The following is a 115,343-nucleotide window of genomic DNA, read 5'->3' as shown; positions in this document are numbered from 1 at the left end:
CCGAGCTCTGCGGGTAGCGATATCCGCGTTCCGCTGCCGCCGCTGACTGAAGAACGTCGTAAAGATCTGACTAAGATCGTGCGTGGCGAAGCTGAGCAGGCGCGTGTTGCCGTGCGTAACGTTCGTCGTGACGCGAACGACAAAGTTAAAGCTCTGCTCAAAGAGAAAGAGATCAGCGAAGATGACGATCGCCGTTCTCAGGACGACGTGCAGAAAATGACTGACGCCGCCATTAAGAAAGTTGATGCGGCGCTGGCAGAGAAAGAAGCGGAACTGATGCAGTTCTGATTTTCTGCCGCTACGCAGGCCCGGGGTATTCGGGGCTGCGTAAAGTCTGAAACGCCGTACAGAAGACCGTACGCTCAATATTTGGGATTGCGTTAAAATAGCTGGCCTTGTAGCCTTCCGGTTTAAACCGAAGGTCATTCGCCGCCGTTTTAGCCCCGAGAATTGATGCGTAAAGGGCTTGCTGGCGGCGTTTTGCTTTTTATCCTGTCACAATTCTTCTGGACGTCTCATGAAGCAATTAACCGTTCTCGGTTCGACCGGTTCAATCGGCTGCAGCACGCTGGACGTGGTGCGCCATAATCCCGAAAGCTTTTCCGTCGCCGCGCTGGTCGCGGGGAAAAATGTCGACCGTATGGTTGAACAATGTCTGGAATTTTCCCCCCGATTCGCGGTGATGGATGACGCGCAAAGCGCTGAGCGTTTACGTACGCTGCTGCGCGAACAGGGCTGCCGCACGGAAGTGCTGAGCGGCAAGCAGGCGGCGGCCGACGTCGCGGCGCTGGATGAGGTCGATCAGGTGATGGCGGCCATCGTTGGCGCGGCAGGCCTGGCGCCGACGCTGGCGGCAATTCGCGCCGGCAAAACGGTATTGCTGGCGAACAAAGAGTCTCTGGTGACCTGTGGCCGCCTGTTTATGGACGCGGTTCAGCAGTATGGCGCTCGCCTGTTGCCGGTTGATAGCGAACATAACGCGATTTTTCAGAGTATGCCGGAAACAATTCAAAATCATCTGGGATACGCTGACCTGACGCAGAACGGCGTCTCGTCGATTCTGCTGACCGGTTCCGGTGGTCCTTTCCGGGAAACGGCGATTTCTGAGCTGGCGGCAATGACGCCGGATCAGGCTTGCCGCCATCCGAACTGGTCAATGGGACGCAAAATTTCCGTTGATTCCGCCACGATGATGAATAAAGGGCTGGAGTACATCGAAGCCCGCTGGCTGTTTAATGCTTCTGCTCGGCAGATGGAAGTCATAATTCATCCGCAATCGGTGATTCACTCCATGGTTCGCTATCAAGACGGCAGCGTGCTGGCGCAATTGGGCGAGCCGGATATGCGCACGCCGATCGCCCATACCATGGGCTGGCCGCAGCGCCTGAACTCTGGCGTTAAACCGCTGGATTTCTGCCAGTTGAGCAACCTGAGCTTCTCGGCGCCGGATTACGACCGCTATCCGTGCCTCAAGCTGGCGATGGACGCTTTTGATGTCGGCCAGGCGGCGACGACGGCGTTGAATGCCGCTAACGAAGTCTCAGTGGCGGCGTTTCTGAATAGTGAAATCCGCTTTACCGATATTGCGGCGGTGAACCAGGCGGTGCTGGATAGTATGGCGCTCAATGAACCGCAAAGTATTGATGAAGTGGTTGCAATTGATGCCGAAGCGCGCGTCGCCGCACAGCGACAACTTCGATAACACATGGCGCAGGGGAGCCCCTACAACGCGTTGTGATATTTGTGGGCGCTGGGCTTCAGTGATATAGTCTGCGCCACCCGATCGTTGCATTTTGTTGTGAAAGATTACGGTGGCCGTGGCAAGACACGGCTTTTTTGCGTAAAGCTTTTGGTTGTTCTCTGCGATTGGCTGTAGCTCCGGCGCCGGATAAAAATGCGTATTCAGCGCTGCCCGGCGGCGTGTGTGATGTGGCTTAGCTAATCCTTATTATGGACTTAAAACGCGTTATGTTGTCTGCTAATCAAACTGTCAGCAAAATGTCGCCTGCACATGGTTGTCGCCATGTCGCCATTATCATGGACGGCAACGGTCGTTGGGCGAAACAACAAGGTAAAATTCGCGCCTTTGGCCATAAAGCTGGAGCGAAATCTGTTCGTCGCGCGGTCTCCTTCGCGGCGAATAATGGTATTGAAGCATTAACGCTTTACGCATTCAGTAGTGAAAACTGGAACCGTCCGGCGCAGGAAGTGAGCGCGCTGATGGAACTGTTTGTCTGGGCGCTGGATAGCGAAGTCAAAAGCCTGCATCGTCACAATGTCCGCCTGCGGATTATCGGCGAGACGACGCGCTTTAATGCCCGGCTGCAGGAGCGTATCCGTAAGGCGGAAGCGCTAACGGCAAACAATACCGGGTTAACGCTGAATATCGCCGCTAATTACGGCGGCCGCTGGGATATTGTCCAGGGCGCGCGTCAATTGGCCGAACAGGTACAAAACGGGTTGTTAAAACCTGAAGAGATCACGGAAGAGATGCTTAGCCAGCGGGTGTGTATGCATGAACTGGCTCCCGTTGATTTAGTTATTAGGACCGGGGGAGAGCACCGAATAAGTAACTTTTTGATTTGGCAAATTGCCTATGCCGAACTTTACTTTACGGATGTTCTTTGGCCCGATTTTGCTGAACAGGACTTTGAAGGTGCACTCCATGCATTCGTTAGTCGAGAGCGTCGTTTTGGCGGCACAGAAGAGCCGGGTGGCAGTCATGCCTGATGGGGGTCACTTTTGCTGAAGTATCGCCTGATTTCCGCTTTCGTTTTAATTCCCGTCGTTATTGCGGCGCTTTTTCTATTGCCGCCCGCGGGTTTTGCTATCGTCACCCTGGTCGTTTGTATGCTCGCCGCGTGGGAGTGGGGGCAATTAAGCGGTTTTACCTCAACGACGCAGCGCGTGTGGCTTGCGGTGCTTTGCGGCCTGCTGCTGGCGCTGATGCTCTTTATGTTGCCTGAATACCACTATGACGCGCATCAACCGATGGTTGAAGGATCGTTATGGGCCTCATTTGGCTGGTGGATTGTCGCGCTGGTGCTGGTGCTCTCTTATCCGGCCTCGGCGGCGCTGTGGCGTCATTCCAAAGCGTTACGTCTGATCTTCGGCCTGCTGACTATCGTCCCGTTTTTCTGGGGCATGCTGGCGCTGCGCGCATGGCATTATGCCGATAACCACTACAGCGGCGCGGTGTGGCTGCTGTACGTCATGATTCTGGTGTGGGGCGCGGATTCCGGCGCCTACATGTTTGGTAAAATGTTCGGTAAGCATAAGCTGGCGCCGAAGGTTTCTCCGGGTAAAACCTGGCAGGGCTTCTTCGGCGGCCTGTTGACGGCAGCTGTTATCTCCTGGGCTTATGGCGTGTGGGCTCATCTGGATGTCACCCCAACCGTGTTGCTGATCTGCTCGGTGGTGGCGGCGCTGGCTTCAGTGCTGGGTGATTTGACGGAAAGTATGTTTAAGCGTGAAGCCGGCATCAAGGATAGCGGGCATCTGATCCCTGGACATGGCGGTATTTTAGATCGCATTGATAGCCTGACGGCTGCGGTGCCGGTGTTCGCTTGTCTGCTGTTGTTAGTCTTCAGGACGATTTGACGGAAGGTTTTATGCTGAGCGTTCTCTGGAATTTGGCCGCTTTTATTATTGCGCTTGGCGTACTGATCACCGTGCACGAGTTCGGCCATTTCTGGGTGGCTCGTCGCTGCGGCGTGCGCGTTGAACGATTCTCCATTGGTTTTGGTAAAGCGCTGTGGCGCCGCGTGGATAAGCAGGGGACCGAGTTTGTTATCGCGCTAATCCCGCTCGGCGGTTATGTGAAGATGCTCGACGAACGCGTCGAACCGGTGGCGCCGGAAATGCGTCACTACGCTTTCAATAATAAAACCGTCGGTCAGCGCGCGGCCATCATCGCCGCAGGCCCTATTGCCAACTTTATTTTTGCCATCTTTGCCTACTGGCTGGTGTTTATCATCGGCGTCCCTGGCGTGCGTCCGGTTGTTGATGAAATATCGCCCAATTCCATCGCTGCGCAAGCACAAATTGCAAAAGGAATGGAACTTAAAGCGATAGATGGCATCGAAACGCCTGATTGGGATGCAGTACGTATGGCGTTAGTCGCGAAGATTGGCGACCAACAAACAATACTTACCGTCGCCCCTTTCGGGACGAACCAACGTCAGGATAAAATCCTCGATCTGCGGCACTGGGCGTTTGAGCCGGATAAGCAAGATCCGGTGGCCTCGTTAGGCATCAAGCCGCGTAGCGCGCAGATTGATACCGCGCTGGCTGAGGTTCAATCTCAGTCGGCCGCGCAGAAAGCAGGTTTGCAAGCGGGAGACAGGATCGTTAAAGTCGATGGTCAACCGTTAACGCAGTGGATGACGTTTGTTAATCTGGTGCGTGATAATCCGGGCAAGGCGCTGGCTCTGGAGGTCGACAGACAAGGTACGCCGCTGTCGTTGACCCTGACTCCGGATACGAAGTCGGTGAAAGGCAAGGCTGAAGGGTTTGCAGGGGTAGTGCCAAAAGTTATCCCGCTACCTGATGAATACAAGACAGTGCGTCAGTACGGGCCGTTTGCCGCCATCGCCGAAGCCACGGATAAAACCTGGCAACTGATGTCGTTAACGGTCAGGATGCTGGGCAAATTGATAACCGGTGATGTCAAACTGAACAACCTCAGTGGGCCGATTTCTATCGCTCAGGGGGCTGGAATGTCAGCGGAATTTGGGTTGATTTACTATCTGATGTTCCTTGCGCTGATTAGCGTGAACCTTGGAATAATCAACTTGTTCCCGTTACCCGTCCTCGACGGGGGGCATCTGCTGTTTTTGGCGATTGAAAAGCTGAAGGGCGGGCCGGTATCCGAGCGAGTTCAAGACTTTAGTTATCGCATTGGCTCAATACTGCTGGTGCTGTTAATGGGGCTTGCACTTTTCAATGATTTCTCTCGGTTGTAAGAGAGTTTGTTAGGAAGAACGCATAATAACGATGGCGATGAAAAAGTTGCTCATAGCGTCGCTGCTGTTTAGCAGCGCGACTGTATACGGTGCTGAAGGGTTCGTGGTGAAGGACATTCATTTCGAAGGCTTGCAGCGTGTCGCTGTTGGTGCGGCCCTCCTCAGCATGCCAGTGCGTCCTGGCGATACGGTGACCGATGATGATATCAGTAACACCATTCGCGCTCTGTTTGCCACTGGCAACTTTGAGGACGTCCGCGTCCTGCGCGATGGTGATACCCTGCTGGTGCAGGTGAAAGAGCGCCCAACAATTGCGAGCATTACCTTCTCCGGCAACAAGTCGGTGAAGGATGACATGCTCAAGCAAAACCTTGAGGCATCCGGCGTTCGCGTTGGGGAATCTCTCGATCGCACCAAGCTTGCCGATATCGAAAAAGGGCTGGAAGATTTCTACTACAGCGTCGGTAAATATAGCGCCAGCGTAAAAGCTGTCGTGACGCCGCTGCCGCGTAACCGCGTCGACCTGAAACTGGTTTTCCAGGAAGGCGTCTCGGCGAAAATCCAGCAGATTAACATTGTCGGTAACCACGCGTTCACCACTGACGAACTGATCTCTCACTTCCAACTGCGCGATGAAGTGCCGTGGTGGAACGTGGTCGGCGATCGCAAATACCAGAAACAGAAACTGGCGGGCGACCTTGAAACCCTGCGCAGCTACTATCTGGATCGCGGTTACGCGCGTTTCAACATCGATTCGACGCAGGTTAGCCTGACGCCGGACAAGAAAGGCATCTACATCACCGTTAACATCACCGAAGGCGAGCAGTACAAGCTCTCCGGCGTGCAGATAACGGGCGATCTGGCGGGCCATTCTGCGGAAATCGAATCGCTGACCAAAATTGAGCCGGGCGAGCTGTATAACGGCACCAAAGTGACCAAAATGGAGAATGACATTAAGAAACTCCTCGGTCGCTATGGTTACGCTTATCCGCGCGTCCAGTCGCAGCCGGAAATCAACGACACGGATAAAACCGTGAAGCTGCACATTAACGTTGATGCTGGTAACCGTTACTACGTGCGTAAAATTCGCTTCGAAGGTAACGACACCTCCAAAGATTCCGTTCTGCGCCGCGAAATGCGCCAGATGGAAGGGGCGTGGCTGGGCAGCGACCTGGTTGACCAGGGTAAAGACCGTCTTAACCGTTTAGGTTATTTCGAAACCGTCGATACCGATACCCAGCGCGTGCCGGGTAGCCCGGATCAGGTCGATGTCGTTTACAAGGTGAAAGAGCGTAACACCGGTAGCCTGAACTTCGGTATCGGTTACGGTACCGAAAGCGGCGTCAGCTTCCAGGCGGGCGTACAGCAGGATAACTGGTTAGGTACCGGCTACTCCGTCGGCATCAACGGGACCAAAAACGACTACCAGACCTACGCTGAACTGTCGGTCACTAACCCGTACTTCACCGTAGACGGCGTGAGCCTCGGCGGCCGCCTCTTCTATAACGACTTTGATGCGAATGACGCGGATCTGTCTGACTATACCAACAAAAGCTATGGTACAGACGTCACCCTCGGCTTCCCGATCAACGAATACAACTCGCTGCGCGCAGGCTTAGGTTACGTTCATAACTCCCTGTCCAACATGCAGCCGCAGGTGGCGATGGATCGTTACCTTGACTCTGTAGGTTCAGACAGCACCGGCAGCTTTACCGCGAATGACTTCACCTTTAACTACGGCTGGACCTATAACAAGCTGGACCGTGGTTACTTCCCGACGGAAGGTTCGCGCGTCAACCTGAACGGCAAAGTGACCATTCCGGGGTCTGACAACGAATACTACAAAGCGACGTTGGATACCGCGACGTACGTGCCGATCGATGACGATCACCAGTGGGTTGTGTTGGGACGTACCCGGCTGGGCTATGGAGACGGTATCGGCAGCAAAGAGATGCCGTTCTATGAGAACTTCTACGCCGGTGGTTCAAGTACCGTGCGTGGCTTCCAGTCGAACACCATCGGTCCGAAAGCGGTCTATAAATCCGGGGCTTATGCCGGAGATAATAACGACTACGAAGAATGTTCCAACTCTGACGGTTCATACTGTAAATCAGACGATGCGGTCGGCGGTAACGCCATGGCGGTCGCCAGTCTTGAGCTGATTACCCCGACGCCGTTTATCAGTGATAAATACGCGAACTCGGTACGTACCTCCATTTTCTGGGATATGGGTACCGTATGGGATACAAACTGGGAAAATACTGCGGCGACTCGAGCAGCAGGCGTGCCTGACTACAGCGATCCGAACAACATTCGTATGTCTGCGGGTATCGCGGTACAGTGGATGTCGCCGTTGGGGCCGTTGGTCTTCTCCTACGCCCAACCGTTTAAAAAGTACGATGGAGACAAAGCCGAGCAGTTCCAGTTTAACATTGGTAAAACCTGGTAATTGTTGGCAACAACGGAATGTAAGTGCAGTATAGCGCTGACTGTAGGCGATAGCGGATGCTATCGCCTGGCCACGCAAATAACGGTACCCCTGGGTACTCATGGGATGGTAAGGAGTCAATTGTGAAAAAGTGGTTATTAGCTGCAGGTCTGGGTTTAGCAATGGTAACTTCCGCTCAGGCGGCAGATAAAATTGCAATGGTTAACATGAACAACCTGTTCCAACAGGTAGCCCAGAAAACTGGCGTTTCCAACACGCTGGAAAACGAGTTCAAAGGCCGCGCTAGCGAACTGCAGCGTATGGAAGGCGATCTGCAGTCCAAAATGCAGCGTCTGCAGTCTATGAAACCGGGCGCAGATCGTAGCAAGCTGGAAAAAGACGTGATGTCTCAGCGTCAGTCCTTCGCGCAGAAAGCACAGGCTTTTGAGCAGGATCGCGCACGTCGTTCCAACGAAGAACGTGGCAAACTGGTTACCCGTATCCAGACCGCCGTTCAGAGCGTAGCGAAAGATCAGAGCATCGATCTGGTTGTTGACTCTAATGCCGTGGCATACAACAGCAGCGATGTTAAAGACATTACCGCTGATGTACTGAAACAGGTTAAATAAGTAATGCCTTCAATTCGACTGGCTGACTTAGCACAGCAGTTGGATGCAGAGTTACACGGTGATGGCGATATCGTCATCACCGGCGTTGCGTCCATGCAGAGCGCTAAAGCAGGCCAAATTACTTTCATGGTAAATCCTAAATACCGTGAACACCTGGCCGCTTGCCAGGCCTCCGCCGTTGTGATGACGCCGGACGATTTACCCTTTGCCCATAGCGCCGCGCTGGTAGTGCGTAATCCCTACCTGACCTACGCGCGCATGGCTCAAATTTTAGATACCACGCCGCAGCCGGCGAAAGACATCGCGCCAAGCGCGGTGATCGATCCCACGGCGAAGCTGGGTAACAACGTCTCCGTTGGCGCGAACGCCGTTATCGAATCCGGCGTGCTGCTGGGCGATAACGTGGTTATCGGCGCGGGCTGCTTCGTTGGCAAAAATAGTAAAATCGGCGCCGGCTCGCGTTTGTGGGCTAACGTTGCCGTTTACCATGAGATTGAGATCGGTGAAAATTGCCTGATCCAGTCCAGTACGGTGATCGGCGCGGACGGTTTCGGTTACGCTAACGATCGCGGTAACTGGGTGAAGATCCCGCAGCTTGGTCGCGTTATTATTGGCGATCGCGTGGAGATCGGCGCCTGTACCACTATCGATCGCGGCGCGCTGGACGATACCGTGATCGGTAACGGCGTTATCATTGATAACCAGTGTCAGATTGCGCATAACGTGGTGATTGGCGACAATACCGCCGTCGCTGGCGGCGTGATTATGGCCGGCAGCCTGAAAATTGGCCGTTACTGCATGATTGGCGGCGCCAGCGTGATTAACGGCCATATGGAAATCTGCGATAAAGTCACCGTTACCGGGATGGGGATGGTTATGCGTCCTATCTCTGAACCTGGCGTCTATTCCTCAGGTATTCCGCTACAGCCGAACAAGGCGTGGCGTAAAACCGCGGCGCTGGTGATGAATATTGACGAGATGAGCAAGCGCCTGAAAGCCGTTGAGCGCAAGGTTAATCAACAAGACTAATTTCTCATTTGGTCACGTACATTCCCGGCCTGTTGCATTCGTTAATAAGATTGCCGCAGGCCGTGTTATTATTGCCTTTTAGTATATTTAGACAGGAAGAGTATTTTGACTACTGACACTCATACTCTGCACATTGAAGAGATTCTGGAACTTCTGCCTCACCGTTACCCGTTCCTGCTGGTAGACCGCGTGCTGGATTTTGAAGAAGGTCGTTTTCTGCGCGCAGTAAAAAATGTTTCCGTAAACGAGCCGTTTTTCCAGGGGCATTTCCCTGGTAAGCCGATTTTACCTGGCGTTCTGATTCTGGAAGCGATGGCGCAGGCCACCGGTATTCTGGCATTTAAAAGCGTTGGAAAACTTGAGCCGGGCGAGCTGTACTACTTCGCGGGTATCGATGAAGCGCGTTTCAAACGTCCGGTAGTACCAGGCGATCAGATGATTATGGAAGTCACTTTCGAGAAAACCCGCCGCGGCCTGACCCGTTTCAAAGGCGTTGCGCTGGTTGACGGTAAAGTGGTTTGCGAAGCGACGATGATGTGTGCGCGTAGCCGGGAGGCCTGATACGTGATTGATAAAACCGCCTTTATTCATCCTACCGCCATTGTAGAAGAAGGCGCTGTTATTGGCGCTAACGTCCACATTGGTCCGTTTTGTATCGTGGGCGCCAACGTCGAAATTGGCGAGGGCACCGTACTGAAGTCTCATGTCGTTGTGAATGGCCACACTAAAATTGGTCGCGACAATGAGATCTATCAGTTCGCTTCTATCGGCGAAGTCAACCAGGATCTGAAATATGCTGGCGAGCCGACCCGAGTGGAAATTGGCGATCGCAACCGCATTCGCGAAAGCGTGACCATTCATCGCGGTACAGTACAGGGCGGTGGATTAACGAAGGTGGGCAGCGATAACCTGCTGATGATCAACGCCCACGTGGCGCATGATTGCACGCTTGGCGACCGCTGTATTCTGGCCAACAACGCGACGCTGGCCGGTCACGTATCTCTGGATGATTTCGTCATCATCGGCGGCATGACTGCAGTACATCAGTTCTGCATCATCGGCGCGCACGTAATGGTTGGCGGCTGCTCCGGCGTCGCTCAGGACGTTCCGCCGTTCGTGATTGCCCAGGGCAACCACGCCACGCCGTTTGGCGTCAACATCGAAGGGCTGAAACGCCGCGGCTTTAGCCGTGAAGCGATTACCGCGATTCGTAACGCCTATAAACTGCTGTACCGCAGCGGCAAAACGCTGGACGAAGCCAAACCGGAAATTGCCGAACTGGCGGCTCAGCACCCTGAAGTTCAGCCGTTTGTCGATTTCTTCGCCCGTTCAACTCGCGGCTTGATTCGTTAATGGCCGAACAGCGTCCCCTGACGATTGCCCTGGTCGCCGGAGAAACTTCCGGCGATATTCTTGGCGCTGGTCTCATTCGCGCCCTCAAAGCTCGCATCCCTGATGCGCGCTTTGTCGGCGTGGCGGGGCCGCTGATGCAGGCGGAAGGATGTGAAGCCTGGTACGAAATGGAAGAGCTGGCGGTGATGGGCATTGTTGAAGTGCTTGGTCGCCTGCGCCGCTTACTGCATATTCGCGCCGATTTAACGCGCCGCTTCGGCGAGCTGCGTCCCGATGTCTTCGTTGGCATCGACGCCCCTGATTTCAATATTACCCTCGAAGGTAATCTGAAAAAGAAGGGCATCAAAACCATTCATTACGTCAGCCCGTCCGTCTGGGCATGGCGACAAAAACGCGTTTTCAAAATTGGCAGATCCACCGATCTGGTCCTGGCATTCCTGCCTTTCGAAAAAGCGTTTTACGACAGATTTAACGTTCCCTGCCGCTTTATCGGCCATACCATGGCGGATGCGATGCCGCTGGATCCTGATAAAGGCGCGGCGCGCGATCGTCTGGGCATCCCGCATGATGTTCACTGTCTGGCTTTACTGCCCGGTAGCCGCGGCGCGGAGGTCGAAATGCTCAGCGCCGACTTCCTGAAAACCGCGCAGCTTCTGCGTAACACCTATCCCGACCTGCAGGTCGTGGTGCCGCTGGTCAACGCCAAACGGCGGGAACAGTTTGAGCGAATTAAAGCTGAAACGGCGCCCGACATGACGGTACATATGCTGGATGGTCAGGCGCGCGATGCGATGATCGCCAGCGATGCCGCGCTGCTGGCCTCTGGGACGGCGGCGCTGGAGTGCATGCTGGCGAAATGCCCGATGGTCGTTGGCTACCGCATGAAGCCGTTTACCTTCTGGCTGGCGAAGCGGCTGGTGAAAACCGATTATGTCTCCTTGCCAAATCTGCTGGCCGGGCGCGAGCTGGTGAAAGAGCTGCTGCAGGATGAATGCGAGCCGCAGGCGCTGGCCGCCGCGTTGAAGCCGCTGCTGGCCGACGGCAAAACCAGCCACGATATGCATGATACTTTCCGCGCGCTGCATCAGCAGATCCGCTGCAACGCGGATGAGCAGGCGGCGGACGCAGTACTGGAGTTAGCAAAATGATGGAGTTCGTCTATCCACATACCCATCTGGTCGCCGGCGTCGATGAGGTTGGCCGTGGGCCGCTGGTCGGCGCAGTGGTCACTGCGGCGGTGATCCTTGATCCGCGCAAGCCGATTGTTGGGCTGAATGACTCAAAGAAATTGAGCGAAAAGCGCCGCCTGGCGCTGTTCGATGAAATCAAAGACAAAGCGCTATGCTGGAGCCTGGGCCGCGCCGAGCCGCATGAAATCGACGAGCTGAACATCCTGCATGCCACGATGCTGGCAATGCAGCGCGCCGTCGCTGGCCTGAGTATTACCCCCGAGTTCGTGCTTATCGATGGCAATCGCTGTCCATCGCTACCGATGCCGTCGCAGGCGGTGGTGAAAGGCGATAGCCGGGTGGCGGAAATCAGCGCAGCGTCTATTCTGGCTAAAGTCACACGCGACGCCGAAATGGCTACGCTGGACATCGCATTTCCGCAATACGGCTTTGCCCAGCACAAAGGCTATCCTACCGTTGTACATCTGCAAAAGCTGCAGGAACACGGCGCAACAGAGCACCACCGGCGTAGCTTCGGCCCGGTGAAACGCGCGCTGGGTCTGGCGTCCAACTAAGTCACTGGGATCTAAAGATGTCTGAACCACGTTTCGTACACCTGCGGGTGCACAGCGACTATTCCATGATCGATGGGCTGGCGAAAACCGGGCCGCTGGTGAAAAAGGCGGCCGCTTTGGGCATGCCTGCGCTGGCGATCACCGATTTTACCAACCTCTGCGGTCTGGTTAAGTTCTACGGAACGGGCCATGGCGCCGGGATTAAGCCCATTGTCGGCGCTGACTTCCATGTTCAGTGCGATCTGCTGGGCGATGAATTCACCGAACTGACGGTTTTAGCGGCCAACAATACCGGCTATCAGAATCTGACTCTGCTCATTTCTCGTGCCTATCAGCGCGGCTATGGCGCGCTGGGGCCGTGGATCGATCGCGACTGGCTGGTTGAGCATCAGGAAGGGCTGATTCTGCTGTCCGGCGGCCGTAAAGGCGATGTTGGCGTCAGCCTGATCCGCGGAAATATGCCGCTGGTCGAACAGTGTCTCGCCTTCTATGAACAACATTTCCCGGATCGCTACTATCTGGAGCTGATCCGTACCGGTCGTCAGGACGAAGAAAGCTATCTTCACGCCGCGGTTCAACTGGCGGAGGAGCATGGTTTGCCGGTAGTGGCGACCAACGATGTGCGTTTCCTGGAAACCGGCGACTTCGACGCCCATGAAATTCGCGTCGCCATTCACGATGGCTTCACCCTCGACGATCCGAAGCGACCGCGCAACTATTCGCCGCAGCAATATATGCGTAGCGAAGAGGAGATGTGCGAGCTATTTGCCGATATCCCGGAAGCGCTGGAAAACACCGTTGAGATCGCCAAACGCTGCAACGTTACCGTGCGCCTTGGCGAATACTTCCTGCCGCAGTTCCCGACCGGCGACATGACCACCGAAGACTTCCTGGTAATGAAGTCGAAAGAGGGGCTGGAGGAACGTCTCGAATTCCTGTTCCCGGATCCCGAAGAGCGCGCTAAGCGTCGCCCGGAATATGACCAACGTCTGGATGTCGAACTGCAGGTTATCAACCAGATGGGGTTCCCGGGCTACTTCCTGATCGTCATGGAATTTATCCAGTGGTCGAAGGATAACGGCGTGCCGGTAGGGCCGGGACGTGGTTCCGGCGCCGGCTCGCTGGTGGCCTACGCGCTGAAAATTACCGACCTTGACCCGCTGGAGTTTGACCTGCTGTTCGAACGTTTCCTTAACCCGGAACGTGTTTCGATGCCCGACTTCGACGTCGACTTCTGCATGGAGAAACGCGACCAGGTTATTGAGCACGTTGCGGATATGTATGGCCGCGACGCGGTATCGCAGATCATCACCTTCGGTACCATGGCGGCGAAGGCGGTTATTCGCGACGTGGGCCGCGTGCTGGGTCACCCGTACGGCTTTGTTGACCGTATCTCCAAGCTGGTGCCGCCGGATCCTGGCATGACGCTGGCGAAAGCCTTTGAAGCGGAACCACAGCTGCCGGAAATCTACGAAGCGGACGAAGAAGTTAAAGCGCTGATTGATATGGCGCGTAAGCTGGAAGGCGTGACGCGTAACGCCGGTAAGCATGCGGGCGGCGTGGTTATCGCGCCGACCAAAATCACCGATTTCGCGCCGCTGTACTGCGATGAGCAGGGGCTACACCCGGTTACCCAGTTTGATAAGAACGACGTCGAATACGCCGGGCTGGTAAAATTCGACTTCCTCGGCCTGCGTACGCTGACCATCATCAACTGGGCGCTGGAGATGATCAACAAGCGGCGGGCGAAGAACGGCGAAGGGCCGCTGGACATCGCCGCGATCCCGCTGGATGACAAGAAAAGCTTCGACATGCTGCAGCGCTCGGAAACCACCGCGGTCTTCCAGCTTGAATCGCGCGGCATGAAAGATCTGATTAAGCGTCTGCAGCCTGACTGCTTCGAAGATATGATCGCGCTGGTGGCGCTGTTCCGTCCGGGCCCGCTGCAGTCGGGGATGGTAGATAACTTTATCGACCGTAAGCACGGCCGTGAAGAGATTTCCTACCCGGACGTCCAGTGGCAGCATGAATGTCTGAAACCTGTACTGGAGCCGACTTACGGCATCATCCTGTACCAGGAACAGGTCATGCAGATAGCCCAGGAGCTCTCCGGTTATACCCTCGGTGGCGCGGATATGCTGCGTCGTGCGATGGGTAAGAAAAAGCCGGAAGAGATGGCCAAGCAGCGCGGCACCTTCGAAGAAGGGGCGAAAAAGCGCGGCGTTGATGGCGAACTGGCGATGAAAATCTTTGACCTGGTGGAAAAATTCGCCGGTTACGGATTTAACAAGTCCCACTCCGCCGCCTATGCGCTGGTCTCCTACCAGACGCTGTGGCTGAAGGCGCACTATCCGGCCGAGTTTATGGCGGCGGTGATGACCGCCGATATGGACAACACCGAGAAGGTGGTGGGTCTGGTCGATGAATGCTGGCGCATGGGTTTGAAAATCCTGCCGCCGGACATTAACTCCGGCCTGTATCATTTCCACGTCAATGATGACGGGGAAATCGTGTATGGTATCGGCGCCATTAAAGGTGTCGGCGAAGGCCCGATTGAAGCGATCATTGAAGCACGTAACAATGGCGGCTATTTCCGCGAGCTGTTTGATCTGTGCGCCCGTACCGATATTAAAAAACTCAATCGCCGGGTACTGGAAAAGCTGATTATGTCCGGGGCGTTCGACCGCCTCGGCCCGCATCGCGCGGCGCTGATGAACTCGCTCAACGATGCGCTGAAAGCCGCCGATCAGCACGCCAAAGCCGAAGCCATCGGCCAGGCGGATATGTTCGGCGTGCTGGCGGAAGAGCCGGAACAAATTGAGCAATCCTACGCCAGCTGCCAGCCGTGGCCGGAGCAGGTGGTGCTGGATGGTGAAAGGGAAACGCTGGGGCTGTATCTGACCGGCCACCCGATTAACCAATACCTGAAAGAGATCGAACGCTACGTTGGCGGCGTGAGACTCAAAGACATGCACCCGACCGATCGTGGTAAAGTGACCACGGCGGCGGGTCTGGTTATTGCTGCGCGGGTAATGGTCACCAAGCGCGGCAATCGTATCGGCATCTGTACGCTGGATGACCGTTCCGGGCGTCTGGAGGTGATGTTATTCACCGACGCGCTGGATAAATACCAGCAGTTGCTGGAAAAAGACCGCATACTTATCGTCAGCGGACAGGTCAGCTTTGATGACTTCAGCGGGGGCCTTAAAATGACCGCCCGTGAAGTCATGGATATTGACGAAGCCCGGGAAAAATATGCTCGCGGGCTTGCTATCTCGCTGACGGACAGGCAAATTGATGACCAGCTTTTAAACCGACTCCGTCAGTCTCTGGAACCCCACCGTTCGGGAACCATTCCAGTACACCTCTATTATCAGAGGGCGGATGCGCGCGCGCGGTTGCGTTTTGGCGCAACATGGCGCGTCTCTCCGAGCGATCGTTTACTCAACGATCTGCGTGGCCTTATCGGCTCGGAGCAGGTGGAACTGGAGTTTGACTAATACAGGAATACTATGAGTCTGAATTTCCTAGATTTTGAACAGCCTATCGCAGAGCTGGAAGCGAAAATCGATTCCCTGACTGCAGTAAGCCGTCAGGATGAGAAACTGGATATTAACATCGATGAAGAAGTGCATCGTCTGCGCGAAAAAAGCGTAGAGCTGACGCGCAAAATCTTCGCCGATCTTGGCGCATGGCAGGTAGCCCAGTTGGCGCGCCATCCACGTCGTCCCTATACCCTGGATTATGTCCGCCTGGCTTTCGACGAGTTTGACGAGCTGGCAGGCGATCGCGCCTACGCTGACGATAAAGCTATCGTTGGCGGTATTGCGCGTCTTGATGGTCGCCCGGTGATGATCATCGGCCATCAGAAAGGCCGTGAGACCAAAGAGAAGATCCGTCGTAACTTTGGTATGCCGGCGCCGGAAGGCTACCGCAAAGCGCTGCGTCTGATGGAAATGGCTGAGCGTTTCAAAATGCCGATCATTACCTTCATCGACACCCCTGGCGCCTATCCGGGCGTTGGCGCGGAAGAGCGCGGCCAGTCGGAAGCGATTGCCCGCAACCTGCGTGAAATGTCGCGTCTGAGCGTGCCGGTTATCTGCACCGTCATCGGCGAAGGCGGCTCCGGCGGCGCGCTGGCGATTGGCGTAGGTGATAAGGTCAACATGCTGCAGTACAGCACCTATTCGGTTATCTCGCCGGAAGGCTGCGCGTCTATTCTGTGGAAAAGCGCGGATAAAGCGCCGCTGGCCGCGGAAGCGATGGGTATCGTTGCGCCGCGCCTCAAAGAGCTGAAGCTGATTGATTCCATCATTCCGGAACCGCTGGGCGGCGCCCACCGTAACCCGGAAGCGATGGCGGCGAGTCTGAAGGCACAGCTGTTGGCCGACCTGGCTGACCTGGATACTCTCAGCGAAGAAGAGCTGCGTAACCGCCGCTATCAGCGTCTGATGAGCTACGGCTACGCCTGATTATTCAGCATCATATTTTCTCTAAGGGGCCGGATTTCCGGCCCCTTTTTTTATCATTTTTTTACTGAGGCAAGATGATGCACCAATGAGGTGATGTGATTAGCCGATGATGTTCTTCTCCCGCGACACTGCGCTAACTGCCGGGGACAACGCCTGGGCAGACCGTTCACAAGGAAAAGGAGAATAATATTATGGCAATTCATAAAACTGTCGCCTTGAGCGCCGTGGCCGCAGGGATCATGTTAAGTCTGAGCGCCGCACAGGCCGCGCCGCTGCTCAGCGCTACTGAAGCCACCACCATGACAGCCAGCGAGCTGGCGGCAAAAGAAAAAGCATTAACCGATTTTCCATTAATGGATGCGGTGAAGTCTTCCATTCGTACCCTCGATAACGCTTCAGTCGAAAAGATTGAGCCTGGCAGGGCGGCTAACCCGGAAAACGTTAAACGCGTCGAAGGCATGCTCAGCGAGCAGGATTGGGATTATCTGTTCCCGATGCGCGCGCCGGAATATACCTACAGCAACTTCCTGAAGGCGATCGGTAAATTCCCGGCGGTCTGCGGCACCTACACCGATGGCCGTGACAGCGATGCTATCTGTCGTAAATCGCTGGCCACCATGTTTGCCCACTTCGCCCAGGAAACCGGCGGCCACGAAAGCTGGCGCGATATCCCGGAATGGCGCCAGGCGCTGGTCTATCTGCGCGAAGTTGGCTGGACCGAAGGACAAAAAGGCGGCTATAACGGCGAATGTAACCCGGATGTCTGGCAGGGACAGACCTGGCCTTGCGGTAAAGATGCCGATGGCGATTTCCTCAGCTACTTTGGTCGAGGGGCTAAACAGCTCTCCTATAACTACAACTACGGCCCGTTCTCCGAGGCAATGTATGGCGACGTCCGCCCGCTGCTGGATAAACCTGAGCTGGTGGCGGACTCATGGATGAACCTCGCCAGCGCGGTCTTTTTCTTTGTTTATCCGCAGCCGCCGAAACCTTCCATGCTGCACGTCATTGATGGCACCTGGCAGCCGAACGATCGTGATAAGAGCAATGGCCTGGTGCCGGGGTTTGGCGTGAGCATCCAGATCATCAACGGCGGCGTCGAGTGCGGCGGCGCTACGGAAAACGCCCAGTCGCTTAACCGTATTGCCTATTACAAAGAGTTCGCCAACTACCTAAAAGTGCCTATTGCCGATGATGAAGTGCTGGGTTGTAAGAACATGAAGCAGTTTGATGAAGGCGGAGCCGGCGCGCTGCCCATCTACTGGGAACAGGATTGGGGATGGGATCCGAACAGCGCAGACGGCAAAACCAATGCCTGCCAGCTGGTGAGCTATCAGACACCGTACAGCGCGTTCAAAGAGGGGGATTACAGCAAATGCGTTCAGCATTACTTCAACGTGACCGTGGTTGATGATGCGGGCAGCGATGGCGCGTCTGATAAGACAGATGACACGACACCAGCGCCTCAAGTGAACGTCGCGCCGGTGGCGCGTATTGCCGGCCCGGTGGGCGCTGTTGAAGCTGGCAGCCTGGTGTCGCTGAGCGGGGAAGGGTCTACCGATGCTAACGGCGACAAGCTGAACTATCTCTGGATGTCGCAGGATGGACAGACGTTAAGCGGCGCGGATAAAGCGGTGATCAATTTCAGCGCCCCACAGAGCGATAAAGATGCCCAGTATGTGGTTAGCCTGACCGTTAGCGATGGCAGTTTATCCAGTACGGCCACCTATACTCTCAATGTGAAGGCGAAGGCGGCGGATGAAGCGAAGGATGAGCCGGCTGGCGACAGCGGCGCCATCAGTTATCCGGCGTGGAGCGCCAGCCAGAGCTGGAAACCGGGTGATATCGTCAATAACCACGGCGCGCTTTTCCAGTGCAAGCCCTTCCCGGAAGGGGCATGGTGCAACGTGGCGCCAACCTACTACGAACCGGGCGCAGGTCTGGCCTGGGGGGATGCATGGAAGGCGCTGTAATTATCGTTTTACTCTGATTCAGGACTAAGATAAATCCGCCAGTGCTAAGCACTGGCGCGATTGATATTATGCTTACCTTAGGTAAATCCAGGAGGAAAGCGTGAATATCATCGCCATCATGGGGCCCCACGGCGTCTACCATAAAGACGAACCGATCAAAGAGCTGGAAGCCGCTCTGCAGAAGCAAGGATTCCAGACTATCTGGCCGCAAAACAGCGCCGACCTGCTGCAGTTTATCGAACACAACCCGCGCATCTGCGGCGTGATCTTCGACTGGGATGAGTACAGCGTTGATTTATGTAGCGATATCAATCGTCTGAACGAATACCTGCCGCTGTATGCTTTTATTAATACGCACTCGACGATGGACGTCAGCAGCCAGGACCTGCGCATGGCGCTATGGTTCTTTGAATATGCGCTGGGGCTGGCGGAAGATATCGCTACTCGTATTCGTCAGTATACCAACGAGTATCTGGACAACATCACGCCGCCATTTACCAAAGCGTTATTTAACTATGTGCAGGAGGGGAAATATACCTTTTGCACTCCCGGACACATGGCGGGAACCGCCTACCAGAAAAGCCCGGTCGGCTGCCTGTTTTATGATTTCTTCGGCGGTAATACGCTGAAGGCCGATGTTTCTATCTCCGTTACCGAACTGGGGTCGCTGCTGGACCATACCGGCCCGCATCTGGAAGCGGAAGAGTATATCGCCCGCGCCTTTGGCGCCGAGCAGAGCTACATGGTGACCAACGGTACCTCGACTTCAAATAAAATTGTCGGCATGTATTCGGCGCCTGCCGGCAGTACGCTGCTTATCGATCGTAACTGTCATAAATCGCTGGCGCATCTGCTGATGATGAGCGATATCGTGCCGCTATGGCTAAAACCGACGCGTAACGCGCTGGGGATCCTCGGCGGTATTCCGAAACGGGAATTTACCCGCGACAGCGTCCAGCGCAAAGTAGAGACAACTCGCGGCGCGCAGTGGCCGGTGCATGCGGTGATCACCAACTCCACCTATGACGGCCTGTTGTATAACACCACCTGGATTAAACAGACTCTCGACGTGCCGTCGATCCACTTTGATTCCGCCTGGGTGCCTTATACCCACTTCCACCCGATTTATCAGGGCAAAAGCGGCATGAGCGGCGACCGCGTACCGGGGAAAGTGATCTTCGAAACCCAGTCGACGCATAAAATGCTGGCGGCGCTGTCGCAGGCGTCGCTTATCCATATTAAAGGCAGCTACGATGAAGATACCTTCAACGAGGCCTTTATGATGCATACCTCTACCTCGCCAAGCTATCCGATCGTCGCCTCGATAGAAACCGCGGCGGCGATGCTGCGCGGTAACTCCGGAAAACGCCTGATTCAGCGCTCCATCGAGCGTGCGCTGCACTTCCGTAAGGAGGTGCAGCGCCTGCATGAAGAGGCCGACGGCTGGTTCTTTGATATCTGGCAACCGGAAGAGGTTGAGGAGGCGCAATGCTGGCCGGTTTCGCCGGGAGAAACGTGGCACGGTTTCCAGGACGCCGATGCCGACCATATGTTCCTCGATCCGGTCAAAGTTACCATTCTTACGCCGGGGATGGACGAGCAGGGCAATATGGCGGAAGAGGGGATCCCGGCGGCGCTGGTGGCGAAATTCCTCGACGAGCGCGGCGTGGTGGTGGAGAAAACCGGGCCGTACAATCTGCTGTTCTTGTTCAGTATCGGTATTGATAAAACCCGGGCGATGGGCCTGCTGCGCGGCCTGACCGAGTTTAAACGCGCCTACGATCTCAACCTGCGGGTGAAAAATATGTTGCCGGATCTCTATGCCGAGGATCCGGACTTCTACCGCAATATGCGCATCCAGGATCTGGCGCAGGGTATCCACCGCCTGATCCGCCAGCATCAGCTCTCACAACTGATGCTGCGGGCCTTTGACGTGCTGCCGGAGATGAAAATGACTCCGCATCAGGCCTGGCAGCGACAGATTAAGGGCGAAGTAGAAACCATCGAACTGGAGAATCTGGTGGGGCGTATTTCGGCAAACATGATCCTGCCGTATCCGCCTGGCGTGCCGCTGCTGATGCCGGGCGAGATGATCACCGAAGAGAGCCGCGCGGTGCTCGACTTCCTGTTGATGCTCTGTTCGATCGGTCGCCACTACCCAGGTTTTGAAACCGATATCCACGGGGCCAAACGCGACGAAGACGGCGTCTACCGTGTACGAGTCTTAAAAAATAATTAGGGGCTTGCGCGGCGGCGGGCGGCGCGAGTAACGTGTTGGGCTTCAACAGGAGGAGAGCAACCATGCTGGGTTTAAAACGAGTTCACCATATTGCCATCATCGCGACAGATTACGCGAAGAGCAAAGCGTTCTATTGCGACATCCTCGGGTTTACGCTGCAGAGCGAGTTCTACCGCGCCGAGCGTGATTCGTGGAAGGGCGACCTGGCGCTGAACGGCGAGTATGTCATCGAGCTGTTTTCGTTCCCGTTCCCTCCTGCGCGCCCCAGCCGTCCGGAGGCCTGTGGTCTGCGCCACCTGGCGTTTAGCGTCGACGATATTGATGCCGCGGTTGCGCATCTGCAGGCGCACGGCGTCGCCTGCGAGGCTATCCGCATCGATCCGTTTACCGATAAGCGCTTCACCTTCTTCAACGATCCCGACGGCCTGCCGCTGGAGATTTACCAACAGTAATACTTGCCAGAACCAGCCCTGGCGCGTAACGTGCCGGGCTATCTCTTCTTAGCTGCGTACGCACGATCATGACGCCGGATATTGCCTCATCGCTTCGACCACATCGTCAGTTTCTGCTGGCCTTCAGCGGCGGCCTGGACTCAACCGTCCTGCTGCACCGACTGGTACGCTGGCGCCAGCGCGAGCCAGCGATTCAGCTGCGCGCGATTCACATTCACCACGGCCTGAGCGCCAACGCTGACCATTGGGTTGAGCATTGCGAACAGATTTGCCAGCAATGGCAGGTACCGTTACAGGTGGTGCGCGTGACGCTGGCGGATGAGGGGTTGGGGATCGAAGCGCATGCTCGCCAGGCGCGCTATCAGGCTTTCCGTGAGGCGCTGTTGCCAGGCGAGGCGTTATTGACGGCACAACATCTCGACGACCAATGCGAGACCTTCCTGCTGGCGCTCAAACGCGGTAGCGGCCCGACCGGCTTGTCGGCGATGGCCGCCAGTAGCGAGTTCGCTGGCGGAAAATTGCTGCGTCCGCTGCTCAATGAGAGCCGTGAATCCCTGCATCAATGGGCGCTGACTCATCAACTGCGGTGGATTGAAGACGAGAGTAATCAGGACGATGCGTACGATCGTAACTTTCTGCGTCTGCGGGTGGTACCGCTGCTGAGCGAGCGCTGGCCGCATTTTGCCGAGGCTGTCGCCCGCAGTGCCAGCTTATGTGGCGAACAGGAACAGTTGCTCGATGAGATGCTGTCGGCAGAACTTGCCGCGCTGGTTGATGAGCGTGGTTCTCTGGCGATAGAACCGCTGAGCGCGATGAGCGCGCCGCGTCGCGCGGCGTTGCTGCGCCGCTGGCTGGCTTCCCAACAGGCGCCGATGCCGTCGCGCGAAATGCCGGAGCGCATCTGGCAGGAAGTGGCGCTGGCGCGTGAAGACGCCGCGCCTTGCCTGCGGTTAGGCGGTTTTGCCGTCCGGCGCTACCAGCAGCGCCTGTTTTGGGTCAAGCATCTGGCAAGCCTGGCGGAACGGGAAATACCCTGGGGCGATGCGGCTAAAGCGCTGACGCTACCGGAAGCGCTGGGAGAACTGGCATTGCAGTCCGGCGGGCCGATACGCGCGCCACGCGCGGATGAGCCGGTATCGATACGTTTTCGCGCCAGCGGTAATCTGCACATTGTTGGGCGTCAGGGCGGCCGTAAGCTTAAGAAAATCTGGCAGGAAATGGCGGTCGCGCCCTGGCGTCGCGACGCCACGCCGCTGCTGTTTTATGGCGAAACCTTGATTGCCGCAGCCGATGGGCTGTTTGTCACCAGAGAGGGGCAAGTACAGGAAGGCGAAGGGTTACAGCTGATATGGCGGAAAACGGGCGGCTAAGCCGCCCGGTGGGCTTCAGGATTCGCTGACCACCACGGTGCCGATTTCCGGGTGGCTGAAACTGGCGATTTTATCCAGGCGTAGCTCGCGGACGTTACCGGCAAGTTCTACCACCAGATACTCGACATTTTTACGCGAGATAAGATCGCTCGCTTTGGCCTGTAGCTGTTCACCATCTTTCAGGGCCAGCGCCAGCACCAGGTGATGCTGGCAGGCAAGTTCGAGGTTGTCATAATCATCGCAGTTAATGGGTTGATAAGTATCATTCATTGACATAATCGCTCACCAATAAGTTTGCCGCCGCATAAGCGGCCTTTTCCCTGACTGACTCCGAAAGGGCCTGATCCGCCGCAACCTCATTTAATACTTTCAACACGCAGCCCAGCGCATCCGGGATATACCCTAAGTCTCCGCTGGCTATTTCCGCATACCGCTTGCGTATTAACTCACAATATTGATCCACATGCCCTCCTGTCAGCGTTCTGACTTAACCGTGGGATGCAAGTTTAAGCCTACGAAGATAAACTCTGTTTAGCAAGGTGACTATACCATAGTCATCTAAGCAATATCAGCAGGATGAAAGGAGTACCTGCGATTGCCGACAGCCTTTTGTCGCCAGTTTCGCTACAATGTACGCCATTTTTTTCAGGAGTTTATTCATGGCGCTGAAAGCGACGATTTATAAAGCTGTGGTTAATGTTGCCGATTTAGATCGCAACCAGTTTCTGGATGCTAACCTGACGCTGGCGCAACATCCCTCAGAAACCCAGGAGCGTATGATGCTGCGTCTGCTGGCGTGGATTAAATATGCCAACGAACGTCTGCAGTTTACCCGCGGGTTGTCCTCGGATGATGAACCGGAGCTGTGGCAGTTGAACGACCATTTGGGTGTTGATCTGTGGATTGAGCTGGGGCTGCCGGACGAGAAGCGCCTCAAGAAAGCCTGCTCGCGGGCGCAGGAGGTGGCGCTGTTTGCCTATAATAGCCGGGCGGCTGAAATCTGGTGGCAGCAAAATCAGAACAAGCTTGCGGCGTATCCGAAGCTGACTATCTGGTATCTTGATGATACGCAGCTGGCGCAGCTAAGTGCTTTTGCCGATCGCACTATGACGCTGCAGGCAACCCTGCAGGACGGCGGTATCTGGTTATCCGACGATCGGAATAATCTGGAAATTCATTTAACGGCCTGGCAGCAGCCGGCATGATAACGATTAGCCGCAGCGTTTCCATCCCGGATGAGGAGATCTCGCTTACCGGGGTCCGCGCACAGGGGGCGGGCGGTCAGCATGTGAATAAGGCCTCGACGGCGATTCACTTACGTTTTGATATTAAAGCATCGAGCCTGCCTGAGTTTTATAAAGAACGCCTGCTCGCCGCCAGTCACCACTTAATTTCTGCTGACGGTGTGGTTATCATTAAGGCTCAGGAATATCGTAGCCAGGAGATGAACCGCGAAGCGGCGATCTCGCGACTGGTTACGCTGATAAAAGAATTAACCGCAGTGCAAAAAAGCCGCCGGGAGACGCGACCGACTCGGGCGTCAAAAGAGCGACGACTTGCCTCCAAGGCGCAAAAGTCCTCAGTCAAAGCGCTGCGTGGGAAGGTTCGCCATTGAGCGGCGTGGCGGACGGGTGGAATGGATTATAAGGAATTCACAGTGAAGAAAATTGTATTTTCGCTCGCAGCGGCCTGTTCGCTCTTTGCGCTATTTGGCTGCAATCATCGCGCTGAGGTGGAGACGGTTCAGCCGGCGGCGATGGAAGAGCTGAAACCGATGCAGCAAAGCTGGCGCGGTATTTTGCCTTGCGCGGATTGCGAAGGGATTGAGACCTCTTTGTTCCTTGAGAAAGATGGCACCTGGGTTATGAACGAACGTTATCAGGGCGTTAGTCGCGAGCCGTCATCTTTCGCTTCATATGGTACCTGGGCGCGTACCGCCGATAAACTGGTATTGACCAACAGCAAAGGCGAGAAATCTTACTATCGGGCGAAAGGCGACAAGCTGGAAATGCTCGATCGCGACGGCAACCCGATTAAATCAACGCTGAATTATACGCTTGAGCCTGTGAAGGCCAGCCTGCCGACGACGCCAATGGCGATGCGCGGGATGTATTTCTATATGGCGGATGCGGCAACCTTTACCGATTGCGTGACCGGTAAAACGATCGCGGTCGCGAATAACGCCCAGCTTGAGCGCGATTATGCCGCCGCGCGCGGAACCGATACTCGTCCGGTGCTGCTGGTGGTTGAAGGACATTTCACCCTTGAAGCAAACCCGGATACCGGCGAGATGATGAAAACGCTAATGACGGATAAAGACAGTAAATTTATTCCGGGTAAAGACTGCGGTAATTAATTCTTGCAGTTGCTATAAAAAAGGCCTCGCTATTGCGAGGCCTTTTAGCTTTTAAGGGGAAATTAACCCTTAATCTGCTGCACCAGGTAATTCACGATATCCCCGGTCTTAATCAGCTGCTTCTCGCCGTTGCGACGATGTTTGTATTCGATATCATCGTTGTCGAGGTTACGGTCGCCGAGCACGATGGTGTGAGGAATACCGATCAGCTCCATATCGGCGAACATCACGCCTGGACGCTCTTTACGGTCGTCCATCAGCACGTCGATGCCATGCGCACGCAGCTCGACGTACAGCTTCTCGGCCAGCTCCTGCACGCGATAGGACTTGTGCATGTTCATCGGCAGAATAGCGACCTGGAACGGCGCGATGGCGTCCGGCCAGATAATCCCGCGATCGTCAAAGTTCTGCTCAATAGCGGCGGCCACCACGCGGGTCACCCCAATACCGTAGCAACCCATGGTCAGAATCTGGTTACGGCCATCTTCGCCCTGCACCGCGGCATTCATTGCCTGAGAGTACTTGGTGCCCAGCTGGAAGATGTGGCCGACTTCGATACCGCGTTTGATAAGCAGGGTACCTTTGCCGTCCGGGCTCGGGTCGCCGGCAACGACATTACGAATATCAGCAACTTCCGGAGTCGCGACGTCGCGATCCCAGTTAATGCCGAAATAGTGTTTGCCATCGATGTTAGCGCCGGCGGCGAAATCGCTCATTGCCGCGACGGTACGGTCGATAACCACCGGAATCGGCATGTTAACCGGACCGAGAGAACCAGGTCCCGCGTTAACGATAGCGCGGATCTCTTCTTCGCTGGCGAAGGTCAGCGGGCTCGCGACCTGCGGCAGTTTTTCCGCTTTCACTTCGTTGAGCTCGTGATCGCCGCGTACCAGCAGGGCGACCAGCGGGTAGCTGCTATCTTCCACCGCTTTCACCAGCAGGGTCTTCACGGTTTTTTCGATTGGCAGATTGAACTGCTCAACCAGCTCGGCGATGGTTTTCGCGTTCGGCGTGTCTACCAGCGTCATTTCTTGCGTCGCGGCGGCGCGCGGCTCTTTCGGCGCGACGGCTTCGGCAAACTCAATGTTCGCCGCGTAGTCGGAGCTATCAGAGAAGATCACGTCATCTTCGCCGCTCTGCGCCAGCACCTGGAACTCATGAGAAGCGCTACCGCCGATCGAACCGGTGTCAGCCTGTACCGCGCGGAAATCCAGCCCCATACGGCTGAAGATTTTGCTGTAAGCGGTATACATCGCGTCGTAGGTTTCCTGCAGCGATTCCTGAGAGGTATGGAAAGAGTAAGCATCTTTCATCAGGAACTCACGGGAGCGCATCACGCCGAAACGCGGGCGGACTTCATCGCGGAACTTGGTCTGAATCTGATAGAAGTTCAGCGGCAGCTGTTTATAAGAGTTCAGCTCGTTGCGAATCAGGTCGGTAATGACCTCTTCGTGAGTCGGGCCGAGAACGAACGGGCGATCGCCACGATCGGCAATGCGCAGCAGCTCAGGGCCATATTGCTCCCAGCGACCGCTCTCCTGCCACAGTTCAGAAGGCTGAACTACCGGCATTAACACCTCGATAGCACCGGCGTTGTTCATCTCTTCACGCACGATGTTCTCGACTTTTTTCAGAACGCGCACGCCGGTCGGCAGCCAGGTGTACAACCCTGAGGCCAGCTTGCGGATCATCCCGGCGCGCAGCATCAGCTGATGGCTGATGACTTCGGCGTCGGCAGGTGTCTCCTTCAGAGTGGAGAGCAGATATTGGCTAGTACGCATGTTGTTACGGTTCCATTTGGACGATCGGAACAGGCTGGAGAGCCAGCCTGAAACAAAAAAAGTGGTTTAGTTTACCAGTGTGGCAAAGATGCCAAAAGAGAGGAAAATAAAATTAGCGCGGTTCGAGAGAAAAGACTTCAAAACCGTAGGGGATTACCCGCCAGCGCACGTTGAAATCGAGCAGCCAGACGGCGTAGGTTTTCCCTGCTTCTTCCTCTTTACGATAAGCCGGACGCGGATCCTGCGCCAGTACTTCACGGATAAACGCTTTGATATGCGGGTAGCGTTTTTCCAGCGTCAGTAACTGTGCTTCTATTTCCGGCGTAAAGCTGACATTCATGCCTGCCAGCGGCGCCTGCTGCGCATAGCTGGCGCTGGCGTCCGGCAGGGCTTCGGCAAAGGGAAGATAAGGTTTGATATCAACCACCGGCGTACCGTCCACGAGATCGAGGCTGCCAAGTTCCAGTATCACCTGATCCTTCTGGCAGCGAACGCCTTTTAGTTCAACCAGCGACATGCCGATAGGGTTGGGGCGAAACGTCGAGCGGGTTGCAAAGACGCCCATGCGTGCGTTGCCGCCAAGGCGGGGAGGGCGCACGGTCGGACGCCAGCCGCCAGCCATGGTCTGATGAAAGACAAACAGGACCCACAGATGGCTGAAGTTTTCCAGCCCACGCACGGCGTCAGCCTGGTTATAAGGCGCGAGCAGATGCAGCTCTCCGCTGCCGTGTTCAACCAGGCCTGGCTGGCGAGGAACGGCAAACTTCTCTTTATACGGCGAGCGGATGACGCCTATCTGCGCGAACTGAAATGCACTCATTGTGCCGAGACGTTAAGCGCTGAACCCAGGCAAACGGCCTGACGGTAGCAGCCTGGCGTACCGCTGGTCACTTCGCAGCTGTGCAGCAGCACGGCGTTGGCCTTCATTTTGGCCGCGTTGATTTGCATGCGTTTACGGGCGGTCGGGATATTCGGCGGGGAGTCCTGGTTTGAAGCCTGGCATGATTCGCCGCTCACTTCACCCAGATCGCGGAAGGGTTTGCCTACCAGCGCGGCGGCATCGGTATAGATTCTGACCGGCGCGGGACGTGAGACTTTTGGTTTAGCCGTTTCCGTCTGGACTGGCGTGGTTGCGGTGCTTTTAACAGGCTCAACGGGGGATCTGCTTAGCATAGAACAACCGCTTAACATGAGTGCTAACAAACAGACCGGTAAAGCACGCATAGTATTTCCTCAATGAATTATAAACAGGGCGCTATTGAATCAGGTGCTTGCATAAATGACAAGACGGGCATAAAGCCCGTCCTGAATGATATTACGCTGAAAGCAGATTACCAGCCTTTCACTGCGCCGCCGTTAAAGATTTTGTTAGCGGCTTCGTAAACTTCATCGCTTTGGTAAGCCTGAACAAATTTCTTAACATTTTCCGCGTCTTTATTATCTTCGCGGGCGACGATCAGGTTTACGTACGGCGAGTTTTTGTCTTCAACGAAGATACCGTCTTTCGCCGGCGTCAGGCCAATCTGGCTGGCGTAAGTGGTGTTGATGACCGCCAGAGCGATCTGCGCGTCGTCCAGAGAACGCGGCAGCTGCGGCGCTTCCAGCTCAACAATCTTCAGGTTTTTCGGGTTCTCAACCACGTCCAGAGACGTCGGCAGCAGACCTACGCCTTCTTTCAGTTTAATCAGGCCCACTTGCTGCAGCAGCAGCAGGGAACGGCCGAGGTTGGTCGGATCGTTCGGAACGGCAATCTGTGAGCCCGGCTGCAGTTCGTCCAGAGATTTGATTTTCTTCGAGTAGCCAGCGATCGGATAGACGAAGGTGTTGCCGACGGAAACCAGTTTATAACCGCGGTCTTTAATCTGCTGATCGAGATACGGTTTGTGCTGGAAGGCGTTAACGTCGATGTCGCCTTTGCTCAGCGCTTCGTTCGGCAACACGTAGTCGTTGAAGGTCACCAGCTCAACGTCGAGGCCATACTTCTCTTTTGCCACTTTCTGCGCGACTTCAGCAACCTGCTGTTCCGCGCCGACGATTACGCCGACTTTAATATGGTTAGGATCTTTTTCATCCTGACCGCAACCCACCAGAGCCAGAGAACCGATTAATGCGCCAACTGCCGCAAAGGTTTTGAAATTAAAGGCCATGTTATTTCCTTCCTGTAAGAATTAGTGTTGTGTGTCAATAACGTTATTTGTGAGTCACAGCCCGGACGATACGATCGCCTGAGAATTGAATTAAATAAACCAGAATAACCAGCAATACCAGCACGGTATTCATTACCGTCGCGTTATAGCCGATGTAGCCGTACTGATAGCCAATCTGACCCAGACCACCGGCACCCACCGCACCGCCCATCGCAGAATAGCCCACGAGGGTAATAAGCGTGATGGTAGCGGCGTTCACCAGACCCGGTAATGCTTCAGGTAGCAGGACCTTACGCACGATCTGCAGCGGCGTTGCGCCCATCGCGCGTGAGGCTTCGATAAGCCCGGTCGGGATCTCGAGCAGCGCGTTTTCCACCATACGTGCGATAAACGGCGCGGCGCCGACCGTTAACGGCACAATCGCTGCCTGCAGGCCGATTGAGGTACCAACGATCACGCGGGTAAACGGAATCATCCACACCAGCAGAATAATGAATGGAATCGAGCGGAAGATATTAACCAGCGCCGATAGCGTACGATACAGTCGGGCGTTGGCGGCAATCTGCCCCGGACGGGTAACGTACAGCAGTACCCCGACCGGCAAGCCGAGCACAAAGCCAAAGAAGCCGGAGACAAACGTCATAGCCAGCGTTTCCCACACGCCGCGAACCAGCAGCCAGATCATTGGTTCAGACATATCCCAGTACCTCTACTTTTACATGATGTTCCTGCAGCCAGGCGATCGCCGCCTGGGTATCTTCCGGTGTGCCGTGCATTTCGGTCAGCATGATGCCGAACTTCACTCCGCCGGCGTAATCCATCTGCGCGCTAATAATGTTGTTATTCACATTAAAGCGGCGGGCGGTTTCCGACAGCAGCGGCGCATCGACGGAATGGCCGGTGAACTCCATACGCAACATCGGCACGCTGTCAGGCAGCGGGGTGGGCTTCAGGCGTGCCTGATAGTCATCCGGAATATCCAGATGCAGGGTAGACTGAATGAACTGCTGAGCCAGCGGCGTCTTAGGATGCGAGAAGACTTCGCTCACGGTGTCCTGCTCGATCAGTTGACCATTACTAATGACCGCCACGCAGTCGCAGATACGTTTAACCACGTCCATTTCATGGGTGATCAACAGAATGGTCAGCCCCAGACGACGGTTGATGTCTTTTAACAGTTCGAGGATCGAACGGGTCGTTGCCGGGTCGAGCGCGCTGGTGGCTTCATCGCACAGCAGCACTTTTGGGTTACTGGCCAGCGCGCGGGCAATCGCCACGCGCTGTTTCTGGCCACCGGAGAGGTTTGCCGGATAGCTGTCGTGCTTATCGCCAAGACCAACCAGGTCCAGCAGTTCATTAACGCGGCGTTTGATTTCCGCCGGCGGCGTGTTGTCCAGCTCAAGCGGCAGCGCCACGTTGCCGAAAACGGTACGTGAAGCAAGCAAGTTAAAGTGCTGGAAGATCATGCCAATCTGACGGCGTGCGCGAGTCAGTTCTTTTTCAGTCAGCGCGGTGAGTTCCTGGTTATCAACCTGCACGCTGCCTTCGGTTGGGCGTTCCAGCAGGTTAACGCAGCGAATCAGCGTACTTTTACCTGCGCCGGAAGCGCCGATCACGCCGTAAATTTGCCCGGCAGGGACATGCAGGCTGACATTGTTCAGCGCCTGTATGGTGCGGTTCCCCTGCTGGAACACTTTGGTAATATTCGAAAGTTTAATCATCAGTTATTTATTATCGTTTAGCCGTTTGCCGTGGCATTTTCTTCTGCCGTGTGCAGGCGATGCCTGTCAATGAAATGGATGTTAAGGCATCCAGACGTCTAAATCAATCTGACTCTTTATAATGAGCACTTTCTTGCATGGCGAAACATGCGATACTAACGGCATTAGCCTTTATCAGGAGCAAACCGGTGGCAAAGTCTGTACCCGCAATTTTTCTCGACCGTGACGGCACGATTAATATCGATCATGGTTACGTCCACGAAATCGACAACTTTGAGTTTATCGACGGCGTCATTGATGCCATGCGTGAACTAAAGGCAATGGGATTTGCGTTAGTGCTGGTGACCAACCAGTCAGGCATCGCGCGCGGTAAATTCACGGAAGCGCAATTTGAGACCCTCACCGAATGGATGGACTGGTCGCTGGCAGACCGCGGCGTGGATCTCGACGGTATCTATTATTGTCCGCATCATCCGCAGGGGAGCGTTGAAGAGTTCCGCCAGACCTGCGATTGCCGCAAGCCGCATCCGGGGATGCTCATTTCCGCACGCGATTTCCTGCATATTGATATGGCTGCTTCTTATATGGTGGGTGATAAACTCGAAGACATGCAGGCGGCTACGGCGGCGAATGTCGGAACGAAAGTGCTGGTGCGTACCGGTAAGCCGGTTACCGCAGAAGCGGAAAGCGCCGCGGATTGGGTGCTAAATAGCCTGGCGGACCTGCCTGCGGCTATCAAAAAGCAGCAAAAATAAGCGTTACGTATAAAAGATGAGCGGTTGAAATAAAAATGTATTTTTCCGCTTGTCATTCCCGGCGGGCTCCCTATAATGCGCCTCCATCGACACGGCGGATGTGAATCACTTCACACAAACAGCCGGTTCGGTTGAAGAGAAAAATTCTGAAATTCAGGGTTGACTCTGAAAGAGGAAAGCGTAATATACGCCACCTCGCGACAGAGCGCTAAAGCGCGTCGCAACTGCTCTTTAACAATTTATCAGACAATCTGTGTGGGCACTCAAAGTGACATGGATTCTTAACGTCCTCGGACGAAAAATGAATACCAAGTCTCTGAGTGAACATGCGTAATTCATTACGAAGTTTAATTCACGAGCATCAAACTTAAATTGAAGAGTTTGATCATGGCTCAGATTGAACGCTGGCGGCAGGCCTAACACATGCAAGTCGAGCGGTAGCACAGAGAGCTTGCTCTCGGGTGACGAGCGGCGGACGGGTGAGTAATGTCTGGGAAACTGCCTGATGGAGGGGGATAACTACTGGAAACGGTAGCTAATACCGCATAACGTCGCAAGACCAAAGTGGGGGACCTTCGGGCCTCATGCCATCAGATGTGCCCAGATGGGATTAGCTAGTAGGTGGGGTAATGGCTCACCTAGGCGACGATCCCTAGCTGGTCTGAGAGGATGACCAGCCACACTGGAACTGAGACACGGTCCAGACTCCTACGGGAGGCAGCAGTGGGGAATATTGCACAATGGGCGCAAGCCTGATGCAGCCATGCCGCGTGTATGAAGAAGGCCTTCGGGTTGTAAAGTACTTTCAGCGAGGAGGAAGGCATTAAGGTTAATAACCTTGGTGATTGACGTTACTCGCAGAAGAAGCACCGGCTAACTCCGTGCCAGCAGCCGCGGTAATACGGAGGGTGCAAGCGTTAATCGGAATTACTGGGCGTAAAGCGCACGCAGGCGGTCTGTCAAGTCGGATGTGAAATCCCCGGGCTCAACCTGGGAACTGCATTCGAAACTGGCAGGCTAGAGTCTTGTAGAGGGGGGTAGAATTCCAGGTGTAGCGGTGAAATGCGTAGAGATCTGGAGGAATACCGGTGGCGAAGGCGGCCCCCTGGACAAAGACTGACGCTCAGGTGCGAAAGCGTGGGGAGCAAACAGGATTAGATACCCTGGTAGTCCACGCCGTAAACGATGTCGACTTGGAGGTTGTGCCCTTGAGGCGTGGCTTCCGGAGCTAACGCGTTAAGTCGACCGCCTGGGGAGTACGGCCGCAAGGTTAAAACTCAAATGAATTGACGGGGGCCCGCACAAGCGGTGGAGCATGTGGTTTAATTCGATGCAACGCGAAGAACCTTACCTACTCTTGACATCCAGAGAACTTAGCAGAGATGCTTTGGTGCCTTCGGGAACTCTGAGACAGGTGCTGCATGGCTGTCGTCAGCTCGTGTTGTGAAATGTTGGGTTAAGTCCCGCAACGAGCGCAACCCTTATCCTTTGTTGCCAGCGGTTCGGCCGGGAACTCAAAGGAGACTGCCAGTGATAAACTGGAGGAAGGTGGGGATGACGTCAAGTCATCATGGCCCTTACGAGTAGGGCTACACACGTGCTACAATGGCATATACAAAGAGAAGCGACCTCGCGAGAGCAAGCGGACCTCATAAAGTATGTCGTAGTCCGGATTGGAGTCTGCAACTCGACTCCATGAAGTCGGAATCGCTAGTAATCGTAGATCAGAATGCTACGGTGAATACGTTCCCGGGCCTTGTACACACCGCCCGTCACACCATGGGAGTGGGTTGCAAAAGAAGTAGGTAGCTTAACCTTCGGGAGGGCGCTTACCACTTTGTGATTCATGACTGGGGTGAAGTCGTAACAAGGTAACCGTAGGGGAACCTGCGGTTGGATCACCTCCTTACCTTAAAGAACCTGCCTTTGTAGTGCTCACACAGATTGTCTGATGAAAATACAGCAGTAAGTAATCTCTGCAGGCTTGTAGCTCAGGTGGTTAGAGCGCACCCCTGATAAGGGTGAGGTCGGTGGTTCAAGTCCACTCAGGCCTACCAAATTCGCTCTCGTGCTTTGTTGTGGCAAAGTTCGCATACTTCAGTATGCTTCGCTTCACCACGCCGCGCCCGAAAACGAATTAAGGTTAAAAGAGATTCATTCGATGGGGCTATAGCTCAGCTGGGAGAGCGCCTGCTTTGCACGCAGGAGGTCTGCGGTTCGATCCCGCATAGCTCCACCATCATTACTGCAAAAAACAAGAAAACTTCAGAGTGTACCTGAAAAGGTTCACTGCGAAGTTTTGCTCTTTAAAAATCTGGATCAAGCTGAAAATTGAAACGACACACAGTTAATGTGTGTTCGAGTCTCTCAAATTTTCGCAATCAGAAGATGACACTGTAAAAGGTGACGTGAGCAAAGTGAAGCCAAGGCGTACCGCACGCAGCGAGCGGAGTGGACTATATGTCCATGAGCATCGCGAGTACGGAACAACGCAGGATTCATGATGCGCAACGAACCGGACAGAACGAAACATCTTCGGGTTGTGAGGTTAAGCGACTAAGCGTACACGGTGGATGCCCTGGCAGTCAGAGGCGATGAAGGACGTGCTAATCTGCGAAAAGCGTCGGTAAGGTGATATGAACCGTTATAGCCGGCGATGTCCGAATGGGGAAACCCAGTGTGATTCGTCACACTATCGTTAACTGAATACATAGGTTAACGAGGCGAACCGGGGGAACTGAAACATCTAAGTACCCCGAGGAAAAGAAATCAACCGAGATTCCCCCAGTAGCGGCGAGCGAACGGGGAGCAGCCCAGAGTCTGAATCAGCTTGTGTGTTAGTGGAACGGTCTGGAAAGTCCGACGGTACAGGGTGATAGTCCCGTACACCAAAATGCACAGGTTGTGAACTCGAAGAGTAGGGCGGGACACGTGGTATCCTGTCTGAATATGGGGGGACCATCCTCCAAGGCTAAATACTCCTGACTGACCGATAGTGAACCAGTACCGTGAGGGAAAGGCGAAAAGAACCCCGGCGAGGGGAGTGAAAAAGAACCTGAAACCGTGTACGTACAAGCAGTGGGAGCACCTTCGGGTGTGACTGCGTACCTTTTGTATAATGGGTCAGCGACTTATATTCTGTAGCAAGGTTAACCGTATAGGGGAGCCGCAGGGAAACCGAGTCTTAACTGGGCGTTAAGTTGCAGGGTATAGACCCGAAACCCGGTGATCTAGCCATGGGCAGGTTGAAGGTTGGGTAACACTAACTGGAGGACCGAACCGACTAATGTTGAAAAATTAGCGGATGACTTGTGGCTGGGGGTGAAAGGCCAATCAAACCGGGAGATAGCTGGTTCTCCCCGAAAGCTATTTAGGTAGCGCCTCGTGAACTCATCTTCGGGGGTAGAGCACTGTTTCGGCTAGGGGGTCATCCCGACTTACCAACCCGATGCAAACTACGAATACCGAAGAATGTTATCACGGGAGACACACGGCGGGTGCTAACGTCCGTCGTGAAGAGGGAAACAACCCAGACCGCCAGCTAAGGTCCCAAAGTCACAGTTAAGTGGGAAACGATGTGGGAAGGCACAGACAGCCAGGATGTTGGCTTAGAAGCAGCCATCATTTAAAGAAAGCGTAATAGCTCACTGGTCGAGTCGGCCTGCGCGGAAGATGTAACGGGGCTAAACTGTGCACCGAAGCTGCGGCAGCGACACTATGTGTTGTTGGGTAGGGGAGCGTTCTGTAAGCCTGCGAAGGTGGCCTGTGAGGGTTGCTGGAGGTATCAGAAGTGCGAATGCTGACATAAGTAACGATAATGCGGGTGAAAAGCCCGCACGCCGGAAGACCAAGGGTTCCTGTCCAACGTTAATCGGGGCAGGGTGAGTCGACCCCTAAGGCGAGGCCGAAAGGCGTAGTCGATGGGAAACAGGTTAATATTCCTGTACTTGGTGTTACTGCGAAGGGGGGACGGAGAAGGCTATGTTAGCCGGGCGACGGTTGTCCCGGTTTAAGCATGTAGGCGGAGGTTCCAGGTAAATCCGGTACCTTATTAACGCTGAGGTGTGATGACGAGGCACTACGGTGCTGAAGTAACAAATGCCCTGCTTCCAGGAAAAGCCTCTAAGCATCAGGTAACATCAAATCGTACCCCAAACCGACACAGGTGGTCAGGTAGAGAATACCAAGGCGCTTGAGAGAACTCGGGTGAAGGAACTAGGCAAAATGGTGCCGTAACTTCGGGAGAAGGCACGCTGATATGTAGGTGAAGCCCCTGCGGGTGGAGCTGAAATCAGTCGAAGATACCAGCTGGCTGCAACTGTTTATTAAAAACACAGCACTGTGCAAACACGAAAGTGGACGTATACGGTGTGACGCCTGCCCGGTGCCGGAAGGTTAATTGATGGGGTTATCCGTAAGGAGAAGCTCTTGATCGAAGCCCCGGTAAACGGCGGCCGTAACTATAACGGTCCTAAGGTAGCGAAATTCCTTGTCGGGTAAGTTCCGACCTGCACGAATGGCGTAATGATGGCCAGGCTGTCTCCACCCGAGACTCAGTGAAATTGAACTCGCTGTGAAGATGCAGTGTACCCGCGGCAAGACGGAAAGACCCCGTGAACCTTTACTATAGCTTGACACTGAACATTGAGCCTTGATGTGTAGGATAGGTGGGAGGCTTTGAAGCGTGGACGCCAGTCTGCGTGGAGCCAACCTTGAAATACCACCCTTTAATGTTTGATGTTCTAACGTTGGCCCCTAATCGGGGTTGCGGACAGTGTCTGGTGGGTAGTTTGACTGGGGCGGTCTCCTCCCAAAGAGTAACGGAGGAGCACGAAGGTTAGCTAATCCTGGTCGGACATCAGGAGGTTAGTGCAATGGCATAAGCTAGCTTGACTGCGAGCGTGACGGCGCGAGCAGGTGCGAAAGCAGGTCATAGTGATCCGGTGGTTCTGAATGGAAGGGCCATCGCTCAACGGATAAAAGGTACTCCGGGGATAACAGGCTGATACCGCCCAAGAGTTCATATCGACGGCGGTGTTTGGCACCTCGATGTCGGCTCATCACATCCTGGGGCTGAAGTAGGTCCCAAGGGTATGGCTGTTCGCCATTTAAAGTGGTACGCGAGCTGGGTTTAGAACGTCGTGAGACAGTTCGGTCCCTATCTGCCGTGGGCGCTGGAGAATTGAGGGGGGCTGCTCCTAGTACGAGAGGACCGGAGTGGACGCATCACTGGTGTTCGGGTTGTCATGCCAATGGCATTGCCCGGTAGCTAAATGCGGAAGAGATAAGTGCTGAAAGCATCTAAGCACGAAACTTGCCCCGAGATGAGTTCTCCCTGAGACTTTAAGTCTCCTGAAGGAACGTTAAAGACGATGACGTTGATAGGTCGGGTGTGTAAGCGTAGCGATACGTTGAGCTAACCGATACTAATGAACCGTGAGGCTTAACCTTACAACGCCGAAGCTGTTTTGGCGGATTTGAGATGATTTTCAGCTCTGATTCAGAGTCCGAAGGATTTTACGCTGAGACAAGGCGGCAAGCGAAGCGATGGAAGGAGCATACTAAAGTATGTGACTGACATTCGCGAGAGCAGCCAACGCAGTATGAGCGTAAAAGACACAGGACGAGCACAAAGAATTTGCCTGGCGGCGACAGCGCGGTGGTCCCACCTGACCCCATGCCGAACTCAGAAGTGAAACGCCGTAGCGCCGATGGTAGTGTGGGGTCTCCCCATGTGAGAGTAGGGAACTGCCAGGCATCAAATTTGCAGTAAAACCGGGGCATTAAACCGGTAGATGTAGAAAAAATTCGGTGGAGCGGTAGTTCAGTCGGTTAGAATACCTGCCTGTCACGCAGGGGGTCGCGGGTTCGAGTCCCGTCCGTTCCGCCACTTATTAAAAGCCCTGAGCATTTGCTCAGGGCTTTTTTGTTTCTTCATCTCCAATTATTGCTAAATCAGCAAAAATCCTCTGCATTTATCGATCTTTTTCCCAACCCAACCTTCAACCATAATGGCCTCAGTTAAGCGAAACGAATAATTAACGAGGAACATCTATCATGGCAATCCCTGCATTTGGTCTTGGCACTTTCCGTCTGCAAGACGACGTAGTCATCAACTCTGTAAAAATGGCGCTGGAGCTGGGCTATCGTGCTATCGATACCGCACAGATCTATGAAAACGAAGCCGCTGTTGGTCAGGCTATCGCGGAAAGCGGCGTGCCGCGTGATGAACTGTTCATCACCACCAAAATCTGGATCGAAAACCTGAGCAAAGACAAGCTTATCGCCAGCCTTAAAGAAAGTCTGCAGAAGCTGCGCACCGATTATGTTGATCTGACGCTGATTCACTGGCCGTCGCCGAACGATGCGGTTGCTGTTGAAGAGTTTATGGCTGCGCTGATGGAAGCGAAGAAACTGGGTCTGACCCGTCAGATCGGTATCTCTAACTTCACCATTCCGCTGATGGAGCGTGCGATCGCCGCCGTTGGCGCTGAAAATATCGCGACTAATCAGGTTGAACTGTCTCCGTACCTGCAGAACCGTAAAGTGGTGGATTGGGCGCGTGAACACGGTATCCACATCACCTCTTATATGACGCTGGCCTACGGTAAGGCGCTGAAAGATGAAGTGATTGCCCGTATCGCGGCGAAACATAATGCGACCCCGGCACAGGTTATCCTGGCGTGGGCGATGGGCGAAGGTTATGCGGTTATTCCATCTTCCACCAAGCGTGAAAATCTGGCGAGCAACCTGAAAGCGCTGGATCTGAAGCTGGATGATGAAGATCGTAAAGCGATTGCCGCACTGGATTGCAATGACCGTCTGGTAAGTCCGGAAGGTCTGGCGCCGAAGTGGGATTAATCCACCGATTCCGGCAGGCGGTTGATGCCGCTGCCGGACGATAGTTATTTTACAGCTCCTTCGGGAGCTGTTTGACGTGCTCACTAAGAAAGTCAATAAATGCCCTGATGCGCGTGCTGACGGCTCTGTCGCTGTAATACACCGCACTGAAAGGCATCTCCACCGGCAAGCGCTTGTCGGCAAGTAGCTCCACAAACTCCCCGCTGGCAATCTCTTTATCCACCATATAATCCGATAGGCAGGCAATACCATTGCCGCTAAGACAGAGTTGTTTTAGCGTTTCACCACTGTTAGAGGTAAGTTCACAACCGACTTCCAGTAATTGGCCATCGCTGGCGGCGATAGGCCAGGTATTTAACGAGACGGGTTCGGTGAACCCCAGACAGAGGTGATCCGCAAGATCTTCCACATTCACCGGCGTGCCGTAGCGGGCGATATAATCAGGTGAGGCGATGATCTTGCGATAACTATTGAATAGCGGGCGGGCGCGCAGGCTGGAATCGGTTAGGGTACCTGCGCGGATCGCGACGTCGACTTTACGCTCTATAAGATTAATGAAGGTTTCCGAGGAAACCAGCGAGAGCGTCATTTCCGGATAACGTTCACGAAACGGTTTTACCAGCGGCATTAAAAAATGCAGCATCACCGGCGTAGCGGCATCCACGCGGAGCAAGCCGCGAGGGGTGGTACGGGTCTCTAAAAGCTCATTTTCAGCAGCCGCCATCTCCTGCAACACCACCTGCATGCGGCGGAAATAACGCTCGCCTTCTTCTGTCAGGCTCAGCTGGCGCGTGGTCCGGTTTAATAAACTAACGCCTAGCTTTGATTCTAGTTTTTTGACTGCCCGGCTGACGGCAGAGTTTGCCTGCCCGAGCTGCTCGGCCGCCCGGCTAAAACTGCCGCTTTCCACTACGGCGACGAAGATAGCGATCTCTTCTGACGTGGCTCTCATTGTTGCACCTATAGCAAAATTCTATTGAGATTTTGATGGTTTTTGTTATTTAAACATCCCTTCATACTACGTGTCATCTTAATCCTGATGCTACGGAGTAAATTATGCCACTGGCGCTACTTGCATTAACCATCGGTGCCTTTGCTATTGGCACTACCGAATTTGTGATCGTCGGTCTGGTACCGACCATTGCCGAACAACTGGCTATCTCGCTGCCGTCTGCGGGCCTGCTGGTTTCCATCTATGCACTGGGTGTGGCCGTTGGCGCGCCGGTACTGACTGCCCTGACCGGCCGTATGCCGCGTAAGCAACTCCTGCTGGCGCTAATGGTGTTGTTTACCGCCGGCAACCTGTTGGCGTGGCAGGCACCGGGTTATGGCACTTTAATTGTGGCCCGCCTGCTGACCGGCCTGGCGCACGGCGTGTTTTTCTCAATCGGCTCGACAATCGCCACTAGCCTGGTGCCAAAAGAGAAAGCCGCCTCGGCCATTGCTATCATGTTCGGCGGCCTGACGGTCGCGCTGGTAACCGGGGTGCCTTTCGGGACTTTCATCGGTCAGCATTTTGGCTGGCGGGAAACGTTCCTCGCGGTATCGATTCTTGGCGTCATTGCGCTTATCAGCAGCTTGATTCTGGTGCCAAATAATATTCCGGGCCGCGCCGGCGCCAGCCTGCGCGATCAGCTGAAAGTCTTGACCCATCCGCGCCTGTTGATGATCTACGCGATTACCGCGCTGGGCTATGGCGGCGTGTTTACCGCATTTACTTTCCTTGCGCCAATGATGCAGGAGTTGGCTGGTTTTAGCCCGTCGGCGGTCAGTTGGATCCTGCTGGGTTACGGTATCTCCGTCGCTATCGGTAACGTATGGGGCGGTAAACTGGCTGATAAACATGGCGCTGTCGCCGCGTTGAAATTTATCTTCGCTGCGTTGGTCGTGCTGCTGCTGGTCTTCCAGCTCACCGCCAGCCTGCACTACGCTGCTTTGGCAACGGTGCTGGTGATGGGGATTTTCGCCTTCGGCAACGTTCCGGGTCTGCAGGTCTATGTGGTGCAAAAGGCAGAACAGTACACGCCGGGCGCCGTTGATGTCGCCTCTGGGTTGAATATCGCCGCCTTCAATATCGGTATTGCCCTTGGGTCGGTCATTGGTGGACAGGCGGTTGAATGGTATGGTCTGGCCCAGACGCCGTGGATCGGCGCGCTGATTGTGCTGGTTGCTTTGCTGCTGGTCGTACTGAGCGGTCGTTTAGATAAATCTCCACGCCGTTCGGCAGCCGTTTCTGTCGAAGGATAAGGCTTTCTCGCAAATTGCATTGAAAGTGTATGGGAAAATCCCTATAACAGAAGAACCAGCCGCAGTCGGGCTGGTTTCCTGTTATCGAGGTTCAATGCCCAAATTGCGAAAGAATACCTATGCCATGCGCTATGTCGCCGGACAACCCGCGGAGAGAATCTTGCCTCCGGGGGCGTTTGCGGGCGTCAGTCCGGTTTATCCCGCCGGCGCGCCGTTAAGCAGCGATGAGAAAATTCGCGTGCTGGTGTGGAATATTTTTAAGCAGCAGCGTGCTGAATGGCAGTCGGTACTCAAAAATTTCGGCAAAGACGCGCATCTGGTCCTGTTGCAAGAGGCGCAAACTACCCCGGAACTGGTCAGGTTCGCGACTTCAAACTATCTGGCCGCCGATCAGGTGCCGGCCCTGGTATTGCCGCAGCATCCTTCCGGCGTGATGACGCTGGCCTCCGCTCACCCCATCTATTGCTGTCCGTTGCGCGAGCGCGAACCTATTTTACGTTTGCCTAAATCGGCGTTAGTGACCGTTTATCCGCTGCCCGATGCGCGGCTGTTGATGGTGGTGAATATTCACGCGGTTAATTTTAGTCTCGGCGTCGATGTTTATAGTAAACAGCTGCTGCCAATTGGCGATCAGATTGCCCATCACAGCGGGCCGGTAATCATGGCTGGTGATTTCAACGCCTGGAGCCGCCCGCGGATGAACGCGTTGTATCGCTTTGCGCGTGAGATGTCGTTACGCGAAGTTCGTTTCTCTGACGATCAGCGCCGCCGCGCGTTTGGTCGCCCGCTCGATTTTGTGTTCTACCGTGGATTAAGCGTGCACGATGCTTCCGTGCTGGTGACCCGCGCCTCCGATCACAACCCGCTACTAGTCGAATTCAGTCCCGGCAAGCCTGATTAATTAAGGTATGTCAGGCCTGCCATCGGGCAGGTCTGCGTTCAGCACGATGCTGCCCTTTATTACTCAAACCACCGAAGGACAACACAATGACAACACGCTCTCATCATGACAACGTCGAAAAGCAGTTTGGCTCACAGGCAAGCGCCTATCTGACCAGCGCCGTGCACGCCTCCGGGCGCGATCTGCAGCGTCTGGCGGAACGGCTGGCGGATTTCCCGCGGGCAACGTTGCTGGATATGGGATGCGGGGCAGGGCACGCCAGCTTTACCGCTGCCGGCCAGGTAGCGCAGGTTACCGCGTATGATTTATCGAGCCAGATGCTGGAGGTTGTCGCTCAGGCGGCAAAAGACAAAGGCTTTACCAACATTGTGACTCAGCAGGGGTATGCTGAAAAGCTGCCGTTTGCCGACGACAGTTTTGATGTGGTGATTAGCCGCTACTCCGCTCACCATTGGCATGATGTCGGCCAGGCGCTGCGCGAGGTGAAACGCGTGCTGAAGCCGGGCGGGGTGATGATCATCATGGACGTGATGTCTCCGGGGCATCCGGTACGTGATGTCTGGCTGCAGACCGTAGAAGCCCTGCGCGACACTTCGCACGTGCGTAATTACTCCAGCGGCGAGTGGCTGGCGCTGGCCAACGACGCAGGTCTGGCGATTAATCATTTATTGACCGACCGTCTGCCGCTGGAGTTTAGCTCCTGGGTCGCGCGGATGCGCACGCCCGAGGCGCTGGCGGAGGCGATTCGCTTATATCAGCAGAGCGCATCGGCGGAGGTTAAAGCCTACTTCGAATTACAGCAGGACGGATCGTTTACCAGCGATACCATCATGTTTGAAGCGCATAAAGCAGTGTAACGCTGGCAATAAAAAAGGCACCGGGGAATCGGTGCCTTTCTCATTATCCTGAAATCAGGATTCAGGTCTGTCGTTGTTCTTCACAAACAACGTCAGCTGATCCCCTGGCTTCAGGTTATCTGTATCGCTGTTCCAGCGCATAACGTCGCGGATATTGACGCCGTGGCGTTTTGCGATGCTCGACAGCGAGTCGCCCTTACGAACACGATAGGTGATGCTATCGCTGTTGTTCGCCAGACGTTGCGCGCTGCTGCCTGCGCCGACAACCAGATTTTGCCCGACTTTAAGCCCAGAACCGCGCAGGTTGTTCCACTGCTGTAGATCCCTGGTGGTGACGCCGAGACGCGAAGCAATCCCGGAAATCGTATCGCCAGAACGTACCTTATAACTACGGCTGGTCAGCGGCGTATTGTCAGCAAGCAGCGTCGGCTGTACGGCGGCAATGTCGCCAGAGGCCAGAGATTCACGCAGTTGAGCTGCGTGCTTCTGAGGCACCATGACGTACTTTGGCCCGCTAGCGCCAAGCGTTGACCCCTTTACCCCAGCGTTGAAGGTTTTCAGCTTGCTAACCGGCATTCCTGCCATGTCCGCGAGTTGAGAAATATCAACCGGACTATCGAGGCGAACGCGCGCCAGCGCCCGGCTTTCATCAGCCGTTGGCAGCTTCACGCCGTAACGCTTGCTGTTTTTGAGAATATCGCTCAAAGCCAGCATTTTTGGTACGTAGACCTTGGTTTCATGCGGCAGCGAGAGCGACCAGAAATCGGTGGGTTTACCACGCGAACGGTTCGCCTTCACGGCCTTCATCACCCGGCCTTCGCCGCTGTTATAGGCTGCGACGGTCAGTAACCAGTCGCCGTCGAACATTTTGTTCAGACGTTGCATCATGTCCAGCGCCGCGGTAGTAGACGCGACGACATCACGACGCGCATCGTAACTGCGGGTCTGTTTTAAACCATAATTGCGCCCTGTGCTCGGAATGATCTGCCAAATGCCTGCGGCATTGGCGCCAGACGTCGCGTGTGGGTCAAAAGCGCTCTCCACTATGGGTAGTAATACCAGTTCCATTGGCATGTTACGTTTCTTAACTTGCCCGGCTATCCAGTACATATACGGTTCAGCCCGTAAAGTTACATCGTGGAGATAGCTCTTATTACGTAAGTACTTCTGTTTCTGTTCGCGAATCCGGGGGTTTTCCGGAATTCCCATCTTTAGCTCGTCGCTTATGGAAGTCCACAGATCCTGGTCTTGCGCGTAGAGGGTTCCATCATCTAACCATCGCGCCTGACTTGTGAACTTGCCTGCTTCCCCTTGACCAGCTGCAGAAAGGCTCTGTGCTCGCTGTTCTACGGTGCCGTCGTGCTTCGACGCCTGGCACCCTACCAGCAGGACAGAGGCGAGTAATATCGCTCGTGCCTTCATGTGTGTGTCAATAGTTGCTTAAAAGACGAGCAAGGATAACGGTGAAGGCCGAGGATGACAAGCGTTAAATCTCAGAAGTCATCTTTCTTTGACCTTAACCATGCAAATCTCTGCGCAGAGTGTTGCAAATTTGTTTCTTTGGCTATTTCTTTAATTAAATCATTGTCATCCGTACGTAAAAATAAATTTATACGGCGTTCATTTTTCAGAGTAACGGGTAGTGTCTTTTGGTTTTTTGCGCGTAACTCATTAACTTTATGGTAGTAATCCTTTATATCCATATCATCTGGCAGGATACTCAATGCAAACTTCATGTTTGCTAAAGTGTACTCATGTGCGCAACAAATTAGTGTGTCAGCGGGAAGGGCGTTTATTTTCATAAATGATTGATACATTTGGTCTGCTGTACCTTCGAACAGTCTGCCACAGCCTCCGGAAAACATTGTATCGCCACAAAATAGATAAGGTTCGCTGTAGAAACAGATATGTCCTAATGTGTGACCGGGAGTGGAGAAAATAGAAAATTCGCGGCCCAAAACAGTAATGCTATCGCCATCAGATACAATATCCGTGCTTCCCTTATCCTGGGTTTCTGCCGGCCCGTAAACCACAAGTTGCGGGAACTTTTGCCGCAGTTCTTTCACGCCGCCAACATGATCGTGGTGGTGGTGGGTTAACAAAATCGCTTCTGGCTGCCAGTTGTTTTCTTCAATGGCCGCGAGTACCGGCGCGGCTTCGCCCGGGTCGACTATCACACAACGATGGCTATCGTCGCTAAGAACCCAGATGTAGTTGTCCTGAAATGCAGGAATACTGATAAGATTCATAAATTACCTCTCAAAGCGTTGCGGAAGGTTGCGATGAAGCCGGCAAGGATACCTCATACAATTACAGCTCCAGAGCATTGGTCCAGTATGCCGTGGGGTGAGTACTATCGCGAGTCGCTGGAACGGCATATGAAACCGTGGCTGGCTAAATTATATGGCTTTCATCTACTTAAGATTGGCAATCTGAGCGCGGAAATCAATACCGAAGCCTGCGCGATCTCCCATCAGGTGAACGTTTCGCTGGGGGGAAGTCCTATCCAGGTCAAAGCCGACCCGCTGTATCTTCCTTTCGCCGCCAAATCTGTGGATGCCTGTTTACTGGCGCATACTTTGCCATGGTGCAGCGATCCGCACCGGCTGTTGCGGGAAGCTGACCGCGTGCTGATTGACGATGGCTGGATGATTTTGACCGCCTTTAATCCGATGAGCCTCGTCGGATTGCGCAAGGTGACGCCGATTCTGCGAAAAACTATCCCCTATAACAGCCGCATGTTTACCATGACGCGACAGCTTGACTGGCTGGCGCTGCTCAATTTTGAAGTGCTGCACTACGGTCGCTATCAGGTGCTGCCCTGGTCGAAGCAGGGGGGAAAAATGTTAAGTACACATCTGCCGGCTTTGGGGTGTTTGCAGATGATCGTCGCGCGGAAAAGAACCATTCCGCTGACGCTAAATCCGATGAAGTCCGGGAAGGCGAAGACGCAGCTGCGTCCGGCCGTTGGCGCCACCAGGCAGTGGCGCGACGGGGGAAATTAGCTTTCCGGCTGGTAGCCGACGTCGTCCAGCGTGGGGTTAGACGCCGCAGCGCGCGCGAGTTCGTCACAGCGTTCGTTTTCTGGGTGCCCGGCATGGCCTTTGACCCATTCCCACTTAATTTGATGCTGGCCGAGAGCGGCATCAAGACGTTTCCACAGATCGACATTTTTAACCGGCTTTTTGTCCGCGGTTTTCCAGCCGCGTTTTTTCCAGTTATGGATCCACTGGGTTATCCCCTGGCGGACGTACTGGCTATCGGTGCTTAGCACCACTTCGCAATGCTCTTTAAGCGCTTCGAGAGCGACGATGGCAGCCATCAGTTCCATGCGGTTGTTAGTCGTCAGGCGGTAGCCCGCGCTGTAGGTTTTTTCATGCTGGCGATAGCGCATAATAGCGCCGTAGCCGCCAGGCCCTGGATTCCCCAGGCAAGAACCATCGGTGAAAATTTCTACCTGTTTGAGCATCTCTGGTAGACTTCCTGTAATTGAAATCGATATGTAAACGACAAGTCTGACATAAATGACCGCTATGAGCACTGCAATTACACGACAGATTGTTCTCGATACCGAAACCACCGGTATGAACCAGATCGGCGCCCATTATGAAGGGCATAAGATCATCGAGATCGGCGCCGTAGAGGTGATCAACCGTCGCCTCACCGGTAATAACTTCCATGTTTATCTGAAGCCCGATCGGCTGGTGGACCCGGAGGCCTTCGGCGTTCACGGTATTGCCGATGAGTTCCTCATGGATAAGCCGACATTTGCCGACGTTGCCGATGAGTTCATGGAGTATATCCGCGGCGCGGAGCTGGTCATCCATAACGCATCGTTCGATATCGGCTTTATGGATTATGAATTCAAAAAGCTGAACCGCGGCATTGAGAAAACGGAAACCTTTTGTAAGGTCACCGATAGCCTGGCGCTGGCGCGCAAGATGTTCCCCGGCAAGCGTAACAGCCTCGATGCGCTCTGTTCACGTTATGAAATAGACAACAGCAAGCGTACGCTGCACGGGGCGTTGCTCGATGCCCAGATTCTGGCTGACGTCTATCTGATGATGACCGGCGGGCAGACCAGCATGGCGTTTTCGATGGAAGGGGAAGGCCAACAGCAGGCCGGCGATATTGGAATACAGCGCGTTGTCCGCGCCGCCAGTAAATTACGCGTGGTTTATGCTTCTGACAGCGAGCTGGCGGACCATGAATCGCGTCTCGATCTGGTGCAGAAGAAGGGCGGAAGCTGCCTGTGGCGCGCCTGATTGCCGACAATATGCGCTAAAAATAGGCGGGTGGGCTAATTTTGCAGCAAACGATTCAAAAGTGAAGAAAAAGCGTTGACGACGATGTAGGGAAACCGTAATATTCGCCTCGTTCCCAACGGAACAACAACGCGGAGCGGTAGTTCAGTCGGTTAGAATACCTGCCTGTCACGCAGGGGGTCGCGGGTTCGAGTCCCGTCCGTTCCGCCACTATTCGAGGCCATGCTATTCATTAGCATGGCCTTTTTGCTTTCTAACGCTTTCTAATATGGCCTCCAGCAGAGCATTCAGTGTATCGACCCGCTTTGGCTGTTTAAGATAGGCCGCCTCATCTGAAAGCCGTTAATCACAACGTTCCCATTTTCATAGCACTTGCTTTACCTGATTTATGGAAGTGACCAGGTTGATATTTGCCGGTCGCTTCAGAAGTGACGACCTGTCGATATATTCATTCTGTTCATGCCCCTTCATTTCGGCTCTGTCCCGAATATATTCCGTTTTCAATAACCCGTTTTTATTTTTATTAAGAATAGTTCTGAGAAAAGACTGCAATATTCTGAAAATAGTACAAGTTTGCGCTCTTGCTGTTTTATTCATCCGCCATTGGGTGTAATGTGACCAGAAATGTAAGTTAATGTCACAAAATACAATCATAACGTAAATAACAAAGGCATACAGGAACAGGGATGAAGGTTTTATATCTGGCAGGGATATTGCTGGTTCTGAGTCAGCCAGTTTTCGCAGCCCCGTTATCGCCAGCAGACCGCAACAGCATCGAACAGCAGCAGCAGCAATTGCTTCTTCAGAACCAACAGCAGCGTGAATCGCTGGAGCGCACAGCGCCGCTGGCTCGCCCCTCTCCGGCTGAACCGCCTGTGCCAGCATCCGGGCCATGTTTCACCATCAATCGCATTGTGTTGGAAGGGACCACCCTTATTGATGATCGCAGGCAGCGGAAACTCCTTGCGCCCTGGGTGAACCAATGCCTGAATATGGCCCGTATTAATCAGCTTACTAATACAGTTTCGGACTGGTATATCAGCCGCGGATATATAACCAGCCGTGCTTTTCTGACGGAACAGAATTTACGTTCTGGTGAGCTGCATCTGGCTATTCTGGAAGGTCGGCTGGAGAAAATACACATGGATGGCGCGCCCGAGCGTGAGCTGAAAATGACCTTTCCAGGGCTGGAAGGGCGTATTCTAAATCTGCGTGATATTGAACAGGGTATGGAGCAAATTAACCGCACCCGTACCACGCCGGTGCAGATTGAAATATTACCGGGCGATAAGCAGGGATGGTCGATTGTTCATTTGACCGCCACGCCAGAATTTCCTCTTTCCGGCTCAGTCAGTTTTGATAATAGCGGCCAGAAGAATACGGGCGTCGGGCAAATTAACGCAGGGCTGAGCGGTAACAACCTGTTAGGTCTGGCCGATAACTGGTTTGTTTACGGTGGACGCAGCAGCGCGTTTTCGAATACAAAAGATGCACAAAATTTTGCTGCGGGCGTCAGCGTGCCCTACGGCTACAGCCTGCTGGACTATAGCTACAGCTGGAACAACTATCTCAGCACCATCGATAACAACGGCTACCGCTGGCGTTCGACCGGCGATACCGAAACACACCGGGTGAATCTGTCACACGTGCTGTTCCGCAACGGTAATATCAAGACGGGTATCTCCCTGGGCCTGAGCCATCGCATCAATCATAATTATCTGGACGATGTCCTGTTGCAAAGCAGCAGTCGCAAACTGACCAGCCTGCTGTTTGGCCTGAACCATACTCAGAAAATATTTGGTGGCATAGCCACGTTTAACCCTACCTTCAGCCGCGGTATGCCATGGCTGGATGCCGACAGCGACGGCAGTAAAAATGGTGATTTACCGAAAGCGCAGTTCCGTAAATGGAGCCTGAACGCCAGCTTCCAGCGCCCGGTAGCTGAAAACTTGTGGTGGCTGGCGAGCGCCTACGGGCAGTGGTCACCGGACCGCCTCTACGGTAGCGAACGCATGACCATCGGCGGCGAAAGCTCGGTGCGCGGGTTTAAAGAACAAAGTATCTCCGGCGATAACGGCGCGTACTGGCGAAATGAGCTCAACTACACCCTGTTCATACTGCCGGTGATAGGCCAGGTCAGCGCGCTGGCTGCTGTTGATGGCGGCTGGCTGCATTCCGACAAGCTGGATCGCTATTCAGCTGGCACTCTGTGGGGCACGGCTGTTGGGCTCAATACCGCCAATGGCCACGTTTCCACCGCGTTTACCGTCGGACTGCCCCTTGTTTACCCGGACTGGCTTGGCCCGGATCACGTCAATATTTACTATCGCGTTGCCGTCGCGTTTTAAGGGATTATCGCCATGAAACAGCCTCCCGTCCGCTTTGCCTACCGCGTGCTCAGCTATGTATTAAGCGTCCTGCTCGCCGGACAACCTTTGCTACCTGCGATTTCCGCCACGCTGACGCCAGCGGGCAATACCTCCACGGATAAAGCGGCGAATGGCGTGCCGGTCGTGAATATTGCCACACCGAACGGGGCCGGAATTTCGCACAACCGGTTTAAGGATTACAACGTCGGCAAAGAGGGACTGATCCTCAATAACGCCACGGGTAAGCTCAATCAGACGCAGCTTGGCGGGTTGATTAACGGTAACGCCAACCTGAAAGCGGGCAAAGAAGCAAAGGGCATCATCAACGAAGTGACCGGCGGCAACCGCTCACATCTGCAGGGGTATACGGAAGTTGCGGGCAAAGCGGCGAATGTCATGGTCGCTAACCCGTATGGCATCACCTGTAATGGCTGCGGGTTTATCAATACCCCCCAGGCAACGCTGACCACGGGAAAACCTGTTTTTGACGCCAGCGGCAATTTACAGGCGCTGGACGTGAAAAAAGGCAGCATCACCATTGAGGGGCAGGGGCTTGATGCCAGCGGCAGCGATGCGTTGTCGATCATTTCACGCGCAACCGAAGTGAATGCCGCCATTCATGCTAAGGATTTAAACGTGGTGGCCGGGGCCAACCGCGTTGGTACAGACGGCAGCGTACAGGCGCAGCTGGGAGAAGGTAAAGCGCCATCGGTGGCGGTCGATACCGGCGCACTTGGCGGTATGTACGCCAATCGGATCCGGATGGTGTCGAGTGAGAAAGGTGTCGGGGTTAACCTCGGCAATCTTAACGCGCGCCAGGGCGATATCACCCTGGATGCCAGCGGCAGTCTCAGCGTACACCAAAGCCTCGCCGGCGGTGCGCTGTCCGCTAAAGGTGAAAACCTGACCCTGACGGGCGATCACAAAGCCAGCGGCAATATGTCGCTGAGCAGCCAGGGCGACATTGCCCTGAGCAACGGTTCACTCAATAGCGACGGCGACCTGGTACTGACTGCCAATGGCGCGATTTCAAACGCTAATGAAAAGCTGACTGCCGGACGCGATACGACGCTTACCGCGAAAAATATTAGCCAGGATACCTCCAGCCAGATTAACGCCGCCCGCCATATCGAGGCTAAAGCCAGCGATACGCTGAAAACGCAAGGGCAGATGATAGCCGGGCAAAACCTGACGGTAAGCAGCAACACCCTGACGGTAGGGGGCAAGCTGCTGGCGCGTAACAGCGCTCAGCTGAATGCCAGCGCGCTGAATAATAGCGGTTCCGTTCAGGGCGCTTCCCTGAACGTGGGCAGCTCTACGCTCAGCAATGCCGGTTCGCTGCTGAGCGGTAGCGACCTGACCGTCAATACTCACGATTTTACCCAAAGCGGCAGTATCGGCGCGAAGGGAAAAGCGGACATCACCGCCAGCGGGAAGCTTATCAACACGGGCTCGCTGGTGAGCGATGCGGTGCTGGCATTGAAGGCGCAGGATGTGACGCAGAACGGCGTGCTGTCCGGTGCCCAGGGGCTGACGATCGCTACGCAGAATCTGACCTCCGGCAAAAATTCGCTGATCCACAGCGATGCCGCCATGACGCTGAATACCGCCACGGCGACGTTGGACGGTGAAACCAGCGCCGGAAGCGATCTTCTGCTGCAGGGCGACAGGCTTGCTACCGCGGCGGGCGGGCAACTTCAAAGCGGTAATAATCTCAGCCTCAGCGCGCGGGAAATGGTGCTTTCGGGCACGCAGGCGGCACAAAAAACCATGACGGTGAATGCCCGCGAAAAGCTCAACCACAGCGGCAAAAGCAGCGCGGCCGAAATCAACCTGAATGCGCCTGCGCTGACCAATAGCGGCGTACTCGTTGCTTCCAGCATGAACACGCAGTCGCAAACCCTGACCAACAGCGGGCTGATCCAGGGCGCCAGCGCACTGCTGATTAACACGCAAGCGCTGGACAACCAGCTGAACGGCACGCTGTACAGCGCGGCAAACCTGGCGCTGTCTGTGCCGGATATTCGCAACAGCGGACTTATTAGCAGTGACAGCGGTCTGATAATGACGGCGGACGTGCTAAGTCATTCAGGCAAAATCATCGCTGACACGCTGGATATTCAGGCGACCACGCTGAGCAGTGACGGCCTGCTTCAGGGCCGTCACGCACTGACCCTTTCCGGCGACAGCCTTTCGCAGGGGGCAAACGGACGCTGGCTGACGGCGGGTCATTTATCCCTTGATGGCAACACGCTGGTCACCGGCGGGATAACCCAGGGCAGGGATGTCTCGGTTGATGCAGACCGCTGGATCCACAGCGGATCGGCGTTGGCAACGGGCGAACTTGAAGGCACGCTCACCGCTTCCTTGAACAATAACGGCGACCTGATGAGTCAGGGGCGTTTCGCCCTGGCTGCGCCGGCGCTGACGAACCATGGTCGCCTGCTTGCATCCGGCGACATGGCGCTTAGCGGTAACCAGATCAGCAGCAATGGTACGCTTCAGGGGAAAACCCTGAGCCTGACCCAGGACGATATCAGTAACCAGGGGACCATTATCGGGCTGAACGCGCTGACGCTGAACAGCGCTGGCGCATTCGCTAATACTGGCGATTTACTGAGTCAAGGTGAGCTGACTCTCTCCGCCGGCGATATCACCAACGGCGGACGAATACAGGGGCAGAACATCATTCTTGATGGCGCCCGGCTGACTAACCACGGGGCCATCCAGAGCGCGATCGATTTAGCGCTGACCCTGAGCGATGACATCACTGCCGTTACCGGCAGTAAAATCACCGCCCTGGGCGATGCTCGCCTGACCGGTAAGGCGTTGAGCAACCAAGGGCTTATCAGTGCGAAAACGCTGGAGGTGGAAGGGAATTCGCTCAGCAACGACGGTGAAATCAGCGGTGTTAACGGCCTGAGCGTCACGCTGCATGGCGGCCTGCAGCAGCAGGGCAAACTGCTGACTGGCGGTAAGCTGGCGCTGAAAGCCGGTAACATCAGCAACAGCGGGCAGCTTCAGGGGGCTGATACCCAACTCAGCGCCAGTACACTGATCAACAGCGGTCGCATTCAGGGCGATAGCGCTCTGACGCTCACTCTGCTGAACGCACTCACCAACCAGACGAACGGCGTTATCCTCAGCCAGGACGCGCTCAGCATCACTGCGCCATCGCTCATGAATGACGGCACGATTCAGGGCAACGGTAAAACCACGCTCAGCGCGGCAACGCAGGCCCGCAACGACGGCAAAATTCTCTCCGGCGGTGGCCTGGTATTCACCACGCCGGACTACAGCGGCAGCGGCTGGCTACAGGCCACGAACCTGGTGCTGAACGTGGCGAAGTTTGCCAGCAGCGGTACCGTGCTGGCGGCGAACCAGGCGACGCTCACAGGTGACAGTTTGACCAACAGCGGTACCTTCCAGGCCGCACAGCTGAACGTAAACGCGCAATTCGTCAACAACGGCGGCACGCTGCTGGGTAATCAGGGGCTGAGCATCAACGCCAGCACCATCAATAATGAGAATGGCAAATTGTTCAGCGGCGGTGACCTGCTGGCCGAAACGGTCTCCCTCAGCGGCGCGGGCCAGATTGTGGCGCTCGGTAACCTGACGCTGAAGCTGGTCAACAGCTGGACGTCACAGGGGGTGGTGGCCTCGAACAAACAGCTTTCTGTCAGTACCCGGGGGGATATCACCAACAATGCCACCCTGCAGGGTGACGGCATTACCCTGGACGCGGCGGGTAAGCTGACGAATAACGGCCAGCTTACGGCAGGCGGTGGTACCGCTTCGCTTTCCGGCAGCCAGATTGCCATGAACGCCAGCGGCACTCTGCAGGCGGGCGGGGACGTCAGCCTGGCCAGCCGGGGCAGTATCATCCTCGACGGTTTTACCGGCACGGCGGGCAATCTGCTCCTGAACGCGACAGGTGCGATCGTCAACACCGCCCTGCTGTATGCGGGTAATAATCTCGCCCTTTACGCCAACAGCATCCAGAACCTGCATGGCGATATGCTGGCAGGCAATAACCTGGTGATGCAGAAAGACGCCAGCGGCGCGGCGAATGCCGAAGTGATTAATAGCTCCGGTAATATTGAGACTATTAACGGTGATATCACCATCAAGACCGGGCATTTGCTGAATACGCGGGATGGGCTAACGACAAAAACAACGCATATCGATGGTGGACAGAGTATTCCGGGGATGGGGAATTCGATGATTAACGTCGATATCAGCCAGCTTGCCGACGGTACTTATGGAATGACCAGCCGGGTGGCAGAAAGACAGGTGGGGCCATGTAACGGCCATGGAGCCTGTAACTATGTCCACTGGAATCAGTTTTACTATGCAATGTATGCCGGTTCGGCAGAGCAAAAGTTCATCAGTAGTCAGACGCGAACTGACGTTACCAGCAACGGCGGAGCATCCAGAATTGGCTCCGGCAAAAATCTCACGATCGATGCAGGCTCACTGGAGAATTTTGCCAGTAATATTTTGGCGAATGGTAATGTCAGTCTGACCGGGGGCACCCTTAATAACCAGAGTTGGCAGTCAGGTACAGTTACTGACTGGTTCGTCTATCAGTACGATTCACGCCGATATGGATACGCAGTCGAGCCGGGAGGGCGTTATCCGACGGACGGAAATAAATATCATGATGTTATGCCTGAAAGCACGTCCATTGCGTTTACGCTTAAAGGACATGACTCAAGTACAGAGCTCGGCGAAATTTACCGCGCGGTTATTCAGGCGGGCGGCAACGTTTCAGCCAACTTCAGCAGTGACATCAGCAATACCAATACGATGGCTAATGCCGACAAGATCAGCAACACCATCGTTGCCCCAAACCTGAATACGCCTTCAGCGCAAAGCATCGGTAGCGACGCGAGCCAGCAGGCGCTTGTGGAGGCTGCAACCCAGGCTATCACCGCTCCAGACTGGAAAGACAGTACCGCCAGCCAAACTATCGGCGAAGGTACCGTACTCGCCCCCGGCGGCATGGATGGCAACTACCCACTACCTTCCGGTAATAATGGCTACTTTGTGCCGTCGACCGATCCGGACAGTCCGTATCTCATCACCGTTAACCCAAAACTCGACGGTCTGGGTCAGCTCGATCCGTCGTTGTTTGGCGACCTGTACAACCTGCTCGGCATGAACCCGGGTACGGCCCCACGTGAGACGGGTAGCCAGTATACCGATATCAGTCAGTTCCTCGGTTCTTCGTACATGCTTGGTCGCCTCAACCTGAATCCGGACAAGGATTACCGCTTCCTTGGCGACGCGGCGTTTGATACCCGCTATGCGTCAAACTATGTACTGAACCAGACCGGGCAGCGCTACATCAATGGGCTGGGGTCAGACCTCGACCAGATGCGTTACCTGATGGACAACGCCGCCAGCGCGCAACGCTCGCTCGGTCTGACGTTTGGCGTGGCGTTGACCGCCGAACAGGTGGCGGCGCTCGACCACAGTATTCTCTGGTATGAAAGCGCCACGATTAACGGACAGACGGTGATGGTGCCAAAAGTCTATCTGTCGCCAAAAGATGTGACGGTGCAGAGCGGTAGCGTGATTAGCGGCAATAACGTGCAGTTAGCGGGCGGTAACGTTACCAACAGCGGCAGTGCTCTGCTGGCGCAGAATGGCCTTACCATCGACAGCAGCAACAGCATTAACAACCTCAACGCGGGTCTCATCCGGGCTGGCGGCGGGCTGGACCTGAGCGCGCTGGCCGATATTAATAATATCGGCTCCGTCATCAGCGGTAAGACGGTACAGCTGGAAAGCACCGATGGCAGCATCAACAACATCACCCGTACGCAGCTGTGGAGCGTGGGCGGTGACAGCCGTCGCGAAAGTGTCCACATAAGTGGCACCGATGTCGGACAAACCGCCTCCATCAGCGCCAGCGATGGTCTTTATATGGCAGCGGCGAACGACATCAATATCACCGGCGCGAAAGTAAACGCGGGCGGTGACCTCGCCATGGATGCCGGCAATAGCATCAATATCGCCGCTAACCAGATAACCGACAGCAGCAGCCGATCAGGTGTTTGGGGCCAGAAAAACACCAGTACATCCTCCACCTCAAATCAGGGCAGCAGCATTACGGCGGGCGGTAACGCGGTAATGCAGGCTGGCAACGATCTGAACGTGACGGCGAGCGCTATCAATGCGGGTAAAACCGCGCAGCTGGTGGCGGGAAATGATCTGAACCTGAACGCGGCTGACAGCGGGCAGACCAGCCGCACGGGCGGCAGTGAAAGTCATCAGGGCAGCGCCGACAGAACAACGATTTCAGCGGGCGACAACGTAACGCTGGTTGCCGGACGGGACGTGACCAGCCAGGCGGCAGGCATCGCGGCGGAAGGGAATGTCGGGATCCAGGCCGGGCGCGACGTTAATCTGCTGGCGGAAGAGTCTGTGACCGGCAGCAGCTCACACTCGAAAAAGAAAACCGTTATCGATGAATCCGTGCGCCAGCAGGGGACCGAAATCGCCAGCTCCGGCAACACCACCATCGTCGCCGGACGCGACGTCAACGCCGAAGCGGCGCAGGTGACCGCCAGCGGGGATATCGGCGTGGCGGCAGGCCGCGATGTGAACCTGACCACGGCGACGGAAAGTGATTACCACTACAGGGAAGAGACAAAGACCAAAAAAGGGTTCCTTAGCAAGAAAACGACTCACACCATAGAGGAAGACAGTGCGACCCGTGAAGCAGGTACCTTGCTTTCCGGCGACAGCGTCACCGTGCAGGCGGGCAACAACCTGCTGGTGAAAGGCTCCTCCGTAGTGGGCGATAACAGCGTGGCGCTCGACGCAGGTAATAACGTCGATATCGTGGCCGCGACCAACACGGATACCTCCTGGCGCTTTAAGGAAGAGAAAAAATCCGGCCTGATGGGCACCGGGGGGATCGGGATCAGTATCGGCAGTAGCAAGACTACCCACGATTTACGCGAGGCGGGCACCACGCAAAGCCAGAGCTTCAGCACCGTCGGATCTACGGGCGGTAACGTGGTTATCGCTGCCGGAAACCAGGCGCACATCGGCGGCGCAGACCTGATTGCCGGGAAGGACATGAGTCTCAGCGGCAGTAGCGTCATCATCGACCCGGGCCACGACAAACGTACCCGCGATGAAACTTTCGAGCAGAAGAAAAGTGGGCTGACGCTGGCGCTTTCGGGCACTGTCGGCAGCGCGATTAATAATGCGGTTACGGCGACACAGGATACCAAAGAGGAAAGTGACGGACGGCTCAAAGCGCTTCAGGCCACTAAAACTGTGCTCTCCGGTGTGCAGGCCGGACAGGCGGCTGAGGCGGCTGACCTGACGGCCGACCCGAACGCGATGGGCGTCAGCCTCTCGCTGACCACGCAGAAATCCAAATCGCAGCAGCACGCTGAGAGCGATACGATAACGGGCAGCACGCTGAATGCAGGCAACAATCTCTCCATTACCGCGAATGGAAAAGGTAAGGGCCCGAACAGCGGCGATATCGTTATTGCCGGAAGCCAGGTGAAAGCGGGCGGCGACACGCTGCTGGACGCCAGGCATGACGTCATTCTCAGCGGGGCTGCTAACACTCAACAGTCCAGCGGCAAGAACAGCAGCAGCGGAGGCGGTGTCGGCGTAAGTATTGGTGCAGGTAAAGGTGCCGGTATCAGCGTGTTTGCCAATGTCAACGCAGCCAATGGCAAAGATAAAGGTAACGGTACCGACTGGACTGAAACCACCATCGACAGCGGCAAGACCGTCACCATTAAGAGCGGGAATGACACCGTGCTCAATGGGGCACAGGTCAGCGGCAATAAAATTGTCGCCAAAGTGGGGCACGACCTGCTGATGAGCAGCCAGCAGGACAGCAACAAATACGACAGCAAGCAGAGCAGCGTGGCGGCGGGCGGCAGCTTCACCTTCGGCAGCATGACGGGCTCCGGCTATATCTCTGCCTCCCAGGACAAGATGAAGAGCCGCTTTGACTCTGTTGCCGAACAAACCGGGATGTTCGCCGGTGATGGCGGCTTTGATATCACCGCGGGCAACCATACCCAACTGGATGGCGCAGTGATTGCCTCCACGGCCACGGCGGACAAAAACAGCCTCGATACCGGTACGCTGGGCTTCAGCGACCTGCACAACGAAGCGGACTTCAAAACCCAGCACTCGGGCATCAGTATCAGCGGCGCGGGCAGCTTCGGCGACCAGTTCAAGGGCAATATGCCGGGTGGGATGATTGCGGCGGCGGGCAACAGTGGGCATGCCGAAGGCACGACTCAGGCCGCTGTGGCTGACGGCACCATCATCATTCGCGACAAGGATAATCAGAAGCAGGATGTGGCGAACCTGAGCCGCGACACCGAACATGCCAACGACAGCATCAGCCCGATCTTCGACAAGGAGAAGGAGCAGAACCGTCTGAAGGAAATCGGGATGATCAGCGATATCGGTGGTCAGGTGGCGGATATCGCACGGACGCAGGGGGAGCTGAATGCGCTGAAGGCTGCGCAGGATAAATACGGGCCTGTACCGGCGGATGCGACGGAAGAACAGCGGCAGGCATATCTGGCAAAACTGCGTGATACGCCGGAATACAAAAAGGAACAGGAAAAGTATGGCACCGGCAGCGACATTCAGCGCGGCATCCAGGCAGCAACTGCAGCGCTTCAGGGGCTCGCGGGCGGTAATTTAGCGGGTGCACTGGCGGGGGCTTCAGCACCGGAGCTGGCGCATCTGCTGAAATCGACAGAAGATAACCCTGCTGTCAATGCCATAGCACACGCGATCCTTGGAGGTGCGGTTGCTGCGCTTCAGGGAAATAGCGCAGCGGCAGGTGCGATTGGTGCAGGGGGCGGAGAGCTGGCGGCACGTGCTATTGCCAATATGCTCTACCCTAATGTAGATAAACTTTCTGAAGAACAGAAGCAGACAGTCAGTGCGCTGGCGAGCATATCTGCGGGTATGGCAGGAGGGATCGCTACAGGGAATACAGCTGGGGCCGCGACGGGTGCCGGTGCCGGGAAGAATGCGGTTGAGAATAATGCGCTCAGTGTTCCACAAATAGAAAGTTTTGCGGAGAAAGCCAGGGGCTGTGAAGCACGTGGTGACTGTTGTCAGATCGTGAAAGAAATGGAAGATCTGAGCCTCAATCAGCAGAAAGAAATGATTGCGGTCTGTTCCACCAATCCAAAGGCCTGTAAAGATAAGTACGGTGATATTCCGGCCAACGGAATGCTGGTTCGCAAGGCGCTTGATAGTCTGTTTGATGCCGATGTTCCGTCAGAAATGAAGAACGATATCTCTTCATTCTGGGCGCAGCAGATGGAAGCGGAAGGTGCCGTTACCAGTACCGAGTTTGCGAGCCAGCTGGAAAGCCGGTATGGCATGGATAAACAGCAGTCTGAAATCCTGGCAATGGCAGTACTGGGTGCCGTGACCGGCGGGATGGGTAAAGGCGGAAAACCGGGGGCGGGTACATCAGGTAAAAACATTGTTGTTGTGGACTCAGGTAAGAAAGGAGCCTGGAACAAGGCAATGAATAAGCCGGAACCGAACACCGTTTATAAGGTCGATGGGAATAAAACATTCCAGACTGATGCATTGGGAAGAACCAGTTCAGCAGAAGGAATACTGGTTGCTTCGAAAAGCGACAGAAACACTTATCAGCAATGCAAGGCCGGGAAATGTGGTAGCTCTGGTGATGAAGGTGGTCATTTAATTGCCAGTATTTTTAATGGTCCTGGCGAAAAACTCAATCTCGTTCCTATGGATGGCAACCTGAATAAAGGTGTATGGAAACAGATGGAAAACACATGGGCTAATGCTTTGAAAGATGGCAAACAAGTTAATGTTAAAATAGAACCTGTTTACACTGGGGAGAGTAAGCGTCCTGATAGCTTTAGTGTAACATACTCTATTGACGGAGGCCGTCCTGTTATCAAAGACATCAGCAACACCCCCGGAGGGGTAAAATGAACGAATTAGATGATCTGCATAATAAAATAGGTCAGTTATTAGTGGATGCCGGTCCTGCTAATGCGATGAAGATCATTGCTCGTGCTAAATTATCACTTGATGGTGAGTCATGTGAGTATGAGTATGATTATCTTGATCAAGAGGGAGATGAAGACTGGTTCGTTCCTGATAAGTTAGCTAGTCACGATCTTAGACTACTGTTAGTTAAAATGAGGGATTTTTACATCCAAAATAATATGACTAACGGGAAACCAGTATGGATAGGTTGTGAAATAATCGTTGATATACCAGAAGAAAAAATAAGCATAAACCTTCAATATGATGATTAACTGAGATCCCGGCCCCAGCGTCGGGATCCCCACAATGTCCGTACCGTGTACGGTCGAAAAAAGCGCGTCGGGGCAAAAATCGATGGGCAGCGAAAAGTAACAGGAAAAATCGGTTGTAACTCACGGAAAGGAAAGGGAAATCCTAGTTTATCGCAGCAACCTGCGTCGGAAAGAGTTGTTGTTGAGAATAACGGGCTGGGTAGTGTCCTTGCCGCAGCGAATAAGCAGAAGCCGGGAACTGTAGATAACTACGAGGCTGGTACTCAGGCCGCAATTAAAGAGGCTTGTAGTGGAAATACTCCAGTATCCTGTGAAACGGCAATGGCAGCGGTAGGAAGCGCTCTTGCCTGGCCGTTATTGCCCGAGATGGCTGCTACCACTAGTCTGATCGGTGCGAGTGCAAATGCTGGTGTAGGCTTACTGATTAATGGTGAAGTGAATCCGAATGATGTAATCCTTGGTTACTGGACAGGTGCATTCACGGCAGGAACTGGGTTATGGGGCACAATGGCAGTCAATACTGGTAGTGGAGCGACATCAAGTTACCTTAAAGGTGATGACCCGTGGAAAGGTGGAACAATCAGCGGCATAGCATCTGGGTTGGGTTATGGCGCAGGTAAATTGGTTGAATTGCCATTTGATAAAGTCCTTAATCCAATGAAACCATGGAAAGACTGGATCTGGACAGATGTCGGGATGGGAATATCAAAACCACTGCCGATTAATCCAGTGCCCGGCGTTGCTGGCAACATAACTGGTTCAGTCACAACAGAGTATGGCAATGATCAAGCAGGAAAAGCAACGGAGGGGCAGAAATGAAAGTTTCACTCTCAAAATGGCTTTTGATCCTACTCTACTTAGTAATTGCTTTACCTATTGGAATATTTATTGCAACGGTTGCCACTCAAGTTGTAATAAAATTGTTTTATTTTATTACTAGCGGATTGTCTATGGATTTATTATCCATCGATTATGTGAAAATTTTGAAAGGCAGCGTTGTTGGTGGCGTTATTGGAGCTATAGGTTGCTGGTTTGTGTACTACCAGCACTATAGGAAAAACAGACGCAAATAACGCTATCGAAGTGAGTTGTTGTGGAGAATAACTCACTGAGCAAAGATAAGATCTTTGACATAAACCCGATGCTGAAAGGCGGTGGTGGGATTGTAAGCACATCTGTTTAACTTCCACGCGCTTTTTTAGGTTTCCGATTTTTCAGCTATCAGCCGGTACCCTTCTATCCAGGTGCAGTTCAGGCATAGGATAGCGCTGCAGGACAGCGACCACTACGACAGTACGCAGAACAGCGTCAGCAGTGGTCTGACTTGCAGCTAACTTGCTGATATCTTTTTTACTCATGATATTACTTTCAGAAAATCCCGGTCATCGTGCCAGGATTTTACTTTATACACCCGTCAGTTACTGCTCTATCGCTGTGGCCTGTTGTTCCGCTTGATAATGCCTCCTCAACACACTGCATAAATACCCGCATTGCCGGGCTAACTACTTTACCGGCGTGATGAGCGCATATCGCGTTAATAGTGAGTGGAATATCGCTGAACGGGAGTTCAACCAGCGTACCGCGCTTAAGCTCTTCCTCAACGGTGAAACGTGGCAGATAGCTGACGCCAAGATTGCTCGCCACGCACTGCTTAATACTTTCGATACTCCAGAGCTCAATGGTATTTTCCAGGGTAATAGCGCGCTGGCGCAGCGTGCTTTCAAAAATTTGCCGAAATACGCACTGTGGCTCATTGATAACAAAGCTCAGCGGAATATGTTGCCCGCAGTGGGTAAAATCGACCGCCGGATGCTGCGGCGAGGCGACCAGCGTCAGCGACTGCTGGCCAAAGCTTTTCATGGTTAACGCGTCATCGTTGCCAACCCGATAAAACACGCCCAAATCGGCGCTATCGTTGAGTAGTGCGTCGCGGATGACATAACAGTTGAGCGACTGCAGCGATAAGCGTACCTGCGGGGCCCGTTGTTTAAAGCGCTGTAGCACCTGCGGCATTTTATAGGCCAGCAGGGTTTCCCCACAGGCAACGCGCAGCTCGCCAGCCGGTTCTCCATCTTCACGAGCCGCCTCACGAATAGTTTCCATCACCCTCGCCAGTTCATGGACGTGCGGCAGCACCTTTTTACCGGATTCGGTCAGGTACATGCGGCGGCCAATTTTTTCAAACAGCTGAACGGCAAGCTCTTGCTCAAGCTGTTGAATATGAAAGGTCACCGTGGATTGCGTACAGCATAGCTTTTGTGCCGCGCGTAAAAACGAGCCTTCTTCCACTACCGTTTTGAGAGTAATAAAACGCCGCAGATCCATATCGCCACCAACTATCGAAAACATCGAATTCAGAATCAAAAAACATTCATTTTTTTAAATGAATGGCATCGGGTACTGTCTGCCAAAACGAAGGAGAAGACAAGTGACCCCAGCTTTGATTAGTGCTTTTTTGACTTATACCCTGATAACCGCGCTGACTCCCGGCCCTAATAATATTCTTGCCCTCAGCAGCGTCACCTCCCATGGCTTACGCCGCAGCCTGCGGGTGCTGGCGGGGATGAGCGTCGGTTTTATTATCACCATGCTGATTTGCGCGGCGTTAACCTTTTCGCTGGTGGAACTCGACTCGCGATTTACCCGGATATTGGGATGGATTGGCGCGGCGTATATCCTGTGGCTGGCCTGGCAGATAGCCAAAAGCAAACCGGGGGCAGGCGCGCTGAGTACAGAGCCGGTGGGGTTCTGGGCGAGCCTGGGGCTGCAGTTCGTCAACGTAAAAATTATCCTCTATGGCATCACCGCGCTCTCTACCTTTGTCCTGCCTGTTACCCGCGAGCCGGTTTGGCTCATCAGCGTGAGTCTGCTGCTGGCGGCGATTGGCGCGCTGGGAAACCTGTGCTGGGCGCTGGCGGGGCATCTGTTTCAGCGCCTGTTTTTGCTGTACGGGCGCCAACTGAACTGGGGGCTGGCAGCGTTATTAGTCTACTGCGCTTTGCGGATCGTGGTGGAATAAAAAGGGAGCGCAGCGGCTCCCGAAAAGTGTTTAGCCGATCGTGAAAGGATCGGCATCCTGCCAGGCCGGAAATTTCTCGCGATACTCCTGCAGCGCGGCCAACGACAGATCGGCATCGAGCCGCGTCGCCTGATGCGGTTCGGCGGTAGCAATAATCTCTCCCTGCGGGCTGATGATACGGCTATCGCCCCGATAGTGATGGCCGTTTCCATCAGTGCCGACGCGGTTGCAGCCGGCGACGTAGGCCTGGTTTTCAATTGCTCTGGCGACCAGCAGCGATTGCCAGTGCAGCGAACGCGGGGCAGGCCAGTTAGCAACATACAGCGCCAGGTCGTAATCGTTGTGGTTACGCGACCATACGGGGAAGCGCAGGTCATAGCACACCAGCGGCAGAATCCGCCAGCCGCGCCATTCAAAGACCACTCGTTCAGTACCTGCCTCATAATGGTGGTGCTCATCCGCCATGCGGAACAGGTGACGCTTATCGTAAAAGTGCGTTTTACCGCCGGGCTCTACCAGCAGAAAACGGTTCACCGGGCCACGTTCGGTCTGCAAGGCCGCGCTACCGGCAATCAGCGCGTTGGTCTGCTCCGCTTTCGCCAGCATCCACTCAACGACCTCTCCCTGCGGCATCGATTGTTTCGCCGCTTCCATGGCAAATCCGGTAGTAAACATCTCAGGCAGCACAATAATGTCGCGCCCGCTCATTTCTTCCAGTTGACGATCGAAATGGCGCAGGTTGGCGGGACCATCCATCCACACCAGCGGTTGCTGCAACAGCGTAATTTTCAAGCCAGGCACAGTGGTGAACTCCATTATGAAGAGGGCATTAAGCTAATTTTAATACCATATCAGCAGCCGGAGGCGGCATGGAATATTTTGTTAAAAAAATGCTATCTACGGCGAGTAACGGCAAAAGAAAAGGCGGGGAAATTCCCCGCCTTTGTCGTGATGTGCAGTATTGCTTTTATTATGCCGCTTCAATCTTGCGGATTTTTTCCGGCAGCTTTACCGGTTTGGTCGCCAGTTCATCCGCCGCGAAATCATCAACGTTAATACTGCGCAGACGGCTGGTTTCCGCACGGGTCAGGATTGCGGCTTCTTCCTGATTAATTAACCCTTTCGCCAGCGCATTAGTGGCCAGCTCATCCAGGCGGGTGAACGGCAGATTTTTACCCAGCTCTTTGCAGATGCGCTGGTGGATTGGATCCGCCGCCATCACATCCAGCAGCGCCTCTTCCAGCAGGCCAACCGGGTTATGTTCGCTTGGCGTCAGATACTGACCGCGACCGATACGAGAGCGGGTCGCGCTCGGAACCTGCAGAATTTTCGCTACTTTATGATCCAGCTTGTCGGACGGCGCATCGTAGTGACGGCCGGTCGGGAAGATGGCGAGACGCAGCGCGCCGGCGACAAAGCGGTTCGGGAAGTTCTTCAGCAGGTCATCGATAGCCTGCTCCGCCTGATACAGCGCATCCTGCACGCCCCAATGGACCAGCGGCAGATCCGCTTCATTACGGCCTTCATCGTCATAACGTTTCAGCACCGCCGATGCCAGGTAAAGCTGGCTCAGCACGTCGCCGAGACGCGCGGAGATACGTTCGCGACGCTTCAGGCTGCCGCCCAGTACCGCCATTGATACATCCGACAGCAGGGCCAGGTTGGCGCTCAGGCGGTTCATGTGCTGATAGTAGCGGCGCGTGGTGTCACGGGTCGGCGCGCTGCTGGTGCGGCCGCGAGTCAGGCCCAGCCAGAAGCTGCGTACTTTGTTGCTACCAACGTGGCCGATATGTTTAAACAGCAGCTTGTCGAAGGCGTTAACGTCATTGTTCTGCGCGGCGGCCATTTCATCCAGGACATACGGATGGCAGCGAATCGCCCCCTGACCAAAGATCATCATGCTGCGGGTGAGGATATTCGCCCCTTCAACGGTAATGGCGATCGGCGCGCCCTGATAAGCGCGGGCAAGGAAGTTGCCTTCGCCCAGCATGATGCCTTTACCGCCGGTAATATCCATGGCGTCAATAATTGAACGCTGGCCGCGGTGGGTACAATGATATTTAACGATTGCCGACAGCACCGCCGGCTTCTCGCCAAGCATAATACCGTAGGTAATCAGCGAAGCGGCGGCGTCCATTACGTAGGCGTTGCCTGCGATACGCGCCAGCGGCTCTTCGATACCTTCCATTTTACCAATCGAAATTTTGAACTGACGGCGAATGTGGGCGTAGGCGCCGGTCGCCATAGCGACGGATTTCAGGCCGCCGGTGGCGTTGGACGGCAGAGTAATGCCGCGACCCACGGACAGGCACTCAACCAGCATACGCCAGCCCTGGCCGGCCATGCTTGGGCCGCCGATGATGTAATCGATCGGTACGAAAATATCTTTACCGCGAGTGGGGCCGTTCTGGAACGGTACGTTCAGCGGGAAGTGACGACGGCCAATTTCCACGCCCGGCGTTGAGGTGGGGATCAGCGCGCAGGTGATACCGAGCTCTTCCTCGCCGCCCAGCAGACGGTCCGGATCAGAGAGTTTGAAAGCCAGGCCCAGTACGGTGGCGATTGGCGCGAGAGTGATGTAGCGCTTGTTCCAGGTCAGGCGCATTCCCAGCACCTGCTGACCCTGCCAGTCGCCCATACAGACTACGCCGGTATCCGGGATCGCGCCGGCGTCGGAGCCCGCTTCCGGGCTGGTTAACGCGAAGCATGGGATCTCCTGACCGCGCGCCAGGCGCGGCAGGTAGTGATTTTTCTGCTCTTCGGTACCGTAATGTTGCAGCAGTTCGCCCGGCCCTAAGGAGTTAGGCACGCCGACGGTGATCGCCAGGATCCCGGAAACGCCGGACAGTTTTTGCAGTACGCGAGACTGGGCATAGGCGGAAAACTCCAGGCCGCCGTACTCTTTCTTAATGATCATCGCAAAGAAGCGGTGCTCTTTCAGGTACGCCCACAGCTCCGGCGGCAGATCCGCCATTTCATGGGTAATTTCGAAGTCGTTCGCCATGCGGCAGGCTTCTTCTACCGGGCCGTCGATGAAAGCCTGCTCTTCGGCGGTGAGGCGCGGCTGCGGGTAGTTATGCAGCTTGTGCCAGTCCGGGTTACCGCGGAACAGATCGCCTTCCCACCAGGTGGTGCCGGCATCGATGGCTTCTTTCTCCGTACGCGACATCGGCGGCATTACTTTACGGAAGGCGCGAAACGCCGGGGCGGAGAAAAGCGATTTACGCATCGGCGCAAAGTTGAACGGCAGCAGAATAATCGCCAGCGGCAGCAGCAGCCAGATATTCCACAGCCCCGCCACGCTGAGCGCCGCGGTCCAGGCGAGCAAAATCACGCTGCTGAGAAGCAGGCTGACTCGGTGATAGAAGAGCACGCCGAGTAACACTACGGTTGCAACAATACTCAAAATCATCATAGAGAAATGCTCCCTTATCTTGTAGGAGGTCTGACCACTTGTGATGTATTGGTTGTAGTGGATGTAATTTGTTTTAGCAATGTGTTTACAAAATAATTACAACCTTGCTCACATTGTTGGCTGGAAAAGCGGCACGTAAAATCAAAAGAACGGGGGATAACGTCGCCTGCTGCTTCTCGCTTCGGCGGCTATCCGGTACACTGCCAGGGTTATTCCAACCAATACTGAAGGATTATCCTCATGTACCAGGATCTTATTCGTAACGAACTGAACGAAGCCGCGGAAACGCTGGCCAACTTTCTGCAGGACGAGGCCAACATTCATGCTATCCAGCGCGCGGCGGTACTGCTGGCGGATAGCTTCAAAGCTGGCGGTAAAGTGCTTTCCTGCGGCAACGGCGGTTCTCATTGCGATGCGATGCATTTTGCGGAAGAGCTGACCGGGCGTTATCGCGAGAACCGCCCTGGTTATCCGGCGATCGCTATCTCTGACGTCAGCCATCTGTCCTGCGTGAGTAATGATTTTGGCTATGAGTATGTCTTCTCACGTTACGTTGAATCGGTTGGCCGCGCAGGCGATGTTCTGCTGGGGATCTCCACCTCCGGCAACTCCGGCAACGTGATCAAAGCGATTGAAGCCGCTCGCGCGCAGGGAATGAAAGTGATCACCCTGACCGGTAAAGACGGCGGCAAAATGGCGGGTTCCGCCGATGTGGAAATCCGTGTACCGCATTTCGGTTACGCCGATCGCATTCAGGAGATTCACATTAAGGTGATTCATATTCTGATTATGTTGATCGAAAAAGAGATGGTTAAAGCTTAAAAGGCTATTTTGTTAGCCATTTTGAACCCGGCCAGTGCTCAGACAAAACTCACCGAGTTTTGAACGCCCTTCAGGGCGGCCCGAAGGGGGAGCGTAGCGAATCATCCTCACGTACATGAAGTACGCTCCGGTTTTTGCGCGCTGGCCGTGTCCAAACTGACTGCACCAATAACGCCTTTTATGTTTCAGTAAGTTGTATGAGGTGATCTATGTGCGAATTGCTCGGGATGAGCGCCAATGTGCCGACCGATATCTGTTTTAGCTTCTCCGGGCTGGTTCAGCGCGGGGGCGGCACCGGGCCGCATAAAGACGGCTGGGGCATTACCTTTTACGAAGGGAAAGGGTGTCGCACATTTAAAGATCCGCAGCCGAGCTTTCAGTCGCCGATAGCCAAACTGGTACAGGATTATCCCATCAAATCCTGTTCCGTCATTGCCCATATCCGTCAGGCCAACCGTGGCGAGGTGGCGCTGGAGAACACCCATCCGTTCACCCGCGAACTGTGGGGCCGTCACTGGACCTACGCCCATAACGGCCAGCTCAAAGGCTATAAATCGCTGAAGACCGGAAATTTCCGCCCGGTGGGCGAGACCGACAGCGAAACGGCTTTCTGCTGGCTGCTGCACCGTTTAACCGAGCGCTATCCGCGCACGCCTGGCAATATGGTCGGCGTGTTTAAGTACATCGCGACGCTGGCGGGCGAAATGCGCGAGAAGGGCGTGTTTAATATGCTGTTATCGGACGGGCGCTATGTAATGGCGTACTGTTCAACCAACCTGTACTGGATCACCCGTCGGGCGCCGTTTGGCGTGGCGAAGCTGCTGGATCAGGATGTGGAAATTGATTTTCAACGTGAGACCACACCAAACGATGTGGTCTCCGTTATCGCCACTCAGCCGCTGACCGGCAATGAGGCCTGGAATAAAATCATGCCAGGCGAGTGGGCGTTATTTTGCCTCGGGGAGCGTATAGTTTGAGGCCAGCTGCGGCTGGATAACCTCGTGGCTGAGCGGCTTGCTGACGATATAGCGGCCATCCATCACCGAAACCACCGGCGGTTTGTGGGTCTGCTGGAAGTAGTCATAGCCTGGCTTCAGCTGCTTCCAGAAATCCGCATAGTACGAGAACTTATGTCGCGCCATGTTGGCGTCGGTCATCCGGAACGGATAGATGCTGACCTGCACGCTTGGCTGGCCAAATACCAGCGCGCCGGTGACAAACTGGAAGATCTCGTCAATGCCGGTATCGGTCATCGCGTAGCAGCCGACGGAAACGCAGGCGCCGTGGATCATCAGGTATTTACCTTCATAGCCGTGCGCGCGATCGTAGGCATTCGGGAAGCCGATATTGATCGCTTTATAAAAGCGGCTGTCTGGTTTTAGCTGACTGCGCGAGACGTTATAAAATCCTTCCGGACTTTTGAAATCGCCCTGGCGTTGCTTCGGCCCGAGGCCGCCGGAGTAGTTACAGATCCGGTAGCTATCGAGAAGCTGGTAGGTTTCGCCCATTTTGACGTAGAGATCGAGCATCCGCTCTTCTTTGAAGATCTCAATATAAACGGGGGAGCCCATTAACTGCTGTTTATATTCTTTGCTAACCGGCGTTGTCGGGCTGTTACTGCTGAGTAACCCAGCAAATGACACGCACGGCAACAGAAGCATCGCAATAAAGAATGCGATTTTGCGCATACTGCTTGTTCCTTGATAAAACAAAAAACCACATGCCAGGACGGCAAGAGATACCCGAAATCAGAGTTTTCTGGATTTAGAGCGCTCACATTAGCATCACGGCAGTTTTTCGCAAGCACGGTGTGGCTGCGTTTACAATTTAATGTTCCTTTATAGCGAATATTGCCGCAAAGCGCAGTGAGAACTTTGCGCAATAGCTCGCATTTTAGAAGCACTTATTGGCGCTTTTCCTACTTCTGCCACTCACAAAATGTTACACTCCCGCCGTTTATGACCAGGGTAAGAAAGGATGCTTCTCTCCCGTCTTGTGCCCCCGTGGCACCGCTATCCCTTTCTTATTCTGATATTCCATCAATAATGCTGGCCTCGGCTTGAGCCGGGGTTTAGGTTACGGATACCTGCTAACGATATGATTAAAATCACGAAAGGGCTGGATTTGCCCATAGCTGGCATGCCATTACAGCAGATCTCGTCCCGGCCTGCGGTAAAACGCGTCGCGCTGCTCGGCGAGGAGTACGTCGGCATGCGCCCCTCGATGGCGGTGAGCGAAGGCGATCGGGTGCAAAAAGGCCAGGTGCTGTTCGAAGATAAAAAGAACGCCGGGGTGCGTTTTACCGCGCCAGCCAGCGGGGTGGTCAGCGCCATTCATCGCGGCGAGCGCCGGGTGCTGCAATCGGTGGTGATTGATGTCGACGGCAGCAATGAGGCGGTGTCGTTTCCCCGCTATGCATTAGAAGATCTTAACGATTTAGCGCGGGAAGCGGTGCAGCAACAGTTGCTGGACTCCGGGCAGTGGACGGCGTTTCGTACCCGTCCTTTCAGTAAAATTCCCGCGCCGGGCAGCGTTCCGGCGGCTATCTTCGTCACCGCTATCGATACCAACCCGCTGGCGGCTGAACCGCAGCCGATTATCCTGGCCCAGCGTGAAGCCTTTGACGCCGGTCTGACGGTGCTGACGCGCCTGACGGACGGTAAAGTCCACGTCTGTCAGGCCAGCGGCGGCAAGCTGGGCGGCCATCCCGCCGGGCAGGTGACATTCAACCAGTTTAGCGGCCCGCATCCGGCAGGGCTTGCCGGTACGCACATTCACTTCCTTGAGCCGGTCAGCCTGACCAAACAGGTCTGGCATCTCAACTATCAGGAGGTCATCGCCATTGGCAAACTGTTCCTCGACGGCGAGCTGTACAGCGAACGCGTCATTGCCCTTGGCGGCCCGCAGGTAAAACAGCCGCGATTGCTGCAAACCTGTCTCGGCGCCAGCCTCGATGAACTGCTGGCGGGCGAGCTGGTAGATGATGAAAACCGGGTAATTTCCGGTTCTGTCTTGAGCGGCACCCACGCCTGCGGCCCTCACGCCTTCCTCGGGCGCTACCATTTGCAGGTCAGCGTGGTACGAGAAGGCCGTGAAAAAGAGCTGTTTGGCTGGGTGATGCCGGGCAAAGAGAAGTTCTCGATTACCCGCACCACCCTTGGTCATTTCTTTAAGCGCAAGCGCTTTAATTTTTCCACTGATACTAACGGCGGCGAGCGGGCGATGGTGCCGATCGGCAACTATGAGCGGGTAATGCCGCTGGATATTCTGCCGACCATATTGCTGCGCGATCTGCTTGCCGGCGATAGCGATAGCGCCCAGGCGCTGGGCTGTCTGGAGCTGGATGAAGAAGATCTGGCGCTCTGCACCTACGTTTGTCCGGGCAAATATGAATACGGCCCGGCGCTGCGCAGCGTGTTAACCCAGATTGAGCAGGAAGGATAAGAGATGGGCTTAAAGCACCTGATTGAGAAACTTGAGCCGCATTTCACGCACGGCGGCAAGTTAGCAAAATATTACCCGCTGTATGAAGCGGCGGCGACGATCTTCTACACCCCGGGTTTAGTCACCCGCGGCGCCGCGCACGTACGTGACGCCATTGACCTCAAGCGGATGATGATCCTCGTCTGGTTTGCAGTGTTCCCGGCGATGTTCTGGGGCATGTACAACGTCGGCTTGCAGACAATTCCGGCGCTGCACAAGCTATACGGCGCCGAACAGCTGCAGCAGGTCATTGCCAACAACTGGCACTATAGCGTTGCCCAGTGGTTAGGGGTGAGCTTCAGCGCCGATGCCGGGTGGCTTAGCATGATGACGCTGGGGGCGGTGTTTTTCCTGCCTATCTACCTCACCGTATTCATCGTCGGCGGTTTTTGGGAAGTACTTTTCGCGATTGTGCGCAAACATGAGATCAACGAAGGCTTTTTCGTTACCTCGATTCTCTTCGCGCTGATTGTGCCGCCAACGATGCCGCTATGGCAGGCGGCGCTGGGGATCTCCTTTGGCGTGGTGATTGCCAAAGAGATTTTCGGCGGCACCGGGCGCAATTTCCTCAACCCGGCGCTGGCGGGGCGCGCGTTCCTGTTCTTCGCCTACCCGGCGCAGATTTCCGGCGACCTGGTATGGACGGCGGCAGACGGTTTCTCCGGCGCGACGCCGCTCTCCCAGTGGGCCAGCGGCGGTGGTGAAGCGCTGGTTAACGTCGCCACCGGCATCCCGGTGAGTTGGATGGACGCCTTCCTCGGCAATATTCCCGGCTCGATTGGCGAAGTGTCGACGCTGATGATCCTCATTGGCGGCGCGTTCATTATCTTTGCCCGTATCGCTTCCTGGCGCATCGTCGCCGGGGTGATGGTCGGTATGATCGCTACCGCTACGCTGTTTAATTTCATTGGTTCCGATACCAACCCAATGTTCTCGATGCCGTGGTACTGGCATCTGGTGCTCGGCGGGTTCGCCTTTGGCATGATGTTTATGGCGACTGACCCGGTCTCGGCTTCCTTTACCGATAAAGGTAAATGGAGCTATGGCCTGCTGATTGGCGTGATGTGCGTACTGATTCGCGTCGTCAACCCGGCCTATCCGGAAGGGATGATGCTGGCGATTCTGTTCGCCAACCTGTTTGCGCCGCTGTTCGATTACCTGGTGGTGCAGGCCAATATCAAGCGGAGGAAGTCGCGTGGCTGAGAAGAAAAGTAACGATAGCATCGGCAAAACGCTGCTGGTGGTGCTGGTGCTTTGTCTGGTGTGCTCCATTGTGGTCGCCGGTTCCGCCGTGGGCCTCAAGTCGCGTCAGCAGGAACAACGCGCGCTGGATAAACAGCGCAATATCCTGGCGGTCGCCGGCCTGATGCCGCAGGGGATGGATGCTGACGCGGTGGCGGAAACCTTCGCCGCGCGCATTACCCCTCGGCTGGTCAATCTGGCGACCGGCGAACTGCTGGATAAAGACCCGGGTAAATTTAATCAGGCCCAGGCGCTGAAAGATCCGCAGCAGAGCATCGCGCTCGACGCCAGCCAGGATCCGGCCGGGATTAAACGCCGCAGCAACCTGGCGGAGATTTACCTGGTGCGCGACGCGCAGCAGCAGATTCAGGAAGTTGTGCTGCCTATCTATGGCAACGGTCTGTGGTCCATGATGTACGCCTTCGTGGCGCTGGACGTCGATGGGCGTACGGTGAAAGGCATTACTTACTACGACCAGGGCGAAACGCCGGGGCTGGGCGGCGAGGTGGAAAACCCGAACTGGCGTCAGCAGTTTGTCGGTAAACAGGTGCTGGATGACAACGGCATGCCGTCGCTGAAGGTGGTAAAAGGCGGCGCGCGCGCAGGCGATCTCCACGCGGTTGACGGTTTATCCGGCGCCACGCTGACGTCAAACGGCGTGCAGCATAGCTTTGATTTCTGGATGGGCGAACTGGGCTTTGGTCCGTTCCTGAAAAAGGTTCGTGAGGGAGAGCTGAATAATGGCTGAACAGAGCGATATGAAAGAGGTGAAGCGCGTGCTGGTGGGGCCGCTTATCGCCAATAACCCCATCGCCCTGCAGGTGCTCGGCGTCTGCTCCGCGCTGGCGGTGACTACCAAACTGGAAACCGCCTTCGTGATGACCATTGCGGTGACGCTGGTGACGGCGTTTTCCAGCATGTTTATCTCTATGATTCGCCACCATATTCCCAATAGCGTACGTATCATCGTGCAGATGGCGATCATCGCCTCGTTGGTTATCGTGGTGGATCAGCTGCTGCGGGCTTTCGCCTATGAGACCTCTAAGCAGCTGTCGGTGTTCGTCGGGCTTATTATCACGAACTGTATCGTGATGGGGCGTGCCGAAGCTTATGCCATGAAATCGCCGCCGTTGGCCAGCTTTATGGATGGTATCGGTAACGGTCTCGGTTACGGCGCGATCCTGATTATCGTCGGCTTCCTGCGCGAGCTTATCGGCAGCGGCAAGCTGTTCGGTATCACCGTACTGGAAACGGTGCAGAACGGCGGCTGGTATCAGCCGAACGGCCTGTTCCTGCTGGCGCCGAGTGCGTTCTTCATTATCGGTTTGCTGATTTGGGCCCTGCGTAGCTGGAAGCCTGAACAGCAGGAAAAGGAGTAACCGATTATGGCTCATTACATTAGCCTGTTTGTCCGCGCGGTGTTCGTTGAGAACATGGCGCTGGCCTTCTTCCTCGGGATGTGTACCTTCCTCGCGGTGTCGAAAAAGGTCTCCACCGCTTTTGGCCTGGGCGTTGCGGTCACGGTGGTGCTGGGTCTTGCCGTACCTATCAACAACCTGGTCTATAACCTGGTGCTGCGCGACGGCGCATTGATGGAAGGCGTAGACCTCAGCTTCCTTAACTTCATCACCTTTATCGGGGTAATTGCGGCGCTGGTGCAAATACTTGAGATGATCCTCGATAAGTACTTCCCGGCACTCTATAACGCGTTAGGGATCTTCCTGCCGCTTATCGCCGTTAACTGCGCCATTTTCGGCGGCGTGTCGTTTATGGTGCAGCGCGATTACAACTTCCCGGAATCGATTGTTTACGGCTTTGGTTCCGGCATCGGCTGGATGCTGGCGATTGTCGCGATGGCGGGGATCCGCGAAAAAATGAAGTACGCCAACGTGCCCGCCGGTCTGCGCGGGTTAGGGATCACCTTTATCACCACCGGACTGATGGCGCTGGGCTTTATGTCATTCTCCGGTGTGCAGCTATAAGGGCGGAAAAGTATGGAAATTATTCTTGGCGTGGTGATGTTCACGCTGATCGTGCTGGTCCTGTCGGGGCTCATCCTGGTGGCGCGCTCGAAGCTGGTGAACGCGGGCGACGTGGTTATTGAAATCAATAACGAAGCGGATAAACAGATCCGCACGCCGGCGGGCGACAAACTGCTGAACACGCTCTCCAGCAACGGTATCTTCGTCTCTTCCGCCTGCGGCGGCGGCGGCTCCTGCGGCCAGTGCCGGGTGACCATCAAAGAAGGCGGCGGCGATATTTTGCCGACCGAGCTTTCGCATATCACCAAACGCGAAGCCAAAGAAGGGTGCCGCCTGGCCTGCCAGGTGGCGGTGAAGCAGAATATGAAAATTGAGCTGCCGGAAGAGATTTTCGGCGTGAAAAAATGGGAGTGCGAGGTTATCTCTAATGATAACAAAGCGACCTTCATTAAAGAGCTCAAATTACGGGTGCCGGATGGTGAAGCGGTGCCGTTCCGCGCCGGCGGTTATATTCAGATCGAATGCCCGTCGCATAAAGTGGCCTATGCCGACTTTGATATTCCCGATGAATATCGCTCAGACTGGGACAAGTTCAACCTGTTCCGCTATGTCTCTGAGGTGAAAGAGCCGACCCTGCGCGCCTACTCGATGGCTAACTATCCGGAAGAGGAGGGCATCATTATGCTCAACGTGCGTATCGCCACGCCGCCGCCGAAGGTTCCGGATGCGCCGCCGGGGATAATGTCGTCCTATATCTGGTCGCTGAAGCCTGGCGATAAGGTGACGATTTCCGGGCCGTTTGGCGAGTTCTTTGCCAAAGAGACCGACGCCGAGATGGTGTTTATCGGCGGCGGTGCGGGCATGGCGCCGATGCGTTCGCACATCTTTGACCAGCTTAAGCGCCTGCACAGCACGCGTAAAATCAGCTTCTGGTACGGCGCGCGTTCGCTGCGTGAAATGTTCTATGACGATGAGTTTGAACAGCTGGCGCGCGAAAACCCCAATTTTACCTTCCACGTCGCGCTCTCCGATCCGCTGCCGGAAGATAACTGGACCGGGCATACGGGCTTTATCCATAATGTTCTGTATGAAAACTATCTGCGCGACCATCCGGCGCCGGAAGATTGCGAGTTCTATATGTGCGGGCCGCCGGTGATGAACGCCGCGGTGATTAAAATGCTCAAAGACCTGGGCGTCGAAGATGAGAACATCATGCTCGACGACTTTGGAGGCTGATGATGTGGACGGTATTTGTCGCGACCTTTGTGATTTTTGCGCTGGTGATCCTCGGCATGTCCCTGGGCTACCTGGTGAAGCGTAAGAGTATTCAAGGCAGCTGCGGCGGGATCTCCTCGCTGGGGCTGGAGAAAGTCTGCGACTGTCCGGAACCGTGCGACGCGCGTAAGAAACGTCTCGCCCGCGAGGCGCAGCGCCAGCAGCAGCGCATTCTCTAATGCGCCGACGGCGCTACGCTTGCGTTTTCAGGCCGCTTTCGCGGCCTTTTTTATCTTACTGCCAGTTTTTCGCCTGCGCCGGAGAGTCCACCATCACGCCGTCGGCGCCCAGCTCTTTCGCTGTACGATAATCTTCCGCGCTATTGATACCGAAGAAAATGATGTGGGCCGGACCCTGCGAGCGGAAGCAATCCATCGCCTCTTTATCCCAGGTGAGCGTCGCCGGAGAAACGCCTTCACCAAGGGTAAACTTCTCGACTACCTCCACCTTGCGCTTCAGTTCCAACCCGTACCACTTATCGCCATCGCGCTGGCTGTCTTGCTGACACTGGTGGCTGAGCGAAACGTTTGCAAGCCTGGTTCGGGTTTCGCTGCGGCTAACAAAGCGGGGGATTGGTTGCGGCAGAGCGGCGATATAGCGGTCTTCGGTGGAATAAACCCGCACCCGCTCGAGGCTATGGGTGTTTTTTAACACCTCCAGCAGGCGTTCGCCCATCACCGTTGGATCGGCATCCGGTGATTTTATATCGATGTAGAAGAAGGTCTGCGGCCACTGCTGCAGCACGCTTTGTAAGGTCGGGATCGTGGCCTGCTTGCCGCGCCACGGATGGCTGTCATCGCCCCATTTCCAGCCAGCATCGACTTTCGCCAGCTCGGCGGCGGTTAAGCTTGAGACCTTGCCCTCGGCGTTGGTCAGGGCGGAGAGATCGCTTGAGCGATAGAGCACCGGTACGCCGTCGCGGCTTAGCTGTACCGTGACCCAGATGGCCTGCGCGTGGTTTTCCAGCGCCAGTTTGATGGCCGGTAGGGTATTTTCCGGCGCATCGCCGGTACCGCCGCGGTGGGCAATCAACTGCGGGTTGGCAAAAGCGCTGCCGGTCGCCAGCAGGCAGAGTAGCGTGAGTATTTTCTTCATGATTGTATCTTCCTGATTCATTATTTAAATATATGAAAATAAAGGTGATTTGTTTCACTTTTATGTTGTAACAGCTTTTTTGGCGGTTGAATTAAAAAAAGATAAAATTTGCGCGTAGTTTTGCTATGCTGTATGGGTATACAGTGTTGGGCAAGGCGATGCGTAAAATTATCCATGTCGATATGGACTGCTTCTTCGCAGCGGTGGAAATGCGTGACAACCCGGCGTTGCGCGATATCCCCATTGCCATTGGCGGCAGTCGGGTACAGCGTGGCGTGATTAGTACCGCGAACTATCCTGCGCGTAAGTTTGGCGTGCGCAGCGCGATGCCGACGGCGACGGCGCTTAAACTGTGTCCGCACCTCACGCTGCTGCCGGGGCGCTTTGATGCCTATAAAGAAGCCTCGAACCACATCCGCGAAATTTTCTCCCGCTATACCTCGTTAATCGAGCCGCTGTCGCTGGATGAAGCCTACCTTGACGTGAGCGACAGCGTACACTGCCACGGCTCTGCCACGCTGATGGCCCAGGAGATCCGCCAGACCATCGAGCGTGAACTGAATCTCACCGCTTCGGCTGGCGTGGCGCCGGTAAAATTTCTCGCCAAAATCGCTTCAGATATGAACAAGCCGAATGGCCAGTTCGTCATTGCCCCGCACCAGGTGGCGGAATTTGTGCGGTCTCTGCCGCTGGCGAAAATCCCCGGCGTCGGGAAGGTGTCGGCGGCGAAGCTGGAAAATATGGGGCTGCGTACCTGTGGCGACGTGCAGAACAGCGATCTGGCGATGCTGCTTAAACGCTTTGGTAAGTTTGGCCGTATCCTGTGGGAGCGCAGCCACGGCATTGACGAGCGCGAAATCCATAACGATCGTCAGCGCAAATCGGTCGGCGTCGAGCGCACTCTGGCGGAAGATATTCATGAGTGGTCAGACTGCGAAGCGATTATCGAAAATCTCTATCCCGAGCTGGAACGTCGTCTGGCGAAGGTAAAACCGGATCTACTGATCGCGCGTCAGGGCATTAAACTGAAGTTTAACGATTTTCAGCTCACTACTCAGGAGCACGTCTGGCCGCGGTTAAACAAAGAGGATTTAATCGCGACCGCGCGCAACGCCTGGCTCGAACGTCGGGGCAGCCGCGGCGTGCGGCTGGTGGGGTTACACGTGACGCTGCTCGACCCACAGCTCGAACGACAACTGGTGCTTGGACTATAACGATGTTAACGATCAGGGCGTATTCAGAAGATGATTTTCCGGCGCTGTGCGCCATTTTTTTGCGCGCGGTGAGAGAGACCGCCAGCCGGGATTATTCTCCCGCGCAAATTGCCGCCTGGGCGCAGGTTGATGAATCCCGCTGGCGGCAGAAACTTGCCGATTCGCAAGTGCTGGTGGCGGTTATTGATAATCAGCCGGTTGGATTTATCACCGCCGTTAATGATTATATCGACCTTTTATTCGTCTCGCCGGATTATGCCCGTCGTGGAATCGGTCATGCGCTCATCGGCGCGGTCTGCGCCAGCCATCCGGGAAAGGTACTGTCGGTCGATGCGAGCATAACGGCACGATCCAGTTTTCTTCGTCAGGGATTTCGTGTCGTCGCTGAGCAGCGAGTGGAATCGCGTGGAGAGTGGTTCACCAACTATCGAATGGAAAAACGCGGTTCGGGGAAGGCTGAATAGATACTGTTATCGGTTTGCGGCTGTTTTAGCTTGAGAAAAGCTTTTATCTCATAACGCTGAGAGTCTGTTGTGGTCCAGTCGCCGGCAGGGATTTTCCCGGAGGCGGCGCATTGCGCCTTGTCCGGGCTACCAAACTGCACATTACTGTAGCCCCGGTAAGCGGTAGCGCCACCGGGGATTTTGAGGCTGCGTGGTGAACAAATTAACGGTAGGCCGGATAAGGCGTTAGCCACCACCAGACAATACAGGTCATCACCGGGGCCCGGAGGAACAACCGGCGGCATCACGCCGCCGGTGCATGGCTTACTTCGCCGGAATCGCTTTCAGCAGTTCGGTCAGCAGCGTCCAGTACTGGCCGACGCTCTCGATATGAACCTGCTCATCCGGGGAGTGCGGGCCGGTAATGGTTGGGCCGATGGAGACCATGTCCATATCCGGATACGGTTTTTTGAACAGACCGCATTCCAGACCAGCGTGGATAATCTGGATGTTCGGCGTCTTGTTGAACAGGCGCTGATAGGTCTCGCGCACCAGGTGCATAACCGGAGAGTTGGCATCCGGCTGCCAGCCTGGGTAAGCGCCTTTGGCTTCGGTTTTCGCCCCGGCCAGTTTGCCCAGTGAATCCAGCATGCTGACAACATAGTCTTTACCGCTATCGATCAGCGAGCGAATCAGGCAGTGGATCTGCACGTTGTCGTCGGTCATGGTGACGACGCCGACGTTCAGCGAAGTTTCAACCACGCCTTTGGCGACGTCGGAGTTGCGGATCACGCCGTTCGGCGTCGCGTTCAGCAGGCGCACGAAACCGTCGCGGGAAGCTTGAGTCAGCGCCGCTTTATCGTTCGCGACCGCTTCCAGCAGGACGACCAGATTCTTCTCTTTGGCCGCCAGTTCGTTTTTCAGGATATCCTGGTAAGTATTCACCAGCGCTTTCAGCGCATCCGCTTTGTCCGCGGCGACGGCGACGGTCGCGAAGGCTTCACGCGGGATAGCGTTACGCAGCGTACCGCCGTTGAAATCGACCAGACGCAGATCCAGCTCATCGGCGTGGCCGGCGAGGAAGCGCGCCAGCAGCTTGTTAGCGTTGCCCAGGCCGACGTGGATTTCACCGCCGGAGTGGCCGCCTTTTAAGCCTTTCAGGGTCAGTTTAAAGCTCTGGAAACCGGCAGGAATCGCTTCGCGAGTCAGCGCCAGGTTAGAGGTGAAATCGATACCGCCGGCGCAACCCATGTAGATTTCGCCTTCTTCTTCCGAATCGGTATTGATCAGGATATCCGCCTGCAGCCAGTTGGCCTGCAGACCGAACGCGCCATCCATGCCGGCTTCTTCGGTCATGGTCAGCAGCACTTCCAGCGGGCCGTGGGCAACGCTATCGTCGGCCAGCACCGCCAGCGCCGAGGCCATACCGATGCCGTTATCCGCGCCCAGGGTGGTGCCGCGCGCTTTGACCCACTCGCCGTCGATGTACGGCTGGATCGGGTCTTTGGTGAAATCGTGGACGGTATCGTTATTTTTCTGCGGCACCATATCGAGGTGCGCCTGCAGAACCACCTGCTTGCGGTTTTCCATACCGGCGGTCGCGCTTTTACGAATCAGAATGTTGCCAACCTGGTCGCGTTCCGCGTGTAAGCCTTTTTCTTTTGCCCAACCCATGATGTGCTCGGCGAGCTGTTCTTCGTGATAGGACGGGTGCGGGATGGAGCAAATTTTGGCAAAAATATCCCAAAGCGGTTGCGGGGATAATTGAGACAATTCAGACACGATGAGTCTCCTTACAGTCACCTGCAAAAGTCGTTTACAGGTCGAGGGTTAGCAATAAGATTCACTACAAGCTCGGGCTTGCGCGATGTGGTTGAGAATACCACTTTCCGCGCGCTCTGCTAGTGTAAAGCACGCAAAAAGCGTTGCCGGAGGCGCTTAATACTGGTTTTTAGTGCGTCAGGTCTCTATAATCTCGCGCAACCATTTTCCCCCTCGAACAATATTTAAGCCGTTATACACAGGCTGGGACAATTCACATGAGCGAAAAATACGTCGTCACCTGGGACATGTTGCAGATTCACGCCCGCAAACTGGCAAGCCGTCTGCTTCCGGTTGAACAATGGAAAGGCATCATTGCCGTTAGCCGTGGCGGTCTGGTACCGGGAGCTTTACTGGCGCGTGAACTGGGTATTCGTCATGTTGATACCGTATGTATCTCTAGCTACGATCACGACAACCAGCGCGAGCTGAAAGTACTGAAGCGCGCTGAAGGCGATGGCGAAGGTTTCATCGTTATTGATGACCTGGTCGATACCGGCGGCACCGCCGTCGCTATTCGCGAAATGTATCCTAAAGCGCACTTTGTCACCATTTTCGCCAAGCCGGCTGGCCGTCCGCTGGTTGATGATTATGTGGTTGATATCCCGCAGGATACCTGGATTGAACAGCCGTGGGATATGGGCGTCGTCTTCGTCCCGCCAATCGCTGGCCGTTAATTCCCGCCAATAGTGAATAATTACCACGCCCGGTTATGCCGGGCGTGGTTTTTTTTACCCTGACGCAGGTTACAATAGCGAAAGCAGCAACATGATGGAGGCGGCACATGTCACAGGCTAACCTTAGCGAAACGTTGTTTAAACCCCGATTCAAATACCCGGAAACCTCAACGCTGGTCCGTCGGTTTTCCTCCGGCCAGCATCAGGGCATGCAGACCGCGCTGAGCGGTAATCACGTCGATCACTGGTATCGCTTAATCAATCGCCTGATGTGGATCTGGCGCGGCGTCTCGCCGCAGGAGATATGGGATGTCCAGGCGCGCATCGTGATGAGCGATGCCGAGCGCTCCGACCCGGAGCTCTACGATACGGTGATCGGCTATCGCGGCGGCAACTGGGTGTATGAGTGGACTAAACAAGCGATGATGTGGCAGCAAAAGGCGACCCAGGAAACCGATCCTCTGGTGAGCGGTCGCCACTGGCTGCACGCCTCCAACCTCTATAGCATCGCCGCCTACCCGCATATCAAGGGCGATGGATTAGCCGATCAGGCGCAGACGCTGGCCAATCGCGCCTATGAAGAGGCGGCGCAACGCCTGCCGGGCGAGCTGCGTGAACTGGAGTTCGCTATCCCCGGCGGCGCCCCGGTGACGGGCTTCCTGCATATGCCGAAAGGCGAAGGCCCGTTCCCGACGGTGCTGATGTGCGGCGGTCTGGATTCGCTGCAAACCGATTATTACAGCCTGTATGAGAAGTATTTTGCCCCGCTGGGTATCGCCATGCTGACGCTGGACATGCCGTCCATCGGTTTCTCAACCAAGTGGACGCTGAGCCAGGACACCAGCATGCTGCATCAGTACGTGCTGCAGCATCTGCAGAATGTCCCCTGGGTTGACCATACCCGGGTGGCGGCATTTGGTTTCCGCTTCGGCGCCAATATTGCGGTTCGTCTGGGGTATCTGGAATCGCAGAGACTGAAGGCGGTGGCCTGTCTGGGGCCGGTGGTGCATAACCTGCTGGTGGATCCGCAGCTGATGGCGCGGGTGCCGGAGATGTTCCTCGATGTGCTGGCATCGCGTCTTGGTATGCACGATGCTTCTGACGAAGCGCTGCGTGTCGAACTTAACCGTTATTCATTAAAAACTCAGGGCTTGCTGGGCCGCCGTTGCCCTACGCCGATGCTCTCCGGCTACTGGAAAGACGATCCCTTTAGCCCCGAAGAGGAGTCGCGGTTAATCACCTCGTCTTCGTCGGATGGGAAGCTGCTTGAGGTACCGTTTAAGCCGGTTTACCGTAATTTCGATCACGCATTGCGTCAGATCGCCCGCTGGATCAATCATAGATTTAGTTAATATATTGCTAAATTTTATTGGTTTGGTAAAACAGTTGCATCACTAAAGGAGATCGCAATGACGTTACCGAGTGGACACCTGAAAAGTAAGCTGATTAAAAAATTCACGGCGCTAGGCCCCTATATCCGTGAAGGGCAGTGTGAAGAGAACCGCTTTTTTTTCGACTGCCTGGCAGTTTGCGTCAACGTTAAACCAGCGCCGGAGAAGCGGGAATTCTGGGGCTGGTGGATGGAAATGGAAGCACAGGAATCTCGTTTCACTTATAGCTACCAGTTCGGCCTGTTTGATAAAGAGGGCAACTGGCAAGCGGTCGCCATCGACGATCCTGAGGTTCGCGAAAGACTCGAAAAAACGCTGCGTGAGTTCCACGAGCGCGCCGCGGCGCTGCTGACGACGTTCAATCTGAAACTCGAACCGGCTGACGATTTCAGCGAACCGGTTCGCCTGCGCGCGTAAGCTCTACTTTTGGCATCCGCTTTCTGCTGTGGGAAGCGGATGACCGCCAACGATCATTCTGGTCATCAGGTCACGGCGCTTCAGCCGTTATTCCTGCGCTTCGCGATGAGTTGACAACACCCGGAACGGCTGGCCGACCACTACCTGACCGGCGGCCAGATCTTTCGTCACCACGGTCCCCGCGCCAATTTTAACATTATCACCCAACGTCACCGGGCCGATGACCACCACGTGGGCGCCGAACTCGACGTTATTGCCAATTACCGGGCTTGCCCCTTCGCGGCCTTCGCTATCCGTCAGGCTGCCGATGGTGGCCCCCTGACGCAGAATACAGTTTTCACCGATGACGGTGCCGCGGTTGAGAACAATGCAGTGCGGATGATATAGCTTCAACCCGTAGCCGATCCGCGTCTGCCAGGGGAGTTCGACGCAAAACAGACACTCGTTAATCAGTTTATTGAGAATAACGAATGGAATGCCGAGCAGCTTGTAAAACGGGTTGCGGCTGCGATACAGCGTCGCGAGGCGATAGAGCAGAATCGCGATTTTCGCCTTCATACTGCCGGTATGTTTGATCTCGCGGCGGACCTGACTGATGGCATTAGGCATGAATTCTCCGTTTACTTAAGGGAAAAGGTGGTCAGTTGATACCAGCCGTCGGCGGTTTTACCCTGGTTGGCCAGCAGCAGCCGCGGCTTGCCCTGGGCATCGGTGATGGCGGTCTGCAACGCGTAATCGCCGGCGGGCAGCGCGGCGGGTAGCGTCAGAGTGACAGTGCTTTGCATCTCCCCCGGCAGCCAGCGGCGCACGTCATCCTGGGTTTTTACCTGGGTAACCGTGGCGCCGGCGGCGTTGACCACCCGCCATTGTACCGGGTAGAACAGGTAGGCCGGGGCGACGCCATCATTACGCCAGGTAACACTGACCGCTAACGGCTTACCAGCCTTAACCGGCGTTTCGAAGGCGAGTTTGTTGACCCGGAAACGGTAGCCGATTCGCAGTAAGGCTTTATCGACAATATCGCGGTATTCCGTCGGAATCGGTCGCGATTTCAGATTCAGGCTGCTGGCGTGTTGCTGCAGCGCCCAGTCGAAGGTGGCCTGCACCTCTTCACGCGTGTAGTGCTGTACGCTCTGCCATTCGCTCATATAGCCGCAGATCTCAAGGCTGACGGGCGCCCGTTTCCAGCTATCGACAAATCCCGGCGCCGCTGCCTGAGCGGCAGCCAGACGCTGCGGATAATCATCGCGCATATGGCTCCACTCGCTGGAGAAGTTATGCCAGTCGCCCCAGCAGTCCGCCCGCCAGCCCGCGCCGCGGCGGCTGGCCCAGGCCAGCGAATCGCCGCCGCTAATCAGCATGACTTTCGGCGTTTTCGGGAAGCTATCGAAATGCATATCAACATAGCGATTGAGCTGCTCCGGCGTGTACTTCTCCATTAACGGTGGAATCTCGCTAAAGTTGGAGTTGTGCCATTCGCCCCAGGAGCCGACCATGCCGATATCGATAAAGGCCAGTTCCGGATTGCCGTCATAGCGCTGACCGAGGGCATTCAGCAGTTTCTGCGCATAGGCGATAAAAGTTGGATCGCTGAGATCCGGCACGAAGGTTTTGCCGTCGGCGACCCACTGTCCTTTGATCCCTTTGGCGATCAGCCAGTTGGGAATTTTCGATCCCGTTTGCGGATCGTCAAGCGCCATCACCCTCAGGCCGACGTTCATGGCTGGCTGATGGTTGGCGGCGACGCTAAAGGCGTTATCGATCGGGGCGAAATTGTAGACCCCTTCCTGTGGTTCCAGCTCGCTCCAGTAGAAGCGGTCGTACTCAAAACCAGTATCGGGATACTCGGCGCGGGTTGGTTTTTCACCATAGCCATCATGAAAGCTGGCGACGCCGATGCCCGGGTTGGTGAGCTGGCCGTCGAAAGGAGGCGGGGTGATGACCGTGGTTTGCGCGCCAACGGACGCTGACGCCAGCGTGCTGGCCAGCAGCAGGGCGCGAAACAGAGGAGCTCTACGCAAAGATGATATCGCCATACTCAATTCACTTTGTCATGTGGTCATGAAGATTAACAAACCACGTCCAGATACCGACGTGGAAATTTTTAAATACATCAATGCCTAATGCTGATTTCAGCATATAGAGCGCCAGCAGGATCGACAGCAGGGCGAATACCACGCCAAGCGTAATCAGCAGAGTCGCGAAGATGCGTCCGAATAGGGTGCTTTCACGCGAAACTTTGCGTAGATCGCGACCAAAAAGAATCACCACAAAATAGCGGCGATGCAGGAACGGAAAGCTGTGGCGAAAATCGATGCGATGGCGTGACGCCAGGTTGGCGCGCACCAGCGCCTGCTCGATTCCCCGTTTCTGCTCCGCGGTTAATGAGGTTTCCACCTCCTGGTCAAGCGCGGCATAAAAGCGCTCGACCACCAGTTCAGCTGTAGATTTCGGCACGAGTAACCTGCTTACGTTAAGCGCTGATAGACTTGCGCAGTTTGCGCGGCAATTTCCGGCCAGCGGTACTTCGGCATAAACTCACCGTAATCCGCTTTTTCTCCTGCGACCCACTGCTGCAGTTTCTGCGTCAGGGCCGGAACGTTGCCGACGGGAAAGTAGTCCGCTGGCGGCAGACCAATTTCAAGGTTGGCCGGAATGTCGCTGACCACCACCGGCAGCGACCACGACATGGCTTCCAGCAGCGCGATTGGTAATCCTTCATGATAAGAGGGCAGCACGAATAGCCCGGCCTGCGAGAACAGCGTATGCAGCGGCGCGCCGCTGATAAAGCCGGTGAGGATGACGTTTGGCGTGGCGGCCGCCTGTTGCTTCAGGCGCTCGCTATATTCATCGGCGTGGTCGGCATCGCCAATGAGCACCAGCGGTACCGAACACCCGGCGGCGGCATAGGCGGCAACGAGATCGTGCAGTCCTTTCTCTTCGACAAAACGGGCCACGGCAACGATATACTGGCCCGGTTTTAAACCGTATTTATCGAGGATCTCCGCCTGCCGATCCGCGGGCGGCAGTTCGACCTGGCGTACGCCGTTGTAGATAACGTGGGCGTTATGTCGTCCATGCTTGTGCTTAATCAGATTATTGATGACCTCGGAAATGACGATCACTTCATGGGCGTATTTCACCGCCCATTTTTCGCCAAGGCGCAGCATCTCTTTGGCCATCCGGCCCCATTTCTGCCGATCGTAATCCGGGCCATGATGGGTAAAGACGACGCGTTTTCCCAGCAGACGCAGCAATGGTACCACCAGGCCGGGGCCAACGGCGTGAACGTGAACCACGTTGGAGCCGTCGAATAAGGTACTGAACGCCGCCAGCGTCGAGTGAATAATAGCCTCGAATTTACGGCTTTTCGGCGCCCACAGGCTCTTGAGTTTAACGCCCTGATATTCGCTGCGGCGGTAGTTCACATACGGCGAGCGGGCGATCACGCAGACTTCCGCGCTGCCCTGGCGATAGATTTCCGGGTATAAATTCTGGCAGTGCGTTTCGACGCCGCCCTGCACATCGGGGATCCCGCGAGTGCCTAATACCGTGACGTTGATGGTCATTTTTTCTCCCCGACAAGTTGCTGATAAAGCGCCTGCAGCACCTGCATGTGGCGGGCGAGATCGTATTTTTCTTCCAGCCGCCGGCGGGCGTTAATTCCCATATTGCGGGCCAGCTCAGGGTCTGCAGCCAGTTTGTCCATCAGTTGCGCCAGCGCGTCGCTATTGCCGGGTTCAACCAGATAGCCGTCGACGCCGTCACGGATCTGTTCCGGGATACCGCCAATATTGCCGCCGATCACCGGGCGGCCAAAAGCCATGGCTTCGAGCACCGACATGGAGCAGTTTTCATAATATTCAGAGGGTACGACTACCGCGCGGGCCCCGCGAATAAGGTTATTCAGCTCCTCGCCGTGTTTCATATAGCCAAGGAACTGCGGGCCGCTGAAACGCGCGCGCAGGTCTGCGCCCAATGGGCCGTCGCCGACAATCTTAAGCGGCATCGCCTCCCGCATTTTTTGCTGCGCCTGCGCCAGCGTCGGCACGCCTTTTTCCCGGCTCAGGCGGCCAATATAGAGAAAATAGTCGCCTGCGGTGTCGCCGGGCACGGTGCTGTCGGCATCGATACCGTTGACGATCACTTCAATGCGGGCGTCGGGCAGCTTACGCAGCAGGGTCTGGCGCATAAACTCGCTCGGGGCGATGATACAGTCGAGCATGGCGTAATTCCTGGCGAACTTCTGCCAGTAGGCTTCCAGCGACAGTAGCAGGCTTTTAAAAGTATCGCCCTGCTGGCAGCGGTGACGAAAGGCGTTGATCACCGACCCGGTGAGACACTCTTCGCAGACATGACCATCTCGCAGCATGGTGTAGGAAGGACAGACGATTTTGTAATCGTGGGCGGTGAGTACCGTTTTGCAGCCAAAGCGTTTCGCCACGCCGATAACGGCAGGCGTAAGCTGATGATAAATATTATGAAAATGAACAATATCCGGCCGCTCACGCAACAAAAGCGTGTTGAGCTTCGCGCAGGCCTCGGCATTATAAATAAAGTCCACCCCGGCTTTGATTTTGCTCATCAGGCCGTGACTGTCGTGATAATCGACGTTATGGACGAAAAATTCCTCCCACGGCGACGGTTTATTTTCCGCGTGCTGCATGCTGAAGTCGACCACCTGGTAGCCGGCTTGCAGCATCGCGTCGCGCTCCTGAAAATAAACGGTTTCCGCGCCGCCTTTGATAAAGAAGAATTTGTTAACGAAGAGAATTTTCATTTTCAGTATCAATATGCTGTGGATTCGAGACGGTCACCGCCGGGCGTTTCATCGGATCGCGCACGGAATTAATCACCCCGCGCAGCAGCCCCGCTGAAAATAGCGATAAGTTAATGGCACTCTGCACGCCATCGCGCAGCGATTTATTTTTGATGGCCTTCAGAGCGATAAACGCCAGCAGCGGCAGCAGGGCAATGGCGATAACCTTGCCATTGAAGGTCAGCAGGCAGATCAGTAAGACCAGAAGATAGAGGGTGAAGATCAGCTCATTACGTACAATCCGCAGCGCCGCCGGGAAATGGGCTTTACCCCAGCAGTTTCGGAGCAACTCGCCCGGCGCCCACAGGAAACCGTTTTTCCAACGGTAGGCCAGCATTTTAAAGGTCGGCATGGTGTAAGAGGCGTGGCTAAAGTAGGGCGCCGCCAGGCGATGCAGCTTGTAACCTGCGGCCTGTAAACGAATGCCCAGCTCCGCTTCTTCGTAGCCGTGCAGGTTGAGGTTGGTCAGATAGCCGATTTTCTCGATCGCTTCACGACGATACAGGCCGCCTCCGCCCAGATGATCGGTGTCGCCCTGCGGATAGATCAGATGCAGGCGCTGCTTGCGCGATTTGAACTCGTAGTTCGAGGCATCATCCATCTCGACGCTGCCGGCGACTCCGGCGTACTCCGGATGCGTCTCCAGGAATTCGACCGCGGTATCGAGAAAACCCGGCTCCAGCTCCATATCGCCATCCAGCAGCAGCAGATAATCGCCTTCGCTATAGAGCCAGCCCAGCTGGTGGCCGATACCGCAGCAGCGGTCGGCGGCGTTATCCAGGCACACCACCATCGCGCCTTTCGCGATAGCCAGTTCGCGGGTGTTATCCGTTGATAAGCTGTCGGCGACGATGATTTGATGCGGGTACGGTTGCAGCTGTTTGCGCACGCTATCGATGGTTTTTTCGATGCCCTGCGCTTCATTCAGAGTCTTGATGCTGACGGTAATTGATGGCGTTTTATTCATAGTGGGTACCGGAGTTAAGACGGACAGCGCGGTGGATGACAATCAGCGCCCCGAGGGCTAACCATAATAAAAACTGTAGCATGGGAATGATCATCAGGATCTGGCTGTACGGCAGGCTGAGCAGACAGCCGATGACAAAAACGTAGAACGCCGGCGCCGAGCTAAGGAGTTGCAGATCCTCAAGCTTGAGATCGTGGCGCGAAAAGGTCTCTTTCGGCCGCATGGCGACCAGGATGGAGGCGATGGTGCCAATGAACAGAATGATGCCGATAATCCCCACTTCCCACAGCAGCATGCTTAAAGCGGTGGAGTCGAGGATCAGGTGATACCAGGCGCCGATATAGCCCGGCGAGACGGTACTGCCGCTGTTAGTGGCGTTAAGGCCGTAACCAAACAGCATGCCGCCCGGGCCGAACAGTTCGTTATGCTGCAGCCAGAAGAAGAGGGTGGTAAAACGCCCCAGTTCGCCGCTTGGCATAATGTAGTTAGTATCAAAAATATAGCCCAGCGAATCGATAAATACCGATAGCGCGCTTTTGGTCGGGTCGCCGCCGAAGGCCGAGGAATAGTTGGAGGCCAACACGGTAATGGCGACAAAAATTAATAGCGCCATGCCGGCGGCGATGATCAGCAGCGATCGCAGGCTAACTTTACTCACGCCACTCACGTAGCCTGGCAGGATCCACAGCAGGGCCAGCAGGAACGGCGACAGCAGAATGACGAATTTTACTTCCCCCACCACGCAGAGGAAGAAACCCAGCGCGATGTGGATCACCAGCGATTTAAATGAGCAGATGCCGTGCTTAAACTCTGACACTTTCATGAGCATGATCAGCAGACAGAACATCCCCATCGCCGCGGTGTTGCCGCCGCCCATCGGGTCGCCACCGAAAGTGCCGACCACCGAGTCCCACTTCTCATCTTCGCCGCGAAACGCCACCCGTTTAGGCACCACGAAAATCACCTGATAGATAGCGACCGGGATCTGCACATAGTAGATCCAGTAGAAAAGCCGCGTCAGACGATACAGTTGTGATTCACTAAACATCCCCAGCAGCATGCAAAACATCAGTAGCGACAGCGCCAGCTCGTTTTTAAAGCCGACGATGGCGGTGACGACCCCTGACTGCAGTACCGTTGAGACCAGCCCGAGTACGATAAAGGTGAGATACAGCGCCAGTATTAGCTTTTCCCGCCCGGTGAGCCCCAACGGCTGCGGGCGGCTCTGCATCAGGAGCAGCACCGCCATCACCAGCACCAGAAAAAATGGCAGCCACAGCACGGCCGCGATACCGGTGAAATACTGGACCGTACCGCAGAACACCAGCGTCATCAGGGCATAGGCTTCGAGATAGCGGCCGGTGTTTAGCTGCATATTTTCTGCTCCTGCAGCGAAAGCGTTTTCGCCCGCTGATTCATTTTGAGCAAAATGAATAAGTAACGCGCGAAGGTCAGGAACGAGAAGGCCAGCAGGGCGATTTCATAACTGACGCCAAAGTACGGTAAGGCGATGAAGGCGATGACGATAATCAGTAACTGCTCAATCTGAATACGTAGGAAGTAGCGTCGGGAGCCGAAGATCAGTTCGATCACCGTCAGCGGGCTGACCGCCAGCGCGGCGAACAGATAAGGCAGCATGTAGCGCGAGGTGGGGATCGAATTCAGCCACTCCTCGCTAAAGCCAAGGCGCATCACCAGCGGATAGAAAATCCAGATACCAAGGATGCACACCGCGGCGGCGCCCAGCAGCAGCAGGCGAACCTTTTTATATTCCGGATAGTTAAAGGTGTGGTTGCGAAAATCCATCGACCATTTAGAAAAGATGGAGTTGCGCACGGCGTTACCGATAATCATCACCGGCGACAGGCAGAAACGGCTGACCACTGAAAAGTAGCCGGCGACCAGCGGCGAGAACCAGATGTTAATCAGCATCGTCGGCAGATTATTACTGGCCATCGCCAGCACCTCGGCGCTGCCGACGCGGCTAATATGCTGCCAGTGCTCGCGTAAAAAACGCAGATTCGTGGCAATCGAAAAGTGGCGCAGCGTTAAGCTTTTGAAGTTAAACAGGCGAATCAGGCAGGCGATCAATAGCAGCAGGATCCCGACCATCCACGCCAGATAAAACAGCGTTGGGTTGGGCATCACCAGCAGCGCAATGGCCACTACCAGCGACACCGCAATGCGCTGGAAAGTCAGGAAAGGATAGTTGCCGCCGCGCAGGGAAAGGTTTTCCGCCACCAGCACCAGCGCATAGCCAAAAGTCAGCAAATAGAGAAACGCAATGTTAAGTTCGAAGATAAGCCCGGAAATGACCGCCCAGGGGAGGGCCATCACCAGGCTCTGCAGCAGGCAGAACACCACGTTTTGCCCAAGCTCGTGATCCTCCTGACGGGGGATTAGCAACTGTGAGGCAAAGGTACAAACCTGCGCGCCGATCAGCACATTGCTGTAGATCATCGCGTAATGGCCGACCTCGGCCATACCGTAGCGATGAGAGATAAGCCAGACCGAAAAGGCGCCGATCAGCTGCGAAAGCACCGATGAACTGGCGATGGATGAAATACTCTTAATCAGATTCATAGGCGCTATTTCGGAGCAATGAGTTCGCGCATCTGCCGCTCAAGCAGGCGTTTACCTTCCTGCGTTTCCAGATGTTCTTCGCGCACCTGGTTGAGCACGTTTGCCACCCGGCTATTGCCCGCGCTCTGCAGACGTTGTTCCGCTTTACGGATCCGCGGAGCCAGCTCGCCGGCCTTCACCACCAGCAGAGTCATATCGCTTTGTGCCGCCAGCAGCAGACTACCCTGCGCCTGATTGAGCGCCGGAGCGTCGATGATTAGCGTATCGTAAGTCTGATGCAACGTTGCCAGCAGCGCCGGCAGGCGTTCAGAGGTGAGCAACAGCAGCGAAGAGTCGCTGAGTTTGCCGCGAGGCATAAAGTCCAGCCGATCATCCAGTTTGACGACGGACTGCTCCGGCAAGCACTCGCCGTTCAACAGTTGGCTGAAGCCCGCTGTATGCAGAGGAAATTTCGCCGATAATCCCTGAGTGGCCAGGTAGTCGAGGTCAATCAGCAGCGTTTTACGCGATTTGCTGGCTGAGCAGGCCAGCAGTTCGGCAATAAACGAACTGCCGGAACGGGATTGCACCGAAGTCACCAGGATGGTGGCGGGTTTATCGCGCTGATTGAGCAACGCCAGCCGAAGGCTGTGGATCATATCGGCGTAGAGCACGTTATGGAAAATCTGCTGCGCGTTTTCCAGATGCGCCAGGAGCGGAAATTCGCCGCTGGCATCGAGGGCGGTTTTCGCTTTGAGCTCGCTGAGGCTATTCACCGTTTTATCCAGCGCGGTACTGACGATCAGGTACATGATATACAGCGCCAGCGCCATCAGGGTAATCATCACGATCAACAGGCCGCGCTGGGGTTTAGACGGACGGTCCGGCGGCACGGCGGCGTCGTAAATGACTTCATCCGCTACCGAGAAGGTCTCCGACAATTTCTGCTCGTTAGCGCGCTGGTACAGCGACTTATAAAGCTCTTCGGTTTTATTCAGCGCGGTGGTCATGGTGTTGTACTGGTCGCGCTTGGCGCCGAGCGCCTGGAAATCAGCCTTCTGATCGTTGAGCATTTTTTGGTATTGCTGCTCATCGTCGAGGGCAATTTGATACTGCTGGCGCAGGCCGTTAAACAGCTCGCCCAGCACCTGGCCAAGCTGGGCATTGACCGCCTGCAGCTGCGCCTGAGCCTGCAGATATTTCGGATGCTGCGGGCCGTAGTGTTTGGCCGCTTCGGAAAGATTGCGCCGCGTCTGGATGAGCGCAATGCGTAAATCCTGCACCTGCGGATGGCCAGAGATTTCCGGCAGCGAGATAATCTGTTCTACCGGTTTACCCTGCTGGCGACGGACCTTGTCCCAGACCGTCTGCGCTTTCAGACGACGCTGGGTGGCGTCGGCCAGATGGTTAATCACAATCCCCAGCCGCTCGGTCTCATAACCATCCATGCTGCGGAAGGTTAGTAATCCGTTCTGCTTGAGGAAGTTATCGATGTCCGCCTTCTGCTGATCCATTTTGGTTTTCAGGTCGTCCATCATTTTTTCGTTCCAGCCCTGCGCCTGAAGCAAGGTATTTTGCTTCTGCTGCAGGCTGTAATCGATGAAGGCCTGGGCGACGCCGTTGGCGATATCGGCGGCTTTCTGCGGTGATTTCGCTTCCATCGATACGGCAACCAACTGGGTGGTGCGCACGCCGGAAATGGTCAGGTTTTTTTGCAGCGCCTGAATGGCATTATTGATGCGCGCGGCTTCATCAAGATTATCGCCGCCGTTAAATTCGCTATCTTGCTCCAGCTTTAATTTACGCACCGCGGCATCGAGCACTACTCGTGACCCCATTAACGCATACTTGGTCTCGTAGTAATCGCTGCGCGTGGAGTCGTAATTTTCCAGCCGCGGTAGAGGAGAGACGTCCTGCGACTGCGCTTTGAACAGCACGGTAGCGGTCGCCGTGTAGCTGGAAGACATAAAGCGCGTCAGAATAAATGACGCCACGGCGGCGACAATCACCACCGCCAGGCACCAGATAAGCTTGTGCTTAATTTTGTTGAAATAAGGCGTGAAGTCGATAAAGCCTTCTTTCTTTTTCGCGTTTTCGACCAGTGAAATTGCCATATCAGAAGAAACTCATGCCAATAATGATGGTATCTCCTGCCTGCACGGAGGAGTCGGCGGCGACATTATCCAGCAGCCTTCCGCCGCGGGCCTGTCGAATTTGAATATCATGACGGTCGGCACGGTCGGTAAAACCGCCGGCCAGGGCGATGGCTTTTTCCGCCGTTAAACCCGGCTCCCAGGCATATCCATCCGGTTTTTTCACTTCACCGAGCAGATAAACTTTGCGGTATTCGGCGATGCTCACCGTGACCATCGGCGCCTGTAGGTAGTTACCGCGCAGTTTATCGGCGATTTCATTACTCACCTGTTCAGGCGTTTTGCCTTTTAACAGCAGCGATCCGATATAGGGGTAATCAATGCTGCCGCTATTATCGATTTTTACCCGCATCGTCAGATCCTGCTCCCCCGAGACCGCGATATTCACTTCATCGCCCTGGTCCAAAAGGTAGACGGCGTCCGGCGGCGTTTTAATGGTCTGCGGCGGCGTCGAACAGCCCGCCAGCAGTAGCGCCAGCAGTGGAAGCATCGCCAGGGTCCTGTTTAAAAAGGTCATAGTTGTACCTGCGTCATAAAAATAATGGCCGAATCGTCGTAGCCCAGGGTGCGGTCAACCGCATGCGAGTAGTCCGGGCCAATATAAAAAGTGTCCGTATCTTTATTTGAGTGCATGGTGTTCCATTGCAGCTTCAGCTTAAAGTTAACCGATGGTCGGAAATCATAGTTAAAGGTCAGCGACAGCAGATTGGACTTATCTTTGCGCTTATTACTCTGATGCTTATAGTCTTCGGTGATATATGAATAATCGACCAGAGTTGAGAAACGATCCACCAGCCAGTGATGTTCATAGCCGACGCCGAAATTCGACACCAGGATATAGCCGCCGGAGTCGGTGGGGTCTTTGATGCGCTGGGAGCTGTGTAGATTAACTTTCATTTGCTCCAGCGGTTTCCAGTCGGCGTTGATATCCCAGTTCAGGCCGTTAAAACCCTGCGAGTCCGGGTTATGGATAAAGTCTTTGTAGAGCCAGGCGACGTTACCGTTAATCTCCGTTTTACCCGACAGGCGATTCTTCATGCCGACTAGCAGATAATACTCATTGCTGTCTTTTAACGGGTTCAGCTCGTAGCGGCGCTGGTTGGTGATAAAGCTATAGCGATAGCGCAGCGTTTTGGCTTTCTGGTCGAACAGTTCGGCCACCAGGCTGTTTTCATGCCACTCCTGATCGTGCATGTAATAGTTAAAGTCATCGCTGGCGTCTTTGATGCTGTCGAGGTTGCGAAAGCGCAATTGTTTATGCAGTAGCGCGACTTCAACTTTACCGCGGCCTTCCGGCGCGCCGTAGCTGTAACGCAGCTCGCTGTTAAAGAAGCGGGTGCCGATCGGCTTGTTGATGCCAAACTCTTTAAACTGCTCGGGCAAAAAGCCTTCGGTGGTGTCGCGGCCGCGCTCTTCATGACCCAGCGTCTCATTGAGATCCAGCGACAGCCCGTGCATGCTGCCAAATCGCCATTTGCCGTTAAACATTAAAAAATGGTTGTTGCGATTATCCGCGCTATCGTTGCCATAGTTGCGGTAATCGCCGGAATACATCAACAGGTAGCGGTCTTCATAACGTTCGCCGATGGCTTTGACGATAGGTTTAATATTCTGGTAGCTGGAACTGATTTTATTTTGGTCGTAGCGCTGCCAGGTCACGTTGTCATCGTAACCGATGTCATAACCCAACTGGCTCTCGAAATCGATGCCGGCAACCCCGGTATGCGGTTTTGCCTGCAGGTCGGCGTGTGCGTAAGGCACAGACAGCAAACCGGCCAGAACGGCGAACCTAGAACGCATTTTTGCCAACAAAGCCCCGGAAGAAAGTCAAAAAGACGATTTTGAGATCGAGGAACAGCGACCACGACTGGATGTAGGCCAGATCGTACTGAATTCGCTTCTCCATTTTGTCCAGCGTGTCGGTCTCGCCGCGGAAGCCGTTAATCTGCGCAAGCCCCGTGATCCCTGGTTTAACCTTATGGCGAATCATGTAGTTCTCCACCAGCACGCGATACTGCTCGTTATGCGCCACCGCGTGCGGGCGCGGGCCGACGATCGACATCCGCCCCTGAAGCACGTTGAAAAACTGCGGCAGTTCATCCAGTGAGGTTTTACGCAAAAAAGCGCCGAATTTGGTGATGCGCGGATCGTTGCGGGTCGCCTGAGTGACCACGGCGCTATTTTCCATGACCCGCATGGTCCTGAATTTCCACACTTCTATTTGCTTGCCGTTGAGGCCATAACGATTCTGTTTAAATAAAATCGGCCCCGGCGAGGTGAGCTTGATACCAATCGCCACGAACAGCATCGCCGGCAGGCTAATTAAGGTAAAGAAAGAGCCGAGAATGATATCTTCGATACGCTTGATGATCGCCCCTTCGCCATCAAAAGGCGAAGTGAAGATACTGATAGTCTGCAGATTGCCGAACATGCGCAGCTGGGAAATATGCGAGCTGTAAGAGAATAGATCCGGTACCAGGAATACATCGACGGTCGTATCAGAGAATTCATTAAGAAACTGCTTAATACGCTGCTGTGCAACCATGGGGAGCGCGATATAAATTTCATCAACGCCGCCTGTCTTCGCCAGGGCCAGCAGATCGCGCGAGTTACCTTTTCTTTCAATACTCATCAACCGGCTATCGCGATGGTTGTTGCGGTCTTCAAAATAGCTGATGATGATACCGCGCTGTGAGTACTCTTTTTGTAAAGCCTGCTCGATGGCCAGGCCCGCGGGCGTAATACCAAGAATCGCCACCCGTAACACCGAGTTAAACAGATAATGGGCAGTGATTGCCCGCACCACGAAGACAATCAGAAATATAAATATTGAGCATTTCGCCAGACTGACGGCCAGCGGGATAAAATTAACCACTGGTTGCGTGTTAATTAACCACTCGGCAACGACGAAAAATAAAAATGAAACAATACTGCTTAGGCATACGCTTAATATGAGCGCGGCTGATTTTGCGAAATAGTGGCCTTTAAATTGCCCGGAGTACAATTGAAAATACTCATTAATTCTTATGAATACTAATGAATAGATAATTCCAACGAGCGCGGAAGCGGTAGAGGGTTCGGTGTAAAAATACTTTAAATAGATGAAAATCAAAATGTTGACGGTAAGGAAGTCCAGTAGTTTTATCAACTTGCTATAACGGGAGTGATAAATTTTTATATTGTTATCTGCCATTTTTTGCTCGTTTAAAATGAGTTATTTAAACATCGTTATGCTATTGTTTTTAACTAACTGGAAAGCCTGATAATCATTCACATTTGCAATAAATGGTTATCAATCATCATTGTAGACTATGAGTTGAGTAGTGTCGACAAATCTCAGTTTAAAAATAAAACTGCTTTTTAATGTTCTTTATGAGACTTATTTAAGCGGCAGAGAAAAGTATTACTACCGAAGTATTATGTGTTGTTGAGCGTAAAAGCAGAGAGAAATGCAGGGTGTAGGGTTAATTGCAGGTGAAACAATCGAAAGCGGGAGAGTGAGAATTCTTAGCCCCCGGCCAACTCAAAATGCTGAGTCGCCGGGGCTCTGAAGGGGACCCGACTTTACTTGTACAGTTCCGCGCTCATCGTCACCTTATTCCCCATATGGGCACTGGTGATTTTATAATCAGTCGCATTTAGCTCTTTCGCTTTTTTGGCAATCACCGCTTCAGCGGAGTCAAGCGTATTACCGGTCGCAGTGACGCTATGCGCGGAAGCAGTAAAGGCAAAAAGTGAAAGTGCGGCTGCGGAAAAAAGAGTCGATACGGTTTTCATGTTCATAATCCTGGTAAGTTGTTTCGTTAACGTTGCCCGTTGCAACGTGATGGCGTAAAGGATAGGCCCCGCCCGTTGTCTGAAAAAGACGGCAACGGGCAATAGACTTTTCTTCTTTTGTTCATAAAAGGAATGGCCTGGCCATTCCTGGCAACAATCAGGCGCTAAAGTTATTTTTCAACGCCTGCAGGCCGTCGCGATAAATACCGCTGAACAGCGCTTCGGCATCCGCGTCGCTGACGTTAACCGGCGTGAAGCTGCCGGACCACTCAACGCGGGTGATATTGCTATCGGCAGTTGCCACTACCGCGATCGTGGAGAGGTAATCCACTACCGGGAACGGCGCCTGGATTATCGAGTAGCTATAGCTGCGCTGGCGGTTATCAAACGCCTCCAGACGTTCAATGACCGTGCCGCCATCGGAAGTGGTCAGCGTACGCACGCGTCCTCCTTCGCTCACTACGCTTTTCGGGATGAACGGCAGCCAGTCGGGCAGCGAGTCAAAGCCGCCCATCAGTTGCCAGACCTGGTCGACAGAAGCCGGGATTTCGATAGATACAGTGGTATTAGCCATTTTATTTCTCTCTTTATTGCAGATGATTAGAATTACATTGCCAGGGTGTCGACGACGCCGCCATCGACGCGCAGCGCAGCGCCGGTGGTGGCCGACGAGAGCGGCGAGGCGAGATACACCGCCAGGTTCGCCACTTCGTCGACGTCCGCCGCCCGCTGGATAATCGAGCTTGGGCGCGCGATCTTCACAAATTCATCAGCCTGTTCACGCGGGCTGCGGCCAGACTGCGCGGCGGCCTCCGCCAGCATCTCCTGCAAACCTTCGGTGAAGGTGGGGCCGGGCAGAATGGCGTTAACGGTGACGCCGGTACCGGCCAGACGTTTCGCCAGACCGTGGGAGACCGCGAGATTGGCGCTTTTGGTCACGCCGTAGTTGATCATGTCGGCAGGAATCGCGACGCCGGATTCCGAGGAGACGAAAATAATGCGTCCCCAGCCGTTGTCGATCATCCCCCGGGCGTAGTGGCGCGACAGCCGCACGCCGGAAAGCACGTTGACGTTATAAAAGTGCATCCACTCGCTATCCGGTACGCTAAAGAAATCTTTATCGTTAAAGATGCCGAGGTTGTTAACCACCACATCAGCATGCGGCTCGGCGGCGAGCAGCGCGCTGACGCCCTCCTCGGTGCTGAGGTCGGCGACCACCCCGCGCAGCTGCGCATCCGGGAGTTCGGCATTAATCGCCGCCATGGCGGTATCAACACCGCGCCGTTGACGGCCGACGATGACCACGGTCGCGCCCGCCTGAGCAAGGCCTTTAGCGATGCCAAGCCCGATGCCGGAAGTGGAGCCGCTCACCACGGCGACTTTATGAGTTAGATCCAGTTTCATGGTGTCTCTCTTGTTTTAAGAGGGGCCCTGCGGCCCCGCTAAAATTAACGAATCGGCAGCGGCGCGTTATCCGCCACCAGATTCTGGCTGCGCATCTCTTCCCAGAAAGCGGCTGGAATGGTTGCTTTCAGCGCGGCCAGATCTTCCGCCATACGGCCCGGACGGCTGGAGCCTGGGATCACGGCGGCCACCGCCGGGTGAGCCAGGGCAAACTGCAGCGCCGCGGCTTTCACATCCACCTGATGACGAGCGGCAACGGCCTTGATCTGCGCCACCTGCTGGTGGATCGCCGCAGAGGCTTTCTGGTATTCGAAGTGTTCACCGCCGGCGAGAACGCCCGAGCTGTAAGGACCGCCGACAACGATATCGACATTCTGTTCCAGCGCTTCCGGCATCAGGCGCTGCAGGGCGCGTTTGTGGTCCAGCAGCGAGTAGCGGCCAGCCAGCAGGAACGCATCCGGCTTCGGCTCGTCGAGCGCTAAGGTCAGTTCGCAAGGTTCGACGCGGTTCACGCCCAGCCCCCATGCCTTAATTACCCCTTCTTCACGCAGGCGGGTCAGCGCGCGGAAGGCGCCGGTACGGGCGATGTTGAACTGCTCCAGCCAGCTGTCGCCGTAGAAATCCTGCGCTGGATCGTGGATCCATACGATGTCGAGATGGTCGGTTTTCAGCCGTTTTAAACTGTCTTCAATAGAACGCAGGGTGGCGTCTGCCGAGTAATCGTTGAGGATTTTGTTTTTCAGGCCGTATTCGAAAAGACCGCCTTTCTCACCGAAATCACGCGCGGCCGGGTCTTCCATTTCATCAAGCATGATGCGGCCGACTTTGCTGCTCAGAACGAACTGGTCGCGAGGGTACTGTGAGAGCGCTTCGCCCATCCGGATTTCAGAAAGACCGGACCCGTACAGCGGCGCGGTATCGAAGTAACGAACGCCCAGATCCCAGGCGGCGGCGACGGTGGCGTGCGCCTCGTCTCCCGGGATGTTGCGGAACATGTTGCCCAGCGGCGCGCCGCCTAAACCAATGTTGCCTGGCAGAATATGTTTGATGCTCATCTAAGATGTCCTCGATATAGGGTTCCCGTTTTGGGAAGGGTTCTTTGCGAGCGACTTGTGCTGTCGCCCTGTGACGGAGATCACAATACCTTGCGGTGTTATGACTTGATAGGACATAATTCGTCTGACTTAAGTCCTTTGAGGTCTCATATGATTGATTTACGCCAGTTGAAATATTTTGTGGTGGTGGCGGAAGAGGAGCACGTTGGCCGTGCCGCCGAACGCTTACATATTTCGCAGTCGCCGCTCAGCCGCCAGATAGCCCAGCTGGAGGAGCGCCTTGGGCTGATGTTGTTTGAACGTAACCAGCAGCGTATTCGCCTGACGGCGGACGGGCAGACGTTTCTGGCCGAAACGCGCTCGTTGCTGACCCACGCCAATCGTCTCGAATCATTAGGTAAACGACTGGGGCGCGGCGAAGATGGCGGGTTGTGTATCGGTTATATCGAAAACGCCATGCACTCCGGCGTGCTTTCTACCGCGCTGCGCACCCTGCGAACGTCGCGCCCGGACGTGCATATCGCGCTGTATAGCCAGCCGCCCGCTACGCAGATTGAGGGCCTGCGCCAGCGCAGCCTGGATTTCTCGCTGGTGGACATGCCGCCTTCGGCGGGCGAACAGGATCTGGAGTACACCCAGGTGCTTGATGACCGGATGCTGCTGGCATTACCGCAGAATCACCCGCTGGCCGCTGCGGAAAACTTGCAGCCGGCGCAGCTGGCCGATCAGCAGTGGATCGCGGTTATCCATAACGACGATGCCCATTCACGCGATGAGTTCGTCGCCGCCTGCGTACGTGCGGGCTTTAATCCGGATATTCGTCTGGAAGCCGGAGAGCCATTAACGGCTCTGGGGCTGGTGGCGGCGGGGCTGGGCGTGGCGCTGATCCAGCACAGCCTGCGGCATAACGCCCCTGAGGGGGTCGTGCTGCGGGAAATTCCGTGGATGAGCTATTCGACCCAGCTGTGGGCGGTATGGCACAAAGCTAACCAGCGCCCGCTGGTGATGCACTTTCGCGAGGTGTTACGCGGCGAGAATAATTAGGAATATTCCTGGAGTCGGGCGCGCTGGGAAGAAAATCCGCCGCGATCCCTGTTTGAACGGCCAATTCATGTTACCGTTAAATAATTGACCCTAAAATTATAAGACCTTCATGAAATTTGTATTATCTATCAGTTTATTAAGCTTCTTCCTTTCTCCGGCTTTCGCCGGCACAGCGGTAAAATTGTCCTGCTCTTTACGTAAAAACGTGACTATCTCACGTTTCCATTACCAGCTATCAACCATGAAGTGGGACGACCATTTCCAGGTGGCTTCCGGCATGCGTCAGGCGCACACTAAAAATAATATTCCCTATCGGGTGACCAGCTTTCGTAACGGCGACGATCTGGTCTTTTTCCCGGACAGTCAGGAGTACTTTTTCTTCTATTCGGGAATGGCGACGCCGGACCGCTGCGTGGTGGAGGAGCATTATGAGTATCCGGTCAAGCAGCTGCCGTATTATAAAAAGCCCGCCGCCTGAATCAGGATTGCTGCGCCTGCAGTTTGCCGGCCATCGCCTGTTGGATAATCGGGATGGGAGTCAGTAAGTGCTCGCGCATAAGCGCGCTGGCTCGCTCGGCGTCGCGCGCCAGAATGGCTTCCAGCAGCGTCTGGTGCTGGACATGTTTATCTTCCAGCATTTCTACCGACAGCACGGTGGTGCGCAGCCAGATGAAGCGGTAGCGCGCCGCCAGATCGAACAGCCGTTCGCGCATCTGCAGTAAATACTGCGAACCACAGCCAGCGACGATGGCGGTATGAAACGCCTGATGGCGCTGATCCCATTCATCGAGTAAGCGCTCACTTGCTTCGCTGGATTCCAGCTTATTAAGCAGATGGGCGCGAGCCAGCAGTTCGGCTTCCCACTCATCGCTGCCGCGCTCAATGGCGAGGCGCACCAGCATGGCTTCCATGTTGGCGCGGGCATCGAAGATATCGAGGAGTTCCGCCTCGGACATCGAGGCGACGCGATAGCCTTTTTGGTTGACCACCGTCACCAGCCGCTCGGCCACCAGCTGCGAGAGCGCTTCCCGCAGCGGGCCGACGCCAAGCTCATAGCGCGACGTCAGCAGGCTCATACGCAGTTTTTCATCAGGCTGATAAACGCCGCGGATGATGTCGTTTTTCAACCAGCGGTATCCATCAATGGCCGTCGCTTGGGGAATGGCGGTCATAGTCTTGCTCCTGAATACATTTCCCGGCTTGCGCCGGGAACAGGGTTAACGCGTATTTTGCAGCGGCAGTTTTTGCCACAATAGCAGCTTTTTCCAGCGTGACATAATCGGCACCGTGCAGATGATAGCGATCGCCAGCACGCCGGTGGAAATCACCTCCAGCTGCTGCGCCGGGCGGAACAGCATCACCACCAGTACGAAGGTGATAAAGGCGATAACCAGCCAGGTGAGCCACGGATAGAGCCACATCTTAAGGCGAATTTCTCCGCCTTTCGCCAGCAGGATTTTGCGCATCCGCAACTGAGATACGGCGATGACCAGATAGACCAGCAGGGCGATGGCGCCGGAGCTATCGATGAGGAATTTAAAGACCTTTGCCGGGGCATAGTAGTTCACCACCACGGTTAAGAAGGCCGCGCCGGTGGAGAGCAGCACTGCCACATACGGCGTTTTACTGCGGTTGGTTTTGCCCATTATGGCTGGCGCATCGCCGCGGCGGCTCAGGGAATAGAGCATTCGCGAAGCGGTATACAGCGCCGAGTTCAGGCAACTGGTCACCGACAGCAGGATCACGCCGTCCATAATCAGTTTGGCGTAGGGGATATGCAGTAACTCCAGTACCGAACGGTATGAACCGACGTTCTTCAGCCCCGGCATGTTCCACGGGATCAGCGAGACGACCACGAAAATGGAGCACAGATAGAAGATAGAGATGCGCCAGATTACGGAATTCGTGGCGCGAACAATATGTTTATCCGGGGTATCCGATTCGGCGGCGGCAATGGTGACAATCTCGGCGCCCATAAATGAGAACATGGTAATGAGCATTGCGCTGAGCACCGCGCCGAAGCCGTTAGGCATAAAGCCGCCGTGATCCCACAGGCGCGAAATCCCGCTCACTTCGGCATACGGATAGAAGCCGGTGATGGCCACCGCGCCCAGTACGATAAAGGCCAGAATGGCGATAACTTTACAGATAGCCAGCCAGAATTCGAATTCGCCGTAGTTCTTGACGCTCAGCAGATTACTGCCGGTGAGGGCGAGGGTGATGACCAGCGAGAATAGCCATACTGGTACGCCGGGGATCCATGAGTTGAGAATAATGGCCGCGATATTGGCTTCCAGGGGGATAACCAGTACCCAGAACCACCAGTACAGCCAGCCGATGGTATAACCCGCCCAGCGGCCGATCGCTTTGTCGGCGTAGGTCGAAAAGGAGCCCGTATCCGGGGTGGCGACGGCCATTTCGGCCAGCATACGCATAATCATCACCACCAATAACCCGGCGAACAGGTAGGAGAGCAGCACCGCCGGGCCCGCTTCGGCAATGGCGACGCTGGAACCGACAAACAAACTTGCGCCGATCACGCCGGCAATAGATAACATGGTGACGTGGCGTGATTTCAGCCCGCCCCCTAAATCATGTGATTGCGACAGTTGCCCCATCATTAACCCCTTTTATTGTTTTTTGGCGCCGTTTGCCGGATGGCGGTTGCGCCCCATCCGGCCGACAGGCAACCGGACGGGACGCGCGAGCGTCGCCATCCGGTGCAGGAGTGTTAGCGTTGTTTAGCTTCGTTAAAACAGTCGGCGATAATCTGCAGCCCCTGCGCGATCTGCGCATCTTCGATAGTCAGCGGCACCAGAATACGCAGCACGTTATAGTACGGCCCGCAGGAGAGCAGGATCAGGCCTTTATCCCGCGCGCGGGCGACGATATCCGCCGTTAGTTTGGCGTTGGGTTTGCGGTGATCGCCCTCTTCAAAGAGTTCAATGGCGATCATCGCTCCCAGGCCGCGGACGTCGCCGATTTCAGGATGCGTTTCGGCGATATTGAGCAGGCCCTTACGCAGCTTGTCGCCGAGCTGGTTGGCTTTTTCCAACAGGTTTTCCTGTTCGAAAACCTTGAGTACCGCCAGCGCGGCGGCGCAGGCAATCGGGTTGCCGGCATAGGTGCCGCCCAATCCGCCCGGCGCAATGGCGTCCATGACTTCCGCCCGTCCGGTGACGCCCGCCAGCGGGAAGCCGCCGGCGATGGATTTGGCAAAGGTGGTGATATCCGGCGCCACGCCCATCTGCTCCATCGCGAACAGCGTGCCGGTACGGCCCGCGCCGCTCTGGACTTCATCGGCGATCAGCATGATGCCGTGCTCGTCGCACAGCGCGCGCAGGCGCTGCATAAAGGCCGGGGAGGCGGCGTAGAATCCGCCTTCGCCCTGGACGGGTTCGATGACGATAGCGGCGATATCTTCCGGCGCGGCGTCATTTTTGAAGATGCGATGGATGCTGGCGATCGCGTCATCATCGCTGATGCCGTGCAGCGCGCACGGGTAGAGCGCGCGATAGACATGGCCCGGCATTAATCCCATGCCCGCGGAGTAAGGGTTCACTTTCCCGGTTAACGACAGGGTGTAATGGGTACGGCCATGATAGGCGCCGGTAAAGGCGATGGTGCCGCTACGCCCGGTCGCCGCGCGGGCGATTTTGACCGCGTTTTCCACCGCTTCCGAACCGGTGGTCACCAGCAGGGTTTTCTTGGCGAAATCGCCGGGCACTTTCTGGTTCATCATTTCGCACAGCTGCAGGTAGGGCTCGTAGGCCAGCACCTGGAAGCAGGTATGGGTCAGCTTCTTCAGCTGGCCTTCCACCGCGGCGATCACCTCAGGATGCAGGTGGCCGGTGTTCAGCACCGCGATACCGCCGGCGAAATCGAGATATTCACGGCCTTCAACGTCCCATACCCGGCAGTTCTCCGCACGGTCGGCAAAGATAGGGTGAATTTGTCCGACGCCGCGCGGCACCGCGTCGCTACGGCGCTGCATTAACGCTTTATTGCTGGTCATGTCCTGCTCTCCTGTTAAAGGCCGATACACATATATTTGATTTCTAGATAATCTTCGATGCCGTACTTCGAACCTTCGCGGCCCAGACCGGAGGCTTTAATGCCGCCGAACGGCGCGACTTCGTTGGAGATAATGCCGGTATTGATGCCAACGATGCCGTACTCCAGCGCTTCGCCGACGCGGAAGACGCGGCTCAGGTCGCGGGCGTAGAAATAGGCGGCGAGGCCGAATTCGGTATCGTTGGCCTGGGCAATCACATCGGCTTCATCTTTAAAGCGGAACAGCGGCGCCAGCGGGCCGAAGGTCTCTTCTTTCGCCACTTTGGCGCTGCTCGGGACGTTGACCAGGATGGTGGGCTGGAAGAAGTTGCCGCCCAGCGCGTGCGGTTTACCGCCGGTGACGATGCGCGCGCCTTTCGCAAGGGCGTCGGCAATATGTTCTTCGACTTTAGCTACCGCTTTATCATCGATCAGCGGGCCGGTGGTGACCCCGTCCTGCAGGCCGTCGCCGATGCGCAGCTTTTCCACCGCCTGCTGCAGTTTCTCGGCGAAACGGTCATAGACGCCGTCCTGTACATACAGACGGTTGGCGCAGACGCAGGTCTGTCCGGCGTTGCGGAACTTCGACGCCAGCGCCCCTTCGACGGCTTTATCAAGGTCGGCATCGTCAAAGACGATAAACGGCGCGTTGCCGCCGAGTTCTAACGACACTTTTTTGATGTCTTTCGCACACTGTTCCATCAGCTGGCGGCCAATTTCGGTCGAGCCGGTGAAGGAGAGCTTGCGTACCAGCGGGTTGCTGGTCAGTTCGTTGCCGACGGCCCCGGCGGAACCGGTGACCACGTTAAATACCCCGGCGGGAATACCGGCGCGATTCGCCAGTTCGGCCAGCGCCAGCGCGGAAAACGGCGTCTGGCTCGCCGGTTTCAGGACCATAGTACAGCCGGCGGCCAGCGCCGGGCCCGCTTTACGGGTGATCATCGCCGCCGGGAAGTTCCACGGGGTGATGGCGGCGGTAACGCCGATGGGCTGCTTGATGACGATCAGGCGCTTGTCGGCCTGATGACCGGGAATGGTATCGCCGTAAATGCGTTTACCTTCTTCGGCGAACCACTCAATAAAGGAGGCGGCGTAGCTGATTTCGCCTTTGGCTTCCGCCAGCGGTTTCCCCTGTTCGAGGGTCATCAGGCGGGCGAGATCGTCCTGGTTCTCCATCATGAGATCGAACCAGCGGCGCAGAAGGGTGGCGCGCTCTTTGGCGGTCAGGGCACGCCAGGCTGGCAGGGCGCGGTTGGCGGCTTCAATGGCTTCGCGGGTTTCGTCGGCGCCCATTTTCGGCACGCTACCCAGTTGCTGGCCGTTGGCGGGGTTGGTCACCGCAATCACGTCGCCGTTTTGCGCATCGCGCCACTGGCCATCAATTAGCGCCTGCTGGCGAAACAGAGTTGCATCTTTAAGTTGCATAATCGCTTCCTGTCTAAAGGGGTTAACGAGTAAAAGCGGCGTGTAGTGTCTCCACGCTACGTGCCGCACGCAGCGTGCGTCCGGGATTGCTCTGGCTTTCCTGCAGGGTTTGCACCTTGCTGACGATGTGCGCGCCGATCGGGATAGCCGACGTGGCCGCCGGCGACGGCGCGTTACAGGTGTGGATGGAACGCGCGGTAGTGACAAAAAGGAAATCGTCGATCAGCTTGCCCTGCGGCGATACCGCCTGTGCCCGCACGCCGGCAGGCCACGGGCGTAAATCGCTCAATGTCAGGCTGGGGCAGTATTTCTGCACCAGCCGCAGATAGCCGCTTCTGCACAGCGAATTCTTCATTTCGCCAAGCCCGGAGCGCAGGTTGTTTTGTAATACCCGGCGAATGCCGGGCGAGGTCAGGATCTCGAGGGTATCGGTCAGCGAGATATCGCGCTTACGATAGCCTTCGCGCTTCAGCGCCAGCACCGCGTTAGGGCCGACGGTGACGCTACCGTCAATCATGCGGGTCAGGTGGACGCCGAGGAACGGCATCGCCGGATCGGGGATCGGATAGATCAGATGATTAACGATCTGGTTGTGCTGCGGCGCCAGTTGGAAATATTCGCCGCGGAACGGGCAGATGATAAAGCCGGGATCGACGCCGATCATTTTCACCAACCGATCGGCCATCAGCCCGGAGCAGGTAATCAGCGTCGATGCCTCATATTCGCCGCCCTGACGGGTATGGACTACCACACCGCTGGCGTGTTCTTTCAGGGCGCTGACTTCGGCGTCGTAGACGATCGTTCCGCCTTTAGATTCGAAGATCTTCGCCATTGCCGCCGCCACGTCGCGATAGCTGACAATGCCGCTCGAAGGAACGAAGATCCCGCCCAGTCCGCTGATGTTCGGCTCGCGTTCGCGCAGCTCGCCGGCGCTAAGCCACTCGCGCTGCAGGCCGTTAGCGGCGGTGCGATCCCACAGCGCGCGCATCCGCTCCATTTCCAGCGGCGAGGTGGCAACCAGCATCTTGCCGCAGACGTTGTAGCGAATCGCATTCTGCTCGCAAAAGGCTTTGGTGGCGCGGTTGCCGGCGAGGCAAAACTGCGCCTTGAGGCTGCCGGGAGTATAGTAAACGCCGGCGTGGATCACCCCGCTGTTGTGGCCAGTTTGATGGCAGGCCGGACCGGACTCTTTTTCCAGCAGGGCAATGCGGGCGTCCGGGTAAATCTCAATTAACTGCATGGCGGTCGACATGCCGATAATGCCGCCGCCGATAATCACGAAATCATACATCCGCTCAATTCCTTCGCCTGAGAACCCTTATTGATGAGTCTGGTAATGATTCGTGGAATACGCAAAGTAGCCGCGCTGGCGCATCAGTTCGCGACGCAGATCGGGGTGCGGCGTAAAGCGGTCGCGACCGTGCAGCCAGAAGAGATTGTTTATCAACAGGAATTTCCCCACCGGCACCGGCACGGAAAGAATGTTTTTACTGGTTTCCAGCGCATCGGAGAGGCGGCTCAGCCAGGTGCCTTCTTCGAAATCTTTCGGCTGCACAAACTGGTCGATATAGCGCATTACCGGGCGGCCCTGCTGGTCGACATCGAAAACCGGATGATAGACATCTTTGCTGACGTTTTTGCTCGGCGGCGCGGCCCAGCGCATCGGACGGCGGGCGAGCGGGTCGCGGAAGAATTCGTCGAGATGTTCCCAGTCATCCAGATGCAACAGCAGTGAATTGCCGCCCTGCATGTTTTGCTCATCGATCTTCATCATCAGCACGTAGTCGGTAATTTCTTCGACATAGGTACCGTCATTGTGCAGCTCCATCACGCGGTGCGGCTGGCGCAGGTAGCTATCTGAGTTATCGACGTTTTTCACCACGAAGCGGGCGTAATACTGGCCGCTCATGGCATCAAAGTTGGAACGTCCGATCAAATGCGCCACGGCGGTAGCCAGCTTGACCATCTCATCGGCCTGGGCGACGTTGTCAATGCCGATACCGTTGATCAGCAGTGCGCCCTCCGCGCGATTGAGCAGCGTGTTGATCAGCAGCGGCTGCAGCTGGTTGCCGCACAGATCGTCGAGGATCTTGCCGACCTGAAAGCGCAAGAAGGATTTATATTCCAGCGCCTGCACCGGCCACTGCGCGACCTGTTGAAGAAATTGCGCGGTCGTTTCGGCGGTGAACGTTAGCTCCAGCAGACGCGGCGATTGCGCGGACGGAGCGAAGGAAAAACCGGTGTAGCTGTGGGCCAAATCATCAGCATGGGGTTTTACGGCGGTCAGTGCATTCATCAGAATCATTCCTCGGGTAGAGTCAGAGAGTCGGGGTGATGCTCATTTCGTAGCCATAAATTAAAAATATCTACATTTTTGAAAAATGCGTATGAAATAACCATATTGTTTAATTTTTGTGATCGCTAGCAACAATAAGTTAACAATATGAAAGGCGAGGACAGGCGAGGTGGAAAAAGAAAAATGCCAGAAAATGAATAAGTTGAAGAGAGGACGGACAGCCCGGATAGCGGGGGAGTGGATATCCGGGGAAAAGAGGGGTTATTTTTCGACGCTGGCCACTAAGGCTTCAATGGTTTGTTCCCGCCAGAGGAGCCCCTGCAGGGCAAACCACGGCATGTTTTCCAGCCACTGAAGATGGGCTTCGGTTTCAATACCTTCGACGATCACCTGATACTGGTTCGCCTGAAAATAGTGCAGCAGCGAGTCCATCAACTGCTGGCCGTTTTTCTTTTCCAGCAGGCTCCATAACAGGTTCTTGTCGGTCTTGATAAAACGAAAGGGTTGTGCCGTCAGGGCGGCGAACCCGGCGTAACCGGCGCCAAAATCATCCAGCCAGAAGGAGTATTTGTCCGTCAGGGCGTCGATGGTCGGGGTGCGTTTCACCAGCGTGTTGGAAAATTCATTAACCTCAAAATGCAGGCAGCCGATGGTTTTCACACACTCGGCGATAAAATCATCATGCAGCATATGCAGCGTCGACTCGTCGACGTTGAGGGTAACCATGACTTCGTTGTGGCGGAACCACTGCTGATGCTGCCTGACCAGCTCAATCTGTTCGAGCAGGATGCGGGCGCGCAGTGATTCCGATGCCTCACTGAAAAACCGTTCTATATCTTGCGGACTAGCAGGCTCGTGATGAGCAAACCGGGTCAAACATTCAACCGCGATCATTTTGCCTTCGCGGTTGAACATCGGCTGAAATACATAGCGTAACCCGGTCGGTTCGGTGTTGGTCAGCGGCATTTTGCTTCACTATTTAAAGGTAACGTCGATATTGGCCGTCGCATTAAAGGTGCCGATTTTTGGCTTAACGCTTAGCCATTTCAGGCTGGCCAGGAAGTTGCTTTCTACCACGCTGCCGTTAATCATGCCCAACTGCGTCGGGGTATTCATGGAAAGCCAGGTCGTCGGCGCATCGGCGCGCGAGAGCAGGATGCCAAAACCGCTATCGTTGGATGGCAGAATGGTATTGGTGTCCTGGGTCGGCTGCTGGGTGCTGAAGCTGGCCATTAAGGTCTGCCCCTGGCAATCCTGGCCGGCGCCGGTCAGGTCGGCGCGGACGCTGAACGGAACCTGTTTCTCAATGGCGCCGACGACCGCGTTGCGCGCCGGGATGCTGCCGAAGTTTACCGTTGAACCATTGTTCGCCGAGACGGTGATTTTCGGGTTGCAGGCGATAAAGCGGATGTTACCAAGCCCGGTGACCCACGCGCGGAAGTTACTATTCGGGCGGCTGTTGAGGCCGCCGACGCCGTCAACCTGGAAGATAGCGTAGCGGTTGGTGTCGTTAATCACGCCGTTTGACGGCGGCGGATTGCCGGTGGCTTTAATATAAACCGAGTAGGTCACCGTGACGGTCTGCGGGGTTGCCGGAGACTGGCATGCACCGCCGGGACGGTTGCGGCGGCAGAGCGTACCTGGCCCGATATCCGTTTTCTGACCTTTTACCGGTTTAATATCGGTGCTGAGATAGGTGACGCCGACTTCCAGTGAGTTGTGGATATTCTGCATCCGGGTTTCCGGATCCCAGTACAGATATGCATCTTCACCATTGGGCATGTGATCCGTATCGGTACAGGTAAAGGTAGAGGTAAACGTCGGCGAACGCCACAGCAGGGTACCCGGCTTCAAATTAGCGGTCGAAACGTTAATCTGATCGGTGAGCGCGATGGTCTGCGATACTTCGGTACCGTTCTTCTTACAGCTCAGCGCGAAGCTGCTGGTGGAGAACAGCGCGCTCGAGAGTACCAGCAGCGTCAGCCCGGTGCGGGATAAGAGGTTAAACTTCGACATAACTAATTGTCCTTTCATGTTATTTACAGGTCAGGGAGACGACCTGATAACCACCGGGTTGATCGGCTTGAATAGCAGGTAGTTCTGGCACCGTCAGGCTGCAGGAGGCGTCGGCATCGTCGCCCCATTTCATCTGCAGACGGTCGCCGCTCTGAACGCCGGAAACGTAGGCTTCGCCGCGGGTACCGACCACGCCGACATGTTCGCCGTTCTGGCCGAAGATGTTGGCGCCAATCACCGGCACGCTGCCGTCCGCCAGTTTGGCGTGGATAAGCAGGCTCTGGCCGAGATGCGTTTCAAAGGTCACGCGGCCGATGGCGCGCTCGGTCGGCACGATATCTTTCGCCGCCAGCGGGATTTCCAGGCCGTTGCCGATATCCGAAGTACGCAGCGCGACGCGGTTGTGGCGATACGGCATCGCAGAAGTGAGCACCGCGTAGCCGAAGCGGTCAATCGCTACCCCAGGCTGGTTCTCCAGACGTACGCCCTGCGCCCCTTTCGCTTTCACCACCACGAAGGTGTTCTGCAGCGGCTGCGACAGGGTGACGCCGCCGGAGTGCGCGACCACGCCGCCGGAGACGTTCAGCGAAGTCTGCTGATAGTTGTTGTTGTAGCTGTAGCCCAGATCGACGTTACCCATGCTGCCCAGATAACCCAGGTTGACCAGGCTGGTATCGCCGCCGTGCTGGGTGTGGCCGCTCTGCACGAAGTAATTCATGCGGTTGTCATCAAGCAGCGTACCGCTCATCCCGGCGCTGTAGCCGCTACCGCTCTGCTTGCTGTTAGAGGCGTTAAAGTTAACCGTGCTTTCGTGGTCCGGGCCAAAGATGTTGATTGGCACCGAGACGTTGAGGTTAACGCTGTTGTCGCTATAGCCGTAGTTACTGCGGCTGTTCTGGTAAAACACGCCGACGCTGACGCGATTCCAGGTGGTGTTAAAACCGGTCTGGATGGTGCGGTCGTAAGCGGAAGTGTTCCAGTAGTTCTGACGAATAAAGGTCGCGTACAACGAAGCGCCGGCGATGTGCTGGTTGACCGTCATCTCGACGCGCTGGCGTTTGTTGTTGTATTGCTGCGAGTCGTAGTAACGACGGCGCTGGTTTTGCGTCGCCCAATCCGGCGCGCCGGTTTTATCGTCGCTCTGATCGTAATACTGGGTGTGGTAGAAACCGTTCTGCCAGTTGTTACGTTCAGCTACCGCATCGGAGAAGTCATAGAAGCCCGATGTCGAATAACGGTAGCCGGCGATCTGCACATCGGTACCGAGAGTGTTGAGCGATTTGGAATAGAGGAAGCGCACGCTGGCGCCGCGCTTGTTCTCACCGGAAGCCAGATCGGTATCAGACCATGAGGCGTCAACGGAGGCCGCCCCGTATTCGCCCATGTTTTTACCCAGCCCGACCACGCCGGAGCGATAGTGCTCGGCCATGATAATCCCGCCATATGGCGTATAGTCGGAGCCAGCGCCATGTGCGACGGTACCCTGGATAAATTGCGGCTGATAATTATTGGTGCCGTCGTGATATTTACCCGCCGTCACCTGATACTCCCAGATCCCGTCGCGCAGCATATTCGGCACGGAGGAGTAAGGGAGTGTGAAGCTATGGCGTGAGCCATCCGCCTCGATAACCGTTACGGCTAAGTCGCCGCTGAGGGTGCTTGGCGAAATATCGGTCAGCGCGAACGGCCCCGGCGGCACCACGGTGCTGTATACGGTGTAGCCGTTCTGGCGCACTTCGACGCGGGCGTTGGTGTTGGCGACGCCACGTACGACCGGCGCGTAGCCGCGGCGGCTGTCCGGCAGCATTTCCGGGACGCTGGAAATCTGCGCGCCGCGGAACTGGAAGCTGTCGAAAACGTTATTATTGGTGTTGCTCTGGCCAATCTGAATACGGCTGCGCCAGGAGGCGATGTCGGTTTCCGCCCAGGTGGAAATCGGATTCCATTGCTCTTTTTGCCCGGTCTGTTTTGACAGGGAAGAGGTATTGCGAAAACGCCACGCGCCGACGTTTAGGCCGTTATTGAGGCTCAGGAAGTAGTAGTCGCTGTCCTGTTTGCCGCTACCGCTGGCAAAACGGGAATGACTGCCGCTGAAGGCATAGTTAACGAAACCGGCGTTGATACCGTCGTCATAGACCAGCGGCGAAATCTCGCCCTGCGGTCGCGCTTCGAGATCGGTTTGCGGTACGGAGATGTTCAGCTCCTGCAGCGCGGCATTCCAGCTCACGCTACTGCCAGGAATATTTTTTACCAGATCGTAACAGGCGCTGCTACCGGCAGTGTCCGGCACCAGAACGCCGTATGAACGATAGCTGTCGGCATCTAAACAGAAATAGCCCGGGGTGTTAGGCGAATCTTTTTTAAATTCTATTTCCCGGTGATCGACGCGATTTTTATTCAGGTAAATATCGAAGGCATATTTACCTGGTAAAATATCGTCGCCGGTAGAGAGGTTTTGCACCAGCGAGGCGTTATTCGCCCCGCGGATGAAAGAGGTATTGAATTGCTCTTCGGCATTGACAAATGGTGTCGCCAGTAATGACATTGTCGAGGCGTAAACAGCAAAGCGAACATGCTGCGCCAGACATCCAGGGATCGTCCTTATTTTGTTATGGCTAGCCATTGTATTGCTCTCTTACTGAATGCGGATATCTTTAATTTCCGTATGTCCGCCAAAATCATTGATAAAAGTGAATGACATCTGATCCGCTGCCGCCGCGCCGGCTGGCAATTTGATGTTCAGAGAGTCCATGGGATTAACCATGTCAGCATTCACTTTCCAGGTCTTCGCGCCGCTCTTTAGCGTGAGTACGCCGAAAGTCACGTGCAGCGGACCTTTGTTAGTCACGACCAACTCATTACCTTGCTTGCGCCAGGTCAGGGCCTGCGCTTCCTTTTGCAAGGTGGTTTTCAGCGTGGTAGGGCGATAGAACAACTTCACGCGGGTGCGGATCGCAATTTGCAGCACGTTTTCTTGCTTCGCCGAAGGCGGAATTTCCTGCACGTTGATCCAGTACACGGATTCGCGGTCGGTTGGTAGTCCGCTGCCGGAATAAACAAAGCGCAAAATAGCGTCTTTATTTCCCGCCAGTTTTAAAATTGGCGGAATAGCCTGCATCGGTAAATTAGTTGGCGTTGCGGTGGCGTCACCGGTATCAAGCCAGGTCTGAACCATCCATGTTTCATCGGTATCATTGTGAATGGATAACGCCGCAGATTTTTCCCCGCCGTTATAAATAACCCGAGTCTGATCGACCTGAATACCCGCAAAAGTATCCAGCGAGACAAATAACAATAAAGCGGTTAATAACTTTTTCATTTCACGTTCCAAATAATGTTACCAGCCATCCATGGCCAAAACGTCTACCCTAAAACGGGATTATCCGTATTATTTGTATTCGATGGTGAAGGTGGCGTTTGCGTTAGCAGAACCAGCAGTCACATCCTTCAGGAAGGATTTGTAGCGAGCTTTCAGGTTGAATACCGCGGTGCCGCTGTTGTCGTCAGACGCTGCAACGTTAACCCACGGGGAGTTGTCGTCTGCGCTCTGGTTGATTGGGACGATTTTTTCGTCGTTGGTCAGGATTTCGATACCTACGCCGCCAGCGTTATCAACGGACAGCAGGTTCGGGTTACCGGCAACGGTCGCACCGTCGAAGCGCAGGGAGTAATCACCGGCTTCACATTTTTCCAGGTTGATGGTGAACGCTTTAGAAGCGGTAACATCGCCAACAGCGTTGAACGCGGTAGTCGGGTATTTACCGATGAAAACGTCTTTGTTCTGGTCGGAAGAAGTCACAGTACAGGTTGACTGGATGATTTCACCGGTAAAGTTGACCTTGCCGTTAACTGCGTAAGCACTGGTGGCGGACGCGGACAGGATCAGTGCTACAACAGGCAGTAATTTCTTATTCATTTTAACTCCATGTACTTAAGGGGATAACCATTGTGGTAATCAAACACGGCAAGCGAATACCGTGCAGATGGGTATCCAGATAACCTATGTTGGCGTGTTGATCGCGATGAAATATACAGCAACAGTTTTCGCGGTTTGATTGCTTCGGTGACTTAATTACAGGAAATTAATAGACATAAACGATGCACTTGATCGGACTTATCTGATAATGGCAACGATAATAATTTTATAGCCAGCGGGGCGCTGGGGAGGATGCTATGGGGAAAGGTAAATAATTAAGGTGTTGTTTTTAAACTGTTTTATTGTTTTTGTTTCTCAGGGGGGTAAACGTTTCTGCGCAAGCCAGGGCAAATTAAAAACGCTGATTTATCCAGCGCTATGCATAATGTGTAAGCGTTATTTCCAAATATTTCCTGTTTCCTTCGGGAGCGCCTTCTGATGGCGGATTACTCCGCCGAATTAACCCCTTTTAAGGCCTCCGCCAGCCAGCGGGAAAAATGCAGCATCGCGGGCGTTTCCGTGCGTGATTGCAAACGTGTCAGCCAGTAGTTGCCGAGATCGATATGAATCTTAAACGGCTGCACAATGCGTTTTTCTTCCAGCAGATGGCTGAACATTTTTACCGGGGCGATAGCTACGCCTAAGCCTGCCTGCGCCGCCTCCAGCATGGTCACTGATGAGTCGAAGACAATAACCCGATGGGTTGGCGAAGGCGGAAGTTCTCCCGCTGCCTGCATCCACGCCGACCATTCGTCGCGGCGATAAGAGCGGAGCAGCGTGAACTGCAAAATATCCTTCGGTGTATTTAGCCGGGCAGCTAACGACGGAGCGCACAGCGCGGAGAGCGGGGCGGCGCACAGATACTGCGCGGCGGTATCGTGCCAGGCGCCGCCGCCGAAGCGAATCACATAATCCAACCCCTCGGCGGCGGGATCGACGCGATTATTATGGGTGGAGATCTGCAAATCGATATGCGGACACTCGCGCCAGAAGGCTGGCAGCAATGGGAACAGCAGGCCTGTAGCGAAAGTGCCGACTACGCCGATCTTGAGTTTCTCCTGCGCCTGGTGACCGGTAAAACGGTCGAGCATCCCGGCTATCCTTTCAAACGACTCATTGAGTACCGGTAACAGGCCTTCGCCTTCGGTGGTGAGCTTGAGGCCGCGCGACACGCGAACGAACAGCTGGCAGTTAAGGTGTTCCTCCAGCGTCTTCACGTGCTGGCTGATGGCGGAGTGGGTGACGTTGAGCTCAATCGCCGCGCGGGTAAAACTGAGATGCCGGGCGGCCGCTTCAAACGCCCGCAGTGAATTGAGAGGAAGATAGCTGCGTGTCATAACATTATCCGTTAGAAAAACTAAAGCCTGCTGCTAAATTTAACAGTTTGTCAGCGCTGTGCAAAACACCGACACTGAGCGCGTCTGAAGGGCCCGGACGAGAGTGGATATTGAGCGAGAACCGATAATGGAAAAATACTTCATGATGAAAAAATCCCTTACAGGCGTACTGCTGCTGGGCGCCTCATTTTCGACGTTTGCCGCGCCGCAAACGGCGGAGCAGCTGCGCGAACTGGTCAATCAGACCATCACCCCGTTAATGAAAGAACAGGCGATACCGGGGATGGCGGTGGCGGTGATCTATCACGGCAAACCCTACTATTTCACCTGGGGCCAGGCCGATGTCGCCGGGCAGCGTCCGGTGACGCGACAGACGTTGTTTGAGCTGGGCTCTGTTAGTAAGACTTTCACCGGCGTGCTTGGCGGCGATGCGGTGGCGCGCGGTGAAATTAAGCTCAGCGATCCGGCGCAGAAGTACTGGCCGCAGCTCACCGGCCAGCAGTGGCAGGGGATCACGCTGCTGCATCTCGCCACCTATACCGCAGGCGGCCTGCCGCTGCAGGTTCCGGACGAGGTGACGGATGAAGCGGCATTACTGCGTTACTATCAGAACTGGCAACCGCAGTGGGCGCCGGGGAGTAAGCGGCAGTACGCCAATACCAGCATTGGCCTGTTCGGCGCGCTGGCGGTAAAACCTTCCGGCATGAGCTTTGAACAGACGATGAGCCAGCGGGTATTGCAGCCGTTAAAACTGAGCCACACCTGGATTAACGTACCGTCCGCCCAGAGCAAGGATTACGCCTGGGGTTATCGCGACGGTAACGCGGTACACGTTTCGCCGGGGCAGCTGGACGCTGAGGCTTACGGCGTGAAGTCGAGCATTGAGGATATGGCGCACTGGGTGCTGGCGAATATGAACCGCGAGACGGTGCAGGATAAAAACCTGCGGCAGGGGATCCAGCTGGCGCAGTCGCGCTACTGGCGGGCTGGGGAG

The 115,343-nt window shown here is 55.3% G+C and carries 97 protein-coding genes, 4 tRNA genes, 3 rRNA genes and 1 pseudogene (2 of these 105 only partly in view); 59 read left to right on the top strand and 46 right to left on the bottom strand.

The features are described 5' to 3' along the window. The 18 genes from frr to tilS form a co-directional block, all read left to right on the top strand. Positions 1-288 carry the 3' portion of a ribosome recycling factor gene (gene frr / locus ABLV78_RS20640; protein WP_015368165.1) on the top strand. 270 nt of this gene lie to the left of the window's left edge, so the window shows 288 of its 558 coding nt (coding positions 271-558); its start codon lies off the left edge, out of view; it ends in the stop codon at positions 286-288. A 229-nt stretch (positions 289-517) separates the two neighbouring features. Continuing rightward, positions 518-1,702, top strand: coding sequence for a 1-deoxy-D-xylulose-5-phosphate reductoisomerase (ispC, locus tag ABLV78_RS20635; protein WP_045390136.1), 1,185 nt, complete (start codon positions 518-520; stop codon positions 1,700-1,702). A 266-nt stretch (positions 1,703-1,968) separates the two neighbouring features. Continuing rightward, positions 1,969-2,730, top strand: a complete 762-nt coding sequence (gene ispU, locus ABLV78_RS20630) for a (2E,6E)-farnesyl-diphosphate-specific ditrans,polycis-undecaprenyl-diphosphate synthase (RefSeq protein ID WP_045390181.1) — start codon at positions 1,969-1,971, stop codon at positions 2,728-2,730. A 12-nt stretch (positions 2,731-2,742) separates the two neighbouring features. After that, positions 2,743-3,600, top strand: a complete 858-nt coding sequence (cdsA, locus tag ABLV78_RS20625; RefSeq protein ID WP_047046988.1) for a phosphatidate cytidylyltransferase — start codon at positions 2,743-2,745, stop codon at positions 3,598-3,600. A gap of 11 nt (positions 3,601-3,611) precedes the next feature. Beyond that, the gene (gene rseP, locus ABLV78_RS20620; RefSeq protein ID WP_045390141.1) at positions 3,612-4,964 is read left to right on the top strand and encodes a sigma E protease regulator RseP; all 1,353 of its coding nucleotides are present in this window, start codon (positions 3,612-3,614) and stop codon (positions 4,962-4,964) included. A gap of 31 nt (positions 4,965-4,995) precedes the next feature. Then, positions 4,996-7,413, top strand: a complete 2,418-nt coding sequence (gene bamA, locus ABLV78_RS20615) for an outer membrane protein assembly factor BamA (RefSeq protein WP_045390143.1) — start codon at positions 4,996-4,998, stop codon at positions 7,411-7,413. A 122-nt stretch (positions 7,414-7,535) separates the two neighbouring features. Further along, positions 7,536-8,021, top strand: coding sequence for a molecular chaperone Skp (skp, locus tag ABLV78_RS20610; protein WP_045390145.1), 486 nt, complete (start codon positions 7,536-7,538; stop codon positions 8,019-8,021). A 3-nt stretch (positions 8,022-8,024) separates the two neighbouring features. After that, a complete protein-coding gene (lpxD, locus tag ABLV78_RS20605) occupies positions 8,025-9,050 on the top strand; it encodes a UDP-3-O-(3-hydroxymyristoyl)glucosamine N-acyltransferase (RefSeq protein WP_047046991.1) in 1,026 nt (341 codons plus the stop codon). A 105-nt stretch (positions 9,051-9,155) separates the two neighbouring features. After that, positions 9,156-9,611, top strand: coding sequence for a 3-hydroxyacyl-ACP dehydratase FabZ (gene fabZ / locus ABLV78_RS20600; protein WP_004145858.1), 456 nt, complete (start codon positions 9,156-9,158; stop codon positions 9,609-9,611). 3 nt (positions 9,612-9,614) lie between these two features. Then, positions 9,615-10,403 carry an acyl-ACP--UDP-N-acetylglucosamine O-acyltransferase gene (gene lpxA, locus ABLV78_RS20595; protein ID WP_015368155.1) on the top strand — a complete coding sequence of 263 codons (789 nt, stop codon included), beginning with the start codon at positions 9,615-9,617 and terminating at the stop codon, positions 10,401-10,403. After that, entirely contained in the window at positions 10,403-11,551 is a 1,149-nt protein-coding gene (gene lpxB, locus ABLV78_RS20590) for a lipid-A-disaccharide synthase (protein WP_047046994.1), read from the top strand. The genes lpxA and lpxB overlap by 1 nt, the downstream gene beginning before the upstream one ends. Beyond that, positions 11,548-12,147, top strand: a complete 600-nt coding sequence (rnhB, locus tag ABLV78_RS20585) for a ribonuclease HII (RefSeq protein WP_015368153.1) — start codon at positions 11,548-11,550, stop codon at positions 12,145-12,147. The genes lpxB and rnhB overlap by 4 nt, the downstream gene beginning before the upstream one ends. A gap of 17 nt (positions 12,148-12,164) precedes the next feature. After that, entirely contained in the window at positions 12,165-15,647 is a 3,483-nt protein-coding gene (gene dnaE, locus ABLV78_RS20580) for a DNA polymerase III subunit alpha (RefSeq protein WP_045390151.1), read from the top strand. Between the two features lie 12 nt (positions 15,648-15,659). Then, positions 15,660-16,619, top strand: coding sequence for an acetyl-CoA carboxylase carboxyl transferase subunit alpha (gene accA / locus ABLV78_RS20575; protein ID WP_045390153.1), 960 nt, complete (start codon positions 15,660-15,662; stop codon positions 16,617-16,619). Positions 16,620-16,810: 191 nt separating this feature from the next. After that, the gene (locus ABLV78_RS20570; RefSeq protein ID WP_047046998.1) at positions 16,811-18,592 is read left to right on the top strand and encodes a chitinase; all 1,782 of its coding nucleotides are present in this window, start codon (positions 16,811-16,813) and stop codon (positions 18,590-18,592) included. 100 nt (positions 18,593-18,692) lie between these two features. Then, entirely contained in the window at positions 18,693-20,831 is a 2,139-nt protein-coding gene (locus ABLV78_RS20565; protein WP_047047001.1) for a lysine decarboxylase LdcC, read from the top strand. 62 nt (positions 20,832-20,893) lie between these two features. Beyond that, positions 20,894-21,283 carry a VOC family protein gene (locus ABLV78_RS20560; RefSeq protein ID WP_015704453.1) on the top strand — a complete coding sequence of 130 codons (390 nt, stop codon included), beginning with the start codon at positions 20,894-20,896 and terminating at the stop codon, positions 21,281-21,283. 68 nt (positions 21,284-21,351) lie between these two features. Continuing rightward, positions 21,352-22,653 carry a tRNA lysidine(34) synthetase TilS gene (tilS, locus tag ABLV78_RS20555; protein WP_047047003.1) on the top strand — a complete coding sequence of 434 codons (1,302 nt, stop codon included), beginning with the start codon at positions 21,352-21,354 and terminating at the stop codon, positions 22,651-22,653. Positions 22,654-22,668: 15 nt separating this feature from the next. On the opposite strand, the gene rof is transcribed toward tilS, so the two are convergent. Together rof and ABLV78_RS20545 are read right to left on the bottom strand one after the other, a co-directional pair. Beyond that, positions 22,669-22,929 carry a Rho-binding antiterminator gene (rof, locus tag ABLV78_RS20550; RefSeq protein ID WP_045390162.1) on the bottom strand — a complete coding sequence of 87 codons (261 nt, stop codon included), beginning with the start codon at positions 22,927-22,929 and terminating at the stop codon, positions 22,669-22,671. Beyond that, positions 22,916-23,116, bottom strand: coding sequence for a YaeP family protein (locus ABLV78_RS20545; RefSeq protein WP_015368145.1), 201 nt, complete (start codon positions 23,114-23,116; stop codon positions 22,916-22,918). Before ABLV78_RS20545 ends, rof begins: the two co-directional genes overlap by 14 nt. Before the next feature lie 196 nt (positions 23,117-23,312). Between ABLV78_RS20545 and ABLV78_RS20540 the strand changes: the two genes are divergently transcribed. The 3 genes from ABLV78_RS20540 to nlpE are packed head-to-tail and all read left to right on the top strand — an operon-like array spanning position 23,313 to position 25,009. Next, the gene (locus tag ABLV78_RS20540; RefSeq protein WP_045390165.1) at positions 23,313-23,858 is read left to right on the top strand and encodes a YaeQ family protein; all 546 of its coding nucleotides are present in this window, start codon (positions 23,313-23,315) and stop codon (positions 23,856-23,858) included. Then, positions 23,855-24,268: an alternative ribosome rescue aminoacyl-tRNA hydrolase ArfB gene (gene arfB, locus ABLV78_RS20535; RefSeq protein ID WP_045390167.1), complete on the top strand. Its 414-nt coding sequence runs from the start codon at positions 23,855-23,857 to the stop codon at positions 24,266-24,268. The genes ABLV78_RS20540 and arfB overlap by 4 nt, the downstream gene beginning before the upstream one ends. 42 nt (positions 24,269-24,310) lie before the next feature. After that, positions 24,311-25,009: an envelope stress response activation lipoprotein NlpE gene (gene nlpE / locus ABLV78_RS20530; RefSeq protein ID WP_072251482.1), complete on the top strand. Its 699-nt coding sequence runs from the start codon at positions 24,311-24,313 to the stop codon at positions 25,007-25,009. Positions 25,010-25,071: 62 nt separating this feature from the next. Here the strand turns inward: nlpE and proS are convergent, their stop codons facing one another. From proS to metN, 6 genes are all read right to left on the bottom strand, one after another. Further along, positions 25,072-26,790 (bottom strand): proline--tRNA ligase, encoded by a 1,719-nt coding sequence (gene proS, locus ABLV78_RS20525; protein WP_047047007.1) that lies wholly within the window; start codon positions 26,788-26,790, stop codon positions 25,072-25,074. A 112-nt stretch (positions 26,791-26,902) separates the two neighbouring features. Continuing rightward, complete coding sequence (gene tsaA, locus ABLV78_RS20520; protein WP_047047010.1) at positions 26,903-27,610, bottom strand: tRNA (N6-threonylcarbamoyladenosine(37)-N6)-methyltransferase TrmO; 708 nt, start codon at positions 27,608-27,610, stop codon at positions 26,903-26,905. Then, positions 27,607-28,014, bottom strand: coding sequence for an envelope stress sensor lipoprotein RcsF (gene rcsF / locus ABLV78_RS20515; protein WP_015704458.1), 408 nt, complete (start codon positions 28,012-28,014; stop codon positions 27,607-27,609). The genes tsaA and rcsF overlap by 4 nt, the downstream gene beginning before the upstream one ends. Before the next feature lie 107 nt (positions 28,015-28,121). Beyond that, on the bottom strand, positions 28,122-28,937 hold the full coding sequence (metQ, locus tag ABLV78_RS20510; RefSeq protein ID WP_015368138.1) for a methionine ABC transporter substrate-binding lipoprotein MetQ: 816 nt from the start codon (positions 28,935-28,937) through the stop codon (positions 28,122-28,124). Between the two features lie 43 nt (positions 28,938-28,980). Further along, positions 28,981-29,634, bottom strand: coding sequence for a methionine ABC transporter permease MetI (locus ABLV78_RS20505; RefSeq protein ID WP_045390177.1), 654 nt, complete (start codon positions 29,632-29,634; stop codon positions 28,981-28,983). Continuing rightward, positions 29,627-30,658, bottom strand: coding sequence for a methionine ABC transporter ATP-binding protein MetN (gene metN, locus ABLV78_RS20500; RefSeq protein WP_045390179.1), 1,032 nt, complete (start codon positions 30,656-30,658; stop codon positions 29,627-29,629). Before metN ends, ABLV78_RS20505 begins: the two co-directional genes overlap by 8 nt. 188 nt (positions 30,659-30,846) lie before the next feature. On the opposite strand from metN, the gene gmhB reads away from it, so the two are divergent. The 8 genes from gmhB to dkgB all read left to right on the top strand — a co-directional run bounded on the left by gmhB (position 30,847) and on the right by dkgB (position 38,274). Then, positions 30,847-31,413, top strand: a complete 567-nt coding sequence (gmhB, locus tag ABLV78_RS20495; RefSeq protein WP_047047013.1) for a D-glycero-beta-D-manno-heptose 1,7-bisphosphate 7-phosphatase — start codon at positions 30,847-30,849, stop codon at positions 31,411-31,413. Between the two features lie 369 nt (positions 31,414-31,782). Next, a 16S ribosomal RNA gene (locus ABLV78_RS20490) occupies positions 31,783-33,322 on the top strand. Positions 33,323-33,393: 71 nt separating this feature from the next. Further along, positions 33,394-33,470, top strand: a tRNA-Ile gene (locus ABLV78_RS20485). Between the two features lie 106 nt (positions 33,471-33,576). Beyond that, a tRNA-Ala gene (locus ABLV78_RS20480) sits at positions 33,577-33,652 on the top strand. Between the two features lie 307 nt (positions 33,653-33,959). Beyond that, positions 33,960-36,864 (top strand): 23S ribosomal RNA (locus ABLV78_RS20475). 190 nt (positions 36,865-37,054) lie between these two features. Then, positions 37,055-37,170, top strand: a 5S ribosomal RNA gene (gene rrf / locus ABLV78_RS20470). The 16S, 23S and 5S rRNA genes sit together here with 3 tRNA genes alongside, the layout of an rRNA operon. A 56-nt stretch (positions 37,171-37,226) precedes the next feature. Then, a tRNA-Asp gene (locus ABLV78_RS20465) sits at positions 37,227-37,303 on the top strand. Positions 37,304-37,470: 167 nt separating this feature from the next. After that, the gene (gene dkgB / locus ABLV78_RS20460) at positions 37,471-38,274 is read left to right on the top strand and encodes a 2,5-didehydrogluconate reductase DkgB (RefSeq protein WP_047047176.1); all 804 of its coding nucleotides are present in this window, start codon (positions 37,471-37,473) and stop codon (positions 38,272-38,274) included. A gap of 49 nt (positions 38,275-38,323) precedes the next feature. Here dkgB and yafC read toward each other — a convergent pair whose 3' ends face one another. Beyond that, positions 38,324-39,226, bottom strand: coding sequence for a DNA-binding transcriptional regulator YafC (gene yafC / locus ABLV78_RS20455; RefSeq protein WP_047047173.1), 903 nt, complete (start codon positions 39,224-39,226; stop codon positions 38,324-38,326). 104 nt (positions 39,227-39,330) lie between these two features. On the opposite strand from yafC, the gene ABLV78_RS20450 reads away from it, so the two are divergent. The 3 genes from ABLV78_RS20450 (at position 39,331) to ABLV78_RS20440 (ending at position 42,279) form a co-directional block, all read left to right on the top strand. After that, entirely contained in the window at positions 39,331-40,521 is a 1,191-nt protein-coding gene (locus tag ABLV78_RS20450) for an MFS transporter (protein WP_047047170.1), read from the top strand. 103 nt (positions 40,522-40,624) lie between these two features. Next, entirely contained in the window at positions 40,625-41,422 is a 798-nt protein-coding gene (locus tag ABLV78_RS20445; protein WP_015704463.1) for an endonuclease/exonuclease/phosphatase family protein, read from the top strand. An 86-nt stretch (positions 41,423-41,508) separates the two neighbouring features. Beyond that, entirely contained in the window at positions 41,509-42,279 is a 771-nt protein-coding gene (locus tag ABLV78_RS20440; RefSeq protein WP_047047167.1) for a class I SAM-dependent methyltransferase, read from the top strand. Positions 42,280-42,333: 54 nt separating this feature from the next. On the opposite strand, the gene mltD is transcribed toward ABLV78_RS20440, so the two are convergent. Then, the gene (mltD, locus tag ABLV78_RS20435; RefSeq protein ID WP_045397918.1) at positions 42,334-43,701 is read right to left on the bottom strand and encodes a murein transglycosylase D; all 1,368 of its coding nucleotides are present in this window, start codon (positions 43,699-43,701) and stop codon (positions 42,334-42,336) included. A 71-nt stretch (positions 43,702-43,772) separates the two neighbouring features. Next, a complete protein-coding gene (gene gloB / locus ABLV78_RS20430; RefSeq protein WP_045397916.1) occupies positions 43,773-44,528 on the bottom strand; it encodes a hydroxyacylglutathione hydrolase in 756 nt (251 codons plus the stop codon). Between the two features lie 33 nt (positions 44,529-44,561). Here gloB and ABLV78_RS20425 point away from each other — a divergent pair, with 33 nt between their 5' ends. Further along, on the top strand, positions 44,562-45,284 hold the full coding sequence (locus tag ABLV78_RS20425) for a class I SAM-dependent methyltransferase (RefSeq protein WP_047047163.1): 723 nt from the start codon (positions 44,562-44,564) through the stop codon (positions 45,282-45,284). On the opposite strand, the gene rnhA is transcribed toward ABLV78_RS20425, so the two are convergent. Further along, on the bottom strand, positions 45,281-45,748 hold the full coding sequence (gene rnhA, locus ABLV78_RS20420; RefSeq protein ID WP_015368126.1) for a ribonuclease HI: 468 nt from the start codon (positions 45,746-45,748) through the stop codon (positions 45,281-45,283). The two genes, ABLV78_RS20425 and rnhA, sit on opposite strands and share 4 nt — an antisense overlap. Before the next feature lie 64 nt (positions 45,749-45,812). On the opposite strand from rnhA, the gene dnaQ reads away from it, so the two are divergent. From dnaQ to ABLV78_RS20380, 8 genes and pseudogenes are all read left to right on the top strand, one after another. Further along, positions 45,813-46,544, top strand: a complete 732-nt coding sequence (gene dnaQ, locus ABLV78_RS20415; protein WP_015368125.1) for a DNA polymerase III subunit epsilon — start codon at positions 45,813-45,815, stop codon at positions 46,542-46,544. 133 nt (positions 46,545-46,677) lie between these two features. Further along, positions 46,678-46,754, top strand: a tRNA-Asp gene (locus ABLV78_RS20410). A 476-nt stretch (positions 46,755-47,230) separates the two neighbouring features. Next, the gene (locus ABLV78_RS20405) at positions 47,231-48,892 is read left to right on the top strand and encodes a ShlB/FhaC/HecB family hemolysin secretion/activation protein (protein WP_047047158.1); all 1,662 of its coding nucleotides are present in this window, start codon (positions 47,231-47,233) and stop codon (positions 48,890-48,892) included. 12 nt (positions 48,893-48,904) lie between these two features. Next, positions 48,905-54,904: pseudogene (locus ABLV78_RS20400) on the top strand (two-partner secretion domain-containing protein); the annotation flags it as partial. 3 nt (positions 54,905-54,907) lie between these two features. After that, entirely contained in the window at positions 54,908-58,900 is a 3,993-nt protein-coding gene (locus ABLV78_RS20395; protein ID WP_512172311.1) for a hemagglutinin repeat-containing protein, read from the top strand. Then, positions 58,897-59,229 carry a hypothetical protein gene (locus ABLV78_RS20390; RefSeq protein ID WP_047047393.1) on the top strand — a complete coding sequence of 111 codons (333 nt, stop codon included), beginning with the start codon at positions 58,897-58,899 and terminating at the stop codon, positions 59,227-59,229. The genes ABLV78_RS20395 and ABLV78_RS20390 overlap by 4 nt, the downstream gene beginning before the upstream one ends. A 45-nt stretch (positions 59,230-59,274) precedes the next feature. After that, positions 59,275-60,048 (top strand): hypothetical protein, encoded by a 774-nt coding sequence (locus tag ABLV78_RS20385; RefSeq protein WP_226473460.1) that lies wholly within the window; start codon positions 59,275-59,277, stop codon positions 60,046-60,048. After that, a complete protein-coding gene (locus ABLV78_RS20380; RefSeq protein ID WP_047047390.1) occupies positions 60,045-60,302 on the top strand; it encodes a hypothetical protein in 258 nt (85 codons plus the stop codon). The genes ABLV78_RS20385 and ABLV78_RS20380 overlap by 4 nt, the downstream gene beginning before the upstream one ends. Positions 60,303-60,627: 325 nt before the next feature. Here the strand turns inward: ABLV78_RS20380 and ABLV78_RS20375 are convergent, their stop codons facing one another. Further along, positions 60,628-61,554, bottom strand: a complete 927-nt coding sequence (locus tag ABLV78_RS20375; RefSeq protein ID WP_047047400.1) for a LysR family transcriptional regulator — start codon at positions 61,552-61,554, stop codon at positions 60,628-60,630. 103 nt (positions 61,555-61,657) lie between these two features. Here ABLV78_RS20375 and eamB point away from each other — a divergent pair, with 103 nt between their 5' ends. Then, a complete protein-coding gene (gene eamB, locus ABLV78_RS20370; RefSeq protein WP_045391154.1) occupies positions 61,658-62,248 on the top strand; it encodes a cysteine/O-acetylserine transporter in 591 nt (196 codons plus the stop codon). 30 nt (positions 62,249-62,278) lie between these two features. Here eamB and ABLV78_RS20365 read toward each other — a convergent pair whose 3' ends face one another. Both ABLV78_RS20365 and fadE read right to left on the bottom strand, forming a co-directional pair. Further along, positions 62,279-63,049 carry an amidohydrolase gene (locus ABLV78_RS20365; protein ID WP_047047396.1) on the bottom strand — a complete coding sequence of 257 codons (771 nt, stop codon included), beginning with the start codon at positions 63,047-63,049 and terminating at the stop codon, positions 62,279-62,281. A gap of 169 nt (positions 63,050-63,218) precedes the next feature. Next, positions 63,219-65,663 (bottom strand): acyl-CoA dehydrogenase FadE, encoded by a 2,445-nt coding sequence (gene fadE, locus ABLV78_RS20360; RefSeq protein WP_047047387.1) that lies wholly within the window; start codon positions 65,661-65,663, stop codon positions 63,219-63,221. Between the two features lie 240 nt (positions 65,664-65,903). Between fadE and lpcA the strand changes: the two genes are divergently transcribed. Both lpcA and ABLV78_RS20350 read left to right on the top strand, forming a co-directional pair. Next, positions 65,904-66,485 carry a D-sedoheptulose 7-phosphate isomerase gene (lpcA, locus tag ABLV78_RS20355; RefSeq protein ID WP_004099149.1) on the top strand — a complete coding sequence of 194 codons (582 nt, stop codon included), beginning with the start codon at positions 65,904-65,906 and terminating at the stop codon, positions 66,483-66,485. A 209-nt stretch (positions 66,486-66,694) separates the two neighbouring features. Then, entirely contained in the window at positions 66,695-67,462 is a 768-nt protein-coding gene (locus ABLV78_RS20350) for a class II glutamine amidotransferase (protein WP_015368120.1), read from the top strand. On the opposite strand, the gene dpaA is transcribed toward ABLV78_RS20350, so the two are convergent. Further along, positions 67,433-68,173, bottom strand: a complete 741-nt coding sequence (gene dpaA, locus ABLV78_RS20345) for a peptidoglycan meso-diaminopimelic acid protein amidase (RefSeq protein ID WP_015704469.1) — start codon at positions 68,171-68,173, stop codon at positions 67,433-67,435. The genes ABLV78_RS20350 and dpaA overlap by 30 nt on opposite strands. Before the next feature lie 409 nt (positions 68,174-68,582). On the opposite strand from dpaA, the gene ABLV78_RS20340 reads away from it, so the two are divergent. The 7 genes from ABLV78_RS20340 to nqrM are packed head-to-tail and all read left to right on the top strand — an operon-like array spanning position 68,583 to position 74,646. Further along, positions 68,583-69,929, top strand: a complete 1,347-nt coding sequence (locus tag ABLV78_RS20340) for a Na(+)-translocating NADH-quinone reductase subunit A (RefSeq protein WP_047047384.1) — start codon at positions 68,583-68,585, stop codon at positions 69,927-69,929. A 3-nt stretch (positions 69,930-69,932) separates the two neighbouring features. Further along, positions 69,933-71,171 (top strand): NADH:ubiquinone reductase (Na(+)-transporting) subunit B, encoded by a 1,239-nt coding sequence (locus tag ABLV78_RS20335; RefSeq protein ID WP_015704471.1) that lies wholly within the window; start codon positions 69,933-69,935, stop codon positions 71,169-71,171. Continuing rightward, entirely contained in the window at positions 71,164-71,958 is a 795-nt protein-coding gene (locus tag ABLV78_RS20330) for a Na(+)-translocating NADH-quinone reductase subunit C (RefSeq protein ID WP_047047381.1), read from the top strand. The genes ABLV78_RS20335 and ABLV78_RS20330 overlap by 8 nt, the downstream gene beginning before the upstream one ends. Continuing rightward, on the top strand, positions 71,951-72,589 hold the full coding sequence (locus tag ABLV78_RS20325; RefSeq protein ID WP_002889716.1) for an NADH:ubiquinone reductase (Na(+)-transporting) subunit D: 639 nt from the start codon (positions 71,951-71,953) through the stop codon (positions 72,587-72,589). The genes ABLV78_RS20330 and ABLV78_RS20325 overlap by 8 nt, the downstream gene beginning before the upstream one ends. Before the next feature lie 6 nt (positions 72,590-72,595). Then, entirely contained in the window at positions 72,596-73,192 is a 597-nt protein-coding gene (nqrE, locus tag ABLV78_RS20320; protein WP_015368115.1) for an NADH:ubiquinone reductase (Na(+)-transporting) subunit E, read from the top strand. Positions 73,193-73,204: 12 nt separating this feature from the next. After that, positions 73,205-74,428 carry an NADH:ubiquinone reductase (Na(+)-transporting) subunit F gene (nqrF, locus tag ABLV78_RS20315; protein WP_015368114.1) on the top strand — a complete coding sequence of 408 codons (1,224 nt, stop codon included), beginning with the start codon at positions 73,205-73,207 and terminating at the stop codon, positions 74,426-74,428. Between the two features lie 2 nt (positions 74,429-74,430). After that, entirely contained in the window at positions 74,431-74,646 is a 216-nt protein-coding gene (nqrM, locus tag ABLV78_RS20310) for a (Na+)-NQR maturation NqrM (protein ID WP_015368113.1), read from the top strand. A gap of 55 nt (positions 74,647-74,701) precedes the next feature. On the opposite strand, the gene ABLV78_RS20305 is transcribed toward nqrM, so the two are convergent. After that, positions 74,702-75,562: a glycerophosphodiester phosphodiesterase family protein gene (locus ABLV78_RS20305; RefSeq protein ID WP_047047375.1), complete on the bottom strand. Its 861-nt coding sequence runs from the start codon at positions 75,560-75,562 to the stop codon at positions 74,702-74,704. Between the two features lie 158 nt (positions 75,563-75,720). Here ABLV78_RS20305 and dinB point away from each other — a divergent pair, with 158 nt between their 5' ends. Together dinB and ABLV78_RS20295 are read left to right on the top strand one after the other, a co-directional pair. After that, positions 75,721-76,776: a DNA polymerase IV gene (gene dinB / locus ABLV78_RS20300; RefSeq protein WP_015704475.1), complete on the top strand. Its 1,056-nt coding sequence runs from the start codon at positions 75,721-75,723 to the stop codon at positions 76,774-76,776. A 2-nt stretch (positions 76,777-76,778) separates the two neighbouring features. Next, entirely contained in the window at positions 76,779-77,240 is a 462-nt protein-coding gene (locus ABLV78_RS20295; RefSeq protein WP_045391137.1) for a GNAT family N-acetyltransferase, read from the top strand. Between the two features lie 303 nt (positions 77,241-77,543). On the opposite strand, the gene pepD is transcribed toward ABLV78_RS20295, so the two are convergent. Further along, on the bottom strand, positions 77,544-79,001 hold the full coding sequence (gene pepD / locus ABLV78_RS20290; RefSeq protein ID WP_047047374.1) for a cytosol nonspecific dipeptidase: 1,458 nt from the start codon (positions 78,999-79,001) through the stop codon (positions 77,544-77,546). Positions 79,002-79,258: 257 nt separating this feature from the next. Here pepD and gpt point away from each other — a divergent pair, with 257 nt between their 5' ends. From gpt to crl, 3 genes are all read left to right on the top strand, one after another. Beyond that, positions 79,259-79,717 carry a xanthine phosphoribosyltransferase gene (gene gpt, locus ABLV78_RS20285; protein ID WP_002889733.1) on the top strand — a complete coding sequence of 153 codons (459 nt, stop codon included), beginning with the start codon at positions 79,259-79,261 and terminating at the stop codon, positions 79,715-79,717. 107 nt (positions 79,718-79,824) lie between these two features. Beyond that, the gene (gene frsA / locus ABLV78_RS20280; RefSeq protein WP_045391134.1) at positions 79,825-81,069 is read left to right on the top strand and encodes an esterase FrsA; all 1,245 of its coding nucleotides are present in this window, start codon (positions 79,825-79,827) and stop codon (positions 81,067-81,069) included. Positions 81,070-81,126: 57 nt separating this feature from the next. Next, positions 81,127-81,525, top strand: coding sequence for a sigma factor-binding protein Crl (gene crl / locus ABLV78_RS20275; RefSeq protein WP_045380819.1), 399 nt, complete (start codon positions 81,127-81,129; stop codon positions 81,523-81,525). Between the two features lie 87 nt (positions 81,526-81,612). Here crl and ABLV78_RS20270 read toward each other — a convergent pair whose 3' ends face one another. From ABLV78_RS20270 to ABLV78_RS20195, 16 genes are all read right to left on the bottom strand, one after another. Then, positions 81,613-82,134 (bottom strand): serine acetyltransferase, encoded by a 522-nt coding sequence (locus ABLV78_RS20270; RefSeq protein ID WP_045391132.1) that lies wholly within the window; start codon positions 82,132-82,134, stop codon positions 81,613-81,615. 11 nt (positions 82,135-82,145) lie between these two features. Continuing rightward, the gene (locus ABLV78_RS20265; protein ID WP_348865211.1) at positions 82,146-83,561 is read right to left on the bottom strand and encodes a DUF4832 domain-containing protein; all 1,416 of its coding nucleotides are present in this window, start codon (positions 83,559-83,561) and stop codon (positions 82,146-82,148) included. A gap of 7 nt (positions 83,562-83,568) precedes the next feature. Beyond that, complete coding sequence (locus ABLV78_RS20260; protein ID WP_047047368.1) at positions 83,569-83,982, bottom strand: hypothetical protein; 414 nt, start codon at positions 83,980-83,982, stop codon at positions 83,569-83,571. Positions 83,983-83,993: 11 nt separating this feature from the next. After that, a complete protein-coding gene (locus tag ABLV78_RS20255; protein WP_059342122.1) occupies positions 83,994-85,094 on the bottom strand; it encodes a glycosyltransferase family 4 protein in 1,101 nt (366 codons plus the stop codon). Continuing rightward, positions 85,091-86,305 carry a glycosyltransferase family 4 protein gene (locus tag ABLV78_RS20250; RefSeq protein ID WP_045391124.1) on the bottom strand — a complete coding sequence of 405 codons (1,215 nt, stop codon included), beginning with the start codon at positions 86,303-86,305 and terminating at the stop codon, positions 85,091-85,093. The genes ABLV78_RS20255 and ABLV78_RS20250 overlap by 4 nt, the downstream gene beginning before the upstream one ends. Next, on the bottom strand, positions 86,286-87,311 hold the full coding sequence (locus ABLV78_RS20245) for a glycosyltransferase family 2 protein (protein WP_045391122.1): 1,026 nt from the start codon (positions 87,309-87,311) through the stop codon (positions 86,286-86,288). Before ABLV78_RS20245 ends, ABLV78_RS20250 begins: the two co-directional genes overlap by 20 nt. Then, positions 87,304-88,686 (bottom strand): hypothetical protein, encoded by a 1,383-nt coding sequence (locus ABLV78_RS20240; RefSeq protein WP_047046091.1) that lies wholly within the window; start codon positions 88,684-88,686, stop codon positions 87,304-87,306. Before ABLV78_RS20240 ends, ABLV78_RS20245 begins: the two co-directional genes overlap by 8 nt. Then, positions 88,677-89,894, bottom strand: a complete 1,218-nt coding sequence (locus ABLV78_RS20235; RefSeq protein WP_047046087.1) for a lipopolysaccharide biosynthesis protein — start codon at positions 89,892-89,894, stop codon at positions 88,677-88,679. The genes ABLV78_RS20240 and ABLV78_RS20235 overlap by 10 nt, the downstream gene beginning before the upstream one ends. Positions 89,895-89,899: 5 nt before the next feature. Continuing rightward, on the bottom strand, positions 89,900-91,987 hold the full coding sequence (locus tag ABLV78_RS20230; protein WP_047046085.1) for a GumC family protein: 2,088 nt from the start codon (positions 91,985-91,987) through the stop codon (positions 89,900-89,902). A 1-nt stretch (position 91,988) separates the two neighbouring features. Further along, the gene (locus tag ABLV78_RS20225; RefSeq protein WP_047046082.1) at positions 91,989-92,543 is read right to left on the bottom strand and encodes a polysaccharide biosynthesis/export family protein; all 555 of its coding nucleotides are present in this window, start codon (positions 92,541-92,543) and stop codon (positions 91,989-91,991) included. Beyond that, positions 92,540-93,826: an outer membrane beta-barrel protein gene (locus ABLV78_RS20220; protein WP_047046079.1), complete on the bottom strand. Its 1,287-nt coding sequence runs from the start codon at positions 93,824-93,826 to the stop codon at positions 92,540-92,542. Before ABLV78_RS20220 ends, ABLV78_RS20225 begins: the two co-directional genes overlap by 4 nt. Further along, positions 93,816-95,219 (bottom strand): undecaprenyl-phosphate glucose phosphotransferase, encoded by a 1,404-nt coding sequence (locus ABLV78_RS20215; RefSeq protein ID WP_047046076.1) that lies wholly within the window; start codon positions 95,217-95,219, stop codon positions 93,816-93,818. The genes ABLV78_RS20220 and ABLV78_RS20215 overlap by 11 nt, the downstream gene beginning before the upstream one ends. A gap of 371 nt (positions 95,220-95,590) precedes the next feature. After that, on the bottom strand, positions 95,591-95,803 hold the full coding sequence (locus tag ABLV78_RS20210) for a YdgH/BhsA/McbA family protein (protein WP_045391105.1): 213 nt from the start codon (positions 95,801-95,803) through the stop codon (positions 95,591-95,593). Positions 95,804-95,960: 157 nt separating this feature from the next. Further along, positions 95,961-96,377: an SRPBCC family protein gene (locus ABLV78_RS20205; protein ID WP_045391102.1), complete on the bottom strand. Its 417-nt coding sequence runs from the start codon at positions 96,375-96,377 to the stop codon at positions 95,961-95,963. 32 nt (positions 96,378-96,409) lie between these two features. Next, on the bottom strand, positions 96,410-97,207 hold the full coding sequence (locus ABLV78_RS20200; protein WP_047046073.1) for an SDR family NAD(P)-dependent oxidoreductase: 798 nt from the start codon (positions 97,205-97,207) through the stop codon (positions 96,410-96,412). Positions 97,208-97,251: 44 nt separating this feature from the next. Beyond that, the gene (locus tag ABLV78_RS20195; protein WP_059355829.1) at positions 97,252-98,262 is read right to left on the bottom strand and encodes an aldo/keto reductase; all 1,011 of its coding nucleotides are present in this window, start codon (positions 98,260-98,262) and stop codon (positions 97,252-97,254) included. A gap of 150 nt (positions 98,263-98,412) precedes the next feature. On the opposite strand from ABLV78_RS20195, the gene ABLV78_RS20190 reads away from it, so the two are divergent. Both ABLV78_RS20190 and ABLV78_RS20185 read left to right on the top strand, forming a co-directional pair. Continuing rightward, complete coding sequence (locus ABLV78_RS20190) at positions 98,413-99,306, top strand: LysR substrate-binding domain-containing protein (protein WP_047046068.1); 894 nt, start codon at positions 98,413-98,415, stop codon at positions 99,304-99,306. Between the two features lie 109 nt (positions 99,307-99,415). Then, positions 99,416-99,784, top strand: coding sequence for a hypothetical protein (locus ABLV78_RS20185; RefSeq protein ID WP_047046065.1), 369 nt, complete (start codon positions 99,416-99,418; stop codon positions 99,782-99,784). 1 nt (position 99,785) lies between these two features. Here the strand turns inward: ABLV78_RS20185 and csiR are convergent, their stop codons facing one another. From csiR to ampR, 12 genes are all read right to left on the bottom strand, one after another. Next, positions 99,786-100,478 carry a DNA-binding transcriptional regulator CsiR gene (gene csiR, locus ABLV78_RS20180; protein WP_047046063.1) on the bottom strand — a complete coding sequence of 231 codons (693 nt, stop codon included), beginning with the start codon at positions 100,476-100,478 and terminating at the stop codon, positions 99,786-99,788. Between the two features lie 45 nt (positions 100,479-100,523). Then, on the bottom strand, positions 100,524-101,924 hold the full coding sequence (gabP, locus tag ABLV78_RS20175; protein WP_045391085.1) for a GABA permease: 1,401 nt from the start codon (positions 101,922-101,924) through the stop codon (positions 100,524-100,526). Positions 101,925-102,037: 113 nt separating this feature from the next. Further along, entirely contained in the window at positions 102,038-103,321 is a 1,284-nt protein-coding gene (gabT, locus tag ABLV78_RS20170) for a 4-aminobutyrate--2-oxoglutarate transaminase (protein WP_045391082.1), read from the bottom strand. A gap of 14 nt (positions 103,322-103,335) precedes the next feature. Next, the gene (gabD, locus tag ABLV78_RS20165; RefSeq protein WP_015368063.1) at positions 103,336-104,784 is read right to left on the bottom strand and encodes an NADP-dependent succinate-semialdehyde dehydrogenase; all 1,449 of its coding nucleotides are present in this window, start codon (positions 104,782-104,784) and stop codon (positions 103,336-103,338) included. Positions 104,785-104,806: 22 nt separating this feature from the next. Beyond that, positions 104,807-106,075, bottom strand: a complete 1,269-nt coding sequence (gene lhgD / locus ABLV78_RS20160; protein WP_047046060.1) for an L-2-hydroxyglutarate dehydrogenase — start codon at positions 106,073-106,075, stop codon at positions 104,807-104,809. 27 nt (positions 106,076-106,102) lie between these two features. Beyond that, the gene (gene glaH, locus ABLV78_RS20155) at positions 106,103-107,080 is read right to left on the bottom strand and encodes a glutarate dioxygenase GlaH (protein WP_045391169.1); all 978 of its coding nucleotides are present in this window, start codon (positions 107,078-107,080) and stop codon (positions 106,103-106,105) included. Between the two features lie 261 nt (positions 107,081-107,341). Then, positions 107,342-108,046 (bottom strand): EAL domain-containing protein, encoded by a 705-nt coding sequence (locus ABLV78_RS20150; RefSeq protein ID WP_047046057.1) that lies wholly within the window; start codon positions 108,044-108,046, stop codon positions 107,342-107,344. Between the two features lie 9 nt (positions 108,047-108,055). Then, positions 108,056-109,096 carry a fimbrial protein gene (locus ABLV78_RS20145; RefSeq protein WP_015368067.1) on the bottom strand — a complete coding sequence of 347 codons (1,041 nt, stop codon included), beginning with the start codon at positions 109,094-109,096 and terminating at the stop codon, positions 108,056-108,058. Between the two features lie 19 nt (positions 109,097-109,115). Continuing rightward, positions 109,116-111,641, bottom strand: coding sequence for a fimbria/pilus outer membrane usher protein (locus tag ABLV78_RS20140; protein WP_049059518.1), 2,526 nt, complete (start codon positions 111,639-111,641; stop codon positions 109,116-109,118). A gap of 90 nt (positions 111,642-111,731) precedes the next feature. Further along, entirely contained in the window at positions 111,732-112,415 is a 684-nt protein-coding gene (locus ABLV78_RS20135; protein ID WP_045391067.1) for a fimbrial biogenesis chaperone, read from the bottom strand. 69 nt (positions 112,416-112,484) lie between these two features. Then, on the bottom strand, positions 112,485-113,012 hold the full coding sequence (locus ABLV78_RS20130) for a fimbrial protein (RefSeq protein ID WP_045391064.1): 528 nt from the start codon (positions 113,010-113,012) through the stop codon (positions 112,485-112,487). Between the two features lie 446 nt (positions 113,013-113,458). After that, positions 113,459-114,349, bottom strand: coding sequence for a LysR family transcriptional regulator AmpR (ampR, locus tag ABLV78_RS20125; RefSeq protein WP_045391061.1), 891 nt, complete (start codon positions 114,347-114,349; stop codon positions 113,459-113,461). A 142-nt stretch (positions 114,350-114,491) separates the two neighbouring features. Here ampR and ampC-Kaer point away from each other — a divergent pair, with 142 nt between their 5' ends. Next, positions 114,492-115,343, top strand: the 5' portion of a protein-coding gene (ampC-Kaer, locus tag ABLV78_RS20120) for an AmpC-Kaer family extended-spectrum class C beta-lactamase (RefSeq protein WP_047046051.1). 294 nt of this gene lie beyond the right edge of the window; the window shows 852 of its 1,146 coding nt (coding positions 1-852); its start codon is at positions 114,492-114,494; its stop codon lies off the right edge, out of view.

The sequence above is a fragment of the Klebsiella sp. CN_Kp075 genome (assembly GCF_040065055.2).
GTDB classification, from domain to species: Bacteria; Pseudomonadota; Gammaproteobacteria; order Enterobacterales; family Enterobacteriaceae; genus Klebsiella; species Klebsiella aerogenes.
Note: the sequence above shows the minus strand (reverse complement) of the source record. Positions and strands in the feature narration are given on the sequence as shown.

Coding starts and splice junctions, on each gene's coding strand:
- ispC (WP_045390136.1), top strand. CDS start 518: ATGAAGCAATTAACCGTTCTCGGTTCGACCGGTTCAATCGGCTGCAGC.
- ispU (WP_045390181.1), top strand. CDS start 1,969: ATGTTGTCTGCTAATCAAACTGTCAGCAAAATGTCGCCTGCACATGGT.
- rseP (WP_045390141.1), top strand. CDS start 3,612: ATGCTGAGCGTTCTCTGGAATTTGGCCGCTTTTATTATTGCGCTTGGC.
- bamA (WP_045390143.1), top strand. CDS start 4,996: ATGGCGATGAAAAAGTTGCTCATAGCGTCGCTGCTGTTTAGCAGCGCG.
- lpxD (WP_047046991.1), top strand. CDS start 8,025: ATGCCTTCAATTCGACTGGCTGACTTAGCACAGCAGTTGGATGCAGAG.
- lpxB (WP_047046994.1), top strand. CDS start 10,403: ATGGCCGAACAGCGTCCCCTGACGATTGCCCTGGTCGCCGGAGAAACT.
- rnhB (WP_015368153.1), top strand. CDS start 11,548: ATGATGGAGTTCGTCTATCCACATACCCATCTGGTCGCCGGCGTCGAT.
- dnaE (WP_045390151.1), top strand. CDS start 12,165: ATGTCTGAACCACGTTTCGTACACCTGCGGGTGCACAGCGACTATTCC.
- accA (WP_045390153.1), top strand. CDS start 15,660: ATGAGTCTGAATTTCCTAGATTTTGAACAGCCTATCGCAGAGCTGGAA.
- ABLV78_RS20570 (WP_047046998.1), top strand. CDS start 16,811: ATGGCAATTCATAAAACTGTCGCCTTGAGCGCCGTGGCCGCAGGGATC.
- ABLV78_RS20560 (WP_015704453.1), top strand. CDS start 20,894: ATGCTGGGTTTAAAACGAGTTCACCATATTGCCATCATCGCGACAGAT.
- tilS (WP_047047003.1), top strand. CDS start 21,352: ATGACGCCGGATATTGCCTCATCGCTTCGACCACATCGTCAGTTTCTG.
- rof (WP_045390162.1), bottom strand. CDS start 22,929: ATGTCAATGAATGATACTTATCAACCCATTAACTGCGATGATTATGAC.
- ABLV78_RS20540 (WP_045390165.1), top strand. CDS start 23,313: ATGGCGCTGAAAGCGACGATTTATAAAGCTGTGGTTAATGTTGCCGAT.
- arfB (WP_045390167.1), top strand. CDS start 23,855: ATGATAACGATTAGCCGCAGCGTTTCCATCCCGGATGAGGAGATCTCG.
- proS (WP_047047007.1), bottom strand. CDS start 26,790: ATGCGTACTAGCCAATATCTGCTCTCCACTCTGAAGGAGACACCTGCC.
- tsaA (WP_047047010.1), bottom strand. CDS start 27,610: ATGAGTGCATTTCAGTTCGCGCAGATAGGCGTCATCCGCTCGCCGTAT.
- rcsF (WP_015704458.1), bottom strand. CDS start 28,014: ATGCGTGCTTTACCGGTCTGTTTGTTAGCACTCATGTTAAGCGGTTGT.
- metQ (WP_015368138.1), bottom strand. CDS start 28,937: ATGGCCTTTAATTTCAAAACCTTTGCGGCAGTTGGCGCATTAATCGGT.
- ABLV78_RS20505 (WP_045390177.1), bottom strand. CDS start 29,634: ATGTCTGAACCAATGATCTGGCTGCTGGTTCGCGGCGTGTGGGAAACG.
- metN (WP_045390179.1), bottom strand. CDS start 30,658: ATGATTAAACTTTCGAATATTACCAAAGTGTTCCAGCAGGGGAACCGC.
- dkgB (WP_047047176.1), top strand. CDS start 37,471: ATGGCAATCCCTGCATTTGGTCTTGGCACTTTCCGTCTGCAAGACGAC.
- yafC (WP_047047173.1), bottom strand. CDS start 39,226: ATGAGAGCCACGTCAGAAGAGATCGCTATCTTCGTCGCCGTAGTGGAA.
- ABLV78_RS20450 (WP_047047170.1), top strand. CDS start 39,331: ATGCCACTGGCGCTACTTGCATTAACCATCGGTGCCTTTGCTATTGGC.
- ABLV78_RS20440 (WP_047047167.1), top strand. CDS start 41,509: ATGACAACACGCTCTCATCATGACAACGTCGAAAAGCAGTTTGGCTCA.
- mltD (WP_045397918.1), bottom strand. CDS start 43,701: ATGAAGGCACGAGCGATATTACTCGCCTCTGTCCTGCTGGTAGGGTGC.
- gloB (WP_045397916.1), bottom strand. CDS start 44,528: ATGAATCTTATCAGTATTCCTGCATTTCAGGACAACTACATCTGGGTT.
- ABLV78_RS20425 (WP_047047163.1), top strand. CDS start 44,562: ATGAAGCCGGCAAGGATACCTCATACAATTACAGCTCCAGAGCATTGG.
- rnhA (WP_015368126.1), bottom strand. CDS start 45,748: ATGCTCAAACAGGTAGAAATTTTCACCGATGGTTCTTGCCTGGGGAAT.
- dnaQ (WP_015368125.1), top strand. CDS start 45,813: ATGAGCACTGCAATTACACGACAGATTGTTCTCGATACCGAAACCACC.
- ABLV78_RS20405 (WP_047047158.1), top strand. CDS start 47,231: ATGAAGGTTTTATATCTGGCAGGGATATTGCTGGTTCTGAGTCAGCCA.
- ABLV78_RS20395 (WP_512172311.1), top strand. CDS start 54,908: ATGGATGCCGGCAATAGCATCAATATCGCCGCTAACCAGATAACCGAC.
- ABLV78_RS20390 (WP_047047393.1), top strand. CDS start 58,897: ATGAACGAATTAGATGATCTGCATAATAAAATAGGTCAGTTATTAGTG.
- ABLV78_RS20380 (WP_047047390.1), top strand. CDS start 60,045: ATGAAAGTTTCACTCTCAAAATGGCTTTTGATCCTACTCTACTTAGTA.
- ABLV78_RS20375 (WP_047047400.1), bottom strand. CDS start 61,554: ATGGATCTGCGGCGTTTTATTACTCTCAAAACGGTAGTGGAAGAAGGC.
- fadE (WP_047047387.1), bottom strand. CDS start 65,663: ATGATGATTTTGAGTATTGTTGCAACCGTAGTGTTACTCGGCGTGCTC.
- lpcA (WP_004099149.1), top strand. CDS start 65,904: ATGTACCAGGATCTTATTCGTAACGAACTGAACGAAGCCGCGGAAACG.
- ABLV78_RS20350 (WP_015368120.1), top strand. CDS start 66,695: ATGTGCGAATTGCTCGGGATGAGCGCCAATGTGCCGACCGATATCTGT.
- dpaA (WP_015704469.1), bottom strand. CDS start 68,173: ATGCGCAAAATCGCATTCTTTATTGCGATGCTTCTGTTGCCGTGCGTG.
- ABLV78_RS20340 (WP_047047384.1), top strand. CDS start 68,583: ATGATTAAAATCACGAAAGGGCTGGATTTGCCCATAGCTGGCATGCCA.
- ABLV78_RS20335 (WP_015704471.1), top strand. CDS start 69,933: ATGGGCTTAAAGCACCTGATTGAGAAACTTGAGCCGCATTTCACGCAC.
- ABLV78_RS20325 (WP_002889716.1), top strand. CDS start 71,951: ATGGCTGAACAGAGCGATATGAAAGAGGTGAAGCGCGTGCTGGTGGGG.
- nqrE (WP_015368115.1), top strand. CDS start 72,596: ATGGCTCATTACATTAGCCTGTTTGTCCGCGCGGTGTTCGTTGAGAAC.
- nqrF (WP_015368114.1), top strand. CDS start 73,205: ATGGAAATTATTCTTGGCGTGGTGATGTTCACGCTGATCGTGCTGGTC.
- nqrM (WP_015368113.1), top strand. CDS start 74,431: ATGTGGACGGTATTTGTCGCGACCTTTGTGATTTTTGCGCTGGTGATC.
- ABLV78_RS20305 (WP_047047375.1), bottom strand. CDS start 75,562: ATGAAGAAAATACTCACGCTACTCTGCCTGCTGGCGACCGGCAGCGCT.
- dinB (WP_015704475.1), top strand. CDS start 75,721: ATGCGTAAAATTATCCATGTCGATATGGACTGCTTCTTCGCAGCGGTG.
- ABLV78_RS20295 (WP_045391137.1), top strand. CDS start 76,779: ATGTTAACGATCAGGGCGTATTCAGAAGATGATTTTCCGGCGCTGTGC.
- gpt (WP_002889733.1), top strand. CDS start 79,259: ATGAGCGAAAAATACGTCGTCACCTGGGACATGTTGCAGATTCACGCC.
- frsA (WP_045391134.1), top strand. CDS start 79,825: ATGTCACAGGCTAACCTTAGCGAAACGTTGTTTAAACCCCGATTCAAA.
- crl (WP_045380819.1), top strand. CDS start 81,127: ATGACGTTACCGAGTGGACACCTGAAAAGTAAGCTGATTAAAAAATTC.
- ABLV78_RS20270 (WP_045391132.1), bottom strand. CDS start 82,134: ATGCCTAATGCCATCAGTCAGGTCCGCCGCGAGATCAAACATACCGGC.
- ABLV78_RS20265 (WP_348865211.1), bottom strand. CDS start 83,561: ATGGCGATATCATCTTTGCGTAGAGCTCCTCTGTTTCGCGCCCTGCTG.
- ABLV78_RS20255 (WP_059342122.1), bottom strand. CDS start 85,094: ATGACCATCAACGTCACGGTATTAGGCACTCGCGGGATCCCCGATGTG.
- ABLV78_RS20250 (WP_045391124.1), bottom strand. CDS start 86,305: ATGAAAATTCTCTTCGTTAACAAATTCTTCTTTATCAAAGGCGGCGCG.
- ABLV78_RS20245 (WP_045391122.1), bottom strand. CDS start 87,311: ATGAATAAAACGCCATCAATTACCGTCAGCATCAAGACTCTGAATGAA.
- ABLV78_RS20240 (WP_047046091.1), bottom strand. CDS start 88,686: ATGCAGCTAAACACCGGCCGCTATCTCGAAGCCTATGCCCTGATGACG.
- ABLV78_RS20235 (WP_047046087.1), bottom strand. CDS start 89,894: ATGAATCTGATTAAGAGTATTTCATCCATCGCCAGTTCATCGGTGCTT.
- ABLV78_RS20230 (WP_047046085.1), bottom strand. CDS start 91,987: ATGGCAATTTCACTGGTCGAAAACGCGAAAAAGAAAGAAGGCTTTATC.
- ABLV78_RS20225 (WP_047046082.1), bottom strand. CDS start 92,543: ATGACCTTTTTAAACAGGACCCTGGCGATGCTTCCACTGCTGGCGCTA.
- ABLV78_RS20220 (WP_047046079.1), bottom strand. CDS start 93,826: ATGCGTTCTAGGTTCGCCGTTCTGGCCGGTTTGCTGTCTGTGCCTTAC.
- ABLV78_RS20215 (WP_047046076.1), bottom strand. CDS start 95,219: ATGGCAGATAACAATATAAAAATTTATCACTCCCGTTATAGCAAGTTG.
- ABLV78_RS20210 (WP_045391105.1), bottom strand. CDS start 95,803: ATGAAAACCGTATCGACTCTTTTTTCCGCAGCCGCACTTTCACTTTTT.
- ABLV78_RS20205 (WP_045391102.1), bottom strand. CDS start 96,377: ATGGCTAATACCACTGTATCTATCGAAATCCCGGCTTCTGTCGACCAG.
- ABLV78_RS20200 (WP_047046073.1), bottom strand. CDS start 97,207: ATGAAACTGGATCTAACTCATAAAGTCGCCGTGGTGAGCGGCTCCACT.
- ABLV78_RS20195 (WP_059355829.1), bottom strand. CDS start 98,262: ATGAGCATCAAACATATTCTGCCAGGCAACATTGGTTTAGGCGGCGCG.
- ABLV78_RS20190 (WP_047046068.1), top strand. CDS start 98,413: ATGATTGATTTACGCCAGTTGAAATATTTTGTGGTGGTGGCGGAAGAG.
- ABLV78_RS20185 (WP_047046065.1), top strand. CDS start 99,416: ATGAAATTTGTATTATCTATCAGTTTATTAAGCTTCTTCCTTTCTCCG.
- csiR (WP_047046063.1), bottom strand. CDS start 100,478: ATGACCGCCATTCCCCAAGCGACGGCCATTGATGGATACCGCTGGTTG.
- gabP (WP_045391085.1), bottom strand. CDS start 101,924: ATGGGGCAACTGTCGCAATCACATGATTTAGGGGGCGGGCTGAAATCA.
- gabT (WP_045391082.1), bottom strand. CDS start 103,321: ATGACCAGCAATAAAGCGTTAATGCAGCGCCGTAGCGACGCGGTGCCG.
- gabD (WP_015368063.1), bottom strand. CDS start 104,784: ATGCAACTTAAAGATGCAACTCTGTTTCGCCAGCAGGCGCTAATTGAT.
- lhgD (WP_047046060.1), bottom strand. CDS start 106,075: ATGTATGATTTCGTGATTATCGGCGGCGGCATTATCGGCATGTCGACC.
- glaH (WP_045391169.1), bottom strand. CDS start 107,080: ATGAATGCACTGACCGCCGTAAAACCCCATGCTGATGATTTGGCCCAC.
- ABLV78_RS20150 (WP_047046057.1), bottom strand. CDS start 108,046: ATGCCGCTGACCAACACCGAACCGACCGGGTTACGCTATGTATTTCAG.
- ABLV78_RS20145 (WP_015368067.1), bottom strand. CDS start 109,096: ATGTCGAAGTTTAACCTCTTATCCCGCACCGGGCTGACGCTGCTGGTA.
- ABLV78_RS20140 (WP_049059518.1), bottom strand. CDS start 111,641: ATGTCATTACTGGCGACACCATTTGTCAATGCCGAAGAGCAATTCAAT.
- ABLV78_RS20135 (WP_045391067.1), bottom strand. CDS start 112,415: ATGAAAAAGTTATTAACCGCTTTATTGTTATTTGTCTCGCTGGATACT.
- ABLV78_RS20130 (WP_045391064.1), bottom strand. CDS start 113,012: ATGAATAAGAAATTACTGCCTGTTGTAGCACTGATCCTGTCCGCGTCC.
- ampR (WP_045391061.1), bottom strand. CDS start 114,349: ATGACACGCAGCTATCTTCCTCTCAATTCACTGCGGGCGTTTGAAGCG.